Origin of the sequence: Pedobacter lusitanus, assembly GCF_040026395.1 — a bacterium.
GTDB lineage: Bacteria > Bacteroidota > Bacteroidia > Sphingobacteriales > Sphingobacteriaceae > Pedobacter > Pedobacter lusitanus.
This window is the reverse complement of record NZ_CP157278.1, coordinates 3,056,584-3,171,926: the sequence shown is the minus strand read 5'-3', so window position 1 is coordinate 3,171,926 and position 115,343 is coordinate 3,056,584. Positions and strand designations below refer to the sequence as shown.

At 40.1% G+C, this 115,343-nt stretch carries 89 protein-coding genes and 1 riboswitch (1 of these 90 running past the window's edge); of the genes, 42 read left to right on the top strand and 47 right to left on the bottom strand.

The window, feature by feature from the left end; genetic code table 11:
• Positions 1–220: 220 nt before the first annotated feature.
• The 5 genes from PL_RS13455 to hemW all read right to left on the bottom strand — a co-directional run bounded on the left by PL_RS13455 (position 221) and on the right by hemW (position 4,792).
• On the bottom strand, positions 221–1,105 hold the full coding sequence (locus tag PL_RS13455; protein ID WP_041879636.1) for a cupin-like domain-containing protein: 885 nt from the start codon (positions 1,103–1,105) through the stop codon (positions 221–223).
• Between the two features lie 116 nt (positions 1,106–1,221).
• The gene (locus PL_RS13450; RefSeq protein ID WP_041879639.1) at positions 1,222–2,103 is read right to left on the bottom strand and encodes a cupin-like domain-containing protein; all 882 of its coding nucleotides are present in this window, start codon (positions 2,101–2,103) and stop codon (positions 1,222–1,224) included.
• A 143-nt stretch (positions 2,104–2,246) separates the two neighbouring features.
• Entirely contained in the window at positions 2,247–2,798 is a 552-nt protein-coding gene (locus tag PL_RS13445; protein ID WP_041879641.1) for a fasciclin domain-containing protein, read from the bottom strand.
• Between the two features lie 33 nt (positions 2,799–2,831).
• Entirely contained in the window at positions 2,832–3,635 is an 804-nt protein-coding gene (locus PL_RS13440) for an SDR family oxidoreductase (RefSeq protein WP_041879643.1), read from the bottom strand.
• A gap of 11 nt (positions 3,636–3,646) precedes the next feature.
• A complete protein-coding gene (gene hemW / locus PL_RS13435; protein WP_041879645.1) occupies positions 3,647–4,792 on the bottom strand; it encodes a radical SAM family heme chaperone HemW in 1,146 nt (381 codons plus the stop codon).
• Positions 4,793–4,974: 182 nt separating this feature from the next.
• On the opposite strand from hemW, the gene PL_RS13430 reads away from it, so the two are divergent.
• Positions 4,975–5,346 (top strand): insulinase family protein, encoded by a 372-nt coding sequence (locus tag PL_RS13430; protein ID WP_041879647.1) that lies wholly within the window; start codon positions 4,975–4,977, stop codon positions 5,344–5,346.
• Between the two features lie 130 nt (positions 5,347–5,476).
• On the top strand, positions 5,477–6,025 hold the full coding sequence (locus PL_RS13425) for a histidine phosphatase family protein (RefSeq protein ID WP_041879650.1): 549 nt from the start codon (positions 5,477–5,479) through the stop codon (positions 6,023–6,025).
• Here the strand turns inward: PL_RS13425 and PL_RS13420 are convergent.
• Both PL_RS13420 and PL_RS13415 read right to left on the bottom strand, forming a co-directional pair.
• Positions 6,022–6,447: a nuclear transport factor 2 family protein gene (locus PL_RS13420; protein ID WP_041879652.1), complete on the bottom strand. Its 426-nt coding sequence runs from the start codon at positions 6,445–6,447 to the stop codon at positions 6,022–6,024. The two genes, PL_RS13425 and PL_RS13420, sit on opposite strands and share 4 nt — an antisense overlap.
• A gap of 50 nt (positions 6,448–6,497) precedes the next feature.
• Positions 6,498–7,073: a TetR/AcrR family transcriptional regulator gene (locus PL_RS13415; protein ID WP_041879655.1), complete on the bottom strand. Its 576-nt coding sequence runs from the start codon at positions 7,071–7,073 to the stop codon at positions 6,498–6,500.
• Positions 7,074–7,400: 327 nt separating this feature from the next.
• Here PL_RS13415 and PL_RS13410 point away from each other — a divergent pair, with 327 nt between their 5' ends.
• The 6 genes from PL_RS13410 to gldN all read left to right on the top strand — a co-directional run bounded on the left by PL_RS13410 (position 7,401) and on the right by gldN (position 14,269).
• Positions 7,401–8,372 carry a DUF4271 domain-containing protein gene (locus tag PL_RS13410; protein WP_348619694.1) on the top strand — a complete coding sequence of 324 codons (972 nt, stop codon included), beginning with the start codon at positions 7,401–7,403 and terminating at the stop codon, positions 8,370–8,372.
• 9 nt (positions 8,373–8,381) lie between these two features.
• Positions 8,382–9,152, top strand: coding sequence for a uroporphyrinogen-III synthase (locus tag PL_RS13405; protein WP_041879657.1), 771 nt, complete (start codon positions 8,382–8,384; stop codon positions 9,150–9,152).
• 193 nt (positions 9,153–9,345) lie between these two features.
• Complete coding sequence (locus PL_RS13400) at positions 9,346–10,716, top strand: SUMF1/EgtB/PvdO family nonheme iron enzyme (protein WP_041879661.1); 1,371 nt, start codon at positions 9,346–9,348, stop codon at positions 10,714–10,716.
• 54 nt (positions 10,717–10,770) lie between these two features.
• Positions 10,771–11,577 (top strand): gliding motility protein GldL, encoded by an 807-nt coding sequence (gldL, locus tag PL_RS13395; RefSeq protein WP_041879664.1) that lies wholly within the window; start codon positions 10,771–10,773, stop codon positions 11,575–11,577.
• Between the two features lie 42 nt (positions 11,578–11,619).
• On the top strand, positions 11,620–13,158 hold the full coding sequence (gene gldM / locus PL_RS13390) for a gliding motility protein GldM (protein WP_041879667.1): 1,539 nt from the start codon (positions 11,620–11,622) through the stop codon (positions 13,156–13,158).
• 7 nt (positions 13,159–13,165) lie between these two features.
• A complete protein-coding gene (gene gldN / locus PL_RS13385; RefSeq protein WP_235324462.1) occupies positions 13,166–14,269 on the top strand; it encodes a gliding motility protein GldN in 1,104 nt (367 codons plus the stop codon).
• A gap of 69 nt (positions 14,270–14,338) precedes the next feature.
• Here gldN and uvrC read toward each other — a convergent pair whose 3' ends face one another.
• Genes uvrC through PL_RS13370 form a run of 3 tightly spaced genes read right to left on the bottom strand, consistent with a single transcriptional unit; the run spans position 14,339 to position 21,300 of the window.
• On the bottom strand, positions 14,339–16,144 hold the full coding sequence (gene uvrC / locus PL_RS13380; RefSeq protein ID WP_041879670.1) for an excinuclease ABC subunit UvrC: 1,806 nt from the start codon (positions 16,142–16,144) through the stop codon (positions 14,339–14,341).
• Positions 16,145–18,370 (bottom strand): penicillin-binding protein 1A, encoded by a 2,226-nt coding sequence (locus PL_RS13375; RefSeq protein WP_041879673.1) that lies wholly within the window; start codon positions 18,368–18,370, stop codon positions 16,145–16,147.
• A gap of 2 nt (positions 18,371–18,372) precedes the next feature.
• On the bottom strand, positions 18,373–21,300 hold the full coding sequence (locus PL_RS13370; RefSeq protein WP_041879748.1) for a tetratricopeptide repeat protein: 2,928 nt from the start codon (positions 21,298–21,300) through the stop codon (positions 18,373–18,375).
• A gap of 183 nt (positions 21,301–21,483) precedes the next feature.
• Here PL_RS13370 and PL_RS13365 point away from each other — a divergent pair, with 183 nt between their 5' ends.
• From PL_RS13365 to PL_RS13325, 9 genes are all read left to right on the top strand, one after another.
• The gene (locus PL_RS13365) at positions 21,484–21,702 is read left to right on the top strand and encodes an AtpZ/AtpI family protein (protein WP_041879676.1); all 219 of its coding nucleotides are present in this window, start codon (positions 21,484–21,486) and stop codon (positions 21,700–21,702) included.
• 104 nt (positions 21,703–21,806) lie between these two features.
• Positions 21,807–22,196: a hypothetical protein gene (locus PL_RS13360; RefSeq protein ID WP_041879751.1), complete on the top strand. Its 390-nt coding sequence runs from the start codon at positions 21,807–21,809 to the stop codon at positions 22,194–22,196.
• A 14-nt stretch (positions 22,197–22,210) separates the two neighbouring features.
• Positions 22,211–23,341: a F0F1 ATP synthase subunit A gene (atpB, locus tag PL_RS13355; RefSeq protein ID WP_041879678.1), complete on the top strand. Its 1,131-nt coding sequence runs from the start codon at positions 22,211–22,213 to the stop codon at positions 23,339–23,341.
• Between the two features lie 38 nt (positions 23,342–23,379).
• Positions 23,380–23,586 carry an ATP synthase F0 subunit C gene (gene atpE / locus PL_RS13350; protein ID WP_041879754.1) on the top strand — a complete coding sequence of 69 codons (207 nt, stop codon included), beginning with the start codon at positions 23,380–23,382 and terminating at the stop codon, positions 23,584–23,586.
• 82 nt (positions 23,587–23,668) lie between these two features.
• Positions 23,669–24,163: a F0F1 ATP synthase subunit B gene (gene atpF / locus PL_RS13345; protein ID WP_041879681.1), complete on the top strand. Its 495-nt coding sequence runs from the start codon at positions 23,669–23,671 to the stop codon at positions 24,161–24,163.
• Between the two features lie 25 nt (positions 24,164–24,188).
• Complete coding sequence (atpH, locus tag PL_RS13340) at positions 24,189–24,737, top strand: ATP synthase F1 subunit delta (protein ID WP_041879683.1); 549 nt, start codon at positions 24,189–24,191, stop codon at positions 24,735–24,737.
• A 45-nt stretch (positions 24,738–24,782) separates the two neighbouring features.
• Complete coding sequence (atpA, locus tag PL_RS13335; RefSeq protein ID WP_041879686.1) at positions 24,783–26,357, top strand: F0F1 ATP synthase subunit alpha; 1,575 nt, start codon at positions 24,783–24,785, stop codon at positions 26,355–26,357.
• Positions 26,358–26,413: 56 nt separating this feature from the next.
• Positions 26,414–27,295 (top strand): ATP synthase F1 subunit gamma, encoded by an 882-nt coding sequence (gene atpG, locus PL_RS13330; protein WP_041879688.1) that lies wholly within the window; start codon positions 26,414–26,416, stop codon positions 27,293–27,295.
• A 113-nt stretch (positions 27,296–27,408) separates the two neighbouring features.
• Entirely contained in the window at positions 27,409–28,194 is a 786-nt protein-coding gene (locus tag PL_RS13325) for a 5'-nucleotidase, lipoprotein e(P4) family (RefSeq protein WP_041879691.1), read from the top strand.
• A 451-nt stretch (positions 28,195–28,645) separates the two neighbouring features.
• On the opposite strand, the gene PL_RS13320 is transcribed toward PL_RS13325, so the two are convergent.
• Both PL_RS13320 and ruvC read right to left on the bottom strand, forming a co-directional pair.
• Entirely contained in the window at positions 28,646–29,290 is a 645-nt protein-coding gene (locus PL_RS13320) for an FkbM family methyltransferase (RefSeq protein WP_041879693.1), read from the bottom strand.
• A 29-nt stretch (positions 29,291–29,319) separates the two neighbouring features.
• The gene (ruvC, locus tag PL_RS13315) at positions 29,320–29,883 is read right to left on the bottom strand and encodes a crossover junction endodeoxyribonuclease RuvC (RefSeq protein WP_041879696.1); all 564 of its coding nucleotides are present in this window, start codon (positions 29,881–29,883) and stop codon (positions 29,320–29,322) included.
• A gap of 45 nt (positions 29,884–29,928) precedes the next feature.
• Between ruvC and PL_RS13310 the strand changes: the two genes are divergently transcribed.
• The 7 genes from PL_RS13310 to PL_RS13280 are packed head-to-tail and all read left to right on the top strand — an operon-like array spanning position 29,929 to position 36,862.
• Positions 29,929–30,906, top strand: coding sequence for a hypothetical protein (locus tag PL_RS13310; protein ID WP_348619693.1), 978 nt, complete (start codon positions 29,929–29,931; stop codon positions 30,904–30,906).
• The gene (locus PL_RS13305) at positions 30,884–32,020 is read left to right on the top strand and encodes a glycosyltransferase family 2 protein (protein ID WP_082035852.1); all 1,137 of its coding nucleotides are present in this window, start codon (positions 30,884–30,886) and stop codon (positions 32,018–32,020) included. The genes PL_RS13310 and PL_RS13305 overlap by 23 nt, the downstream gene beginning before the upstream one ends.
• 13 nt (positions 32,021–32,033) lie before the next feature.
• Positions 32,034–33,149: an ABC transporter permease gene (locus PL_RS13300; RefSeq protein ID WP_041879702.1), complete on the top strand. Its 1,116-nt coding sequence runs from the start codon at positions 32,034–32,036 to the stop codon at positions 33,147–33,149.
• A 22-nt stretch (positions 33,150–33,171) separates the two neighbouring features.
• On the top strand, positions 33,172–33,783 hold the full coding sequence (locus PL_RS13295) for a ribonuclease HII (protein ID WP_041879706.1): 612 nt from the start codon (positions 33,172–33,174) through the stop codon (positions 33,781–33,783).
• A 17-nt stretch (positions 33,784–33,800) separates the two neighbouring features.
• Entirely contained in the window at positions 33,801–35,003 is a 1,203-nt protein-coding gene (locus tag PL_RS13290; RefSeq protein ID WP_041879709.1) for a glycosyltransferase family 4 protein, read from the top strand.
• Between the two features lie 41 nt (positions 35,004–35,044).
• Complete coding sequence (gene gcvT / locus PL_RS13285; RefSeq protein WP_041879712.1) at positions 35,045–36,124, top strand: glycine cleavage system aminomethyltransferase GcvT; 1,080 nt, start codon at positions 35,045–35,047, stop codon at positions 36,122–36,124.
• A gap of 18 nt (positions 36,125–36,142) precedes the next feature.
• On the top strand, positions 36,143–36,862 hold the full coding sequence (locus tag PL_RS13280) for a 2-phosphosulfolactate phosphatase (protein WP_041879714.1): 720 nt from the start codon (positions 36,143–36,145) through the stop codon (positions 36,860–36,862).
• Here the strand turns inward: PL_RS13280 and PL_RS13275 are convergent.
• Positions 36,859–37,641 carry a patatin-like phospholipase family protein gene (locus tag PL_RS13275; protein ID WP_041879717.1) on the bottom strand — a complete coding sequence of 261 codons (783 nt, stop codon included), beginning with the start codon at positions 37,639–37,641 and terminating at the stop codon, positions 36,859–36,861. The genes PL_RS13280 and PL_RS13275 overlap by 4 nt on opposite strands.
• A gap of 7 nt (positions 37,642–37,648) precedes the next feature.
• The gene (gldB, locus tag PL_RS13270; protein ID WP_041879719.1) at positions 37,649–38,680 is read right to left on the bottom strand and encodes a gliding motility lipoprotein GldB; all 1,032 of its coding nucleotides are present in this window, start codon (positions 38,678–38,680) and stop codon (positions 37,649–37,651) included.
• 112 nt (positions 38,681–38,792) lie between these two features.
• Between gldB and PL_RS13265 the strand changes: the two genes are divergently transcribed.
• The 4 genes from PL_RS13265 to PL_RS13250 all read left to right on the top strand — a co-directional run bounded on the left by PL_RS13265 (position 38,793) and on the right by PL_RS13250 (position 45,131).
• The gene (locus PL_RS13265) at positions 38,793–39,467 is read left to right on the top strand and encodes a porin family protein (RefSeq protein WP_041879758.1); all 675 of its coding nucleotides are present in this window, start codon (positions 38,793–38,795) and stop codon (positions 39,465–39,467) included.
• Between the two features lie 6 nt (positions 39,468–39,473).
• Positions 39,474–41,111: an NAD+ synthase gene (locus PL_RS13260; protein ID WP_348619692.1), complete on the top strand. Its 1,638-nt coding sequence runs from the start codon at positions 39,474–39,476 to the stop codon at positions 41,109–41,111.
• Between the two features lie 300 nt (positions 41,112–41,411).
• On the top strand, positions 41,412–44,681 hold the full coding sequence (locus PL_RS13255) for a S41 family peptidase (RefSeq protein WP_348619691.1): 3,270 nt from the start codon (positions 41,412–41,414) through the stop codon (positions 44,679–44,681).
• Between the two features lie 87 nt (positions 44,682–44,768).
• Entirely contained in the window at positions 44,769–45,131 is a 363-nt protein-coding gene (locus PL_RS13250; protein WP_152620372.1) for a hypothetical protein, read from the top strand.
• 86 nt (positions 45,132–45,217) lie between these two features.
• Here PL_RS13250 and lnt read toward each other — a convergent pair whose 3' ends face one another.
• Genes lnt through rsmI form a run of 3 tightly spaced genes read right to left on the bottom strand, consistent with a single transcriptional unit; the run spans position 45,218 to position 48,271 of the window.
• Entirely contained in the window at positions 45,218–46,855 is a 1,638-nt protein-coding gene (lnt, locus tag PL_RS13245; protein ID WP_041885308.1) for an apolipoprotein N-acyltransferase, read from the bottom strand.
• A 15-nt stretch (positions 46,856–46,870) separates the two neighbouring features.
• Positions 46,871–47,524 (bottom strand): PH domain-containing protein, encoded by a 654-nt coding sequence (locus PL_RS13240; RefSeq protein ID WP_041885305.1) that lies wholly within the window; start codon positions 47,522–47,524, stop codon positions 46,871–46,873.
• Between the two features lie 36 nt (positions 47,525–47,560).
• Entirely contained in the window at positions 47,561–48,271 is a 711-nt protein-coding gene (rsmI, locus tag PL_RS13235; RefSeq protein ID WP_041885303.1) for a 16S rRNA (cytidine(1402)-2'-O)-methyltransferase, read from the bottom strand.
• 44 nt (positions 48,272–48,315) lie between these two features.
• On the opposite strand from rsmI, the gene serS reads away from it, so the two are divergent.
• On the top strand, positions 48,316–49,587 hold the full coding sequence (serS, locus tag PL_RS13230; RefSeq protein WP_041885300.1) for a serine--tRNA ligase: 1,272 nt from the start codon (positions 48,316–48,318) through the stop codon (positions 49,585–49,587).
• Between the two features lie 83 nt (positions 49,588–49,670).
• Here serS and PL_RS13225 read toward each other — a convergent pair whose 3' ends face one another.
• The 5 genes from PL_RS13225 to ileS form a co-directional block, all read right to left on the bottom strand.
• Entirely contained in the window at positions 49,671–49,979 is a 309-nt protein-coding gene (locus PL_RS13225) for a hypothetical protein (protein WP_041885297.1), read from the bottom strand.
• A gap of 110 nt (positions 49,980–50,089) precedes the next feature.
• Positions 50,090–50,791, bottom strand: coding sequence for an SIMPL domain-containing protein (locus tag PL_RS13220; RefSeq protein ID WP_041885295.1), 702 nt, complete (start codon positions 50,789–50,791; stop codon positions 50,090–50,092).
• A gap of 755 nt (positions 50,792–51,546) precedes the next feature.
• Positions 51,547–52,149 (bottom strand): lipoprotein signal peptidase, encoded by a 603-nt coding sequence (locus tag PL_RS13215; protein WP_041885294.1) that lies wholly within the window; start codon positions 52,147–52,149, stop codon positions 51,547–51,549.
• The gene (locus tag PL_RS13210; RefSeq protein ID WP_041885291.1) at positions 52,149–52,532 is read right to left on the bottom strand and encodes a TraR/DksA family transcriptional regulator; all 384 of its coding nucleotides are present in this window, start codon (positions 52,530–52,532) and stop codon (positions 52,149–52,151) included. The genes PL_RS13215 and PL_RS13210 overlap by 1 nt, the downstream gene beginning before the upstream one ends.
• 5 nt (positions 52,533–52,537) lie before the next feature.
• Positions 52,538–55,930 carry an isoleucine--tRNA ligase gene (gene ileS / locus PL_RS13205; RefSeq protein WP_041885288.1) on the bottom strand — a complete coding sequence of 1,131 codons (3,393 nt, stop codon included), beginning with the start codon at positions 55,928–55,930 and terminating at the stop codon, positions 52,538–52,540.
• Between the two features lie 172 nt (positions 55,931–56,102).
• Between ileS and PL_RS13200 the strand changes: the two genes are divergently transcribed.
• On the top strand, positions 56,103–56,345 hold the full coding sequence (locus PL_RS13200) for an isoleucyl-tRNA synthetase (RefSeq protein WP_348619690.1): 243 nt from the start codon (positions 56,103–56,105) through the stop codon (positions 56,343–56,345).
• A gap of 81 nt (positions 56,346–56,426) precedes the next feature.
• Here PL_RS13200 and PL_RS13195 read toward each other — a convergent pair whose 3' ends face one another.
• From PL_RS13195 to PL_RS13165, 7 genes are all read right to left on the bottom strand, one after another.
• Positions 56,427–57,530: a C1 family peptidase gene (locus PL_RS13195; protein WP_041885282.1), complete on the bottom strand. Its 1,104-nt coding sequence runs from the start codon at positions 57,528–57,530 to the stop codon at positions 56,427–56,429.
• A 155-nt stretch (positions 57,531–57,685) separates the two neighbouring features.
• Positions 57,686–58,618, bottom strand: a complete 933-nt coding sequence (locus tag PL_RS13190; RefSeq protein ID WP_041885280.1) for an alpha/beta hydrolase — start codon at positions 58,616–58,618, stop codon at positions 57,686–57,688.
• Positions 58,619–58,696: 78 nt separating this feature from the next.
• The gene (locus PL_RS13185) at positions 58,697–60,547 is read right to left on the bottom strand and encodes an alkaline phosphatase (protein ID WP_041885278.1); all 1,851 of its coding nucleotides are present in this window, start codon (positions 60,545–60,547) and stop codon (positions 58,697–58,699) included.
• Between the two features lie 14 nt (positions 60,548–60,561).
• Positions 60,562–62,085: a RagB/SusD family nutrient uptake outer membrane protein gene (locus PL_RS13180; protein WP_041885277.1), complete on the bottom strand. Its 1,524-nt coding sequence runs from the start codon at positions 62,083–62,085 to the stop codon at positions 60,562–60,564.
• 17 nt (positions 62,086–62,102) lie between these two features.
• Positions 62,103–65,492: a SusC/RagA family TonB-linked outer membrane protein gene (locus tag PL_RS13175; protein WP_235324624.1), complete on the bottom strand. Its 3,390-nt coding sequence runs from the start codon at positions 65,490–65,492 to the stop codon at positions 62,103–62,105.
• 88 nt (positions 65,493–65,580) lie between these two features.
• Positions 65,581–66,543, bottom strand: a complete 963-nt coding sequence (locus PL_RS13170) for a FecR family protein (RefSeq protein WP_041885276.1) — start codon at positions 66,541–66,543, stop codon at positions 65,581–65,583.
• 68 nt (positions 66,544–66,611) lie between these two features.
• Complete coding sequence (locus PL_RS13165; RefSeq protein ID WP_160292147.1) at positions 66,612–67,154, bottom strand: RNA polymerase sigma factor; 543 nt, start codon at positions 67,152–67,154, stop codon at positions 66,612–66,614.
• A gap of 612 nt (positions 67,155–67,766) precedes the next feature.
• Between PL_RS13165 and PL_RS13160 the strand changes: the two genes are divergently transcribed.
• On the top strand, positions 67,767–69,119 hold the full coding sequence (locus PL_RS13160; protein WP_348619689.1) for an aminopeptidase P family protein: 1,353 nt from the start codon (positions 67,767–67,769) through the stop codon (positions 69,117–69,119).
• On the opposite strand, the gene PL_RS13155 is transcribed toward PL_RS13160, so the two are convergent.
• A complete protein-coding gene (locus PL_RS13155; protein WP_052496513.1) occupies positions 69,109–71,079 on the bottom strand; it encodes a glycoside hydrolase family 97 protein in 1,971 nt (656 codons plus the stop codon). The two genes, PL_RS13160 and PL_RS13155, sit on opposite strands and share 11 nt — an antisense overlap.
• Before the next feature lie 318 nt (positions 71,080–71,397).
• On the opposite strand from PL_RS13155, the gene PL_RS13150 reads away from it, so the two are divergent.
• From PL_RS13150 to tkt, 4 genes are all read left to right on the top strand, one after another.
• Positions 71,398–72,351 (top strand): endo-beta-N-acetylglucosaminidase H, encoded by a 954-nt coding sequence (locus PL_RS13150; protein ID WP_082036020.1) that lies wholly within the window; start codon positions 71,398–71,400, stop codon positions 72,349–72,351.
• A gap of 522 nt (positions 72,352–72,873) precedes the next feature.
• A complete protein-coding gene (locus PL_RS13145) occupies positions 72,874–75,900 on the top strand; it encodes a SusC/RagA family TonB-linked outer membrane protein (RefSeq protein ID WP_041885312.1) in 3,027 nt (1,008 codons plus the stop codon).
• 20 nt (positions 75,901–75,920) lie between these two features.
• The gene (locus PL_RS13140; RefSeq protein ID WP_041885273.1) at positions 75,921–77,363 is read left to right on the top strand and encodes a RagB/SusD family nutrient uptake outer membrane protein; all 1,443 of its coding nucleotides are present in this window, start codon (positions 75,921–75,923) and stop codon (positions 77,361–77,363) included.
• A 103-nt stretch (positions 77,364–77,466) separates the two neighbouring features.
• Positions 77,467–79,476, top strand: a complete 2,010-nt coding sequence (tkt, locus tag PL_RS13135; RefSeq protein WP_041885272.1) for a transketolase — start codon at positions 77,467–77,469, stop codon at positions 79,474–79,476.
• A 110-nt stretch (positions 79,477–79,586) separates the two neighbouring features.
• On the opposite strand, the gene PL_RS13130 is transcribed toward tkt, so the two are convergent.
• The 4 genes from PL_RS13130 to PL_RS13115 are packed head-to-tail and all read right to left on the bottom strand — an operon-like array spanning position 79,587 to position 86,307.
• Complete coding sequence (locus PL_RS13130) at positions 79,587–81,185, bottom strand: SusD/RagB family nutrient-binding outer membrane lipoprotein (RefSeq protein WP_041886825.1); 1,599 nt, start codon at positions 81,183–81,185, stop codon at positions 79,587–79,589.
• Positions 81,182–84,511, bottom strand: a complete 3,330-nt coding sequence (locus PL_RS13125) for a SusC/RagA family TonB-linked outer membrane protein (protein WP_052496616.1) — start codon at positions 84,509–84,511, stop codon at positions 81,182–81,184. The genes PL_RS13130 and PL_RS13125 overlap by 4 nt, the downstream gene beginning before the upstream one ends.
• Before the next feature lie 34 nt (positions 84,512–84,545).
• Positions 84,546–85,622, bottom strand: a complete 1,077-nt coding sequence (locus PL_RS13120; RefSeq protein WP_052496617.1) for a FecR family protein — start codon at positions 85,620–85,622, stop codon at positions 84,546–84,548.
• Between the two features lie 52 nt (positions 85,623–85,674).
• Positions 85,675–86,307 carry an RNA polymerase sigma-70 factor gene (locus PL_RS13115; protein ID WP_348619688.1) on the bottom strand — a complete coding sequence of 211 codons (633 nt, stop codon included), beginning with the start codon at positions 86,305–86,307 and terminating at the stop codon, positions 85,675–85,677.
• 247 nt (positions 86,308–86,554) lie between these two features.
• Between PL_RS13115 and PL_RS13110 the strand changes: the two genes are divergently transcribed.
• The 3 genes from PL_RS13110 to PL_RS13100 all read left to right on the top strand — a co-directional run bounded on the left by PL_RS13110 (position 86,555) and on the right by PL_RS13100 (position 93,721).
• Entirely contained in the window at positions 86,555–89,668 is a 3,114-nt protein-coding gene (locus PL_RS13110) for a SusC/RagA family TonB-linked outer membrane protein (RefSeq protein WP_041886830.1), read from the top strand.
• A 35-nt stretch (positions 89,669–89,703) separates the two neighbouring features.
• Positions 89,704–91,359, top strand: a complete 1,656-nt coding sequence (locus PL_RS13105; protein ID WP_052496618.1) for a RagB/SusD family nutrient uptake outer membrane protein — start codon at positions 89,704–89,706, stop codon at positions 91,357–91,359.
• A 103-nt stretch (positions 91,360–91,462) separates the two neighbouring features.
• Complete coding sequence (locus PL_RS13100; RefSeq protein ID WP_041886832.1) at positions 91,463–93,721, top strand: GH92 family glycosyl hydrolase; 2,259 nt, start codon at positions 91,463–91,465, stop codon at positions 93,719–93,721.
• 77 nt (positions 93,722–93,798) lie between these two features.
• Here the strand turns inward: PL_RS13100 and PL_RS13095 are convergent, their stop codons facing one another.
• The 4 genes from PL_RS13095 to PL_RS13080 all read right to left on the bottom strand — a co-directional run bounded on the left by PL_RS13095 (position 93,799) and on the right by PL_RS13080 (position 99,425).
• Positions 93,799–94,248: a barstar family protein gene (locus tag PL_RS13095; protein ID WP_052496246.1), complete on the bottom strand. Its 450-nt coding sequence runs from the start codon at positions 94,246–94,248 to the stop codon at positions 93,799–93,801.
• Positions 94,249–94,252: 4 nt separating this feature from the next.
• Positions 94,253–94,657 (bottom strand): ribonuclease domain-containing protein, encoded by a 405-nt coding sequence (locus PL_RS13090; protein ID WP_052496247.1) that lies wholly within the window; start codon positions 94,655–94,657, stop codon positions 94,253–94,255.
• A gap of 158 nt (positions 94,658–94,815) precedes the next feature.
• Complete coding sequence (locus PL_RS13085; protein WP_052496248.1) at positions 94,816–96,249, bottom strand: SusD/RagB family nutrient-binding outer membrane lipoprotein; 1,434 nt, start codon at positions 96,247–96,249, stop codon at positions 94,816–94,818.
• Between the two features lie 5 nt (positions 96,250–96,254).
• Complete coding sequence (locus tag PL_RS13080) at positions 96,255–99,425, bottom strand: SusC/RagA family TonB-linked outer membrane protein (protein WP_041881595.1); 3,171 nt, start codon at positions 99,423–99,425, stop codon at positions 96,255–96,257.
• A gap of 313 nt (positions 99,426–99,738) precedes the next feature.
• Positions 99,739–99,847: riboswitch (SAM riboswitch) on the bottom strand.
• 427 nt (positions 99,848–100,274) lie between these two features.
• On the opposite strand from PL_RS13080, the gene PL_RS13075 reads away from it, so the two are divergent.
• Positions 100,275–103,535 (top strand): SusC/RagA family TonB-linked outer membrane protein, encoded by a 3,261-nt coding sequence (locus PL_RS13075; protein WP_041881597.1) that lies wholly within the window; start codon positions 100,275–100,277, stop codon positions 103,533–103,535.
• A 7-nt stretch (positions 103,536–103,542) separates the two neighbouring features.
• Positions 103,543–105,000 carry a SusD/RagB family nutrient-binding outer membrane lipoprotein gene (locus PL_RS13070; RefSeq protein ID WP_041881653.1) on the top strand — a complete coding sequence of 486 codons (1,458 nt, stop codon included), beginning with the start codon at positions 103,543–103,545 and terminating at the stop codon, positions 104,998–105,000.
• A 115-nt stretch (positions 105,001–105,115) separates the two neighbouring features.
• Here PL_RS13070 and PL_RS13065 read toward each other — a convergent pair whose 3' ends face one another.
• Positions 105,116–106,051, bottom strand: coding sequence for a universal stress protein (locus tag PL_RS13065; RefSeq protein WP_041881601.1), 936 nt, complete (start codon positions 106,049–106,051; stop codon positions 105,116–105,118).
• Between the two features lie 171 nt (positions 106,052–106,222).
• Here PL_RS13065 and PL_RS13060 point away from each other — a divergent pair, with 171 nt between their 5' ends.
• On the top strand, positions 106,223–107,182 hold the full coding sequence (locus PL_RS13060) for a bifunctional helix-turn-helix transcriptional regulator/GNAT family N-acetyltransferase (RefSeq protein WP_041881604.1): 960 nt from the start codon (positions 106,223–106,225) through the stop codon (positions 107,180–107,182).
• Here the strand turns inward: PL_RS13060 and PL_RS13055 are convergent.
• The 6 genes from PL_RS13055 to PL_RS13030 are packed head-to-tail and all read right to left on the bottom strand — an operon-like array spanning position 107,179 to position 113,245.
• Complete coding sequence (locus PL_RS13055) at positions 107,179–108,522, bottom strand: DUF58 domain-containing protein (protein ID WP_041881606.1); 1,344 nt, start codon at positions 108,520–108,522, stop codon at positions 107,179–107,181. The two genes, PL_RS13060 and PL_RS13055, sit on opposite strands and share 4 nt — an antisense overlap.
• A gap of 13 nt (positions 108,523–108,535) precedes the next feature.
• Complete coding sequence (locus PL_RS13050; protein ID WP_041881609.1) at positions 108,536–109,513, bottom strand: AAA family ATPase; 978 nt, start codon at positions 109,511–109,513, stop codon at positions 108,536–108,538.
• 2 nt (positions 109,514–109,515) lie between these two features.
• The gene (locus tag PL_RS13045; protein WP_235324518.1) at positions 109,516–110,685 is read right to left on the bottom strand and encodes a DUF4350 domain-containing protein; all 1,170 of its coding nucleotides are present in this window, start codon (positions 110,683–110,685) and stop codon (positions 109,516–109,518) included.
• A 5-nt stretch (positions 110,686–110,690) separates the two neighbouring features.
• A complete protein-coding gene (locus PL_RS13040) occupies positions 110,691–111,416 on the bottom strand; it encodes a DUF4129 domain-containing protein (RefSeq protein WP_052496249.1) in 726 nt (241 codons plus the stop codon).
• A 1-nt stretch (position 111,417) separates the two neighbouring features.
• A complete protein-coding gene (locus PL_RS13035) occupies positions 111,418–112,293 on the bottom strand; it encodes a hypothetical protein (RefSeq protein ID WP_041881613.1) in 876 nt (291 codons plus the stop codon).
• On the bottom strand, positions 112,286–113,245 hold the full coding sequence (locus PL_RS13030) for a stage II sporulation protein M (protein WP_041881616.1): 960 nt from the start codon (positions 113,243–113,245) through the stop codon (positions 112,286–112,288). The genes PL_RS13035 and PL_RS13030 overlap by 8 nt, the downstream gene beginning before the upstream one ends.
• An 83-nt stretch (positions 113,246–113,328) precedes the next feature.
• On the opposite strand from PL_RS13030, the gene PL_RS13025 reads away from it, so the two are divergent.
• Positions 113,329–114,060 carry an RDD family protein gene (locus PL_RS13025; protein ID WP_041881619.1) on the top strand — a complete coding sequence of 244 codons (732 nt, stop codon included), beginning with the start codon at positions 113,329–113,331 and terminating at the stop codon, positions 114,058–114,060.
• Positions 114,061–114,113: 53 nt separating this feature from the next.
• Here the strand turns inward: PL_RS13025 and PL_RS13020 are convergent, their stop codons facing one another.
• On the bottom strand, positions 114,114–114,980 hold the full coding sequence (locus PL_RS13020) for a PorP/SprF family type IX secretion system membrane protein (protein WP_041881658.1): 867 nt from the start codon (positions 114,978–114,980) through the stop codon (positions 114,114–114,116).
• Positions 114,981–115,040: 60 nt separating this feature from the next.
• On the bottom strand, positions 115,041–115,343 hold the end of the coding sequence (locus PL_RS13015) for a gliding motility-associated C-terminal domain-containing protein (protein ID WP_041881623.1). Its footprint extends 5,454 nt past the window's final position; 303 of the gene's 5,757 nt are visible here — the last part of the coding sequence; its start codon lies beyond the right edge, outside the window; it ends in the stop codon at positions 115,041–115,043.

Here is a 115,343-nt window from a genome sequence, read left to right as displayed (position 1 = left end):
AATAAGCCGGAAACGATTTGAGCATCTAAATTCAAACAGCTTCATATATAACGGAATACCGAAGGTAAAAGTTTGCCGGGTGATTAATGTTACCCGCTTGTAAAAATACCCTGTCCAGGTATAGCTGCAAAAAAAAAGGTACCCGGAATTACCGGATACCTGCCTGTATGAGTGAAAGACTGTGAATCAGCCGTCATCTGAAGTGTTTATCAAAAAGCTTTTATTTTTTCGGATAACCTTTAGCTAAAGCTTTTTCTGCTCTTTTAACCGCAAGTTTTTCTCTGTACTGTGCATAAGGAGCTTTCAAGGCCATTTTTAATACACTATCCAGACCGCCTTTGATTGCCAGGTTAAATAAACTCTGTGCTTTTCTGATCGGAGAAGCATCCCATGCTCTTAAACTCAGAGAGAATGAACCATCCAGGTATTTCATCCAGTGCCACATACCAGTAGGCATAAACAGCGTATCGCCATGCTCCAGGAATACTTCATACCCTTCTACACCTCTGAGCGCCGGGAATTTATCAAAATCAGGATTAGCGACATCATAATCTTCCAGTGCATAAGTGGCATTTGGAATACAATAAAGGCGCTCTTTCCATTTATTATCAAATAATATGATATGTTTTCTTCCACCAAAATGAGTATGGAAAAGATGCGGAAGATCTATATCATAATGCAGGAAGGTTACAGAGTTTGAACCTCCGAAAAACATTGCAGGCATACTTTCTATAAAACCACCCATTAAATCTTTAGGCAGGACGATATCTTTGATCAGGCTGGGTACATGCTTAAAGAGATTAAAGAAAAATATACGCAGTTCAGTAGGTTCCGATTTAATCAGGTCCAGGTAATCACCGAAACGCATATGTGCTACCGCCGAGTTGATAGGCTTGGACGGATCTACTTTTGCATTATCATATAAAGGGACTTCCAGGTCACCACCAATTTCCTTCAGGTATTCAGTAGTCCACTTTTCTCTGGCTGGCCAGCTCTTTGTTAAACCTTTAATGATCAGAGGTTTTCTGGGATCTAAATAGTTTTTCTTAAAGTCTGCCGGACTAATATTCTCAACGGTATCTACCGGCTTTAATATAAAGCTCATAATCAAAAAAGATCTTGTTTGAGAACAAAAGTGTAAATTAAATTCTATTTATTTACATAAAAAGGCAAGGTATGACTTAGAAATAGTTTGTTATTTAAATTTAAACAGATTCTTAATTAGGAAGGAATGTGTTCCGCAAGAGCTTTATTTGCCCTTTTAACAGCCAGCCTTTCTTTCCATGCCATGTATTTCTCTCTGAAATTAGCTTTCATGAAATTATCAAATTTGCGCTGGATAGTAAGATTATATAGACTCCTTGCTTTCACTGCCCATGATTTATCCCAGGCACGCAGACTGATAGAAAAAGAACCATCCAGGTATTTCATCCAGTGCCAGTAACCCGTAGGCATAAACAGGGTATCGCCATGCTCCAGATACGCTTCTATACCTTTTACTCCTTTCAGTGCCGGGAATTTATCAAAATCAGGATTTTCAATATCATAATCTTCCAGTGCATAAGTCGCATAAGGAATCTGGTAAAGGCGTTCCTTCCATTTATTCTCGAACAGGATTACATGTTTCCGGCCGTTAAAATGCGTATGAAAGATATGGGCCATATCTATATCGTAATGCAGGAAAGTCACGGAGCCTTTTCCGCCAAAAAACATATTCGGGTAGCTATCCAGAAAACCACCCATCAGCTCTTTTGGAGCGATGTAATCATTCAGTAATTTCGGGGCCTGTTTAATCGGATCAAAAAGGAATATACGAAGATCAGTAGGGGTAGTTTTGATCAGATCAATATAATCTGCAAATTTCATTTCTGCAGCAGAGGCATTGATTGGTTTTGAGGGATCAGCTTTTGAACTGTCGTATAGAGGAACCAATTTATCTCCAACTACAGTTTTCATGTAATCCATTGACCATTTTTGATATGCAGGCCAATTTTTAGCCATGTTTTTAATGACTAATGGTTTGCGTGCATTAAGATAATTTTTTTCAAAATCCTCTTTTGAAATATCATCAACGCAATCAATCTGAGTTAAGTCAAACTTCATGTTAAAATAATGTTAATTCATGTAAAATTATAGAATTTTGACTTTCCCTGCCAACTAGTCAATGAAAAATTAAAAATTCTGACAATAAAAAAACACAGTAACGAAGACTGTGTTTTTTTTATTGTCAGCAATAAATTTAAGAATTAGTTAGGCATCAAAACACTGTCAATAACATGAATAACACCGTTTTTTTGCATTACGTTCGAAATGGTAACCTTAGCTGTTCCACCCTTTTCGTCAGTGAGCACTAATTGAGTTCCAGCCATAGCAGCCCATAGTTTTCCACCCGAAACAGTAGTTAACTCAGCTTTGCCATTTCCTGCTTTGATGGCTTTGGCAATTGTTTTTGCATCCATTTTTCCAGCGACAACGTGGTAAGTAAGGATTTTAGTTAACATGGCTTTGTTTTCTGGTTTCAGGACTGTTTCTACAGTGCCGGCAGGTAGTTTATCAAAAGCTTCATTGGTGGGCGCAAATACAGTAAAGGGGCCTGCGCTTTTTAAAGTTTCTACAAGGCCTGCTGCTTTAACAGCGGCAACCAGTGTAGTATGGTCTTTTGAATTTACTGCATTATCTACAATATCTTTAGTCGGATACATTGCTGCACCACCAACCATCGGATTTTTCTGAGCGTAAACTGAAGTTGAAAATGCCATAGCTGCTATGACAAATACAGATAAGATGATTCTTTTCATGATTTTGTTTTATAGCAGGAGATACGTCGGATTTTAACTCTTGGTTTTCAGATCTGTCATATTTATTTTACGGATGTATTTTGAAAATCTTAATGGGAACAGGCGTTTGAACAAAATACCCTTTACTTCTTTACCTCCCATGTAAACCTCTTCTTTGTTCAATTCAACAGCTTTAACGATCTGGCTGGCACAGTCAGCTGCAGAAAGACCATTTTCCTGGTTCTGGTCCATCTGGTTATGTAATTTGCCATCTCCGGTCACTGCATTCAATGAAATATTTGTTTTGATATAACCCGGACAAACGAGCGTGATGCGGATATTCTGATCAAATACTTCAGAACGCAGAGAGTCAAAATAACCATGCAGTGCATGTTTTGAAGCAGCATAACCAGAGCGGTAAGGTGTACCAAGTTTACCCATTACACTGCTTATACAAACTATTTTACCACCGCCTTTTGCAATCATTCCCGGCAATACCGCTTTACTTAAAGCTACGGTACCCCAAAAATTAACATTCATGATTTTCTGTTCAACGCTGAGTTCCGTTTCCAGGGCCAGGGAACGCTGGCTAATGCCACCGCTGTTGATGAGTAGGTCTATATGGCCAAAAATTTTCTGTGCATCTCTGGCTTTATCGCTTAATGCCGCTGTATTTTCCAGATCCAGGGAAAGGACATGAACATTGATCTGATTTTTACAGTTCCCTTTAACCCTGAACAGTTCATCTCTGTTCCTGGCAGAAATAATCAGGTTTGCTCCTGAATTGTTATACGCATATACCAGGGCCTCGCCAATACCCGATGAAGCTCCTGTGATCCAAACTACTTTGTTCTTCATTTTTTTAGGAATTAATCTTCCGGATGTTCATCTAAAAGGAACAGTTCAGAAGCAATATAATCTGCAAATAACTTACCATCCGGTGTAAGTGTTAATTTGCCATTTTCATTTTTCAGCCAGTTTCTCTGTACAAAAGGAACTATATTTTTCAGCGTATCTTCCAGAAATATCTTTCCGAATTCATCGCCTATTTTTTGCAGATCCGTACCCCACATCGTGCGCAGAGAAGTCATTATATATTCGTTAAACCGGTCATAAATATCCAGATCTTCGATAGTTTCAGCCAGTTTACCTAAGGCAAGCTGCTGCATATATTTAGCATTATTGGCGATATTCAGATATCTTTCATTCCCGTTAAATCCATGTGCTGACGGGCCTATGCCCAAATAGGGGATGCCTCTCCAGTAATTGGTATTATGTACCGCATGCCGGCCGGGCAGGCTGTAGTTTGAAATTTCGTAGTGATCAAAACCAGCAGCAGCCAGTTTCGCTGTCAGTGTAATAAACTGAGCAGCACTTTGTTCATCATTAACAGGTATTTCTCTGCCTTTTCTGATCGCTGCGGCCAACGCCGTTTTGGGTTCTACGGTTAATGAATAAGCTGAAATATGTGGCGCCTGTAAACCGATCGCTTTGCTGATATTACTCAGCCATTTCTCATCAGTCAGCAAAGGGAAGCCATAGATCAAATCTATACTCAGGTTTTCAAATCCGGCATCCTGGCTGCGTTTGATACAGGTTTCTGCTTCAGTGGAGTTATGTGCCCTGTTCATCCAGACCAGATCCTCATTGAAAAAAGACTGCACGCCGATACTGAAACGGTTTACAGGAAACTGCCGCAATTGCGCGATTTTCTTTGCATCTAAATCATCAGGATTAGTTTCTATAGTAATTTCAGCATCTGCCGCTATAGAGAAACCGGAGGTTAATGTATCAAATATTTTGGCCAGAGACTTTTCCGGTAAAAGGGATGGAGTGCCACCCCCAAAATATATACTGCCGATCTGCTGATCAGAGATTCTGTTTTTTTTCAGCATAATCTCTTTGCAGATTGCATCAGTCATTTCATCTACATGCTGCAGAGAGGTACTGAAGTGGAAATCGCAATAATTACAAGCTTGTTTACAAAAAGGGATATGGATATAAATTCCTGCCATGTTTTTAAGGCCGTTTGAATGGCGTAGGTTAATACAGATTAAGCAAAGGTAAGGCATAAAAATTTGTCAGGAGGAAAGTTTAACCACTGAAAAATAAGAAATCGTACTTATGAAGGAATGGAATAAGAGAATACAGCTCCATTTGGTTCTGCATTGCTGGCCCAGGTCCGACCGCCAAGCTTTTGAATAAAATCCTTACAGATAAAGGTGGTCATATAGCTGCAAGCAATGTTGGTTTTGCTAACGCTTTAACCGTATTCTCGAAATCAGTACAAGAACCGGTTTTAAACCAGGCTACTTTTAAAAAGGCATTGGCAAAAGTGATTGCAAGTGTAAATGCCGGAGACCGTTACTATCCTGAAACCATTACAGAGGCGTCACTTAAGTCTTTAACTTTAGACGATATCAAAACATTTTATAATAGAAATATTATACCTTCAAATACCTGCCTGACTATTGTGGGTAATATTACTGCTGCTGATGCCAGAGAGCTGGCAAAAAAATCTTTTGGAGAATGGAACCGTTCTGCCTCAGAACACCAGGTGAGTAAGTAATTTTAAAATAAGTGGAGCCAAATAAATATTGTATCCGGCTCCATTTATTGTTCAGATCTGAGCCGGTTAATTATCAGGCTGTCTGATTAGCTGTCAGATGAATTGCAATTAAAATAGTATTTTGGCTGTAATGAAAAAGATAGTTTTAACAGCAATGTGTGTATTATGCGGATTGATGTTATCCCCAGCGCTAAAAGCACAAACCAGAATAGTAATTATCCGTCATGGTGAAAAACAGGATCAAAATGAAAACCTGAGCTGTAAAGGGCTTAACCGTTCTTTAAAGTTAACCAGCGTACTCTATAAAAAAATAGGTGTTCCGGCTGCGATCTATGTGCCTTCTTTGAGTAATGGTAATAAAACGATGCATTCACGCATGTTTCAGACTATTACCCCATTTGCAGTTAAGTACAGTGTTAGTATCAACAGCAACTTTGAGGGAACAGATTTTGCTGCAATAGCAAAAGATATCAAACGTCGGCAAGGTACCGTGCTGCTGGTCTGGAACCACGGTAATATCCCTGCGCTTGCCAAAGCCCTCGGAATTAAACATCAGAAACTATCCTGGAGCAGTGCAGACTTTGATTCTATGTGGATTATTACCGGTAGCGGTAAAGATAAAATCCTGAAAGCAGACCGGGAAGGAATTCTGCCCGGTACTGACTGTCCTGTTTTTTAGTCCTGTTTTATAGCTTCAACCAGTGCATAACTGTCTTCCAGCATCAGATAATGTGTGATCAGACCATTTTCCTGCGTAAATTGCATCGAAAAGTCAGATTTGAATACCTTATCTGAACTTCTCACCCGGGAAGCCAGATTTCCTGTGATCACGGCCTGGTTATCCTGAATAAACCGATTGGTAATTATGAATGACTGATGGTCAAGATACTGCACCAGCAGGTCATAAAATTCAGCTATTTCAGTTTTGTTTTTTCTTCTTCCTACCCATGGAGCGACATCCGTATTACCCGGAATGTTGAAATCTACCTGATCACTGTATAAGTCAATGATTCCTTTAATATCGCGTTCTACCAGTAATTTTCTGAAGTAGGTTTCGATTAATTCTGTTGTTGCTGCGGTGTTTTCTTTTGCTGTTTTCATCTTGTTTTTTATTTCTGGAACAATCGTTCTGTATTAGGGTAAAAAAAATGTTATTTGATGACTGAAATTAAAAATTCAACGGATTTGTCTACCTGCTCACGGCTTCCGGACAAAATGTATTGCTGCCAGAAACCGCTAAAGCTCGATAAAATAAAGGCAGCCATAACTTCCGGATCTTTTGAGGTGCCGATTTCTCCGTTTTGCTGTGCTTTTCTGATCAGGCTGGCAAATATTTCCTGCAGTACTTTTCCATGTTTAACAATGATTGCCCGGATATCATCGTTTTTTCCGGCCACTTCAAAGGTCGATTTTACAATCAGGCAGTTTCTGTCATCTTTTAGCGTATGCTCAACTACACTTCTGATGATATTGGTTAATGCGCTAAAAGCTGAATCAGCTCCTTTGCCGGCAGTCTGGTACTCACTGATTTTTAACTGTGCATAATTAGTCAGGCTACTTAGAAACAGCTCATGCTTACTGCCATAAGTGTCGTATATGCTGCTCCGGTTAAGTCCAAGCGTATCTACAAGATCATTGATTGACGTAGCATGATAACCCTTTTCCCAGAAAAGGTCACGTGCTACCGTTAATTTATGATCTATGTCGAATGCTTTATTCCGGGCCATGGGGCAAATATACAATATGGACTGATCGTTCCGAAATAAATATGAATTAATTATTGTGTTGATTCCGGCCTCAGAGAATTCGCAGAAACAACTGTGTGAGTCCACCTTGACTCCACAATGAGTCCACGGTGAGTCCACCTTTTTCTGTAAATAGGTGGACTCGCTGCGGAGCCGGGCCGGAGCTGACATGGAAACGTACAATACCGTTACGCAGAAAGAGGAGTCAGCAGCTATTCTGCCGCAATGCATGAATGTGAAATAATAATATCTTAGCTTTGCACAAAGGAATAATCCCGTTACTTTTATTGCCCGATGTATAAATACTTTTTGGTAACATTTTTCCTGCTGTGCATTGCAGGCTTTGGAAAGGCGAATGCGCAGGACTTGTCTGTAGTCAGAGATTCTACTGTAAAACGCAGGGTTTATAAGCCCAGGCTGGTGAGAGACTCTGCATTTCTGGTACGGCAGAAGTTTGTGACAGATTCTATAATGACGCATACCTGGATTCTTCCGGACTCCCTGATCAACAAACATATGCTGATGGACAGTATCATGAAAGCCAATGTTTTTGAGAAGCTGGATCTGGATGCCTGGTTTAAAAAGTATAGTAAACTGAAGAAAGTAAGCCGCTTCAGAACGGGTACTCCGTTACATAAAGGACAGACCTGGGTGCTGGGTTTTATCGTGTTGTTACTGGTTGTTTTTGCTGTACTCAGAATCTCTTTCTCCAAACAATTACAGAGTATTGTGCAATCTTTTTACAGTAATCGCGGACTAAATAACCTGAATAAGGAGGATAATGTGTTCAGTTCCTGGCCATTTTTGTTTTTATTTATCCAGTTTGGCTTCACAATCGGCATGTTTTTTTACCTCGTTGCACAGTATTATCAGCTCGCTTATGTGCATCAGGGATTTCGTTTTTTTGTCAGTGTTTCTGTTCTTGTTGTGGTGCTTTATGCGATGAAAATTTTTTTATTGAGAATACTGGGACATCTGTTTAACATCCAAAAACCCGTCCACGAGTACATTTCTATATTATATTTGAGTTATTTTAACATCTCTTTAATCTTTATTCCATTGGTTGTTGCGTTCGCCTTATCACCAATGAAATATGGTATATATTACATAGTTATCTCATTTATTCTGCTGGGCGTAATCTTCACATTTCAATTTATAAGAGCGGGAATAAATATTTTATCTCACTATCGGTTTTCAAAATTCTATTTATTTATGTACTTTTGTGCCCTCGAAATATGTCCTATTTTGATATTAATCAAGGCCATAGGATTAGAGCTGTAATTAGGTAAAATGCAAGAAAAAACAGAAGATAGGTTGCGTAAAGTAAAAAGTATACTGATAACTTTGCCAAAGCCCGAAACAGAGAAGTCCCCATACTTTGATTTGGCTAAGAAATACAATTTAAAAATTGATTTCAGATCCTTCATTCATGTGGAAGGTATTCCAGCAAGGGACTTTAGAAAAGACAAGATCACATTAGCTGATTTTACTGCTGTAGTATTTACAAGCAGAAATGCGGTAGATCATTTTTTTAGAATTAGTGAGGAAATGCGGTACGAAGTGCCTGCAGATCTGAAGTACTTTTGTATTTCGGAATCAACCGCACTATACCTTCAAAAATATATCCAGTACCGGAAACGTAAGATATTTTTCGGAAAGCAGACTGCTGCCGATTTATCTGAAGTCCTGAAGAAACATGCAGGGGAGAAATTCCTTTACCCATGTTCTGATGTGGCCACAGAAGATACCATGAATTTCCTGTTGAAAAATGGATACGACCTGACGCCTGCAGTATTGTTTAAGACCGTAGTGAGTGATCTTTCTGATCTTGCTGAAGTGACTTATGATATGATTGCTTTCTTTAGCCCTTCCAGTATTCAGTCGCTGTATACAAATTTTCCTGAGTTCCAGCAAAATAATACACGGATTGCAGCGTTTGGAGTAAATACGCATAAGGCTGTTAAGGATAATAACCTGATTGTTGATATTGCTGCCCCTTCACCGGAGTCGCCATCAATGATCATGGCAATCGAAAATTATATAAAGAAATCCAATAAATAACGGGAAGTTGTTGACTTATTTTCCCAAATTGGGGAAAGGTCTCCTGTGCCAATTTTTTTAAAAACTGAAAAGCAAGATGTTATGAAATCGTTAACATCTTGCTTTTTTTGCTTTTAAGACATATTTTTATCTCAGAATAATTGTTTATATCAATCATATTTGATAAAATTGTTGTAAAATTGCTCTAGGGCTTATGAGGAAAATTTACACACTGGGTTTTATATTAATTACAGCAATCCTATCCGGATGCGGAAAAGGCGGTCAGGGAGAACTGGTTGGTGTATATAATAAGAAATTCAATAACAAAAAAATGCCAAGGGGAATGGTCTATATTCCTCAGGGTAAAACGCTGATCGGTATGTCTGACGAGGATATTAACAACTCACAGACTTCCCCAAGCAGGATGACCTCATTCAGTGCATTTTATATGGACGAAACAGAGATCACCAACGCCAAGTACAGACAATTTGTGAACTGGGTAAGAGACTCTGTTGCTTTGACCACTGTAGGCCCAAGCGGAGCGCCAGGATATTTCATCACCCCTAAAACTCAGACAGCCGGAGGTGCAAGCCTTACTTCCGGACAGAAAAATATTGACTGGAAGAAAGTCGGTAATGGTTCTGCGCTCTGGAATGATAAAAAAGGTGGTTTAAGTGCTAAATTCAAGGATATGTATTATTCGGGAGATGACGCACTGCCAGGCCGCAATGATCTGGACATTAGAAAATTAAGATATTCTTATAGTTTCGTGAATCTTGATCTGGCAGAAGCCGGAAGAAAAGATCCGACTAAAAAGCGTAAAGACTTTATTGAAAGTTATGTGGATTCACCTGATCCTAATAACCCGAATCAGTTTCCTTCGGTAAATGTTTACCCGGATACAATGGTTTGGAAACTGGATTATTCTTATTCTCAGAATGACCCGATGGTGAAATCTTACTTCAATCACCCTTCTTATGATAATTATCCTGTAGTAGGGGTAACCTGGGAACAGGCAAATGCATTCTGTGTATGGCGTACCCGCTTATATGAGCCGGTTGCGGCTTCAAGAAAAATTCCTTTAAGTTCACGTCCGGAATACAGATTACCTACAGATGCTGAGTTTGAATATGCGGCAAGAGGAGGTAATGTGAAAACGAAATACCCATGGGGTGGCCCTTATGTCAGAAATACCAAAGGATGTATGCAGGCTAACTTCAAGGTAGGCAGAGGTAATTATTCTGATGATGGTGGTTTATACACCGTTAATGTGAAATCTTATTTCCCTAACGATTACGGTTTATATAACATGGCCGGAAACGTAGCAGAATGGACTGTAACTGCCTATAACAATTCAGCAGCACCGTTATTGCTGGATTTTAATCCAAACTTCACCTATGTAGCTAAAACTACAGACAGTAAATATCTTAAACGTAAAGTGGTTAGAGGCGGTTCATGGAAAGACATCGGTTTCTTTCTTCAGAATGCTGTAGGCACTTATGAATACCAGGATCAGGCCAGATCTTATATTGGATTCAGATGCGTTTCTTCTTATGCAGGAACTGATATTCACTTCAAAAACTAAATTGATTCTATCTCAATTATAAAATTTTAAAAACAACATCTATATAGTAGAAATATGGCAGCTAAAAAGAATTCTAATTGGTTACACACGGCAATCTCATGGGGCGCGAGTATTGTAATTTTGGGAGCGTTATGTAAAATCCTTCACATTGGTGGTATCTGGGGAAGTTATGCAATTGGTATAGGTCTGGGTGTTGAAGCAGCATTATTCTTTATCACCGGGTTTTTCCCGCCAGAACCAGAATTAGCCTGGGAAAAAGTATATCCAGAATTAAGAGATGATTTTAAAGGCGAGTTGCCGGTAGCTACAGCAAGACCAGTTGCTGCGGCAGGATTTTCTTCTACAGCAGCATTGGATAAAATGCTGGGCGATGCTAAAATAGGTCCTGAATTAATTGAAAGCCTGGGCAGCGGATTACGCACCTTTGGCGATAAAGTAGCTAATATTTCAACAGTTGCAGATGCAGCAGTCGCAACCAATGATTTTACAGGCAGAGTAAAACAGGCTTCTGCAGGTTTTGATCAGCTGAATGGTGCATTCAGTAAAGCAACTACACAATTGGTAGAGCTTGGTGAAAGTGGTAATGCTTCAAAATCTTACCATGAGCAGGTCAATAACCTGTCTAAAAATCTATCTGCTTTAAATGCAGTTTATGAATTGGAATTACAGGATTCTACTTCACACCTTAAATCGATGAACAAATTCTATCAGAACCTTTCGGCTACGATGAGTAACTTCAATGAATCTATGGATGATTCAAAACAATTTAAAGAAGAAGTAGGTAAACTGGCGAAAAATCTGTCTTCACTGAATGCTATTTATGGCAACATGCTGACAGCAATGAATCAGCCTCGTCCATAATCAGGTAATCAATTTATTTAATCACCACAGAGAACCATAATAATGGCCGGAGGAAAAGAAACAACAAGGCAGAAGATGATCAATATCATGTATTTGGTATTGTTAGCTATGCTTGCCCTAAACGTATCTGATACTATACTTAATGCCTTTAAGAATATCAATGACAGTCTTGATTCATCAAGAACGAATGTGAGCACCAGCATTGATCAGTTGTTCACTTCATTTCAGAATACAAAACTTAAAGAAGAGCCGGGAAGGGCACAGCCGATCTGGGCTAAGGCCAACCAGGCAAAAAAATATGCTGACGACCTGAATAGTTATATCCAGCAGTTAAAACAGCAGTTTAATACTGCCGGTGGTGGTATCGATCCTGAAACAGGCGACCTGAAAGAGAGAGCAAATCAGGATATCGCTCAGGGAATTATGATTAACGCTAAAGAAGGAGAGAAACTTAAAGCCAAAATCAATGAAACCCGTGAAAAACTGATCGCACTTTTAGAAACAGAAGACCGCAAACATGTTTCTTTTTCTTTAGAAGCAAAGGATGCGGAAAAAAGCATAGAAGGTAAGAAAAAATGGGAAGACATTAATTTTGGTGAAGGAACTCCTTTAACTGCGGCAAATACTGTCCTGACTAAAATTCAGTCGGATACCAGGAATGCTGAGGCCGAAATTGTTAAAAAACTTTTCGGAAATATGGACAAATCACTGGTCAACCTGGATCAGTTTGCTGCGGTTGCGGTTGCGCCAACTTCTTACGTAATCCAGGGTCAGCCTTATACTGCGCAGGTTTTCCTGACAGCAAGTGATTCAAAATCAAGTCCTGAAATCAGTGTTGGCGGTGGCAGATTAGCGACCAAAGATGGTAAAGGAACTTATACTGGTGGAACAGGTTCTGTTGGTGTCTTTAAATGGGTTGGTACAATCCGTGTCAAACAAACTGACGGACAGATCAAAGAATACAGAACTCCGGAACAAACTTACCAGGTGGCCAAACCATCGGCTACGGTGTCTCCTGACAAAATGAATGTAATCTATGCAGGTATTCCAAATCCATTCTCAGTTTCGGCTGCCGGATTTCCTTTAGAAAGCGTAAAGGCCAGTATTTCTGCTGGTTCAATGAGCGGTTCAAATGGTAAATATTCTGTAAGTGTGGGAGGTGGCCAGATTGGCCAGGTAGTCAACATTAATGTGACAGCCAATAATGCCGGTAAAACAGTGAATTTAGGTTCACAGCAATTCAGAGTAAAAGCTTTGCCTACACCAAAAGCCCTTATTAAGGGAAAATCTGGTGGCAGTGTTGATCTGGAGTGGTTATCAAGATCTAATGTGATCGAAACGCAGCTGGAAGATTTCGTATTTGATATAAAATACAAAGTAGTAAGATTTAACGCTACCTTTATTAACCCAAGATCGGACGCAGTGAACATCCCTAACAGTGGTGGTTCTTTCAGCGGACAGATCAAAGGTGCTTTGAATTCCATTAAACCGGGAGCAACAGTTATCTTCAAGGATATTATTGCTGAAGGACCTGATGGCAGACAAAAGAATTTAGATGGTATAACATTTACAGCTAAATAGAATCAAGATGAAAAATTTTTTATATCTGATTATCCTGTTGTTTCTGGGCACCGCATCTTTCGCTCAGAACAAACCTGTAAAACCAATAGTAAGTCAGCGTCCTAAAGTAAAACCGGTTAAAACATCGGCTGCGCCCGTTACTGTGCCAGCTGCTGAACCAGCTGTTGCTCCAACTACACAAAGTGCAGGACCGGCAACTGAAACGGTTACCCCGGTTACTACGCCAGGGGTTACTACACCTGCAGTCAATACGCCTTCAGCAGGTAAGCCGGCTGTGAATACACCGGTAGTTACAGCAGCTGCTCCTGTTACTAATCCGCTGCTTAAAAAATCAAAGATTAAAACTCCGCCAAAAGATGGCTTTTTTGCCAGAAAAGATGTGGATAGCAGTGTCATGGTTCCCTATGCTGATGTAAGAGAAGAAGATGTTTTTTACTCTAAACGGGTATGGAGAGAAATCGACCTGCGTGATACGATCAATTCGGTTTTAAATACAGAAAGCTCCAAACTGATTGAAGTACTGCTGGAAGCTATCGGCAATGAAGAGCTGACCGCTTATTCACCAAAGGATACTGTTGCCGGTAAATTGCTGGAAGATAATGACGCTTTCAAAATCGCACTGACTTCTGCCGAAGCATTGAGAAATGCAAGAGGAACTTCTGAAGGTGAGGCAGACGAGAAAGGTAAAATAGGAGAGCCTACGCTTAAACGCTTAAGACCTGATGAGTTTTTAAAATACAGAATTAAAGAAGACTGGATTCTGGATACCAAAAGATCTGTGTTTGAACCGCGTATTGTGGGGCTGGCACCGTTAAAAATGGTAGAAGGTAACTGGCAGCCTGTATTCTGGATTTACTATGATGAAGCCAGAACATTGCTGAGTAAGAAAAAGCTCGTAGACCCGGCTAATGATGCCTCGGTACTGACATTTGATGACTTCTTTGTCAGAAGGCTGTTCTCGAGTAATATTGTGAAAGAAACTAATCCGGCTAATAAAACTATCGTGGAGATTCTGAATCAGACCGATCCTAAAGATCCAAGAAAGTTATATGAGTCTGAACGCATCAAGAAAAGTATGGCAGACTATGAACAGAGTCTGTGGGAATACTAAATCTCTGATGATAATCTCATAAAAAAGCCGCTGTCTTTATAGATAGCGGCTTTTTTATTGGAACAGGTTTTAAATATCTTTTGGACTGAAGTGACTAAGCAGGGTTTTGACCTGTGCTTTGTTCAATACCTTTTCGAGCTCGGCCTCTGTTGCTTCTCTGATCTTTTTAACGGACTTGAACTGACGCAGCAGTTTATCGGCCGTTGCCTTGCCAATACCGGGAATATCTTCTAATTCTGTTTTCAGTGTACCCTGATCTCTTTTCTTTCTGTGGAAGGTGATCCCAAAACGGTGGGCCTCGTCACGAAGCTGCTGAATGATTTTGAGGGTCTCTGATTTTTTATCCAGGTGAAGCGGATAGCTGTCTCCGGGATAATATAATTCTTCGAGTCTTTTGGCAATGCCGATGACCGTAACTTTCTTGTCTATCCCTAATTTCTTTAAACTGCTCACTGCAGACGATAGCTGGCCTTTACCGCCGTCAATGATGATGAGCTGAGGTAAGGTGTCCTCTTCTTCCATCATGCGCTTATATCGCCTGTAAACAGCTTCTTCCATAGTCGCGAAATCATTGGGGCCTTCTACCGTTTTTACATTGAAGTGTCTGTAATCTTTTTTAGAAGGTTTGGCATCTTTGAATACCACGATTGCAGAAACCGGATAAGCTCCCTGAAAGTTGGAGTTATCAAAACATTCGATATGGACAGGTAGCTGAGTCAGCATTAAGTCTTTCTGCATTTGTGTTAAAATGCGTTCGGTTCTTAAATCCGGGTTCAGTTTTTCATATTGATTTAGTTTTTCCCGTCTGAAGAACAATACGTTTTTATGAGAAAGTTCCAGCAGGTTTTTCTTCTCTCCAAGCTTGGGAACAGTAAACTTTAAATTCTCGTCTTTCAGCTTAATCTCAAAAGGAACAATGATTTCTCTGGAGGTACTGCTGAACTTTGTTCTGAACTCTGTGATAGCCAGGGTAAGCAGTTCTTCATCAGATTCATCCAGACGCTTTTTAATTTCTATGGTTTGGGTCTGAATGATACTGCCATTCATGATTTTCAGATAATTGACAAAGGCATAACGCTCATCAGAAGCAATACTTACCACATCAACATTGGTAATAGAGCTGTTGACCACAGTTGATTTACTCTGGTACTTTTCTAAAACCAGCAGTTTTTTCTGATACTGATGGGCATATTCAAAATTCAGTTCGGCAACTGCATTTTTGATAGTCTGCTTAACTTCTTTGATAACATTACCGATTTTGCCATTTAGAATATCTTTGATTTCTTCTATGTTATGGTCATAGTCGGCATCAGACTGATAAGCCTGACAAGGACCTTTACAATTACCGATCTGATACTCCAGACAGACTTTAAATTTACCGGCACTGATGTTTTCTTCGCTGAGCGGCAGATTACAGGTGCGCAAAGGGTAAGTCTCCTTGATCAGGTCAAGAATGGTATGCATCATACCTACAGAGGCATAAGGGCCAAAATAGGTAGAGCCGTCTTTGACCATTTTCCTGGTCCAGTATAAACGGGGGAAAGGTTCTTTTTTGATAATAATCCATGGATAGGTCTTATCATCTTTCAGCATGATATTATACCTGGGCTGATGCTTTTTGATCAGGCTGTTTTCCAGCAGCCAGGCATCAATCTCGGTATCTACAATGGTAAAGGTAATCTTGCGGATTTTGGAAACCAGTACCCTGGTTTTACCATTCATCTGATTATCCTGATTAAAATAAGAGCCTACCCGGTTTCTTAAATCCTTGGCTTTGCCAATATAGATAAGTATACCCTCGGTATCCCAGTATTGATAAACACCGGGTTTATGAGGAATATCGGCTAATGCCTTTTTGTAATCAAAGCTATTCATTTAAAAACCAAGCTTCTTGTCCAGTTCTGTGGTGTCGGTTTGCTGCTGCTGATATTGGTTACAGTCGTAAGTAATGGATACGCCGTTTTTAGGTGCTTCAAAGTCTGCTTTACTTACTTTTAATTTAGGATTTGCATATACTCTTTTGAAGAAACCACCAAAAATCGGTAATGCAGTTTTCGAACCTTCACCTTCTCTGGTACTGATAAAGTGGAATGCACGGTCTTCACAACCGGTCCATACCCCGGCTACCAGGTCAGGACTGATACCAACGAACCAGCCGTCCGAGTTATTCTGGGTTGTTCCGGTTTTACCACCTACAGGATTTTTGATGCCATATTTACTGATCAGGCTGTAACCGTAACCATTTTTAACCACACCTTCAAGCATACGGGTCATGACATAAGCCACGTCTTCGTTCATGGCAGGGTGTTTCTGAGGCGTCTGTGAGAACAGCACCACACCATTTTTATCTTCAATCCTTAAAATATAAGTAGGCTGTGTCCAGACTCCCTTGTTGGCAAATACACTGTACGCACCTACCATGTCAAATACAGAGGCATCAAAAGAGCCCAGTGCAATAGATGGATAAGCAGGTACATTAGACGTGATCCCCATTCTTTTTGCCAGTGTTGCCACAGCTGTAGGACCTACCTGTTTCATTAAATAAGCTGCAATATAGTTCTGAGAAAAGGCAAGTGCTTTCTGCAGGGTGATATAACCAGGTAAAGTACCTCCTGATTTTGGTGTCCATGGCGCACTGCCCGGAACCTCAATGGTAACAGGTTCATTTAATACCTGGTAACAAGGAGAATAACCATTTTCTATAGCGACAGAATAAGTGAAAGGTTTAGCTGTTGAACCAACCTGTCTTGTTCCCATTTTTACCTGATCGTATTTGAAGTGCTCATAATTGATACCACCAACCCAGGCTTTAACATATCCTGTTTTCGGGTCCATCGCCATCATGGCATTTCTTAACAGCAGTTTATAATATTTCACCGAGTCAATAGGTTTCATCAGGGTATCCAGATTTCCCTTCCAGGTGAAAATGCTCATCTCTGTCGGGGTGTTAAAATCTGTTTTAATTTCTTCTTCTGATTTACCTTCCAGTTGCAGGGCCTTATAACGGTCTGATCTTTTAACTCCCTGTTCTATCTGTAATTCTTTATCCTTGAACGGGTTTCTGCCTTTCCAGCCTCTGATAAACTGTGCCTGAAGAACTTTCATCGCTTCTTTCTGCGCTTCTTCGGCATATACCTGCATATCATAATTGATCGTCGTGATAATTTTAAGACCATCTCTGTCCAGGTCATAAGGTGTACCGTCGGCTTTCAGGATAGAACGCTCCTGGAAAATTCTCTTGATATCGTTTTTAAGTACAGCCCTGAAATAAGGGGCAATTCCATCATTTACTGTTGCTGCACTGAATTTAAGGGCAAGAGGTTTTGATTTTTCTTCTTCATACTGCTGATCAGTCAGCAGGCCTTCTTTCACCATATTACTCATTACGGTGTTACGGCGGGCAAGTGATCTTTCCGGGTTACGGGTAGGAGAGTAACGGGTAATTCCTTTTTGTAATCCAACCAGGGTTGCAGCCTGTGCTACAGTCAGCTGATCAGGGGTGGTATTGAAGTAAACTCTGGCTGCCGATTTGATCCCATAGGCCTGATTACCAAAATCCACAGTATTTAAATACATCGTGATAATCTCTTCTTTGGTAAAGTTACGTTCCAGCTTTACTGCAACGATCCATTCCTGAAACTTCTGCATCAGACGTTTGAAGAAATTGCGCTGACGGCCTTCTTCTGAGAAAAGGTTGAGTGCAAGCTGCTGTGTAATGGTACTGGCACCTTGTTTTTTACCGACTATATTATAAAAAATGATCGTGAATGTACGTTTGAAGTCGATACCGGAGTGTTCTTTGAACCGGGTATCTTCTGTAGAGATCAGTGCATTAATTACATTCTGAGAAATCTCAGGATAAGTTACATTAGAGCGGTTCTGTAGAAAGTAAGTACCCAGAACCCTTTTATCTTCTGTTAAAATTTCAGTCGCCTGATTACTTTTAGGATGTTCAATATCTCTGAAAGAAGGTAAAGTTCCAAATAAACCGAAGCCTATTGCAATAATAAAAATTGCAAACAGAATCACACCTCCTATCAGTAACTTCCAGAGCGTAAGGTTATAACTTTTTATCTCTGCAGCTGAAATATTTTTGGTCATTTTTAATAGTTGTTTTTGTAGAATTCTAAATATCTAGTTACCAGATCTTTGGTCCGGAGCTTTTCGAAATTCTCCTTACTGATAATGAAGCTGCTGTAAATACCAGCTGGTACTTTCATAATCTGTTTTAATTGAGGAGTTATTCCGTCGGCGTAACTTTTTGCTTCTGCAAAACTAAGAAAGTTCCCAACATATATCAGTTGGTCATTGTCAAATTCTGTTAATTGATGTCTCAGGCCGCCTCCGGGGAAGTTTCCGCGGTTAAACTGACCGATACCAAAACGTGATGAACTCAGGGTTAAGCTGGCATCAGCAACATCAATTACAAAATAGTAGACTTTAGAGATGTCTGTACTGAATGTTTTATCTTTAACCGGAGCAGGAATAGCCTTTACAGGTGTTTCTGCTATTGGTGCTGCAATGACTGCAACAGGGTTTTCCGGAGTGACAACCGGTGTTACTTTTTCTGCTGCCGGCTGTGTAACTGGTGGAACGACCGGTTCTGCAATGACTGTAACCGGTGGAACGACCGCTACGGGATTTTCTTTTACTGCTGCTGGCTGCTGACGGACAGCTACAGGGTTTTCTTTTGCAGCTTGTACGATAGGCTGAAGATCCGGCTGCGTAGCAACAGGAACAGTTTTCTCTGCAACAGGAGCTGAGGTAAAGAAACGTGGTTCGGCCGGATCAAAGTCTGGCAGGGCAACTTTTCTTTGACGGAACTCACCCTGGTGGGTAGCAATATAAGCCAGGTGATCTTTGACTAAAGGAACGATTAGTTTATCCTCAGGATAGGAACCTGTAATTGCTTTGAATGCTGCTGTCAGACTGTCAATGTTCTGAGTTCTTCCAATAGCAATAGCTCTGAGGTAACTTAACTGCGGATTGATCAGACCTGAGGGATACTGCCGGACAGTGGTGTTCACCTCTGTAATTACTGCCGGAAATGCTTTCCCTTCGTAAAGTTCAAATATCTGGTTGTATTTTTTAATTCCTGCAGCTTCCAGATCTGATTGTTTCACGGAATAATCGGGGTCAAGGATAGTTTTGGCATAGATACTTCCGGGAAACTTATCCAATACCATAGCTTTGTATCTGGCAGTATTTGCAGGATCTGTCTTTTTAGAACACAGATACAAACTATAATAGATAGAACCCAGATGACTGTTGTCAGGGAAACGGCTTAATATTAACTGATAGATCCGGATTGCCTCAGCCTGATCATCCAGCTCCTGCTGATAAAAATTAGCAATATCATAATAGGCATCAATGATTTTTACGTTTGAAGCATTTACGGCTTCCGGTGTTAGCGGAACTGCTGCCAGATAGTGTTTTCCGCTGGTATCTTTATCGGCAATGATTTTCTCTGCTCCGATTCTGTCCAGAGGATAGCCATTGTTCTCTACCCTGGCTATGCTTTCGGCAGTGGTCTGCGAAGATGACTTGACGCTCTGTCTCCAGTTGTCTTCCAGTTTTCTGTTACCCCATCTGGTCTGGAAGTCATTAAATCCTCTGCTCAGTGCTGCCGGGTTGCTGAAATAAAATGAGCTTGTCGCTGCTGCACCTGCTGTATTATTACGTCTGCCTGTTTCCGGAAACAGGTCATTTCTGAATGCCGTTGTACTGGTTGCAACGGGAGCGGTTTTAATTGCAGTAAGTTTCTTGATTTTGGCTATACGGTCAGCTTCCGGAAGTTTGGCCAGCATCTGGAGTGTATCCTGAAAGGCAATAACATCATATCTGTTGGTAATGTACTCCAGGTTCTGACTCTTTTTTAAGATCTGCGCGTAACCCGGGTAATTTTTAGGAAGGGTATTAACCGTACTGTCATAGTAGGATTTGGCTTTGAGAAAATCCTTGTGTTTATTGAAGTTTAAATCGGCCATTCTGAGATAGGACAAGCCTTTCTGATAATTATTCTTGGTACTGTTCCGAATAGATAATTTATAATATTTTTCTGCGTCGGCGAGATTGTTTTCTTCTGCATAATCTTCAGCAATCTGATAATAGATCTGATCGTGATAGTCCAGGTTTTTATCATCCCTGAGCAGGGCAAGCAACTGCTTTTTCCGGTTTAGATGTTCGCCGTTCAGGATACCGGTAACTCTGATCTTGTTTAAATTGGCATTGAAGTATAATTCAAAACCTGCGTTGCTCTTTTGAACTTTGGTATAAAGGGCTAAGGCCTGCTGGTATTTTTTCTGTCTTTCATATAACTGGGCAAGTATAAAGGTCCAGCGGATGCGGTTACGCTGCAGCGGACTTTCTTTAACGGCATTTTCCAGAATAGGGATGGCATCGTTATATCTGTTCTGGTAAATATAAGACTGTGCAATGGTAGCCATAGGCTCTGATCTCTTTTTCTTAATCAGCGCCAGGTTATCATAAACGGTATCGAGTATAATCGCTGCATCCTCCATATTGTTCAGCTGCATCAGGCTTCTTGCTTTCCAGTTCTGGGCAGTGACCAGTACATTGATATCTTTAGTATAGGTTTTGGCGGTATAGTCAAAGTATTCTTCGGCAACAAAATAATTGGTTTTCAGATAATAGGCTTTACCCAGCAACAGGTAGGCATCATCTATATAATTACTAAAGGCTTTATCAGCGATGATTGCCCTTGATTTTTTGACAATGGCATCCAGTGCTCTGTCATTGGCTGGCGGATGGAGAACTGTTTCTGAACTGAACTTCTCAGGGTCGGTATAGACTGGCAGGACATCACTATAATTATCTATATATGAATTATAGGATTCCTCTTCATAATTATTGAGAATAACGTTGGCATTATAAATATAGTTGTAACGGGCAGTTAAGTTTTGCATAGCTCTGCTCGTTGCCGTATCTTTAGGGGTACTGCAAGCCACTAAGAAGGAGCTTCCCAGGTAAAATAATAGCAATTTCAAACCGGAGCGTTGGAGATTCTTCAAATAAGTAGTTTGAGTCAACATTTAAAATTAGATAGAATGTATGCAAAAATATTTTATTCGGCAGTATTTCTATGCAAATTATTAATTTTTTACTAGCGGTGGTTTAAGAAGCTGTTATATTTTTATAAGAAGAACCCGATTTGTAAGCCTGTAAATTTAAAAGACCCTATATACACCTGTAAGATGATTGAACCGCAGAAGAATAAAAAAGCAACAAACTTTATCCGGTATACCGGGATTGGTTTTCAGATGCTGGCCACTATTGGTGTGTTTGCCTTTGCCGGATATAAGATTGATGGCTACAGGAACAGTGAAAAGCTGATCTTTACGGCATTGCTTGGCCTTTTGGGCGTGATTGTTTCGCTTTATCAGATCATCAGACAGCTGAATAACAGGGACTAACCTGGATAATCTCTCTTAACTGACGAAAACCTTTAAAATGATTAATAAATAATTTATCATCTGAATTCAAACAGATTCTAATACTTTTGTCAAAAAAAATTATTTTGAGTATTTTAAAGTTTACGTTATACTATCTGGTCTATTCGCTGCTCCTTGCCGGGGTAGCTTTTGCCTTACCTGTATTATTTCCGGCTGTTCCATTACTTGCCAAAAAGTTCTGGCTGCTGTTTGGGTTTACCGGCGGGCTTACCTATATAGCTTATATAATGGCTTATTTAGGGATAAAAATGGATCCTGAGACGGGTATAATGGCTATTATGGGGTCAATTGTTTTGAAAATGATATTTTCTATGGCTTTTGTCCTGATTTACAGCCTGAACACTAAAGAAAAGGGGTTGGTTTTCGCGCTCAACTTTTTTTCTTTATATTTATTGTTCAGCTTCTTTGAAATATACTCTCTGTTATGTAACTTGCGCCACCAAAATAATAAGTAAAAATCTGCCAGTAAATGGATTGTAGCCACGTTTTTGATTTTAAAGTTAATAGGTTAACCCTTGTTTTTACGCTTTTTTTAGCGTTATTCTTTGTAACACCCCTGTTATATGCACAGGAGGACACATCGAAAGCAACCGCAACCGCTCACGCCGAACCAGAGGCTGAGAAGAAGTTCAATTTAGGTAAGTTCGCCTTACACCACATTGCGGATTCGCATAGCTGGCATGTAATCGGTGATACCTTTATCGGCCTGCCTGTCATTCTGTATACACAGAATGGTTTGGTTATGTTTAATTCTGATGAGTTTCATGGAGATGATGAAGCGAAATTAGTTGTAGAACGCGCCGGTCAGCGTTTTGTTAAATTGCATGAGAAAATTTACTATGCTTCTGAAACTGCGAATGCAGAAGGAGAATATGTAGAGCTTGATGCCAATCATCATGCACATAATGCAAGACCACTGGATTTCTCCGTAACCAAGAACGTATGTACTTTATTACTTTCTGTTGTGGTGATCCTGCTGGTATTTCTTAATGTGGCCAACGGATACAAAAAGAGAAAAGGAAAATCTCCGAAAGGATTACAATCCTGGATTGAGCCGGTTATCCTTTTTGTACGTGATGACATTGCAAGACCAAATTTAGGTCACAAGTATGAGCGTTTTATGCCATACCTGTTAACTGTGTTTTTCTTTATCTGGTTCAACAATATGCTGGGTCTGGTTCCATTCCTTCCGGGAGGAGCTAACTTAACAGGAAATATTGCTGTAACTGCAGTATTGTCAGTTATTACTTTAATCCTGGTTGTAACCAATGGTAATAAGTATTACTGGAAACACATCTTTACGCCTGATGTACCATGGTGGTTATATATCGTACTGGTACCGGTGGAGATCATTGGAGTGTTTACTAAACCTATCGCTCTTGCGATACGTTTATTTGCAAACATTACTGCAGGTCACATCCTGATGTTATCACTGATCGGTCTGATCTTCGTATTCAACTCTGTTTATGTTTCCGTAGTATCGGTTCCGTTTGCATTGTTCATCGGAGCAATCGAATTGCTGGTTGCATTTATTCAGGCATTTATTTTTACCATGTTATCTGCGCTGTTCATTGGAATGGCGATAGAAGAACACCACTAATTAGAATTTTTTAACAACAATTAATATATATAATCATGATTACAGGAAGTATTGCTGCAATTGGTGCTGGATTAGCTGCTATTGGTGCAGGTGTAGGTATCGGAAAAATCGGTAGTTCAGCTATGGAAGGTATTGCTCGTCAACCTGAAGCAGCCTCTAAAATTCAAACTGCGATGTTAATCGCTGCTGCATTCGTTGAAGCAGTTGCTCTTTTCGCAGTAGTTGTTGCATTAATTGCCAACTAAAAAAAATGGTCATGTACTTTGCAGGATTGCTGCAAAGTACATACTATGATTTAAGAAATAAAGATTTAATATATATACCCAGATGGAATTATTAGTACCGGAAATTGGTTTAGTTGTTTTTCAGACAATAGCATTTCTATTGTTGATGTTTGTTTTAGCCAAATTTGCATGGAAACCTGTATTAGCGGCTATTAAAGAGCGTGAGCATAATATCGATGAGGCTTTAAACAAAGCTGAATTAGCGAAACAGGAAATGGTACGCTTGGCTGCACAGAACGAGGAGTCTATGAAAGAAGCCCGTGCAGAAAGAGACTTAATGCTGAAAGAAGCGAAAACGTTAAAAGATTCAATCGTTAATGACGCTAAGCATCAGGCACAGGTTGAAGGAGCTAAATTAATTGAAAAAGCAAGAATTGAAATTGAAAATCAAAAGAAAGCTGCATTAGCTGAATTGAAAGATCAGGTTTCTTCATTGTCAATTGATATCGCTGAACGCGTATTACGCAATCAGTTAGCTGATAAAGCTAAACAGCAGGATTTCGTTGCTGATTTATTGAAAGATATCGAATTGAACTAATTCCTTGCCAACAAATTAAAATAACATGTCAGAAAATAAAGCAGCATCAAGATACGCTAAATCATTAATTGATCTTTCTGCAGAGCAAAACGCTTTGGAAGAGATGAAAAATGATATGGTGCAAATTGAGCAGGTTATTGATCAAAACAGTGTGTTAGAGGCTATTCTTCAAAACCCTGTTATTCCTCTGGATAAAAAACAGTCGATTTTGGAAGGGATTTTTGGTAAAAGCGTTCACGCCATTACCAGTTCTTATCTGAAACTGCTTGTCAGTAAAGGTCGTGCTGCTATTTTATTTGATACTACCAAAGCATTCATCAGACAATATAATACCTTGAAAGGTATTGTAACTGCCGAAGTATTATCAGCAATAGCATTGACCGATGCGAATAAAGCAGAGATTATCAATGTAGTTAAAAAAGAAACAGGCGCAAACCAGGTAAACATTGAGGAAAAAATCAGCGATAAATTAATCGGCGGTTTCATCCTTAAGGTAGGCGACAAACAATTTGATGCCAGTATCGCTGGTAGTCTGAATAAACTAAAAAAGGAATTGGCCCAGGGCGTGGTTTAGATCCGATAACAATATACAGAATTACAAAAGAAATAATATAAAATTATGGTAGAGGTAAGACCAGACGAAGTATCGGCAATTATCAGGCAACAATTGTCGGGCTTTAAATCAGAAGCCGAACTTGAAGAAGTTGGTACCGTATTACAAGTGGGTGATGGTATTGCTCGTGTTTATGGTTTGACTAAAGTTCAATCAGGCGAGCTAGTTGAATTTGAAAACGGCTTGCAGGGTATTGTTTTAAACCTTGAAGAAGATAATGTTGGTGTGGTTTTATTAGGCCCGTCAAGCACTATCAAAGAAGGCGATACAATTAAACGTACTAAAAAAATTGCCTCTATTAAAGTTGGTGAAGGTATGTTAGGCCGTGTAGTAAATACATTAGGTGAACCTATCGACGGTAAGGGACCAATCATTGGTCAGACTTACGAGATGCCAATCGAACGTAAAGCTCCTGGAGTAATCTATCGTCAGCCGGTTAATGAGCCTCTTCAGACAGGTATCAAAGCTATTGATGCAATGATTCCGATCGGTCGTGGTCAGCGTGAGCTGGTTATTGGTGATCGTCAGACAGGTAAGAGTGCTGTTTGTATTGATACTATCATCAATCAGAAAGAATTTTATGAAGCAGGTAACCCTGTTTTATGTATATATGTTGCTTGTGGTCAGAAAGCAAGTACTGTAGCAAACGTTGTTCGTACTCTTGAAGAGAACGGTGCAATGGCTTACACAGTAGTAGTTTCTGCTTCAGCTGCTGATCCTGCTCCATTGCAGTTTTACGCTCCATTCTCTGGTGCGGCAATTGGTGAATACTTCCGTGATACAGGTCGTCCTGCATTAATCGTTTATGATGATTTATCTAAACAGGCAGTTGCTTACCGTGAGGTTTCTCTGTTACTTCGTCGTCCACCGGGACGTGAGGCTTATCCTGGAGACGTGTTTTATCTGCACAGTCGTTTATTAGAGCGTGCTGCTAAAATCAACTCTAACGATGAGATCGCACAGGCAATGAACGATTTACCAGAATCTCTGAAAGGTATCGTTAAAGGTGGTGGTTCATTAACTGCATTACCTATTATCGAAACTCAGGCTGGTGACGTTTCTGCTTATATCCCAACCAACGTAATCTCGATTACTGACGGTCAGATCTTCTTAGAGTCTAATCTGTTTAACGCAGGTGTACGTCCGGCGATCAACGTGGGTATCTCAGTATCACGTGTAGGTGGTAACGCACAGATTAAATCAATGAAAAAGGTAGCTGGTACTTTGAAATTAGACCAGGCTCAATACCGTGAATTAGAGGCTTTCTCTAAATTCGGATCTGATTTAGATGCTGCAACCAAATCTGTACTGGATAAAGGTTCAAGAAACGTTGAGATATTAAAGCAAGGTCAGTTCTCTCCAATGACTGTAGAGAAACAGGTTGCAATCATTTATATTGGTACTAAAAACCTGATGCGTTCAGTTCCTGTAAATAAAATCAGAGCGTTTGAAGCTGAATATTTACAACAACTGGAATTACGTCACCCACAAACTTTAGCTGCTTTGAAAGCTGGTAAACTGGATGATGCAATTACATCTGTATTGGAAACTGTAGCTAAAGAATTAGCAGGTAAATACTAAATAAAATAAAAGAGCCTGTTTAATATTTAAGCAGGCTTAAAGAAGATTAAAAAAGAATGGCTAATTTAAAAGAAGTAAGAATTCGTATATCATCAGTGCAGTCTACACAGCAGATCACCAAAGCCATGAAAATGGTTTCGGCAGCTAAGCTGAAGCGTGCAACTAATGCTATTATACAGTTACGTCCGTATGCTACGAAGCTAAAAGAGATCTTAGGGAATCTTTCTGCCAACCTGGAAGGATCTTCATCACCATATATTGAAGAACGCGAGCCTAACAAGGTGTTAATTGTGGTGGTATCTTCAAACCGTGGTTTAGCTGGTGCATTCAATATGAATGTAATTAAGGCAACAAATAACCTGATTGCTGAGAAATACAGTGAGCAGTATAAAAATGGTAATGTAAGTATCGTAGCTATCGGTAAAAAATCTCAGGACTTTTACGAGAAGAGAGGTTACAACGTTATTGGAAACAATAATGAAGTTTATGCTGCATTGACATTTGAAAACGTAACTAAAATTACTGACACTATCATGGCCGGATTTAAAAACGGTGAATATGACAAAGTGGAATTAGTTTATAACCGTTTTAAGAATGCTGCTGTACAGATTGTAACTACAGAGCAGTTATTGCCTTTACCACAAAACGAAAAAACTGAAGAAACCAGTCAGCATCAGGTAGATTATATTCTTGAGCCTTCAAAAGAGGAAATTGTAAAAGAATTAATTCCTAAGTCGATCAAGATTCAGTTATTCAAAGCAGTATTGGATTCTCATGCTTCAGAACACGGAGCAAGGATGACTTCAATGGATAAAGCAACAGAAAATGCGGGCGACCTGCTGAAAGCTTTAAAACTTTCATACAACCAGGCACGTCAGGCTGCAATTACTACAGAGCTTACAGAGATTGTAAGTGGTGCTGCAGCACTGAACGGATAATCATCCCCGTAAAATCAATAAAGAAAAGGCCGTTATCATTTGATAACGGCCTTTTTACATATAAACAACTTTTCAAGTCTTCTGAATAATTATTTTTGCGCAAATATTTCATCATGACAAAATTCTTTTTTCCGGTCGTATTGGCGCTTATACTTCCTTTCGGTCTGATTGCACAAACCAACCCGACTGCTGAAGCAGCCAAAGATTATACCATTGCCGTGGCATGGCAGCAGCATTCCGGAGAGTACAGGGCGCTGTCTTTTCAGGCTTATAACTTCGCTAAACTCTCTTTGCAGGAACGTTTAAAAGGCGCTGATACAACAAAACCGAGTTGTGTAGTAGTTGATATCGATGAAACAGTTTTAGACAATTCACCGTTTCAGGGACATGAAATACAGAAAGGTCTAAGTTATGCAGCTAAAGACTGGTCGGAATGGACTGGTAAAGCAGCAGCTGATACTGTACCTGGTGCTCTGGGCTTTCTGAAATATGCACAATCACAACAGGTAGAGACTTTTTATATCACTAACCGCGATCAGGCAGATTATAAAGCAACATTAACCAATTTACAGCGTTTAGGATTTCCTTATGCTGATGACGCTCATTTAATGGTTAAACAGGGTACTTCTGATAAGGAAGCACGCAGACAAAAGGTACTGGGTCAGTATAATATCCTGCTGCTTTGCGGCGATAACCTCAGTGACTTTTCCAATGTCTTTTACAGAGAAGGAAAAAACACAAAGGAAGAAGTGGATAAAGCGCAGCAAGAATTTGGCAATCACTTCATTGTACTGCCTAATCCGATGTATGGAGACTGGGAAAAACTGCTTTATAAAGGCGGACATCTGAGTGAAACTGAAAGATCAAAACAACGAATTGAGGGGTTGAAAAGCTATTAAAAGGAGATAAATAATTCGAACAGCTTAGTTCAGACACCCTCTGGAAGTCTGTTTGAATTTTATTCGATAAATTCTTAGTTGAAAATGCCTTTTTTGTTGGAATAATATTAATTTTGCAGCAGAATTAAAAAATAAAAAAATGGAGCAAACGCCAAAACACAATACTAAAAGCATGCAAAATGCAAATCAGACATCAATATATAAATTATTGGTTGCGGGTATCGTTGTGTGTATGTTAGGGGTTTATCTGCGTTTCGCATTTGACTCAACTACTTTATCTCTGGTATCATGGATCATATTATTCCTTGGTTCATTTATTTGCTGCAAAGCAGTATTCAAAATCCTAGGCTCATAATTCCAGAAAATATAATGAAAAAGCCTTCTGTAACTGATGTTGCAGAAGGCTTTTTTATGGGTATATGCAGCAGACCAGCTGCAGGTTGAAAAGATGTTATATCCCTAAACAGTTATTGCTTTTGTAAAATACAGAGGTGCAATTTGAAGTTGTTACTCCGGGACTCATTCCTGAAAAAGGCAGATGCTTAAAACCTTTTTCTTTCAGAAAAGTGAAAGCTTCGGCATAATCCGGACGTTCTGAGTTATCCAGTACGATAACGCCATCCTCAGTCAGGGAATTCACAGACTCCTTACAGCAATTTACACGATCCCTGCCATCTACAATAATGATATTAAATTTTTTGTTTGTGGTAACGGCACTTTTTGAATAGGCTCCGCCACGTACCAGCTCGCAATAAATCATTTTTACATTAGGTATTTTGATATTGGCATTTCTTTCATACCATGCTTTATCATGCTCCACAGCAGTTACTGACCGGGCATTTTTTGCATAGAACAGCGTTGAGTTTCCGCAGCCAAATTCAAAAATGTCATGCTGATTACTGATCCTGTCTTTGATGAAATCTATAAAAGAATAAGTCACCCATGGAATAGGATTGCCATGCTGATCTACAGATGATTTTGTTTCACGAGCCTTAAACCAGCCATTTTCTGCTAAATATCCTTTAAAACCCAGCGATAATAAGGTACGTAGTTTACCGGGGTTTAATAAGGTTAGTTTTGATATATTATTATCCAAAATTCATTAAATTAAAACCAAATGTACCATTATTTCACTCTTTTCTGATTGTCTTTTGCAAATGCATCCCATCCTGAATAAGATTTTCCGCTGCCAGTTGTGGATACCCGCTGAAAGGAGTGACAGACTGCAACAGCCAATCCATCTGTTGCATCTAAAAACTCAGGAGTCTCTTTAAAATTCAGCAGTCTCTGCAGCATTGCAGCCACCTGTTCTTTTCCGGCACTTCCGTTACCTGTAATAGATTGTTTGATTTTTCGCGGGGCATATTCTGTAATCGGAACATCTCTCGATAGGGCAGCTGCCATGCAGATTCCCTGGGCTCTGCCCAATTTCAGCATCACCTGTATATTCTTTCCGTAAAATGGTGCTTCCAGTGCCATGACATCTGGTTTGTATTGTTCAACCAGGGCAACAGTCTTAGCAAAAATACGTTGTAGTTTTAAAAAATGATCATCCAGATGGCCCATCTTTACCACACCCATAGCAATCAGTTCTATCTTGCTCCCTTTTTCTAAAATTACACCATAACCCATCACCGCAGTTCCAGGGTCGATGCCCATGATTACCCTCTCCTTTTTTTCAGCCAACATAGAACAATATTAAGCATATTTGCACAATATAAAAGAAACGATAATTTGAGATCTGACTATAAACGTATATTTTCCTATGCTATAAAAGTAGCAATAGTTGCTTTTGCATTCTGGTTCATCTATCATAAACTTACTTCAAATGCTAATCTTGAAAGCTTCAGACAGATTATCTCCACTATACCACAGACAGAAATTATTGCAGTAATTTCATTGGTGCTGGTACTGATGCTGGTTAACTGGGGACTTGAAGCCCTCAAATGGAAACGACTGCTCAGAAAGATTGAAAAACTAAGTTTATGGCAATCCATTGAATCTGTTTTCTGTGGTTTAACACTGGCTATTTTTACGCCAAACAGATTGGGCGAATATGGTGGCCGGGTATTTTTCCTCTCTCCGAAACGGAGAATTATCGGGGTAGTTGCCATGGCAGTAGGTAATATCGGGCAGATGGTGCTGACCAATATTTTTGGCGCAATTGCATTATGTGTTTTTATCCTCCGTTTTCTTCATCTGGACTACAGACTCAATTATGCCATCATTACACTGGCGGTGATGTTTTGTCTGTTTTTCGTAACCTTCTTTTTTAATATCCGGTGGTTAAACGGTTTGTTGCTATCTATGCGTTTTACCAGGAAGTATAAGAAGTTTTATAGTATTCTCGGGCGCTATCAGAAAAAAGAACTTTTTCAGATACTGATGTTTTGTATGGCACGTTATGTCGTGTTCAGTACACAGTATTTCATTATGTTTTTCTGGCTGATAGCCGATATTCATTATCTGGATATCCTGATGATGGTTTGTATTCTGTTTTTTGTACAGTCTACACTGCCTTCTCTGGATTTATTTGATATTGGGATAAGAAGCGCAACTGCGTCTTATTTTTTTAGCTTTGTAACCAGACAGGATGTTGCTGTGATTGCTTGCACCGCAAGTATCTGGCTTATTAATATTATTATTCCTGCTATATTAGGTTCATATTTTGTTTTTAAATTAAATTTTTTTGGAAATCTTAATCGTCGTTAGTTATCTATCTGCATTTTTAACCCTTATATATCTCCTTGTTGTTGCCGGATTTATCAGAGGCTGGCATAAATTGATACCATTTAAGTATAAGCAGACTACAGGTTCAACAGCTGTATCTATTATTGTTGCAGCCCGTAATGAGGCTGATAATATCCACAGGACTATTGAAGCACTGCTTGCACAGGATTATAATAAAGCATTGACGGAAATCATATTTATTGATGATCACTCTACAGATAGTACTGCTGAAATTATCAGATCATATGCCTCATCAGGTGTAAAGCTGATCTCTCTGAAAGAAGACCGGGCTTTAAATTCGTATAAGAAAAAAGCTATACAGACTGCAATTGGACAATCCACTGGTGATCTGATCATTACTACCGATGCGGATTGCCGTATGGGTACCAGCTGGCTTAAAACGATTATCGCTTTTTATGAAGAGAAGCAATATAAAATGATCTCATCGCCTGTGGCCTATGATGAAGAGAAAAGTTTCTTTGAAAGAGCTCAGTCACTGGAATTCCTTTATCTGATTGGTTTGGGTGCTTCCACAATCGGGAATAAAAAACCTTCTACCTGTAATGGTGCTAACTTAGCTTATGAAAAGGCCGCTTTTTATGAGGTTGGTGGTTTTCAGGGTATAGATGACCTGGCTTCAGGAGATGATGAGTTATTACTGCATAAAATTGCAGCCCGTTATGACAATCGTATTGGTTTTCTGAGAAGTGCTGATGCCGTGGTATATACTCATGCCAAACCTAATCTGGGAGAGTTTCTGCAGCAGCGTAAACGCTGGGCTTCAAAAAGTACACGTTATAAAAATAAATCTATAATTGTGCTGGGTGTATTTATCTGGTTCTTCAACGTAAGTATTTTGTTGAATCTGCTGGTCGGACTATTTTTTATCGGCTTCCTTAAGATCGCCCTCATTCAGTTACTTTTAAAAATAATTGTAGAATTTATATTCCTGCTGGATGTGACGAAATTTGCGAAAAGAAGAAGCCTGATGGCTTTACTTCCGGTGCTTAATGTACTCCATATTCTTTATATCATTTATATTGGTATTGCAGGTAACTCAGGTAAGTATAACTGGAAAGGCAGAATGGTTAAATAATGAACTATAGCAGATGAATTCTAAAGACCTTCATAGTCCGGCGCAGAGAATCTGGGCCAGGTTCAGGAGAAATAAATCTGCTGTTGGAGGATTAATATTTATTCTGCTGTTATTGCTCATGGGGATACTGGGTTATCTGATTACACCAGATCAGACGCCAATGGCTAATACCATGCACTTGCAATTGAGCAATAAAAAGCCCGGCAGGTCATTCCGGTTTTTAGTGATCAGTCATAATCCTGAATTTAAAAAGGTGAACTTCCTGGAAAAAATGCTCTACGGACAGGAAGCTGAATTTAAAAGTATTCCAATTACAGGCTACAGGATCGCAGGTAATCAATTATTCATCAAAGAATATATTGGAGATGATGAAGAGGCCGCAGAAAGCAGTATTCCGCTTCCTGCTGATCACCATAAATATCTTCAGGAACATATTTATCAGCAGACCTTCTGGCTGGGTACAGACGGTTATGGAAGAGACCTGTTAAGCCGGTTGATTCTGGGGATTCGTGTCTCTTTGTCTGTGGGTTTACTGGCTGTATTGATTTCAATGAGTATAGGCCTGAGTCTTGGGGCTCTGGCAGGTTATTTTGGCGGGATGACAGATTCGGTCATCAGCTGGCTAATGAATGTAATCTGGTCACTGCCTTCACTTTTACTGGTCATTGCTATCTCTTTTGCCCTGGGAAAAGGTTTCTGGCAGATATTTATTGCCGTAGGTTTATCCACCTGGGTGGATGTATCGAGGTTAGTCAGAGGACAGGTGATTGCATTGAAAGAGGCTGAATTTGTAGAGGCAGCACGGGCCCTGGGTTTTCCAACCTTCCGTATTCTTACCCGGCACATCCTGCCTAATATTGCCGGCCCGGTGCTGGTAATTGCTTCGGCCAATTTTGCTTCCGCTATCCTGCTTGAAACCGGACTGAGTTTTCTGGGTTTTGGTGCTCAGCCGCCCATGCCGAGCTGGGGAGGGATGATTAAAGAAAACTACGGATATATTGTTATGGACGCAGCATACCTGGCTATTTTACCCGGAATGGCAATCATGCTGACAGTGTATGCTTTTAATTTAATGGCAATAGGTCTGAGTGATGCTTTTAAAGTGAAATCTCCGGGGACATTGGTGTAAAATTCCTTTAACTTTGGCACATATGTTATTAAACTGTTTTCAACAAGAATTTTTAGAAGCAGGCTGCGATGAAGCCGGCAGAGGTTGTTTAGCCGGACCTGTTTATGCAGCAGCGGTAATTCTGCCTTTGGATTTTAATGCAGGAGAACTGAACGACTCGAAAAAACTCACACATAAACAGCGGGTAGCTTTAAGATTTATTATCGAAAAGGAAGCAGTAGCCTGGGCTGTTGCATCAGTGGATAACCATGAAATAGACGAGATTAATATTCTGAATGCTTCATTTCTGGCTATGCACAGAGCAATTGAACAGCTGAAGGTTAAACCAGAATATTTAAGTATTGATGGAAACCGTTTTAAAACATATCCGGATATCCCGCATAGCTGCATTGTAAAAGGAGATGGTAAATATCTGAATATTGCTGCCGCCTCTATACTGGCAAAAACGCATCGTGATGAATATATGGACAACCTTTCTGCTGAATTTCCTGTTTATCAGTGGCAGCAAAATAAAGGTTATCCGACTAAAGTACATCGCTCTGCAGCCTTGCTTCACGGGCTTACACCATACCACCGTAAAACTTTTGCAATAAGTGATCCTGAAATAATTCTCGTTACAGATAATGCCGGATAATTCGTATTTTCACCTTATTGAAAACACTTATACTTAGCAACAGAGTCCCCTTTCCGCCCAATAGTGGTTATCCTATCGTAGTATATAATACGATGAAAGGATTGCTGAATCTGGGAGTGGAAATTACTTTGTTCAGTATTAACACCAACCAGCACCGGGTTGATGTAGATGATATTTATGACCCTGTTTATGACAGGATCAAATTTCATTCTTTTGATCTCGATACTGAGGTTAATCTCTGGGGTGCATTTTTCAATATCTTTTCCAATGAGTCTTATAATGTTTCCAGATATTATGATGACGACGCCGCGAAATTACTCGAAAATATTCTCCGGGAAACCGAATTTGATATTATTCAGTTTGAAGGATTATTTGTTGTGCCTTATCTGGATGTGGTTAAAACCAACAGTAAGGCGAAGCTGATTTACCGGGCTCACAATATTGTTTTTGATGTATGGGAACGCCTGGCACACTCGGAGCGTTTTACGCCCAGGCGTAAATATCTTCAGTTTCTGGCCCGCAGGCTGAAAATTTACGAAACAGAACAGATTAACCGTTTTCATCAGATCTTTGCAATCAGTGAACCGGACAGACATAGTATTCTGTCTTTTGGCTGTCAGATTGGGATAGAGGTATTTCCAGTAGCACTGGATTTCGAAAAATATACTATTGACCTGTCAAAAACCAGCTTCCCTACTTTATTTCATCTGGGAGCAATGGACTGGCGGCCTAATAAAGAAGGGCTGGAATGGTTTATAGACGAAATCTGGCCTGACATTGAAAAACTAAGTTCTGAACTCCGGTTTTATATTGCAGGTAAAAAGATGCCGCAGCATTTTTATGATTATGACTCGGATAACCTTGTGGTAGAAGGAGAGGTCTTTGATGCAGTTGAATTTATAAATTCCAAGGCTATTATGATTGTTCCTTTGCTTTCCGGAAGTGGGATGCGTGTGAAAATCATTGAAGGGATGGCGATGAAAAAATGTATTATCGCTACCACCTACGCAGCAGAGGGGCTTAACTGTGAAAACGGAAAAGATATCCTCATTGCCGATACCGCAGATGAATTTTACCGCTGTATCCTGCAATGTATTACCCATCCGAACAGATGGCGTGAAATTGGTGAAAATGCCCGCAAAACAGCAGAAAGAGATCATAACCTCGCCACTATTTCACAAAGGATGCTGAATGTCTATCAGCGATTAGTAAATGGATAATTTTTATGTACTTTTGCCCTCAATTTTAAGAGCAATATCGCATGAATAATACCGCATTAACAGAAAAACATATTTCATTAGGAGCCAAGATGGTTCCATTTGCAGGATACAATATGCCCGTTCAATACGAAGGCATTAATGCAGAACATGCTACAGTCAGGAAAGCCGTAGGCGTTTTTGACGTAAGCCACATGGGAGAATTCATCCTTAAGGGTGACAATGCACTGGATCTGATTCAACGTGTAAGCAGCAATGATGCTTCAAAATTATATGATGGTAAAGTTCAGTATGCTTATCTTCCAAATGAAGATGGCGGTATTGTAGACGATTTACTGATTTACAGAATCGACGAAAAAACTTATATGCTTGTTGTTAACGCTTCAAACATTGAAAAAGACTGGAACTGGATTCAGAAATTCAATACACAGGGTGTAGAAATGCACAACATTTCTGATCAGACTTCTTTGCTGGCAGTTCAGGGACCTAAAGCGGCAGAAGCTTTGCAGAGCCTGACTGATATTGACCTGGCCTCTATGGAATATTATACTTTCACTAAAGGCATGTTTGCTGGTGTAGATAACGTAATCGTTTCTGCAACCGGTTATACAGGTGCCGGTGGTTTTGAGATCTATTGTGAAAACGAACATGCAGAAGCTGTCTGGGATGCTGTTTTTAAAGCAGGAGAAGCTTTTAATATCAAACCGATTGGTTTAGGTGCACGTGATACTTTACGTCTGGAAATGGGGTTCTGTCTATATGGAAACGATATCGACGATACAACTTCACCAATTGAAGCCGGTTTAGGATGGGTAACCAAATTCACTAAAGCATTTACTAATTCAGAAGCTTTACTTGCTGAAAAAGAAGCTGGTGTTAAACGTCGTCTGATTGGTTTTGAAATGATTGACCGTGGTATTCCGCGTCATGACTATGAAATCGTTGATGCAGCAGGAAACGTAATTGGAAAAGTAACTTCAGGTACACAGTCTCCATCGTTACAAAAAGCAATAGGAATGGGTTATGTAGCTAAAGAACATGCTAAAGAAGGTACTGAGATTTTTATCAGTATCCGTAATACTCCGATCAAAGCTAAAGTAGTAAAGTTCCCATTTTATAAATAATCCGCTGCCTGCCATTTTATGCAAAGAAAGATAGAAGTCTGTTTAACTCCAGCCCTTATTGATTTATATCATATTGAAAACAGTATTGTTGTAGTTATAGATATTTTAAGAGCAACCTCTTCCATGGTTTATGGAATTGATAATGGAGCGCAGGCGATTATCCCGGTGGCGCAGGTAGAAGAATGTATGAATTATGCCGGTAAAGGTTATTTGCTGGCAGCAGAGCGAAACGGGGAAGTAGTTGAAGGCTATGACTTCGGCAATTCCCCGTTTTCTTATACCGCTGAAAAAGTAGCGGGAAAAACAATAGTTCTAACCACAACCAATGGTACCAAGGCTATTCACCTGGCAAGGAAACACGCCAGCCAGGTCGTGATCGGAGCTTTTTTAAATCTGGAAGCTTTATGTGAATGGCTCAAAACCCAGGATAAGGATTTATTGCTCCTTTGCGCAGGATGGAAAGATCAGTTCAATCTGGAAGACACTATTTTTGCAGGTGCTGTAGTCAACCAGCTTCGTCAGAATTTTACGCATTACGATGACGCGAGTGTGGCCGCAGAAGATCTTTATCTGCTTGCCAAGGATGATTTAAGAGCATACATTCATAAATCTTCTCATAGTCATCGCATGGTTGCACTGAATATAGAAGAAGATGTGAAATTTTGTCTGCAGACCAGTATTTGCCAGACAATCCCCGTACTGGATGGAGACCATCTGGTAGCCTTAAAAACCATTTAAGACTTTAAATCTTTTAATAACTCTTTGAAAACGTCACTATGCTGGATCGTTTTCAGTGTTTCTTCATAAGCAAGCCAGTAAATTGTTTCAGCTTTTTTCATGTCAAAAGTGCTGATTTCACCCATGCCTTTAGGCTCAATTAGAAGATTACAGAAGGCCGATTTCTGTTCCATATCCTTATTGACAGACATCAGACCGGCTCTGGCCATTAAGGTGGTAATATGAGTGATACTGTCTACCGGTTTCAGGTGATTACAGGAAGAGCCGATAATGAAATCACAATTATTCAATAAAGGTTCAACGGGAAAATTATTCAGAATTCCACCATCAACATACATCTGTCCGTCAATCATAATGGGTTTGAATATTCCCGGAATACAGGAAGATGCCTGAACAGCCCGGATCAGCGGGCCTTCAGTAAAATAGACTAACCTGCCTTCACTGAAGTTTGTCGCAGTGATAGTCAGCGGGATTTTTAGATTTTCTATCTTATTATCAGGAAAAAATTCCTGTAACAGCTGTGCAGTATGTTCAATACTCACGAGTCCCAAAGCACCTAAAGAAGGCCTGACAAAACGCAGCAGCTTTGTTTTCATGAAGATATCCAGTGCATATTCAGGGTCAATCCCTGCAGCGAAAAATGAACCTACTATAGCACCCGCACTTGTTCCGCTGATATGGCTGAATGTTATTCCCGCATTGGTTAATGCTTTTAAAACACCAAGGTGAGCAATTCCCCTGATTCCGCCGCCAGACAAAACAATTCCTATTTTCTTCATAATGATCTTACATTTTGGGTTTATACTTTGCCCCGTTTAATATCTTTTGCGGATCCTGTTCTTTCATCAGTTCCTGCAAGGTAACTTTTGGATTTTCGGCCATATATTTTCTGACCATTTGCCAGCCTATCCATATGCCCAGTTTAGGTGCAGATTCATTTTTCACACCTAAACCCGGCGTAAAGGGAGCTTCACTGAGGTACATCTGTATTTTCTGACTGTCTGATTCAAACAGCAGGTTGTTCTCAATAAAATATGCCCATATATTACCTTCAAAAGTTTTACACCAGGCCAGCTGTTTTTCCGTATAACCAATTTTCAGCGTATCCGGCATATTATCCGGAAGTACCATGTCCATAAAATACAGAATTTTCCCATTCTCTACCATTTTGGATAACAAAGAATGAGCTTCATCCTTTTGAGGGAATAACTCTTCCCTGGCATAGGTCTCTGTGATCCGTGGCACAATATAATCAGGAGTAAATCTTCTGGACAGGTATAGCGGCACACTTTTTACAATGGCACCATAAAACTTACTGTCTTTGCCTAAAAACATATCCAGACCTATTCCCATATAACCATCTCCAATTGGGGTTTGCACAGAAAAACCGGAAATGAAAGAAATAAATTTCGGAACCTTAATTTTAGGATAGTAATACTTAATATACTTAAAAGTCTGGGTTAGATTCTGTTCTATAGGTTTCATGTCCCTGAACACACTGTCTGCTTCGGCATTCAGGTCTGTATAAGCCTGATCCCTGTACAGGGTAGTTAAAATTTCGGCATCGCTATAACTTCTGTCGCCCACCATTCTGTGGATATAATCATCGTAAAAATAAGTATACTTTTTACGCAGAAACAGGTCAGTTTCTTCCAGCTTTTTGTGCTGCCCTGCATATAGATCCCGGTCAAACCTTTCAATCTTAATATCCACCTTTATATCATCCACATTGGGCTTTCCAGCCTGTTTGCAGGAAAAAAAAGTGATTACACAAAGAAAAATTAGATAGATTTGGGGATGTTTAACGTTATTGTTCATTGATAACAAATATAAACAGATCATGGAGGAAACCATCATTGACCAGCTTCAAAAAAAGATAGAAAAGCCTGTGAGCCTGTTTCAACACTTATTACAAACAAATATGATACAAATGAAACAAATAGTAGCTGCACTTTTACTGACATTTTTAACTGCTACGGCTTTTGCACAACAGGGATCCGGGCCTTATTATGGCTTCAGACTGGGCTTAACCGCACATCCGACTTTTGGCTGGGCTAAACCTGAGAATGGTAAAGGCAATGGATTCAGTCTGGGTTTTGCTTATGGCTTGCTGGCTGATTTCAACTTCGCAGAGAATTATAGTCTGGCAACAGGATTAACTATTACCAGTATTAATGGTAAGACATCAGAAATTAATCCCATTCCTTATTATGATGCAGCTGCCTATCCAAATCCTACTTTGTACGATCTTAAATATAAAATGCAGTATATTGAAGTTCCGCTGACATTGAAACTGAAAACAGATAAGATAGGGGATGTTCGCTGGTATGGACAATTTGGTCTCTCCAATGGATTTAATATCAGTGCCAGACAAGATGTCGCGGTAGCTGGAAAAACAATTGTAAAAGATCAGCATATCAAGAAAGATACTAACTTTTACCGTGCCGGATTGATTATTGGTGCAGGGTTGGAATACGATGTGGCAAAAAATACCAGTGTAACTACTGGCTTAACATTTAACAATGGATTTACTGATATTTCGTCTGCACCAGGCAGAAATACACGTAATCATTATGTAGGTTTAAATTTCGGGGTATTCTTTTAGCAGATTATGAAGATAGCATTAGCGCAGCTCAATTATCATATTGGTAATTTTGAAAGCAACACAAAAAAAATCATAGAGCATATTAATCTGGCAAAGGCCGATGGAGCAGACCTTGTTGTGTTCGCGGAGCTGGCAGTATGTGGTTATCCGCCGCGTGATTTTCTGGAATTTGAAGAGTTTATTTCACTCTGTGAAGATGCCGGGAGGGAGATTGCTGAGCATTGTACCGGGATAGCCTGTATTGTTGGTCTGCCAGTCAGAAATGAAGAACTGGCCGGTAAAGATTTATATAATGCGGCTTACTTTATAGAAGATAAGCAGATTAAATCGATTGCCAGAAAAGCACTATTGCCTAATTATGATGTTTTTGATGAGTATCGTTATTTTGAACCAGCCAGAGAATTTGCCTGTATTGATTTTAAGGGAGTAAAAATTGCCTTAACCATTTGCGAGGATCTTTGGAATATTAACAATAACCCGTTATATGTTTCCAATCCGATGGACGCACTGATCAAAGAGAATCCTGACGTGATGATCAATATTGCCGCTTCTCCGTTTTCTTATCAGCATGATGATGAACGCAGAATCGTGCTGGCGGATAATGCGAAAAAGTATAACCTGCCTTTATTATATGTGAACCAGGTTGGGGCACAAACGGAAATCATTTTTGATGGTGGTTCTATGGTCTTTGACCAGCAGGGGAATATGCTGGATGAAATGGACTATTTTAAAGAGCAATTAAAGACGTATACGCTCGTTGGAGGAGCAATTGAGGGTAAGCCAACAGCACACAAACCGATGTCTGATATCGCTCAGATTCACGACGCACTAGTAATGGGAATTAAGGACTACTTTGTGAAGTCTGGTTTTTCCAAAGCAGTACTGGGATTGTCCGGCGGGATAGACTCTGCGATTGTCTGTGCGCTGGCCTGCCGTGCTCTGGGACCTGAAAATGTGATGGCCGTATTAATGCCAAGTAAATATTCTTCAGATCACTCTATTAAGGACGCGCTTGATCTGGTGGCTAATTTTGGCTGTAAACATGAGATTATTTCCATTGCAGCAGCAGCAGATGCTTTTGATAGTATGATGGCAGGTGCTTTTAAAGGATTACCATTCAATTTAACAGAAGAAAATATTCAGGCGAGGAGCAGGGGAATTGTGGTTATGGCCATGTCTAATAAATTTGGCTATATCTTATTGAATACCTCCAATAAAAGTGAATGTGCGGTAGGGTACGGAACACTTTACGGCGATATGTGTGGTGCGATAGGTGTAATAGGAGATGTTTATAAGACTCAGATTTATGAGCTGGCACATTATATCAATAAGGATGGTGAGGTTATTCCTGAAAATACGATAGTCAAACCACCTTCAGCTGAGCTGAGACCAGGCCAAAAAGATTCTGATTCTTTACCTGATTACGATACACTCGATACTATACTTTTCCAGTTTATAGAACTGAAAAAGACTTCGAAGGATATTATTGCAATGGGCTATGAGGAAACTCTGGTGAGAAGGATTATTAAAATGGTGAATGGGGCAGAGTTCAAGAGGTATCAGACCCCCCCTATACTGAGGGTTTCTCCGAAGGCTTTCGGCAGTGGCAGGAGGATGCCAATTGTCGGGAAGTATCTGGCGTAGGTTTAGCTTCCGGTTAAAAGGATAAAAAAACACGATGCTGTATTCCGGGTTATGTTCCTTCTGTGAGGAACCTGACGCCCCGGAATACAGCATCGTGTTTTTTTATGACCTGTGTTCATTGAGATGCTGAAAGGTTGGTTAGCAAGAGAGCAGATTGCAACATTTGATATTTTACGATGTCTTATATTAGCAGAATAACCATGTAACAATAATGCAATATGGTTGCATGGTGGTATGTTTATTCTAGCTTTGATTTATTCTTTTTATCTCAACCCATTACCTAAACATTTAAAGATCAATATGAAAAAAACCTTACTACTCTTTTCATTTTTAGCATTTGCCGGTCTCAATGGCCGGGCGGAGAGCCAGCCACGCTGGATGCAGCAACCAGCCGTTTCACCCGATGGAAAATGGGTGGCTTTTGAATACAAGGGGAATATCTTTAAGGTCCCTTTTACCGGAGGTGATGCTGTCCCGTTAACGATTGCGAATTCTTATAATGGTTATCCTATCTGGAGCCATGACAGTAAGAAGATAGCTTTTGCTTCAGACCGCTATGGTAATTTTGATGTTTATTTAATGAATGCTTCAGGCGGTGAGGCAAGCCGTCTTACCTTTAATTCCAGCCGTGATATTCCATGTGATTTCTCAGTTGATGATGCACAAGTCATTTTCGGTACCGATCGTCATGATGTTTATTCCTCAGCCCGTTTCCCCAATGACGGGATTTTCACCAAGCTATATGAAGTTCCTGTAAAAGGCGGAAACAGCAGAATGCTGAACAGTGCTGGAATGGAATATGCACATTACAATGAAAAGGGGGATCAATTGATTTTTCAGGACAGAAAAGGCTATGAAGATCCCTGGAGAAAGCACCATACTTCGGCCGTTACCCGTGATATCTGGACTTATAATATCAAAAGCAACGCTTATACTAAAGTATCTGATTTTAAGGGAGAAGACCGGGAACCAGTGTGGGGTAGTGGTGATATTTTCTACTATCTGAGCGAAAAAAACGGAACACAGAATTTATTCAGGTCATCACTGGCTAACCGGTCAGAGGTAAAACAGTTAACTAATTTTGAAAAGAATCCTGTGCGTAATCTTTCCAGATCAGCGCATGGTGAATTTGTATTTACCTATAACGGAGATATCTACACCTTAACCGAAGGTCAGCAACCTAAAAAACTGGCAATCAATCTAAATGCTGACTTTGCAGGTGATCAGATTACCACTGTAGCTGTTAGAGGGGATGCTTCTGAAATAGCTGTTTCCAACGATGGAAAACAGGTCGCATTCGTTTATCGCGGAGATATTTTCGTCACTTCAGTCGATGGTAATACAACCAAAAGAATTACCAATACACCATATCAGGAACGAATGGTACAGTTTAGCCCTGATGGGCGCAAATTGCTCTATTCTGCTGAACATGAAGGATCATGGGATATTGACCAGGTATCGATCACGAATAAAAATGAACCTTATTTCTTTGCGGCTACTATTTTAAATACGGAAAGTGTAATTGCCGGCCCTAAAGATGAATTCCAGGGTGTGTATTCTCCTGATGGAAAGAAGATTGCCTATCTGGAAGAAAGAAATATGCTGAAGTCCTATGATATCGCAGCCAAAACTACCAATACCTTAATCGCGCAAGGTGTAAATTATTCTTATGCTGACGGCGATCAGTATTTCACCTGGTCTCCGGATAGCAAATATTTGCTTGCACAATCTACCGAAGGCGGAGGCTGGTTCCAGAATGAGGTTGTCCTGATCAAAGATGATGGTTCAGGTAAACGTATTAATCTGACACAAAGCGGATTCAGCGATGAAACACCACAATGGGGTATGGATGGAAAAATGATGTACTGGCTGACTGATAAAGATGGAATGAAAAACCTGAGTCGTGGCAGTCAGTCAGATATCTATGCCATGTTTTTTGATCAGAAGACATGGGATAAATTCCTGTTAAGTAAAGAAGATTTTGGCTTAAGAACTGAAGCAGAGAAAAAAGATACAGTTGCTAAAAAAACCGAAGTTGCCGGTCTGAAGAAAAAGGAAAAAGATAAAGTAAAAGAACCAGCTAAAAAGATAGTTGAACCAGTTAATTTATATCTGAAGAACCTCGAAGACCGTACCAAACGTTTAACTATGGCTTCCACTTCTATCAACGGAGCTAAATTGTCTAAAGATGGTGAGAAGTTATATTTCCTGGCTAAGTATGATAAAGGATATGATCTTTGGGTAACTACACTGCGCACCAATGAAAGTAAAGTGCTGGCAAAACTTGATGCTCAGGATGGTGGTATTGAAATGACCCCTGATGGGAAAACACTATTTGTACTGGCTAATGGAAACATCATGAAAGTGAGTGCCGAAGATGGTAAAGTAACTCCTGTCGTGATCAATTCCGATATGCAGCTGAATGCCATGGGCGAGCGCGAATATATCCTTGATCATGCCTGGAAACAGGTGAAAAAGAAATTCTTTGATCCTAACCTTCAGGGAGTGGACTGGGATTATTATCATACCAATTACAAACAGTTTTTACCTTATATTACTAATGACTATGATTTCCAGATATTATTAAGTGAATTTTTAGGTGAACTGAATGCTTCTCATACCGGTGGACGTTATAGCCCTTTTTTCCCTAATGGTGATGAAACTGCTGCGCTTGGCCTGATCTATGATCTGACCAGAAAAGGCAATGGTTTATTGGTAAAAGAAATAATCGCTGGTGGTCCGTTTGATATTGCTGATACTAAAATGAAGTCCGATGTCATCATTGATAAGATTGATGGGGTAGCCATTACTGCTGATGCAGACTGGTCCGGATTACTGAATCATAAAGCAGGTCAGTTCACACGTATCTCTTTCCATGAGGTCAAAGGTTCTGGTGTCTATGAGGAGATTATTAAACCAATCAGACCAAGAAAAGAATCTTCGGCGTTGCTCTATAACAGATGGGTGAAATTAATGGAACACCTGACTGATAGCCTTTCTGGCGGTAAAGTTGGTTATGTCCATGTTCGGGGTATGGATGATCCAAGTTTCAGAGTGACATTTGATAAAGTACTTGGTAAAAACAGTCAAAAAGAAGCACTGATTGTAGACTCCAGATTTAATGGAGGAGGTTGGTTACATGATGATCTGGTTACCTTTCTAAGTGGCAAGTTGTACTTTACACTCCGTCCTCAGGGGCATATTACTACAGGTGGAGAGCCATTGAATAAATGGTCAAAACCTAGTTGTGTACTTATGAGTGAAGGCAATTATTCTGATGCATTTATGTTCCCTTACGCTTATAAGGAGCTTGGCATAGGTAAATTAGTAGGCATGCCGGTTGCCGGAACGGGAACAGCCGTATGGTGGGAAGCGCAGATTAATAACAAGATTGTTTTTGGTATTCCTATGATTGGTACTTATGGTGCAGGTGAAACGCATGCTACAGAAAACCATCAGCTTGAGCCGGATATTATGGTGGCTAATGAATATAATAAGATTCTGGCTGGTGAAGATCAGCAGCTGATTGCTGCGGTGAAAGAAATGCTGAAATCTGTGAAAGGAAAATAAGTTAAATAGTTTTAGGAAAATACTTGATTATGTGATGGATTAACTTGAACTTGAGATTAGTTAGGTTAATTTTTAAATAAAAAACACATGATGAAACTGAAAATTATTTTTCCGGTTTTGCTGCTCCTGTTTCAGCTGATGGCTTTCAGGACACAAGCCCAGAACAAAGTGAAAAGATACTGCGAAGTGTCAAGTAGTGATAAGTTTTTCTACTCGGGCTACGCAGTAGATTATGGACAGAACAGAAAGTATAATCCACTCAAAGACTCTGTCTGCATCCGGAAATTGCAGAAAGTAGAATCTCTGGAAACAAGGGTAGAGGTTTTGAATTACATGTCTGAACTGGGTTGGGATCTTGTTAGCCTCCGCGGAGGCAAGGATTATTATTTACCATTTATCTTTAGCAGGGAATTTGATCCGGCTGAACTAAACGAAAAGAAACAGAAATGATGGTAGAATAGCAAAGGTGCCCGGGAAAAACGGGCACCTTTTTTTATGCGGTTGCTGAGCTGACTGGCTGAACAGTCAGCTGCTTCTTACAGCTTTGCGGTTTTTTTCTTCCTGATAAAGATATGGTAAGGGATGAATAACGCCAGTACAATACCGGTTATACTCAGAATCTGTGCGATAATGTCTCCGCTTTTTACATAAAGAGTAAGCTGGTCATTCAGGTTTACGTCCATTTTCAGCGCGTCACGGGTCCACCATGCGGATTGTTTAACCACATCCCCACGCTGATTGATGAAGCCTGAGATGCCAGTGTTGGCAGAGCGTACTACCCACCTGCGGCTTTCAATGGCGCGAAGTTTGGCATAAAGGAAATGCTGGTCTTTACCTGAAGTATTGCCCCACCAGCCATCATTGGTGATGATAGCAATGAGCTGTGCTCCGTTTTTAACAGACTCTCCGATCCAGCTTCCCCATAGGGATTCATAACAGATTACAGGAGCTACACCTACACCATTCTGGGAGTAGAAGACACCAGGATTTTCCTGCCATCCCCAACCGGAAACAGTTCCTCCCAGGCCGGCAAAAACCGGAGCAAGAAAGGACAGGGTTTTTGGAAACGGCATTTTCTCTACACCAGGTACCAGTTTAGACTTATGATAGAACTGCACATTTGCAGAGTTTTCTACCTGCATTGCAGAATTGTAGTTGTCGAAATACTGGTTGGTGCCGGGATCGAGTTTGGCAGAGATCGTACTTTTATCATTGTAGAATTTAAGACTCTCTATCCCGGTAATCAGGGTTCCGTTCTTATATTTATTCAGGAAAGACTGTGCGGCCATGAACTCTGTCGTGCTGCGGATACGGTCTTCGTTGGCATAACTTGGAATAGCAGTTTCCGGCCAGATAAAGTACTCCGTATTGGTTTGGGCAACAGAGTCCGATAAATGGATGAGGGTTTTCAGCTGATCGGCAGGAGAGATACCTCCCATTTTTTCGTAAGGATCAATGTTGGGTTGTACTACCACTACATTGATCGGGACAGTTTTCTCTTTGTAGCCATAGTATTTGACCAAAGAAATTGCTGCCGGTACGATCACAAAAATCAGCCAGCCAAGGGCAGGTCTGATTTTAAGATAACCTGTGTTTGACTTAAAGCTTTTGTAAGCTTCAAAGGCCAGGATATTACTAACCAGAATCCAGATGGAACCTCCGTAAACTCCGGTTGATTCATACCATTGCGCAAGCTGATGCATGCCAGCAAGGCCGTTACCCAGGGTCATCCAGGGGAAGGCAAGATCCCAGGTGGCATGTAAATATTCCATACCTACCCAAAAACTGACCAGAGCGAGCCAGGCAATACGTTTGTTGCTTACAATGGTCCTGAAGCGATAATAAAGCCAGAAGGCGAAAGTCATCAGCAGGGCTCCAAGTCCATAGGGAATCAGAGAGATGACGAGTGCGACGGCGGGATTATTATAGGCACTTATTGCATTATATACCCAGTAGATGCAGGCTGTATTCCAAACCAGGAAAGCCAGACCCGCTGTGAGGAAAACCTTTTTGCCTGTTTTCTTTTCTCCTTTACCGATCAGGTGATCCAGTGCGATTAGCAGCGGTACAAAACCGATGAGTAAAAGGGGAGCAGCAAAAGTATGCGGCGGCCATGCCAGCCATAATAAAAATGCACTTAATAGGGCAAGCAGGTAGGTTTGTGTCGCTTTCATTGAGAAGGTATGAGGCTAGAAAGTATCTAAGATATCGGCTTTTTTAGCCTCGTATTCGGCTTGCGTAATTAATTGTTTGTCGTATAAAGTTTTCAGCTTCCTTAATTTCAGTGTAGTTTCATCCTCAGGTTCCTCTACAGGTACCGGTGGTACATAAACTTCAACCGGTTCTTCTGCAGGAATGTTTTCCGGGACAGGAGTCTCGGCGGGGGTGAACAGCGCTGCGGGAGCAGGTTGCTGAGCTCTTTTATCTTCCATTTCGGTTTGTCTGACCTGTTCTTTATAAGCTTCCAGTTGTTCGTAGGCAGCCTGATAGAGTTTGCGGGCCTGTACTTTAGGAATATACTCCGTGATGATATTCTCACCATGCTGCGGTACGCAGATGAATTTAGAACCGAATATCTCCTCTTTAAATGAGATCTCTTTAATACTTTTCCAGGAGATATCCTTGAAGTTCATTGTGATGCCGAAGTTTGCCGGTTCACAGTAAAAGATGCGTTTATTGCTGACTGCTATACAATCAGGAAGAAGATTTACCGCAGGTCTTTTTTGTACCGCAAGGTAGATCAGTTCCTCATTGCTGGTTAGCATATCATTTAACTTGCCTAAAACCTTTTCAACAGCTTTAGGATCTTGTTCATCACTTAAAAATCTATCGATTAAAATCATATTATTTTTATTTTGGGCTCTCCCGGATTTTTAAATTTAATCCTTTTCGTAAGCGCGTTTTTCCTTTTTAGTTTCTTCCTTACCGGCAACACAAATTACAAATTCACCTTTTAAAACATTGCTCTCAAAGTGTGATTTTATTTCAACCAGTGTACCTCTAACGGTTTCTTCGTATAGTTTAGTCAGCTCTCTGCTTACAGAAGCCTGTCTTTCTTCGCCAAAAAACTGTGCAAATTCTTCCAGTGTTTTTAACAGGCGATGCGGACTTTCGTAAAGAATGATTGTTCTTTCTTCTTCAGCAAGCTTCTTTAAGCGGGTTTGTCTGCCTTTTTTGACAGGTAGAAATCCTTCGAATACAAATGCATCTGTTGGCAGACCAGAGTTGACCAGAGCCGGTACAAAAGCGGTAGCCCCTGGTAAGCACTCGACTGGTAAATCATTTTTTAACACTTCTCTGACCAGGAAAAAGCCGGGATCAGAGATTGCAGGTGTGCCTGCGTCCGAAATCAGGGCTACATTCTTGCCTTCCTTCAAAAACTTAATAATTTCTGAAGTCGCTTTATGTTCATTATGCTGATGATGTGAATAGGCCTTTTTATCGATGCCAAAATGCTTTAATAAAGGGGCACTTGTACGGGTATCTTCAGCCAGAATCACATCTGCTTCCTTTAAAACACGGATGGCTCTGAAAGTCATATCTTCAAGATTGCCTATTGGTGTTGGAACCAGAAATAGTTTACCGCCCATAGTATTCTCCAAACTCTTGTTATATTTGTTAAAAAAATTAAATAATGCTGCAAGTTAACTATATCCGCGAAAATAGAGAGAAAGTTTTAGAACGCTTAGGTGTCCGTAATTTTAAACAACCTGAACTGGTTGATGAAATTATCAAATTAGATGAAGAACGCAGACAGACTCAAACTTCGCTGGATAACCTATCCGCTATCGCCAATGCCAATGCCAAACAAGTAGGTGAGCTGATGCGTAATGGTAAAAAAGAAGAAGCTGAAGCAGTAAAAGCAGAGACTACATCAAACAAAGAACATATTAAAACACTTTCAGAACAGCTGAATGTGGTAGAACAGCATTTGTTTAATGCGTTGGTGCAGATACCAAATTTACCAGGTGAACAAGTTCCTGCTGGTGCTACACCAGAGGAAAATGAAGTAGTCCTTACCCATGGTGCTCCGGCAGAATTACATGGGAAGGCATTACCACACTGGGAGCTGACTGCTAAATATGATATTATAGATTTTGAGCTGGGAACTAAAATTACCGGTGCAGGTTTTCCTGTGTATAAAGGTAAGGGAGCCCGTTTACAGCGTGCCCTGATTAATTTCTTTCTTGACCGGGCTACAGAGCAGGGTTATAAAGAAATGCAGGTGCCATTAATGGTGAATGAAGCTTCGGGTTTCGGAACAGGACAGTTGCCGGATAAAGAAGGTCAGATGTATCATTCTACAGTAGATAATCTATATCTGATTCCTACGGCAGAAGTTCCTGTGACTAATCTTTACCGTGATGTAATTTTAAAAGAAGAAGAATTACCAGTTAAAAACACAGCTTATACCCCGTGTTTCCGTCGTGAGGCAGGATCATATGGAGCGCATGTACGTGGCTTGAACAGATTGCATCAGTTTGATAAAGTGGAGTTGGTACAGGTAGTACATCCGGATAAATCTTACGAAGTGCTGGAAGAGATGAGTGCTTACGTACAGGATTTGCTAAAAGACCTTGGTTTGCATTTCCGTGTATTGCGTTTATGTGGTGGAGATATGGGATTTGTTTCGGCTATGACCTATGACATGGAAGTTTGGAGTGCGGCGCAGCAGCGTTGGCTGGAAGTTTCTTCAGTGTCTAATTTTGAAGCATATCAGACTAACCGTTTGAAATTAAGATTTAAGGGAAATGGAGGAAAAACACAATTGGCACATACATTAAACGGTAGTGCGTTAGCTTTACCACGTATTGTGGCAGCTATTCTGGAGAACTATCAGACTGAAGATGGTATTATGATTCCGGAGGTCTTGGTGAAATATACAGGATTTGACCGTATCGATTAATTCCTTAACAAACGATCGGCTATAAAAAACGGGTGTTCCTGTATATGGGCACCCGTTTTTTATATAGCTTAATTTTGTCTGGTCTATAAGATCAGGATCAATAATAAGATAATGATGATAATTGCACCTACAGAAAGATAGATTCCTCCGCCCATACCGCGGGCTTGTTTTTTCATTTCTCTAAGTTCTTTGCGTAATTCTTTTTTCTCGGCTCTGGACATGTTTGATTTGTCCATTGCTCTGATTTCTTCAACCCGGTTAGTGATCTTTTCTAACTGAACCTTTTGTTCAGCGGTTAGTTCAACTTTGTCTTTGGTAGTGGCAGCAGAGACAGTGTTTACGCTAACTCCTAAAAGGAAGAGGAGGAGGAAAGAGTAGATTAATTTTTTCATGGTTTTAATTTATTTGTGGACAAAACAGATTAGTAATATGTTAATATAACAAAAAACCTACCAAATTGTTGGTAGGTTCCATTTAAATACAATATACGTTAATTAATCAGTTATTTGATTTCAAAAACTGTGTTCATTACGTAGCTTAATTTGATCTTTTTGAAGTCGATTTCAGGTGCACTTCCTGCAGAATCTTCGGCCATAGCAGATTTCATCATCATTCCACTTGCACGGTATACAGGGTAGTTTTCGTTATTTTGTTCCTGGATGTCGATTACTCCGCCCAGTTGGTTACCAAGAGCTTCCACTAAATAAGTAGCTTTTGTTTTTGCGGCTTGCAGAGCTTTAATTTTCAGTTCTTTCTTTAGCGCTTCGATTTTGGAGTAGTCGTAGCTGTCAATGTTGGTGTAAGCAACACCTTTAGGATCAACTGAACCGATAATTTCGTTCCATTTGTTCAGGTCTGTAACTTTAAGACGGTATTGTTTGCTCACTAAGAAGTCAGGATTTTTCTTTTTTTCCGGAGCGGTGTTGAAGCTTGATAAGCTGTTGATCATTAAATTTTCTTTGGCGATACCTGCAGTTTGAATTGCGTTGTACAGCTGTTTTTCCAGATCGGTAATTTCAACTTTTTTCTTGCTGTTACCATCTTTCAGATATTCTTTCAGCGAGATGCTGATATAGATAATATCCGGGGTAACTTCCGTTTCAGCGGTTCCGCTAACGGTGATCTTTTTGCGTAAATCTACTTGTTGGGCCATAGCGCTAACACTGATTAAGGTAACAAAGGCAAATACTAATAACTTTCTCATAATAATTTTCAATTTGTGTGTCTTTACATATCAGATGTAAAAACCATGCCGATTCCATAACAATAATGGAAGAATTTTAATTTCATCTAAATTAAGAATATTCCCTCATCAGATCTGTATTTATTTTATTTCTAAAAAAAACCTGGAAATCAGTCCTCTTAAGCCCCTGGCAGCGCTTGTTTTTATTTTGTCTCCGGAATGGGCGGTATTCAATTTCACCTTAAATCAAATCTGTTTTACAGGACATAATTTTTTTCACGTTGGGTAAAACCCTGCAGATGCTCTTTTTTTTTGCAGTCCTATTAATTAGTTTTATTTGCAATATTGGAAAACGTTTGATCTCTGGGGACGTATTTTAATGGTCAAATCACCCTGGTCAGCTTTAAAGAATTTATCAAAGAAATCTCCAAAAGCATGGAGATAGGCTCGGGCCTTCAATAGATTATTTGAGACAACAAGGCGAATGCTGGGATGATATAAATTCTAAGCATCATGCTATCTTCCTTCCTTCACCGCCCCACACAATGATTTTACAGTAATGAAATATCTTTCGCAAATCAGAAGCCTTTTTACATTGCCTAGGTTTAACCCCTGTGAATTAAAATCTCTGTGGTATGTGTATGCGGGCATCAGCGCCCTTAGGCGCGTAGCCCGCATACACATACCACAGAGATTTTACCCCCCCCCTTTAAACCCCTTAGCAAAAAAAAAGGCCTTCTCCTTAGAGAAAGCCTTTTACATTATCTTAAAATCATCTAATCTTCTACTACTTCATTATTAGGCCCAATCTCTTCCTTAACCTCTTCCTTAAAATATTTTTTCTGGAAAATAAGAATAGCGATTACACCTACAGATATGGCAGTATCTGCGACATTAAAAACAGGTCTGAAGAAAATGTAATCTTCTCCGCCCCATATAGGCACCCATTTAGGAAAGACACCCTCCAGTATCGGAAAGTAAAACATATCCACTACACGGCCATGAAACAGGGTAGCATAGCCATATATTTTGCCATAAGCCACAGAGTCAATAATATTACCCAGTGCGCCAGCAAAAATCAATGCTACATTCAGTACCAGGCCCCGGTGATATTTGTGTTTAACCAGATAGTGCAGGCCGAATCCGATTGCTGCGACAGCTGCAATTCTGAATAAAGATAAAGCCAGCTTTCCGAATTCACCACCAAACTCCATTCCGAAGGCCATTCCGTTGTTCTCCGTAAAATGTATAATGAACCAGTTACCAATGATCTTGAACTCCTGACCAATGTACATGTTGGTTTTAATCCAGGTTTTTAATACCTGGTCTACCAGCAGTACCAGGAAGATAACCAGCAAAGGTTTAGTATAGCCTTTCATTATGCCTGCTTCAATTTAGCTTCCATACTTAAAGTTGCATGCGGTACCGCACGTAAACGTTCTTTCTGAATTAATTTACCGGTTTCGCGGCAAATACCATAAGTTTTGTTTTCTATACGGACTAATGCAGCCTCTAAATTCTCAATGAATTTTTTCTGACGTGCGGCTAATTGATTTAATTGCTCTTTCTCTAGTGTTGCGGAACCATCTTCCAAAGTCTTATAAGTACCCGAAGTATCTTCAGTACCATTAGAATTCGGGCTGCTTAAAGAATTTGTTAAGTTGAGAAATTCCTCTCTCGCCATACGCAGTTTATCCTGGATCAGTTCTTTAAATTCTTGTAGCTCGTTATCTGAGTAACGGGTTTTTGTAGGTTTTTCCATATTAATTATTGTTTTGCAATCAGAATCAGCAATTCAACTTCATCGATTACGATTTTGTTTCCTTTATCTAAATTAGTTATCAAATTAATATCATCCGCCAATATTTCAGCGCAAATGTAAGTTTTATTCTGAGCTACCGCTGCGGAGATCAAATTATGGTTTTGTAAACTCACGGTAATGCGATCAGTCACTTCAAAATTAAGTTCTTTTCTTAAATTCTGAACTCTGTTGATCAGTTCACGTGACAAACCTTCCTCTTTTAGCTCTTCAGTTATTGTAACGTCAAGAGCAACAGTAAGGTTACCCATATTTGTCACTTGCCAGCCGGGAATATCCTCAGCGATGATCTCTACATCTTCCAGCAAAATTACGTAGCTGGTTCCCGGTACAATATAAGAACCTTCAGCTTCAAATTTGCTTAAATCTTCCTGACTCATGCCGCTGATTGTCTCAGCTACCGATTTCATGTCTTTACCAACCTTAGGTCCAAGAGCTTTGAAATTAGGTTTGATTTTCTTTTTGATGAAACCAGCAGTGTCAGTAATGTATTCAATATCTTTGATATTTGTCTCAGACAAAATGATTTCTTTAACCAGTTCTACTCTTTCTCTGAAATTTTTATCCAGTACAGGTATTAGTATTTTTGCCAGAGGCTGACGTACGTTGATGCCTGATTTCTTTCTCAGTGAAAGTGCCATAGAAGAAATATTCTGCGCAAGTTCCATCCTTTCGTTCAGTTCTGTGTCAATCAGCGAAGTATCGCCTTCTTTCCATAAACTCAGGTGTACAGACTGTTCAGCCGTTTTCTTATTTACAGATAAGTTCTGATATAACCAGTCAGCAAAGAATGGTGCTATCGGAGACATTAACTGAGAAACACTCATTAAACAGGTATAAAGCGTTTCATAAGCAGCCTTTTTGTCGGCAGTCATTTCACCTTTCCAGAAGCGGCGGCGTGATAAACGGATATACCAGTTACTTAAATGCTCATCTACAAATAACTGAACAGCTCTTGCTGCTTTTGTAGGCTCATAAGTATTATAACTTTCATCTACCTCATTGATCAGATTCTGTAACAGCGATAAAATCCATCTGTCCAGCTCAGAACGATCCTTTACAGGCGTTTCATTATTTTCATCAATTTCGAACTGATCAATATTGGCATATAAAGCAAAGAAAGCATAAGTATTGTACAGCGTGCCAAAGAACTTACGTCTTACCTCATCCAGACCTTCCGTATTGAACTTAAGGTTGTCCCATGGAGAAGCATTGCTGATCATGTACCATCTGGTTGCATCAGCACTGTAAGTATCTATCGTATGGAAAGGATCAACACCATTACCTAAACGTTTAGACATTTTGTTGCCGTTTTTATCCAGTACCAGTCCATTGGATACTACATTTTTATAAGCAATACCTTTATTGCCGATACGCTCATTGACAGCTTTGATCTCATCACTGGTTTCACTTAACATTACAGCAATTGCATGTAAGGTAAAGAACCAGCCGCGGGTCTGATCCACACCCTCAGCAATGAAATCTGCAGGATAAGCGTTTTCAAACTCCTCTTTGTTCTCAAAAGGGAAATGCCATTGTGCATAAGGCATGGCACCACTATCAAACCATACATCAATCAGATCAAGTTCGCGGGTCATTTTTTCTCCTTTGGAAGAAGTTAAGATTACGTCATCCACAAAAGGACGGTGCATATCTTTCAATTCAAAAGAAGCTTCCATGAAACCAGCTTCTACAGATTTTTTGATCTCTGCGTTCAGTTCTGCGATAGAACCAATACATTTTTCTTCCGTACCATCCTGAGTTCTCCAGATTGGCAGCGGGGTTCCCCAGTAACGTGAACGTGATAAATTCCAGTCTACCAGGTTTTCCAGCCAGTTTCCAAAACGGCCTGTTCCGGTAGCCTCAGGTTTCCAGTTGATAGTTTTATTCAGCGCTACCATTTTATCTTTTACAGCAGTGGTTTTGATAAACCAGCTGTCAAGAGGGTAGTATAAAATAGGTTTGTCAGTTCTCCAGCAGTGCGGGTAACTGTGTTCATATTTTTTTACGTCAAACGCTTTGTTCTCTTCTTTCAGTTTAATGGCAATCAGGACATCTGTAGGCTTGAAATCAGGGGCTTTACGTTCCTCATCGCTATAATATTCTTCTTTTACATAATAACCTGCGAAATCCGTGACCTCATCAACAAATTTACCCTGTTTGTTGACCAGAGGAAGTTCGTTGCCCTGCTCATCGGTAACCATCACATATGGCATATTGTTCTCTTTTACCACACGAAAATCGTCTGCACCAAATACAGCAGCAAGATGGACAATACCAGTACCATCTTCAGTAGTTACATAATCAGCCGGAATTACGCGGAAAGCCTTTGCTTCCAGTTCAGCATTCGTTACATAAGGCATCAGCTGATGATAATTCAGCCCAACCAGGTCTTTACCTGTAAATTCAGCTGTGATTGTCCATGGAATCAGTTTGTCGCCGCCTTTATAATCTTCAAATGAAAGATCTTTAGCTTCCGGCTTGAAATGTTTTCCGATCAGATCTTTTGCCAGTATAACACTTACAGGCAGGAAAGTATATTGATTGAAAGTCTTAACTTTTACGTAGTTTATTTTTCCGCCAACAGCCAGTGCACCATTGGATGGTAAAGTCCAGGGTGTAGTTGTCCAGGCGATAAAAGCAGTTTCCTCAGTATCGTTTTCAAATAATGAAGACATTGCCGGGTGCTGCTGGTCTTTTTTGATAAAGAATTGTGCAGTAACCGAAGTATCTTTCAGCATTTTATAAGTACCAGGCTGGTTCAGCTCATGAGAACTTAAACCTGTTCCCGCAGCAGGAGAATAAGGCTGTACTGTATATCCTTTGTATAAAAGACCTTTTTCATGAAATGTTTTCAGAATCCACCACAGCGATTCGATATATTCATTTTCGTAAGTAATATAAGGTTTCTCCAGGTCTACCCAGTAACCCATTTTCTCGGTAAGGTCATTCCAGATATCGGTATAACGCATTACTTCTTCACGGCAGGCTGCATTGTAAGCCTCCACTGTAATTTTTGTACCGATGTCAACTTTAGTGATGCCCAGTTTCTTTTCTACAGCAAGTTCAATAGGTAAACCATGTGTATCCCAGCCACCTTTACGTTTCACCTGGAAACCTTTAAGAGTTTTATAACGACAGAAAATATCTTTAATAGCACGGGCCATTACATGGTGAATACCAGGCATTCCGTTAGCTGAAGGCGGGCCTTCATAAAAAGTAAATGGGTTAGATTTTGAACGGGAGGAAATACTTTTTTCAAATATATTTTCTGCCTTCCAAAATTCCAGTATCTCTTCGCCTATCTTAGGTAGTTCTAATTGTTTAAATTCCCTATACATCAATCCAGTATCTTAAAAAAAATGAGGATGCAAAGTTAAGTATTAAGAATTAAAAAATGGTAGATATTAAGGAAATACATTGATCTTCAAAAACTTAAATTGGTTTGGTTTTTGATGCTGATAATTATACCGTATAAATTAACAATACAATCTCAGGATCATGATAAAAGGAATGAAACTTCAAAAGGCGATAATTGTGATGGTTTTAGCCATAATTGCATTTGCAGCCTATATGATTATGAGTTCAAATGGTGTTAAATGGAGTAAATATATTCTGGAAATCTGTGGTTTATTTCTGATGCTGGGCGGACTTCTTTTTCTTTACCCTATACTTTTTGCAAGAAAAGACAAGGAAGGATGTGTGGAACTTGACCCGGATGTACCTGTAGAAACGGGTAAACCTATCGAAGATTAAGATTTTAATCAGCATAGCTGTCTGAATAAAAAAGGGGCTGTATCTTAAAAGATACAGCCCCTTTTTATGATTCCAGGATAATTACAATCCCAGTTTTTTCTTTAATTCTTTAGTTAATGCTGCTTTAGGTACTACCAGACTTACAGTATTAATGGCAAAATAAGGCTCAGAAACTTCTATATATCCTTTAAACGGACCAACCTCACCCCACGAATTTTTAACTTTAAAAAAGTACTTTCCACTGGCTGATTGCTCCAGCCCAATCAGGTGCATTAAATGATCATCTTCAGTGGTTAAGTTTTCATATAACTGCTGGCGCAATTCAGGAGAATAAGCCTGTTCCCTGACATCCGGATTCAGCACAGTTGCTTTTGCGGCAGCTGTATCAGCAAATAAAATGGCATAACCTTTTTTCTGCTGGAAATTTTCATTGCTCATATCAGCATCCCACATCACTGTATATCCGTCCTTAAGTGCTGTTTTAGTCAGGCCTACCATTTCTTCCAGCGGCAGATTGTAAAAAGATCCGTTTGAAAAATTATCGGGTGCTTCTAAAATAAATGATGAATAATAAGGATGATGCGTAAACGAAGTCACGTTTACATAATCGCCGGCGTCAAACTTCAGCACTTCCTTAGCAAAAGTCTGTGCAGTATAGTTTTTTCCTTTATAATCAAAATTAGCTGGCGGATTTCCGATTTTCTGATTCAGAATCTGTTCAAATCCCTGTAACCAGTTTGCGGCTACCGGACGTTTTTTTAGTACCTCATCCAGATAAGCTTTTAGTGTATCTGCTAAACCGGTGTGATCAGGAATCTCGCCGGTAACGCCCTGAAAAACCTCTTGTGGCATTGCCCCATAAAGAGAAATACCACGAATCAGATCATGGCCCAGGCCACCTTCACTAAACTGCGCTTTACCCTGACGTAAGATATAGTTTTTTGCTTTTTCTATGTAAATATTGCGTACAATGTACATTTCAGAAAGATTAAACTCTCCCAGACCCTTGCGCAGTTCTTCAGATTCAACCAGTGAAGTCGTAGAATAATTCCAGCAGGTTCCTGATTTACCCTGGTTTTTAACAGCAGTTACAGTATTGCTCTTAATGGTTTTTAAAGGATTTTCCTGAGCATGTGCAGAGAGGATAGTACCTAGTCCAACGGCTAGCATAAAAAGTCTTTTCATTTGTTTATTGTTTTTTATCAGATGGGGGCCTTTGATGATTTAACAATCATTTTTTTAAAAGGTCTAAAATAGAAAAAATACCGGGTATAAAAGAGACCGTATCGTTTAAGATACAGTCTCCATAGCTATTCAGCAAAAACGAGTGGCCGGCTTTTCTAATCTGCTTTAAATTTTATTTTTTCTTTCAGGAATACCGCAATTTCTGATTTGGCAGTTTCACCTAATACATGACTCTCCTCTGCAAATCCCCTGATATAGGTATTGGCGATATAATCCGTGTTTTTAGTGGCCTCAACAGCAGAGACAATCTTTTTTGAATTCTGCGGACTGATCTGATCATCTTTTCCTCCGTAAAAGAGATACAGCTCGGGCAGGCCTTTGAGTTCAGCAATCCGGTTAACAGGAGAATAAGCATCGTAATTCAGCCCCGGGACTTTTACACTCAGAGCCGCTATTCCGATTCTGTATTTCAGCGAAGTACTGGCATCAGTTAGCGGTAGCATCTGTGCAAAACCACTCAGAGACACGATTGCTTTATATCTGGCCTGGTTACCTGATTTGGTATCCTTTTTTAGTCCCTCATAAAAAGCAAAATATCCACCTGCACTTTCCCCGATCAGGACAATTTGTTTATTGGATATCTGCATTGCTTTGCTTTCGCTGATAAGCTGGGAGATAGCATTTTCTACATCTTTGCTCTGATCACTCAGTGGCATCACCCCTAATCTGTAATTGATAGTTGCAATTGCACAATCCGGAAATTCTTTGATTATGGAATTGATAGTCGTCATAAACTCTGAATCTCTCTTATCCCCGCTGAGGAAACTACCTCCATGAATAAATACAAATAATCTTGTATTACTGGTATCTCTTTTAGCAGGCAACCAGATATCATAATTCTGCGGATCATTTTTTGGAGAAAGATAATGCAGTTCATTATTCCATCCATCCTGATAAGTAACAGAACTGGCCGCTAAGGATGCGACTTCTGATTTTACAGCTGCAACCGGTGAGGGAGCTATAGTTGTTTTTTTGCATGATGCCAGCGCGATGGCCAGCAAAATAAAAATGGAGTATTGCTTAATCATAGGTATTGGGTTTATAAAATTCTTTAGGGAGACATCAAAAAAAGAGGGTGATCATGATTAATGATTCACCCTCTTTGCTTATCTGGCTGTGAACAGCCTGAGTATCTTCTTAAAAATCTCGGTATTGGAATAAGTACCGGTAAAATCACCGGAGTGGGGGCCGTAAGCATACACAGGGACCATAATATTGGTATGATCATTTGTACTGAACTCTCCCTCGATTCTGCCTTCCGCTGCTGCTGCGTCCAGTAAAGTCAGGCCGCCTGTTTCATGATCCGCTGTAATCAAAACCAGCGTTTCTCCGTCCTGATCAGCAAAACGTACAGCCTCAGCCACTGTTTTGTCAAAATCATGCAGCTCGGTTACTACATATTTCAGGTCATTGACATGACCGCCATAATCAATCTGAGCCCCTTCGGTCATGATAAAGAACCCCTTTTTATTTGCTGAAAGTAATTTGATAGTATGTTTTAAAGACTGCGCGAGCATATCACCTCTGCCATCTTTTACAGGCCGCGTTGCCGAATCCGGTAATAAAACCAATTGTTTACCACTGTCTTTTAGTTTGAAATCTGAAAGGGACTTGCTTAAAGTATAACCTTTATTTTCCAGTTTGGAGAGCAGGCTGGCATCAGGATTCTGAAGAAAACTTTTCTGGTTTGAACCTACCAGAATATCTACATGACTGTTCAGAAAGTCTGCTGCAATGGCTTCGCTGTAAGAACGGTCTAACTGATGTGCGTAAAAAACAGCAGGCGTGGCATCAGTAATATCACCTGCGCTGATAATCCCGCTTTTCAAACCATAGCTGGCTAAAGTATCCACCAGGTTAGTCCTTTTTTTATCGTCCGTACCCATGCCGATATAACGATTGTTTGTTTTCTCGCCCATGGCAATTGCCGATCCCCCGGCTGCAGAATCTGTATTGCCTGAATTTGCAGCCGCAGTCTGAGAAAAACCACTGTTACGCAGCATCGTGATATTCAGGTTGCCATGATTGGCGATCCATCCGGCATGAATCTGAGCCAGACCCATTCCGTCACCAATCAGCAGAATGATGTTTTTTACCTTTTTATTCAGGCCGTCAGATTTATAAGTTGGCTGATAAACCGGGTAAGCAACCGGATTTGTATAAGTCAGTTTGTCTTTACGTAAATAAAACTCCTTCAGTTTCTCAGGTGCATCAGTATTGATCCAGTCTACCCCGAATTTTTCCAGTTCCAGCCAGGTATTCGGACTGTCCTGTGTTGCCCAGAAACGGAAGGGTTTGCCCTTTTGATGTGCAGCACCGATAACCATTTTAAGCTTATCCGCATCAGTCTGAGTAGGAGTACCTTTGCCATTCCAGACCGTATAATGTTTTAGCTCATCGCTGATCATCGCTACACGCTCCAGCTGCTCATCAGTATAAACAGTGGTTGGACGACCGTCAAAAGAGATGATGGCCGGATAGTTTTTAAAGTTTTCCGGTTTTGGCATATCTCCGCTGATCACAATGCTCACTGCATCAGGATTAAGTGGTTTATTGACCATATCCTGAAAAGGCTTCAGCTCTTTCAGTAAAGCAGGCAGTACATGTTCATGATCCTCTTTGATATCTATAACCAGCTGTAATTTTAATTTCGGATCTGCATAAGGATGATTTCCGTTTTCTTTATACAGTCTGTACAGCGGTTCCAGATATTGTTTTAAAAGCGTAGCTCCCGGTTTTATTTCTTTAAGTTCATGAGCTACAAACAGCTGGCCATCTTTAAGAAATACATCGGCTTCAATAGATCCCATTCCTGCGTAATAAGCACGCAGTAACGGGATGTTTTGTTTATAGTCATTATGACTATGCCCTGAATTAAATGATAAAGGCTGCTGAGCCTGTACATTCGCTGCCAGTAAGAGCAGTGCAAAAAAGGAATAGCAAGATAATTTTTTCATGTATTTATATTTATTTACCAGCCTGCATTTTGTGTAATTACACCACCGCTGTTATCAATTTCTTTTTGTGGAACTGCCCAGACATCATGTACCTGTGGATTGAATCTCCTTGCCGGCCATACTACAGAGCCGCTGAATCCATGCGCAGGTTGTGCGTAAGCAGATGCTGCATCTCCCCAGCGTACCATATCACGGTGTCTGTCTGCCCATTCTCCTGCAAGTTCGCTGCGGCGTTCTCTTTTAAGATCTGTCATAGTCATACCGTTTACAGCAGGAAGTTTGGCTCTTACGCGGATTCTGTTCAGTTCCGTATCACCGGCTCCTGCACCACGTTGCATAATAGCTGCTTCAGCTTTGATTAATAAGACTTCAGCAAAACGTAATAACGGAAGATTCAGGTCTGTAGTCGGGTGATCTCCACTTGGGCTGATATGTTTTCCTACAGGATCTGCAAAACTGAACGGGTCCATATATTTTCTGAACTGGAAGCCTGATAAACTATTAAGAGAAGAATAAACCCTGTCTTCACCAAAAAACATGAAATGATCCCCTGGTTTTAGAATAGTAGCTTCACGGCGGATATCTCCTGGCTGATAGGAATCATATAATTCTTTGGTTGGTACATAATATCCCCATCCATTATATTTCCCCCAGCCTTTGTTTTCCAGCATTACGCCTGGCAGGATACTTCCCCAGCCGCCTGTTCCGGCAGGTGTAGAAACAGCTGACCAGATATATTCAGGGCCCCAGTTATTAGGTGCTTTAAATACATCAGCAAAATTGGGCATCAGGTCACGTTTACCGAAATTGATTACCGAATCTGCATATTTTTCTGCATTTGCGTAATCTTTTTTATACAGGAAAGCTTTAGATAATACTGCCCAGGCTGCCACCTTATGCGGACGGCCATAATCAGCTGCACCTAACTGGTCAAAATATGGAAGATAGTTGGCTGCCTGCTGTAATTCGCTGATCAGATAATCATAATTCAGATTTACGTTTGCTGCTCTTGGAGTAGGATTAGGATCATCCATATTTGCTCTGGTTACAATAGGAACCCCGGCTTTGGCATTCCCGTAATTTGATGCCAGCTGGAAATACATATATCCGCTGGTAAAATATGCTTCTCCGATCAGTCTCTTTTTCAAATTGGCGTCCATATCAATTGCAGGTACATAACGGATGACATCATTCGCTCTTTTAATGGTTGCGTATCTCATTTTCCATTGCCCTTCCGTGTAATCTCCTCCAATATAGGCAGAGTTAAAATCTCTGACGTTATCTCCCTGAGCTTTTACACGTCCGGTAATCATGTCGTCACTTGCGTTGATGAACCAAAAAAAGCCGCGGCCGTAAAAGTTCTCATCATCATACTGATCATACATCGCATTGGCACCTTTCACTGCATCGGTGCTTGTTTTCCAGAAATTACCTTTTGAAGGTGCTCCTTCAGGGGTGATATCCAGTTGTTTTTTACAGGAGCTGATGGTAACGACCGTTAAACCAGCTATTAATATATTGAGTAAGTTCTTCTTCATTGTTGTTGATTAAATAATTAAAAATTCAGACTTGCACCAAACAGGAATGTACGTGCTTGCGGATAACGGCCAACATCAACACCATACTGATCCATTCCAACTTCAGGATCGAAACCTGAATATTTGGTAATTGTAAACAGGTTGTTTGAAGTCACATAAAGACGCAGGTTACTGATTTTAACAGTCTTCAAAAGATCTTTAGAAAAAGTATAACCTATTGTTGCACTTTTTAATCTTAAGTAAGAACCGCTTTCCAGATAAAAATCTGATGTTGTAGAGAAGTTACCATTAGCATCACTTGCCGAAATTCGTGGAAGACTGCTGCCTGTATTAGTCGGGCTCCATGCAGCTAATACGCCATTAAGCAAGTTGTAGTTTTGTCCGCTCCCTGCGTTTAACCCGGTGTATTTTAAGGCGTTGAAAAGTTTATTTCCTTTAACACCCTGAGCAAACAGGTTCAGGTCAAATCCTTTATAACTTGCATTGAAACTGAAACCGTAAGAGAAATCAGGATAAGCACTGCCTCTGAATACACGGTCGTTGTTGTCAATTTTACCGTCATTATTGCTGTCTACAAAACGGAAATCTCCGGCTTTTGCATTGGGCTGGATCATATTTCCACTTGCGTTTTTGTAATTTTTAGCTTCTGCATCCGACTGGAAAATACCATCGGTTTGTACCACATAGTAAGAATATAAAGGCTGACCAACCTGCAGACGTACCGGAGTTAATGTACCACGTACGTTAAAATCCACAGCCTGACTGGTTAAACCAGCTGGTAAAGAAACCAGGTTGTTATTCATCTTAGTGAAAGTTGCATTAATGCTGTACTGGAATGCGGCTTCTGGTTTGTTGTTGTACGTTAATCCAACTTCAACTCCTTTATCTCTGGATAAACCACCATTTTTCCACTGTCCGTCAACACCAGTAGTTCCTGATAAAGGCTGGTAGATCAGCATATCTTTAGTATCCTTGATGAAATAATCTGCAACCAGGTTTAACCTGTTTTTGAATACGCCCAAATCAAGACCGATGTTGGTCTGTTTAGATTTAGCCCAGGTTAAGTTGGGATTAGACAGGACGTTTTCATAATATCCTGTAAGTTGAGCCGGGTTCATTCCCATATAAATGGTACTTTTTCTGAGTGAAGGATTCACAGCCTGATTAGTTACACTGGCCAGGTTACCCAGCAGACCATAACTACCTCTGATTTTAAGGTTACTGATCCAATCTGCCTTACTCATAAAGTCTTCTTTACTGACTACCCATCCTGCAGATGCAGAGTAATAGTTAGCAAAACGATTTTGCTCTGCTACCAAAGAAGTCCCGTCTCTGCGGCCGATAAGAGAAAGCAGATATTTATTTTTATAGTCATAATTTGCACGGGCAAAGAATGAAGTCAGTGTTTCTCTGGCTACACTGCTTTCTGGTAAAAATGGTATCGTTGCATTGACCATGTAGCGATATTTTGGTGATTCATCATCAAAACCGCGTGCGTAAACTGACAGGTACTCTGAATTTCTGTTCTGATAAGAGAAACCACCAATCACGTTCAGGTGGTGTGAACCGAAAATCTTGTCATAAGTCAATACTTGTTCAGCTAACAGGTCATTACTGGTATTAGAGGTTTGGGTGAGCTGATTAAAATCAAATATTTTACCAACCTCGGGCACTTTGGTCTGAAAGGTTTTAGAGTTATTAATGCTTTTAGTAAAAGATAAGTTGGAACGGAATTTCAAACCTTTTAACAGATCAAGTTCTGCATAAGGATTTGCTACGATAGTATTCACAGGGTTATTCACATCCAGTCTTTTCAGATAGGCAACCGGATTAATAATATCTCCGTAAGCACCTGCATAAGTTAAAGGTAAGCCTGAAAATGCACCTGTTGAAGTATAAGGAGCTACATTTGAAGGGTAGAAGATTGCTGAAATAATTGCGCCGGTATAGGCACTCTTTGTATCTGTACCGCTGATACCCGGATTATTGGAATTATATCCGTTACCATTGGTATAGTCATAGAATAAATTTTCTCCTACTTTCATCCATGAATTGATCCGGTGTTCAGAGTTGATCCTGAAATTATATCTGCTCCCGAAAGTGTTTAATAGTGTTCCTTCTGCTTTACGGTAATTGAAACTCAGGTAAAAACTTGATTTATCATTTCCGCCGGTTATTCCCATGTTGTAATCCTGAATCAATCCGGTTCTGAAAATCTCATTTACCCAGTCGGCACGGGTAATCTGTCCGTCAGGATATTTGATAGGATCAAAAGCATCTTTTCTTGGAATACCTGCATTGTCGGCAGCAAGATTTGAAACATCAGCAAACTCTTTTGCATTCAATGATTTAAGTTTTTTCCATGCAGTTTGTGCACCCACCTTAGCATCAAATGTGATATTCAGTTTCTGGTTAGTCCCCTTTTTGGTTGTCACCAGGATTACTCCACCCGAAGCTCTTGCACCATAAATTGCCGCTGCTCCGTCCTTCAGTACAGAGATAGTCTCTATATCATTGGGATTAAGTACTGGCGTACCGTAATATAATGACCCGTCAATTACATAAAGCGGGTTTTCCCCGTTGATCCCGCCTTGTCCGCGGATATTTACTTTAGCTGTTGACGAAGGATCACCGCTTTCGCTGACTACAACCACACCCGGTGCTTTTCCCTGCAGAATACTACCAATATCACTCACTGATCTTGAATTTAACTTATCCAGTGATACTTCTGCTACAGCTCCCGAAACGGTGATCTTTTTCTGTGTACCGTAACCCACTACCACAACCTCATTCAATTGTGAATTATCTTCGGTCAGTACAATATTGATGATGCTTCTACCATCAATTTTTACCTGCTGTGTTTTATAGCCGATCATGGAGAAAATCAAAGAAGATTCTTCAGGAGCAGCAATACTGAATTTTCCGTCAGCATTGGTTGTGGTGCCCAGGGTTGTTCCTGATACTTTGATCGAAACGCCCGGCATGGTCAATCCGGTAGAGTCTTTTACTGTCCCTGTAATTGTACGGTCTGCTTTTTTTGCAGGTGCCGGTAATTTTTTGATGATCACATAATCACCTTTTTCCAGACACTCAAAACCAAGCTTGTGTAATACCAGTTCGACTTTTTCATTTTTAAAAGTCTCGTTCAGTGCTTGTCTGTTGATAGAAAGCTGATCCTGATTGTAAACAAAATGAAGACCTGTTTTGGCTTCTATTTCTTTAAGGATGGCTTGTTGTGATTTCTCTTTTGTAATTGTTAACGTTACCGTCGCACGATCTAATTTCTGTGCCATAGTTGCAGAAGCGAAGATGGTTCCGCAAAAGGTACAAATGAGCGAGAAGATTAATAAAGAATACTTCATAGCTTTATAAAGGGCTGTTAACCTCTTATAGGAGGGTGTTTTCATGTTGTTAATTGTTTTTTGCGTTAATTGTGTGAAAATTGGCGGTGGTACTGAACTGATCAGCACGGTGTGAATAAATGTGGGTTAGCTGTCATTTTTGATGGATTTTAAATGATTTATGATCAGGTGTTTGTTCATATTTAAGATTATGCAGACTGCAGATGATGCCTATAATTTCTTCTGGCTGCTGTTTGCTGTGAAAGGTAGCTGTACAGCCGCTTTTTCCAAGACCGGCCGGACTCAGATCAATTTTAATAGCATAGATATATTCCAGTTTTTGTAATGCCTGCTGAAGATTTATTCCTGCAAAAACAATTCTGGTATCAGGAACCGGTGTCTGACTGATGATAGCTGTTTCTTTATTTTTGTCGTAGGTAATCTGCTGTCCTTTGATCAGTGTACCAAAAACCTGCTGCTTATTACCGACAGCGACCTTCCCGGTACTTACCGAAATATTCATCGAATGAGAAGCTTTGAAAGCACGGACAGTAAAGGAAGTTCCCAATACTCTGGTATACAGTTTTCCTGGTAAAAGAACATTAAAAGGTCGCTTTTCTTCATGGGCGATTTTGAAAAAAGCTTCACCTTCTTCGAGAGAAATTTCTCTGATGGATTTGGCAAATCTTGCGGGATAAGCCAGCCGCCCTGACGGACTCAGGATAATTTCTGAACCATCACCCAGTCTGATCGTCTTTTTTTCACTGCTGCCGGTACTGGTATACAGCAATGCCACGGGGCGCTGTTTTTGTCTGGGTTGCGGAGCAATTTTCCACCAGGCCAGTCCCACACTGCAAACGAGTATCGCTGATGCGGCAATACGGAGAAAAGCGCTGCTCCGGATAAAACTTGTAGTTGATTTGGCCGGCTGGCTGATATGCTGCTGCAGATTAATCAGCATGCGGCGCTCTATTACAGCTTTCTGGCTCTGACTTAATACCCGGTTTTTTTCTTCGTAACCATGGTACCAGTTCTCAACCTGTTCAATCTCTTTAGGAGTAGCTTTTGCGTCTAAATATTTTTTTAGCAGATCTTCTGCAAGCTTTTTATCTTCCATCTACAAACCAGTCAGTTAAAAAGGGAAGTAGTACCGGTTGCGGATGTTAAGGTTAGGTTACCTTTCTGTTAAAAGAAGAAGACGGTAAGATAAGCCAGTCTTTTGCGGATAATTTTCAGGGCTGCGGTCAGCTGATTTTTAACGGTCTGTATAGACAGGTTGAGTTCAGCAGAGATTTCATGAGTTGATTTTTCCTGTTTCCTGCTCATGGAAAAAATCTGGCGCATGCGTTCCGGGAGTTCAGCTATGGCTTCATCAAGCTCTTTGTGTATTTCTTTGACTGACAGTTCGTTAGTGGGGTGTAGAGGAGAGATATTACCCATTAAGGCAAAGAGATCTTCGGTGTATTTTTCTTTGGTCAGATTTGCTTTGAAATAGTTAATGACACGGTATTTCACACTGGCCTGAAGATAGGCTGTTAATGACTCGCGGATTTCAAGGGTTTCCCGTTTTTCCCATAGGGAGATGAAAATATCCTGAGTGATGTCCTGTGCAATGTCTTCTGTACCAACACGTTTATAAGCGGAATCAAAAACATGTTCCCAGTGTTTTTTGTAAATGGTTTCCATTGCAGTTTGATCACCTTGTTTTAAGGAAGTTATCAGATCCATAGCTGGGGTGGTGGTGTTTTTTTTTTGCAAAAATAAGGTACCGGTGTTGTCTTAATGTTACGAAAAAATAACCATAGTACATGAGATTACAGTCTGTTTCAGTAACCAAATGTTTTTTGATAAAATCTCGCCTTTTGAAGTTTTCCCGGGTATTGTTTTTTTTGAGTTTTTAAAGTGTTGCCGGTTAAAAGCACTGTTGAGGGTTTGCTTCGCAACCATAAAGGAAAATGAACATTAAAAACCTTAAGTAAATAACAGTCAGGATTATAATTACTATTGCATCTATATTCTAGTATAGAACCGGATATATACTGGTTAGTGTTGAAGCGGGATTGAAACGGGGTTGAAACGGGGTTGATACGGGTCGAAGCGTTTCAACCCCGTTTCAATCCCGCTTCAACCCCGTATCAATCTTAAGGGTAATATAACGGCTAACCCTATCAGGAGTTATTTGAACAGGGACTCATGGTAAGGACTGATCATTGGAAAAGGTTGAATTGATGGCTTGTTTTAAAAAGATAAAACCGGTTGATTTCCAGCAGGGAAGGATCTCCTGTTTTTTTAAGAAAATTAATTTTTATTTAATAAATTCGGGCTTATAAATAATCAGTTATGTTTGCTAAAGAAGTCTACCAGGAAAGAAGAAATAAGCTAAAGTCAGTTATAGGAGAAGGGATTATCCTTTTGCCTGGAAATGAGGAAAGCGGAATGAATTATAGGGATAATACCTATCATTTCCGTCAGGATAGCTGTTTCCTGTATTTCACAGGGATCAGCAGACCGGGGCTATGCCTGGTGATTGATCTTGACAATGATCAGGAGATTCTGTTTGGTGATGAACTTACAGTTGATGATATCATCTGGACAGGTGCACTTGAAACTATAGAAGCACAAGCCGAAAAAGCAGGAATCGCTTTTACCAGAAAGAAAACAGAAGTGATTAATGCGCTGGCAGGAAATCGTAAAGTGCATTTTTTACCGGTTTACAGAGCCGAAACTTCGATGAAACTGATAGACTGGGGACAGACCGGACAGCCTTCGGTAGAACTGATTAAAGCAATCGTTGCACAAAGGTCAATCAAAAGCGAACAGGAAATACAGGAAATTGAAAAGGCTGTCGCAACCAGTGTCCTGATGCAACTTAAAGCTCAGGAAATTGCACGTCCCGGAATGACCGAATATGAAGTTTCAGCTCAGTTGCAGGCGGTAGCTGTCGCTCATGGCGGTCAGCTTTCTTTTCCAAGTATCCTTACAGTCCATGGGGAAATTCTGCACAATCATGCCAGCAAAACTGTTTTGAAAGAAGGACAGATGGTCCTGTGTGACTGCGGTGCTGAAAATGAAATGTGCTATGCAGGAGATTTAACAAGAACCTTCCCGGTAGGCAAATCATTTACCTCTTTACAGCAGGATGTCTATAGTATCGTGCTGAATGCACAACTGAAAGCTGCTGAAGCATTGAAGCCGGGAATTTTGTATAAAGATGTTCATTTACTGGCCTGTGAGCACTTGGTACTGGGGCTTTCTGATTTGGGGCTGATGAAAGGTGATCCGAAACAGGCCGTTGCCGAAGGTGCACATACTTTGTTCTTTCAATGCGGACTGGGTCACATGATGGGACTCGATATACACGATATGGAGAACCTGGGCGAAGAATATGTAGGATACACAGCCGAACTGAAAAAGAGTAAGGAATTCGGGTTAAAATCTCTTCGTTTAGGAAGAGCGCTTGAACCTGGTTTTGTGGTTACCGTTGAACCCGGTCTGTACTTTATTCCGGTATTAATAGATTCATGGTCTGCAGAGCGTAAACATGCTGAATTTATCAATTACGAAAAAGTAAAACAGTTCAGAGATTTCGGTGGGATAAGAATCGAAGATGATTATGTGATTACAACAACGGGAAGCCGTCTTTTAGGCCCCCCGCTGATTAAAACACTGGACGAAGTTCACGCTAACCGATAGGTGTTAAAATAGCAGTGTAACCACCTCCGGCAGCCATATCAATATGAAGAGTCTCGCCGGCGCTAACTTCTTTACTGATCAGCTGATAGTCGGCTGCGTGTTTGCCGGCGTTGATTCCATCTTTTAATATTTCTATTTTATATTTTTTACCATCCAGGAAGGTCAGGGGGATATCAAAGCCCCTTGCATCCCAGTTGGTCATCCCGCCAATATACCAGTTGTTTCCATTTTTACGGGCAACAACCGCATACTCAGAAATTTTACCTTCCAGTGCAACTGTCTTATCCCATACGGTAGGGAAACGGGCTATGTAATGGGTATATACCGGCTCTCTTAAATAGTTGGATGGATTATCGCAGAACATTTGCAATGGACTGTCATAAAGTACATACATCGAAGCCTGATGCGCCCTTGTTCCTCTGCTCATGGGTGATGTCATGCTGATATGGAACTCATCTTTATTGGTGTTCAGCATGGCGCCAGGTGTGTAATCCATCGGCCCTGCCACCATTCTTGTAAAGGGAAGGGTGGTATTGTGAACCGGGGTAATAGTTTCTTCCCATTTATTGTTTTCCATTCCCCTAACTCCCTCGTAATTGATAACGTTGGGATACTGGCGATTTAGTCCAACCGGTTTGTATGCGCCGTGAAGATCGAGTAACAGTTTTCGTCTGGCCGTCTCCTGAGCAGCTCTTTCATAGAAGTTAACCATGTACTGATCAGCCCTGGCCATAAAATCTACTTTCACTCCTTTTACGCCCCATTTAACATACTGATCAAGAATGGCATCCATATGCTGATCCAGAGGTTTCCACAGTGCCCATAAAATGACTCCTACCTTTTTGCTGGTCGCATATTTAATCAGGCCCTCTATATCCAGCTGCGGATTAGGTGCTAGCAGGTCTGTGGTGGTTCTTGACCAGCCTTCATCAAGAATAATATAGTCCAGACCATAGGCCGAGGCAAAATCTACGTAATATTTGTAGGTTTCTGTATTGATGCCTGACTTGAAATCAACCCCATAGATATTGTTATCATTCCACCAGTCCCAGGCTACTTTTCCGGGTTTGATCCAATCTGTACCGGTAAGGGTATTTGGCCTGGCCAGTTTATAAACCATTTCATTTTCAAGTAATCCTTTGTCTGATGAACTGATGATGATGGTTCTCCAGGGGAATGTTCTGTTACCAGTTGTTTTGGCATGGTAGACTGCTTTTTTAACAATGATCTCTGCCCGGTCCGAATTGGGTTTGGGACTGGATTCCAGGATAACTTTCGGAAAATTGCCTGTCAGTGTTCTGGTGCCTGTCCCATACAGAAAAAGATTTGGATAATCATGAAGATCGGCTTCAGTGACGACCATTTTGGTTCCCCCGGGCGTAGCGATATACAAAGGCAGATAACCATACTGCGTGGCAGGAATTTCTTCTAATTTCGCAGGCTTAAAGTCGGCTTCATAATGCGACTGCAACTCAGGATTGTTTTCTTTAGGCAAATAGATCTGGCAGTTCTCCTTGAAATTGAAAGCTACTTCTTCATAATTGATCTCTATAGGCCGGGGCCCCAGCTCAGTTACAAAACGATAGGCAACGCCATCATTATAGGCTCTGAATTCTATGCTGTAATTGCCTTTCATCCGGAGTTTGAGCTCGTTATAAATTTCAGGAATCAGCTTGTTTTTGACGGGGATTATGGAAACAATAGTCTGGTTGACAGATTTACTGATTGTTTTGGATACAACCGGTACGATCCCGGGATTTCTGCCATCATTTAGAATCATACTCATGGCACTGGGCTTAAGCAGTAACTCCTGATCTTTCAGTACCGACCAGGTGATATTTTTCTCGACCGATATTTTTATCGTGATTTTTTTATCGGGTGAGAGTAAGGTGTAATCTTTTGCGAATACTGTTGTATGTATCAGCAGAGCAAAACAGAAAATTTTAATTGTTTTAGACATAGTAAATTGGTTGTTGATGAGCTTTAATGTTTAGGTCTTGTTCTGGTTTTGCTAAAACCTATTAATGTATTGTATTGATAATTAGATAAATATAGTAATTTATGTGAAGGGGCAAAATGTTTTAAACAGCAGGCAGAGAAGGAAAGAAAACCGGAGAATTAATAACTGTATAAAATAAATTCAGGGTATTGCGATGTTCAAAACAATCTATTAACTTAGCTATGCTTAAACGTTTTACCTATATTAATAGCAGATCGGATAAAATGAATAAGCAGCCAAATAATAAACCAGAATTATTCATCTACCAAATTCATTTGTATGAACACAAAATTTAGTGCAATCTTAAAAAAGACTGCGATCACTTCGGCAAGTCTTGTTCTTTTAATGGCTTCTGCCTGTAAAAAAGACCAGTCTGCAAATTCAAACCCGGATCAGAACCTTTCTGGTGCTAAAACTGAGGCAGTTGGGCAGGCCGGACCTCTTGGCGTTTGTTATGTTGAAGTTAACAGCAATGATATGCTGGAAGTAGGTAAGTATAAATTAGCGAATGGTAAACAATTATTTGATATCGGGATAATCTTTGCTGCCAACATTAATTATAATACGACTACTCAAAAAGCTGAATTATATTTTAATCCACAGGTAACAAGTGTACTGACTAATAAAGCAACCAAGATCAAGCCTTTACAGGACAAAGGAATCAAGGTAATGCTTTCTATTCTGGGTAATCACCAGGGTGCTGGTTTTGCTAATTTTCCTACTCAGGCAGCTGCACAGGAATTTGCACAGCAACTGAGCGATGCAGTAACTACTTACGGACTGGATGGAATTGACTTTGATGATGAATATTCAGAGTATGGAAACAATGGAACAGGACAGCCAAATTCAAGTTCTTTTGTATACCTGGTAACTGCACTGCGTCAGTTAATGCCAAACAAAATTATCTCATTCTATAATATTGGTCCATCAGCTTCTAACTTATCATACAACGGTGTAACTGTTGGTTCTAAAGTGAACTATGCATGGAATCCTTATTATGGTACTTATTCTGCGCCTAGTATTCCAGGTTTGACTAAGAGCCAGTTAGGCCCTGCAGCTACTGATATCATGGCTACAAGCGTTACTACAGCTACTACTAATGCAACCAAGACAGTAAAAGATGGTTATGGCGTTTATCTGTACTATAATCTGACAAGTACTAATAAAGCAACTTATCTGTCAAGCATCTCAAAAGCACTTTATGGAGGTCAGGCTACTACTTATACTCCATAGTATAGCTTACACACACCAAACCTAAAGAGGGGCGCTGAATGCGCTCCTTTTTTTTTGCAGCTCCGTGACAGATCTATACGCTTTGCTGAATTTCCTGATCAGAGAAAACCCTGCTGCAGGCCTTAAACGAAGAACAAACGTTTGATAAGTATCTTTGAACGTTTTTTTTAATTTTAAGGATTATTATTTTACCCGTAAATAATGATCAGGGGACGGTTTGAAGTTATTTTTTACATCCTGTATTCAGATCACATTCCTGTTACATTCAGGCTTTTCTTTCTTTTTGTATTTCCTGTTCATTTTTCAGTACACAGACGATAAAACAGAAAGAAATTCCCCGATCTTAATCAAACGTTTGCGCAGTTTTTAGCTGCTGAACGATCAGCCTTATTAAATGGTATTCCCTAGTTTTCAGTTAATTGTAGTTGTATTGCAATCAACAAAACCTAACCAATAAGGAGTAATTTCATGATTAAAGCTAACCACCTTAAACAAAATTATGCCCGTAAATTATTTAGATTTATGGGGTGCCAACTAATTTTAATCCTGTTTTTAACAGGCTCAGTCTATTCACAAATACCAGGTATCACTATTACCGGAACGGTAACCGATCAGGAAACGGGAGAGACCATTATCGGAGCGTCTGTCAAAGTAAAAGGAACCAAAACCGGAGGATCAACCAATAATACCGGTAAATTTTCTATTACTGCACCTGCTGATGCAGTGTTGTCCGTTTTTTATGTCGGCTATGATCCTGTTGAAATACCGGTAGCAGGCAAAACTATTATTAATTTTAAGCTAAAACCTTCTAGTAAAGGATTGGACGAGGTTGTAGTCGTGGGATACGGTACTACCAGAAAGAAAGATCTGACAGGTTCTGTGGCTTCTATTAAAAAAGAAGCCATTAAAGATGTACCGATTACACGTGTCGACCAGATGATTCAGGGTAAGGCAGCCGGTGTACAGGTTACTGCTGTTGATGGTTCGCCGGGAACAGGAAGTACAATCAGAATCAGAGGCGGTAATTCAATCACTGCCAGTAATGAGCCTTTATATGTCATCGACGGTTTGATTGGCGGCGGCGATCTGAATCTGATTAATCCGCAGGATATAGAGTCAATGGAAATCCTGAAAGATGCATCTTCTACAGCTATTTATGGAGCAAGGGGAGCGAATGGTGTTATTCTGATCACCACCAAACGTGGTGCAAGCGGAACTGATAACATCAATTTTAATGTTTATTCGGGCTGGCAGAAGGTACCCAAATTTATTCCGATGCTGAATGCTACTCAATATGCAGAGCTGGCCAATGAAAGTTCAGTAGACAATGGCGGTGCTGTTCTTTATCCTGATCCGAAGTCGCTGGGTGCGGGTACAGACTGGCAGAGAGCAATTTCAAGAGTTGCCCCTATACAGAACTATACTTTAAGTGCCTCTGGTGGAAAAGATACTTATCATTATTTTTTATCAGGAAATTATATCAATCAGGACGGAGTAATTATCAATTCGGGTTTTAAACGTTATCAGGTAAGAGCTAACCTGGATAAAAACGTTAAAGAAAATGTCAAGGTAACGGCAGCATTTAATATCGGCCGTGCCGAAACCAAAAATAATACAGTGTCTCTGGGCGGTCAGGATTATGGTTCTTCAGCGCTGGCCTATAGTCCGGCAGCCACTATTTATAATCCGGACGGATCTTTTAACAGTAAAAAGCCAAATGATAACCAGGTATATGATAATCCGGTAGCACAGGGTACTTTACCGGTTAATCAAAATGTAACCACTAATATCCTGGGTAATCTGGGGGCACAATGGGAGCTGATTAAAGGGCTGACCTTAAAATCTACTTTTGGTGCAGAACTTAATTTTATCAAGAATAATATCTATAATCCGGGTTCATTACCCAGCCGTGCCAATGCGAATACAGGTGGTGCTGCCGAAGTAAATACCAGGGATATTTTAACCTGGCAAAATGAAAATACACTGAGTTATGATAAACAACTGGGTAAAGATCATCACATCAGCGCAGTTGCCGGGGTTACCTATCAGACTTCCAGTAATGAATTTTTAAAGGCAAGTGCAGACAAGTATGCCACTGATATTTATCAGTTTAATAAACTGGATGCCACTACGCAGAGTCAGTATGCTATTCAATCTGATTATTCTAAATACACGATTTTCTCTTTACTTGCCCGGGTTAATTATTCCTTTAAGGATAAATACCTGGTTACTTTAACGGCCAGACAGGATCAGTCTTCGCGTTTTGCGGAAAACAACAAATCTGCTCTTTTCCCGGCACTGGCATTAGCCTGGAAAGCATCCAATGAATCTTTTATTAAAGACCTGAATGTATTTGATAACCTGAAACTCAGGGCAAGTTACGGAACCAACGGTAATCAGGGGATAGATCCTTATCGTTCTCTGGCTTCTTTAAGTAACAAGGGCGGCTACCTGATTGGCGGTCAAAAGATTTTAGGTTATGTGGGAGGCAGAATTGCAAATCCTAATCTGAAATGGGAAACTACCAGACAGCTGGATATTGGTCTGGAGGCCGGAATCCTGAAGGGCAGAATTAATATTGAACTGGATTATTATGATAAACGTACCAAAGATTTACTGCTCGATCAGCAATTGCCATTACAGACAGGTTATGTGAGCAGATTAACGAATATCGGAATGGTGGGTAATAAGGGGCTGGAGCTTTTAATTAATACCGTGAATATTACAACCAAAGATTTTCAGTGGGAAACTAATCTGAATATTTCGGGGAACAGAAGTAAGGTACTTGATCTAGGTGGTGCAGATCAGTTCAGTGTAAAGAACATTTATTTTGGGGGCAATAGTTCTATCAGCCAGTTACAGGTAGGACAACCGGTAGGTACTTTCTGGGGAGCTACTTATTATGGAACACAAAAAACGGCACAGGTTCCTGCCGGGGCTGTCAATCCGAATTCTGTAACCCGTTTAGGTGATCCGCTTTATATAGACAGGAATGGTGATGGTAAATTTGGTCAGGAAGATTTTTCAGTAATCGGTGATTCTAATCCTAAATTCTATGGGGGTATAGGCAACAATTTTACTTATAAACAATTCTCTCTGAACATTTACCTGCAGGGATCTTATGGAAATAAGGTCATGAACATTGGAGATGCCTTTTACAATACCGGAGACCCGCTGACCAACCAGTTTGCTGCTATAGCTGACCGCTGGACGCCTGCTAATCCGGATTCGGATATTCCGCGTGTTAATTCCAGACAATATATTCCTTCTTCGCGATGGGTTTATAACGGATCTTTTCTGCGTTTAAAGTCAATCAACCTGGGTTATACGTTTACCGGTAAGCAATTACACGCCAAATGGCTGAATAAGCTGAACATCTATGCTACGGCAACGAATCTATTCCTGATCACTAAATATCCTTATTATGATCCGGAGACCAATGCTGACGGCGTTGCAGCTGATGGACTGAAATCTGTATTACGTGGTTTTGATAATACAAATTATCCGCAGAACAGAACATTTGCACTTGGTCTTAATTTAACATTATAATTCTCCACCTCAAATTCAGCATGATGAAAAAAGTATTATATATAGCCGTGAGTCTGGTTTTATTTGGAATAACAGGCTGCAAGAAACAACTTACAGAAGAACCCAAAACTTTTATAGCACCGGAACAATTTTTTAAAACTGATCAGGATGCTGTTCAGGGCGTCAATGGTGTCTATTTCTGGCTCGTGGGCGAGTACCCGCAGCGTTTATTCCAGCAGGATCTGTGGCAGATTCTGGATGAAGATTGTGATGCCATACGCAGACCTAATTCGGGGGCACTGAATTTATCCGCTAATAACTCCGGAAGTTCACTGATCGTTTACGGAGGTTTTTATAAAGGCATTTATAATGCCAGCCAGTGCATTGATAAAATACCTAAATCCGGAACCAGTGATCTTAAAAAAAGAACGGAAGGGGAAGCCCGTTTTTTAAGGGCCTTGTTTTACTATTATGTAACGGGTTTGTTTGGTGATGCCCCGCTGATTACGGAGTCAAATTACAGTAATACGGAGACGGTTAAAAGCCTGCCAAGATCGCCTGTGGCCGAGATCAGAAAATTGATGATTTCAGATCTGACATCGGCTATTGCTTCACTTCCGGATACTTATGCTGCTGCCGACAAAGGGCGGGCAACCAAAGGAGCTGCACAGACCTTACTGACAAAAGTTTATCTCTGGAATAAGGACTGGGTAAATGCAAAAAATACAGCTCAGGCTATTAAAAATTCGGGAACCTATACGCTGCTGCCAGAGTATGCCGATGTTTTTAGTGCGAATAATGAATTCAATAAGGAGTCTATCTTCGAAATTGATTTTCAGAAAGATTTGCTGAATAGTTATCAGCATGGATTTTATTCTCCGGACAGCAGGGTAGGTGTTGAGCCTTTCAGTAAAAAACCATGGTACCGCAGTTATGTACCTTATCAGTCATTTGCCAACAGTTTTGCACCTGAAGATAAACGTAAAGCGGCGCAGATTGCAACAGGGTATAACGGGACTGCTTTTGCAACTGATGCAGCCAATAAAGTCAGTGTATGGTTTGGCCCTAAATGGTGGAGACTGGATGCTGATGAACGCAACAGCGGACTGGATATTTATGTTTTCAGATATGCAGATGTTTTGTTGATGCTGGCCGAGGCGGCTAATGAGAGTGGTGATAGCCAAACGGCTTTAAGTGCTATCAATGAAGTGAGACAAAGGGCAGGGATAGCACCATTGGCAGGTTTGTCTCAGGATGCACTGAGAACTCAGCTCTATCAGGAACGTGGCTGGGAATTATGCGGAGAAGGGCATCGTCGTCTGGATCTTCAGCGCTGGGGCAAATTGATAGAAAGTGCAAAATCAGCTTCAAAAGCTGAGGAGCCTGTTTTGTCTAACTCTTATCAGACTTTTTATAATCTGTTACCTGTTCCGGCAAGTGAGATCCAGAAAAATCCTGCATTAACACAGAACCCGGGGTACTAGACAGCAAGGGATTATGTATATTTATGTACTGTCAAAAATTGAATTGTTTAAAACAAATTGGCGTTAATGATCGTAGTAAAAGTATCAAAATAAATATATAGAAATGGATTCAAATCTTAACATTGAAGAATTAGCTATTAATACTGTACGTACCTTATCAATTGATGCTGTACAGAAAGCGAATTCCGGACATCCGGGGATGCCTATGGGCGCAGCGCCAATGGGACACGTATTGTATGCTCATTATATGAAATATAACCCTAAAAACCCGGATTGGGCTAACAGGGATAGATTCATTTTATCGGCAGGTCATGGTTGTATGTTACAGTACAGCTTATTACACCTGACCGGTTTCAATGTAACGATTGACGATCTGAAGAACTTCCGTCAGCTGAACAGTAAAACTGCCGGCCACCCTGAATATGGTTTGATAGACGGCGTGGATGTAACTACCGGTCCTTTGGGGCAGGGCTTTGCAAATGGTGTGGGTTTTGCAATTGCGCAGAAACATCTGGCTGCAAGATTCAATAAGCCTGGCTTTGATCTTTTTGATTATAAGATTTATGCGATATGCAGTGATGGTGATATGATGGAAGGAGTGACTTCTGAAGCGGCTTCTTTAGCAGGTCATCTGGAACTGGGTAATCTGATTTATTTATATGATGATAATCATATCTCTATTGAAGGGGATACTGATATTGCTTTTACAGAAGATGTAACCAAACGTTTTGAAGCTTATAACTGGCATGTACAGGAAGTGAGTGATGGAAATGATATTACCGCGATTATTAATGCAGTAAGAAATGCGAAGGCAGAAATTCATCGTCCGTCACTGATTAAGGTTCGTACGCAGATTGCCTATGGTAGTCCGAATAAGGCAAATACTGCTGGTTCTCATGGTTCTCCACTGGGAGCTGATGAAATTAAACTGGTTAAGGAATTCTTTGGTTTTGATCCTGCTCAATCATTTTTTGTTCCTGCCGAAGTTGATGCTTATTATCAGGCTGCGGGTAAAAAAGGAACAGAGGCTAATGAGAAATGGGACGGGCTTTTTGCCGCTTATAAAGTGAAATTCCCGGAACTGGCAGCTGCTTATGAAGAAGCTCATTCAGGCGAACTGCCAAAAGACTGGAAAAAATCATTACCGGTATTTGCGCCTGCTAAAGACAAAATGGCTACCCGTCAGGCTTCAGGAAAAGTACTGAATGCAATTGCTGCGGGTTTGCCTGGTTTAATTGGCGGAGCAGCAGATCTGGCTCCATCTACGGATACTAATTTAAAAGAATATACTTCTTTCACTCCTGAAGACCGTACAGGCCGCAATTTCCACTTTGGTATTCGTGAACATGCCATGGGATCGGCCCTGGTAGGGATGGCTTTAACCAAAGGTGTAATTCCTTTTGGTGCAACCTTCCTGATGTTCTCTGAGTATATGCGTCCGCCTATCCGTCTGGCGGCGATCATGAAAATCAGACCTATTTTTGTATATACTCATGATAGTATCGGTCTGGGAGAAGATGGAACCACGCATCAGCCGGTTGAACAACTGATCTCTCTGCGTTCTATTCCAAACATCACTTTAATCAGACCTGCTGATGCCAATGAAACTGCTCAGGCATGGCGTGTGGCTCTTGAGCATAAAGACGGCCCGGTTGTACTGGTTTTCACCAGACAGGGATTGCCAATACTGGATCAGGATAAATATGGTAAAGCAGAAAATCTGGAAAAAGGAGCCTATATCCTGTCTGATGCTGAAGGTAAAGCAGACCTGATTCTGATTGCTACAGGTTCTGAAGTTGCATTGGTTCTTGATGCGCAGGCAAAACTTAAAGAAAGTGGCATTCAGGCACGTGTGGTGAGTATGCCGTCCTGGGAGTTGTTTGAAAAACAGGATGCTGCGTATAAAGAGAAAGTTTTTCCAAAGGCTATCCGCAAGCGTCTGGCTGTAGAAACAGGATCTCCGCTGGGCTGGCATAAATATGTGACCGATGAGGGGGATATTATCGCCATGCATACTTTCGGAGAATCTGCACCGGCAGAGGAACTTTACAAAGTATTTGGTTTTACCACTGATAATGTAGTTGCAAAAGCGAAGGCGCTTTTAGGTAAATAGCAATTGATATAATTATCTGGACATCAAACAGGAACGTGTTCATTTTTTTTTAAAAAATGAACACGTTCCTGTTTGATGTCCATTTTTTTTCAACCTCTATCTGGAATTAATCATTTATCCCACCATACTCTGGAAGTCAGCACATCTCCTCCCTGTAATCTTGCAACCGCAGCTCTGTAATTATCGGTATTATTCAACACTTCTGTAGATAAGTAAATCAGCCTTCTTGGAATAGTTCCACCAGTTACATTTCCAGGATAATTAACAGGAGTCAGTAAAGGATAACCTGATCTTTTCCAGTTCAGCCAGCTTTCAATAAAGTTAAAGGTGGTGCCGGTAGTGATCCAGTATTGTGTATTAATCATTTCAAAGGCTTTCTGACTGCTGGATTCATCAAGCGGGTGCTTCGTTACATAATCATTGATGGCCTGCTCAGGAATTGCGGCAAGTTTATCCATTTGTGCCATGGTTTGTAAAGCACCTCTCAAACCATTGGCATAATGTCCGGCTGCTGTACCAGGAACATTCCATCCTCTCAATTGAGCCTCGGCTATTAACAGTTCAGTCTCTGCATAAGTCATGATAAAATTCGGGCCTCCCAATTTCAGATAGACAGCAGTCCTTGGCCTTGAGTATTTGCCCAGTGGAGCAAAATCTGAATTCTGACCTGTCCCGCCTGGATATCCGGCATATTTACTGATGTCATAAGTACCACCGGATAAATCATAACCATTAGGTAGCCCGATTTGTACTGCGGGATCAGTATTGCCTGCAAGATTTTCATTGATATTATTAGCTAAGCCATCTTTTGGAACCTCTGCAATTACAGCCAGCCTGGGGTCATTATTTTTTCTGAGTTCATCAATGAGCGTTTTGCTCCATCGCACCTCTCTGTAGTCTGATACAGTGCGTAAAGCCAGGGAAGTGCCGTTCTGGCCGTCCAGATTGGATTCATCGGTCAGCACCAGAGCATTATCACTAATGTCGGTAAAAGTTCCAGAAGCTGCTTTTTCTGCCCAGGATCTGGCTTTTTCAGGAGCTACTTTTGTTAAACGCATCGCTACTTTTAACATCAGTGAGTAGCCGAATTTTTTCCACTTGCTGATATCACCCTGATAGAATAAATCGGCAGTTGGTTTGGGTTTTGCCGGGTCCAGGCCATCGATAGCTTTATCCAGATCAGTCAGCATTGAATTGTAAATATCCTGCTGTGTGTCATATATGGGATACTTAATGCCCTCTCTGGCTTTTGATGCCTGGGAATAAGGCACATCTCCATAAGAATCAGTAATGCGCTGCAGAATCAGCACAAACATAATATCTCCAATGTTAATCAGGTTTGAATATTTAACCGGATCTTTTTCTCTGGCCAGACGCTGCATTTCTCTGATAGTAGATGCATCAGCATAACCTTCTTCAAATATTCTGCCCTGATAATCTGTGAAACTTCCTGCATTAACATATTTATCGCCATTATTATAATATAAATAAGTAGAGGCCAGCAACTGCATCATCGTACTCTGATAGAGCAACTGATAATAGCCTTTATTTGAGGATTTAAACTGAGCTGTTGAGAGCAGTTCATCGGGATTATAGGATTCTCCGGGTAATTTTGTCGGGTCGGTATTGATTTTATCCAGCTGTGCTTTACTGCAGCCGGACCCCGTAACAATTAAAAAACTAAGCAGGAGTATACAGACCTTCTTCATGGCTTCTTGTTTTGCTGAAATTTAAAATTAACATTGATACCAAAAGTCCGGGTAGCGGGTAAGGAGGCTCCTTCAATTCCGGCATAACTTAATGTAGGAGAGAATTCAGATTCGGGATCAATATTTTTAGTGTATTTGGCCAGGGTAAATAAATTTCTTGCTACCAGATCAATTGAAATAGCACTGAACGGAGTCCTTTTTAAAGTGTTTGCAGGGAAAGTATAACCAAGGGTAACTTGTCTGACTTTAATGAAACTGCCATTCAGCACCGATAAAGCTGAAATATTGGTGGCCAGCTGCGGATAGTAATTATATGCCGGTACACTGGTTGTATTGATGCTGCCATCTGCATGTACCCCGGAGGCAATAATACCGGTCTCTCTGCCTTCCAGCGTAGCTTTGTTCAGTCCGAATACATAAGAATAGTTTTCTGTAGCGGATAAGATCTTATTTCCGTATTTGAAATCGATCAGCATCGAAAGGCTGAAGTTTTTATAATAGAAGTTATTGCTGAAACCGCCATAAACATTAGGCAGCGTATTTCCCATAGCTTTTAACTCTCCGCGAACGGGTATTCCATCAGATCCAATGATCATATTTCCACTGGCATCACGTAAATAGTCATAGGCCATGATTTGTGTAACGGGCTTGCCAACCACCATAGCTGTATATGCATTCAGTGGTCTGTATGTACCAGCTAATGCATATTTGCTGGAACCATCAATAGAGAGTAAACGGTTGTTAATATGACTGATGTTTAAACCTGTTCTCCATTTGAAATCTTTACGGTCAGAGACAATGCCCTGTAAGAGTACTTCTATGCCTGAATTACGTGTTTTTCCTAAGTTGACATAGGCCGAAGTAAAGCCTGAGGTTACAGATTGTTTAGCATTGATAATTTCGTTATTGGTAACCCGGTGGAAATAGGTGAAGTCAAAGAAAAGACGGTTCTGAAACAGCTTTAAGTTAATACCTGTTTCAAATTCATTTAAGGTGAAAGGTCTTAAATTATAATTGGGGAGATCTCTGGAGAAATTTCCCAGAGGGACTCCATTGACGTCACTGGTGGTATAATAATAGGTTTGTGTGGTATAAGGTTGTATCGGTTCTCCGCTGGTTTTTGCAAAACTGGCCCTTAGCTTGCCATAATTCAATCCTTTTAATTTGATAAGATCAGAGAAAACGAAACTGGCAGAGACACCAGGAACAAATATACCCCTGTTATTCCGGGGTAAGGTAGAATAGACATCATATCTGCCTGTCGCTGACAGATTCAGATAGTTTTTGTAATTCAGATCAGCAGTGTAATAAGCTGATTCTGTTACTATTTTGGCAAAAGTATTATTGTTGATTACAGTAACCAGATTAGATGGGGTATATAAATAGGGTATAATAAATCTTGAACCCATCAGTCCGTTCGATTCTACTTTTCTTTTCCGGAAATTGGTCCCTACAGAAACATCCAGGTTAAGATCCCGGGTAATATTCCTGTTGGCAGCGAGTAACAGGTCACTGTTTAATTCTGAAATGTCTGACTTTTTCAGCGAATTAATTCCACCTTCTCCATTCACTGAAAAGGCGGCTCCTGTTGGGATAACACTTAATATATAATCACTACTTTTATCATAACCCAGCCTTGCCTGTAAGTAGATCCAGTCACTGAATTTATATTTGGCAGAGGCAGAAGAAATAAAACGGTTGCGGCTCGAATAATCTGCCTGTTTATTCAGTATGAAATATGGATTGGTTTTATACTCATCATTGTTCCAGGGTGTTTCGGCTCCTGTATTTATATTGTATCCCGGAGACAGGGTGGCCTGGTTAATATTGGTAGCTAATGCGGCAATACCATAATTAGGATTCAAAGGGCCATCACTCAGATAGGATCTGTTTTTGTTGTACTCCCGGATATAGTTGCCGTTAAAGGTTATACTTAGCTGCTTGCTAAGCTCATGAGTGGTATAAAGATTAACTGTTTTGCGGTCTAAGCTGCTGTTACGGATAATCGACTGCTGATTAAGATTGGAGGCTGATAAATGTATAGTTCCGTTTTGTCCGCCATGACTTAGCGAAATGGTATTGGTAAAAGCGGGAGCCGTTCTGTAGAACTGCTGAATATTATTCTTTACTGCCGAATAGGAATACTTATTTCCGTCAAACTGAATGACAGGCTGTCCATCCAGTTTCTCTCCCCAGCTGTACAGACCTGAAGCAACGGCTGCAGCAACAGTCTCGGGTCGCTGGTTTTGTGTTCCCTGTCCATAAATATACTGAAAATCGGTGTGGTTTACTGCCTGGTCAAAAGAGAGGTTGGTGTTGTATTCTATTGCAGTGCCTGAGTTTTTCCGGGCACTTTTGATCGTGATCAGGATTACGCCGTTGGCTGCACGGGCTCCATAAAGTGCTGAAGCTGCAGATCCTTTTAAAACCGTAATTGTTTCTACATCATCAGGATTGATATTGCTGATTCCGTCTCCGTAATCCGGACCTCCGTATTCATTGGCACTTCCGCGCTGGGTATTATCTATAGGTACTCCGTTAACGACAAAGAGGGGGGAACCGGCAGTCATGCTTGCCGCACCACGCAGCAGGATTCTTGCAGAGGAGGCCGGACCGCCATTTACGCCGCTGATATTCAAACCTGCTACCTGTCCTTCCAGGGCACTGATTATATTTGATTCTCTTGCTTTGGTCAGTGAATATCCACTGATAGCCGATATGGCATAGCCGATTTTACGTTCTTCCTTTGGAATATTCAGGGCCGTTACCATAACTTCTTCAAGATCATTTTGCAGCGGATGCATAGCGATATCAAGCCAGGTGTTTTCCTTTGTTGGAAATTCACGGTACTGATAACCCACCTGACTCAGCACAAGAATAGCATCGGGGGCTGCAGGGATAGAGAATTCACCATTATTGTCCGTTTTAGTGCTGAGTCTGGTTCCTTTGACTTTTACGGATGTTCTGGCTATGGGTACAGCGTTTTCATCAGTTACTTTTCCTTTAATCAGTCTGACAGAATGATCCTGGGTTAACGGTCTGATTGCAATGAGATTGTTTTCCAGTAATTTGTAGGTGAAAGATGTTCCTTTTAAAAGTTGATTGAGCACTGTAAAGAGCTCTTTATCCCGGACTTTAATAGTGATTTTTTTGGAAGGGATCTGCGCTTCACTATAAATAAAATGATAGGGTGTCTGGTTTTGTATGGCATCAATTACCTTTTCAAAACCAGCAGATTTTAATTCCAATGTCACCCTGGTTTGTGAATAAGCATTCAGGGTAATCTGCAGCGCAAAAAAAATCAGCAGTTTGACTACGGTCCTCATCTATAATATTTACGCTTTTGAAAGCCATATCGCTTTAGCGATAGGAGTTTGCAGGGTAAATATAGATAGTTTTTCCTTGTATTTTATACTCGAATGGGGTAATGGACTGTAATGCTTTTAATGCTTCTGTTAAACTTTCTTTCTCAAACTCTCCGGTAAACTTATCGTCCTTCAGCTTCCCTGACTTAAAGATGAAATTTACTCCATACCATCTGGATAAACGCATACTTAGCAGGGAGAAGCTTTCATTTCTGAAAAGAAGCTTGTTGTTCATCCATGAGGTTTCAAGAATGGCATCTTTATCATCCTTATAATAAGTTAACGGGGTGATTCTGTATATCTCTCCGTTAAGTTTTTCTGCAGTACTGTCCAAAGCATGTATCAGGGTGAATTTTTCTGCAGGATTCAGTAAAATGTGTTTTTCCGGTCTTTTATTGAGTGTGATTTCTACTTTTCCTCTCAGTAATGTGGTTTCAGTAGCCTGTTCATCTTTATAGGATTTTACATTAAAAGCAGTTCCGAGTACTTTTATACTGATATTTCTGGTATGTACTATAAAAGGATGCTGATGATCTTTAGCTACATCGAAAAAGGCTTCACCATCCAGATAGACTTCTCTATTAGTGCCCGTGAAAGAAACCGGGTATTTAATTTCGCTTTCTGCGTTTAAAGTGACTTTGCTACCGTCCGCAAGTGTTAACACAGAAGTCTGTCTGCTGCGGGTATATTGTTTTTTCCAGGCTATTTCCATACCTGAATCCGCCACATTTTTTGCTTTGAAAAACTGATAGGCGAAAAAGGTACAGAGTCCGAAAATGAAAATAGCTGCAATACGATACCATTGGCTGAATGACCGTGAAAGCTTATTTGAGCTGAAAATCGGTTTAGGTTCAGCACCAACAATGTTAATTCTGTTTTTTATTTGCTGGAATATAATGTCTGCATTCTCATAAGGACGATCCTGCTGCTGAAAATAAGTACATAAAGATTCGTATTCACGCCGGTAATCTTCATTTGCAGCAAGCATTGCAATAAAGTCCTGATCATCACCAGCGGAGATTTCACCCGATAGTTTTTCGCTAAGTAATTCAGTGAATTTTTGATCAGTCATTGGACATTATTTATACTTTGTATAGAGTAGTACCCTTTTTTGTTAAAATTGCTTACAAGAATTGAAAAATATGTAAAAAAAATATTAAAACTATTAAATTGGTTGTATTGTCGCTACTGGTACCCTGTGTATAAATATGGTGATAGGCCCTGAGACTCACTCTTAATTTATCTATTGCCCTGAATAATTGTGTTTGTACTGTTCTGGGAGAAATTTCCAGAATTTCTGCCACCTCTTTGTATTTCATCCCGTTTTCTTTAATCAGCTTAAATACGATTCTGGCTTGCGCGGGAAGCTTATCAATTGCCTGGTCTAATCTATAGTGCAACTCTTTACTCTCCAGTTCTTTTTCAGGATCTGCATGATCCATAAACTGAAACTCATTGGACGATTCAATTTCCACCAGATGAATGTTTGCGTTTTTTTTAAGATATTTCAGAGACTGATTCCTGACAGCAGTAAAAAGATAGGTTTCCAGATTGAGAATTACCGTATCTGCCTTCCTGTTTTCCCAGCATCTGACCAGAATATCAGAAATAATCTCTTCAGCCACTTCTTTTTTTCCTACATAATAAATGCAGAATTTAATAAGCCGGTTGAATAAAAGATAATATAAAGCTTCAAAAGCTTTTACGTCATCTTCTGCGCAAACCTTTGTCCATAAGGAAGATAAGTCAGGTTTCAAGGGCTTTTGGAATTAATAATAGTTATAAGATCAGCAAGATAAATAATATAAGTAATAAAACTATGATACTTTAAACGCTTGCTAATTCGATTTTATTAAATAAAAAGTGATAATCTTGTAGGCAATTTCAATATAAATGGGGTCTCTACCTTAACGCGTATTTTTTTTATGAAGATACGGGGGTTTGTCCTCACGGATTTTTGAAGGCAAAAGAGCTAACCAAAATATTTAACTGTAATCAGCAAAAATGAAAAAAACATTACAATTGACATGTTTACTACTTTACGCATCGTCGCATGCTTTTGCAACGGTAAAGTCAGATCATCCTAAACTATTAACACCTTTAATGAATGTCCCGGCTTTCGCTGCAGCCGATGAGGTGAGGGGAACAGTGCGTGATGCTACCGGAACTACATTACCGGGTGTATCGGTTCAGGTAAAGGGGACGAAGCTGGTTACGCAAACCAACGCTTCAGGGCAGTATGGTATCACTGCTAAAGCAGGAGAGATCCTTGTTTTCTCTTATGTAGGATATGATAAGCAGGAAATCACAGTTGGCAGTCAGTCTACTGTGGACGTAGTTCTGAAGTCTAATACACAGGAATTAAATACTGTAGTGGTAACGGCCTTAGGTATTAAAAGAACCAGCCGTTCTACAACTTATGCTACACAGCAGGTTGCTGGTGATGAGTTAACCAGATCTAAAGATGCCAACTTAGTGAACTCACTGAATGGTAAAGTAGCTGGTTTGACTATTTCCCGCAGTTCATCTGGTGTGGGTGGTTCTGCAAAAGTAATTCTAAGGGGTAGTAAATCTGCCTCAGGAAGTAATCAGGCACTTTATGTGATTGATGGAGTTCCGATGAATAACAGCAGCTCATCTCAGAAAGTTTCAAGTACAGGAGATGCTTCTTCAAATCAGCCAAACTCTGCCTTTGGCGGAAGTGGTTCTTATGATGGTGGTGACCCGATCTCCAACCTGAATCCAGAGGATATCGCTAGTATATCTGTACTGAAAGGTGGTTCGGCAGCGGCATTATATGGTAGCCAGGCTGCAAATGGTGTAATTATCGTGACTACCAAATCTGGTGAGGCAGGAAAAGCGAAAGTTAATTTCAACTCGACTTTCAGTCTTGATCAGGCAGCAACCAAACCTGAATTTCAGAACGGTTATGGCCAGACTTCAGGAAACTCTACACAGAGCTGGGGCCCTGCTATATCAAATGGTCAGGATAATCTGAAATCATATTTCAGAACAGGACAAAGCTATACCAACTCGATCAGCCTGTCTGCCGGTTCAGAAAAATTACAGACTTATTTCTCTTATGCAAATACTACTGCATCTGGTATTCAGCCAGGAAATGAGTTGAGCCGTCATAACGTCAACCTGAAAGAGACAGGAAGTTTCTTTAATGATAAACTGACACTTTCCGGAAACGTTAACTATATCAGACAGAAGATCAAGAATTCTCCAATGATTGGTCTTTATTTTAATCCTTTAACGGGACTGTATTTATTCCCGAGAGGATTAGACTTACAGCAGTACAAATCAGGATATGAGAAATTTGATCCTGCAAGAAACCTGAATACGCAGAACTGGCCTTTCTTATCAGAAGACATTCAGCAAAACCCATGGTGGATTAATAACAGAAATCAGAATGAACTAAGCAGAGATCGTCTGATGCTGAGCGTAAGTGCTAAATATAAAGTAAACACATGGTTGGATTTTCAGGCGCGTGGAAGTATGGATACTTATACGGACACTTATGATATGAAGAACTATGCTGGTACTTCACCAACCCTGACAGATAAAAATGGAAGTTATGTTTATACCAATAATAACTCCAGACAACAATACGCTGATGTGATTGCAAATGTGAATCTTCCTTTGGACAGATTTAAAATTACAGGAACAGCGGGTACAAGTATCCAGGATTTTTATGATAACGGTGTTACTTTTAATTCAGGAAAAGACGGGCTGAATATCCCTAACAAATTTGTTCTTCAGAATTTCAAGGCATTAAATCCTTTAAACTCTGGTAACACTTATAATCACAAACAAATCCGTTCGGTTTTTGCAAGTGCAAGTGTTGGGTTTGATAACTGGATCAACTTAGATGCAACTGTACGTACGGACTGGTCATCAGCTTTAGCTTTTACTAATGGTAATCCTTTCACTTATCCTTCGGTAGGTATTAACTTTATCATTAATGAAAAACTGAAATTGCCTGAATGGGTTAGTTTTGCAAAAATCCGTGGTTCTTATGCGCAGGTGGGTAATGATGTGCCAAACTACGTAACTAACATCATGAACTCTTTTGGTGCTGGTGGTGGAATTTCTACTCCAATCAGATCTTCTTTCGCAGATTTAAAACCTGAGCGTACTAACTCTATTGAAGTTGGTACGGAGTGGAGATTTTTCAACAACCGCTTAAATTTTGACTTTACGTTCTATAAAACAAATACCAAAAATCAGTTCTTTACTGCTGATGCTTCTCAGGCTTCTTTGTATAATCAATACTATTTTAATGCCGGAAATGTTCAGAATAAAGGTATAGAGATAATTGTTGGTTATGATATACTGAATGGTGATGGTCTGAAATGGAAAACAGGCTTAAACTATTCAATGAACAGAAATAAAATCCTTGCGCTTTCTCCAGAGATCTCTGAGTTTACTTTAAGTGGTGCTTCGGGTGCTAACTATGTTTCTAAATTCAAAGAAGGCGGATCATTTGGTGATATCTATGGTACTTCATTAAAACGTGATGCTCAGGGAAGAGTATTGATTATTGATGGAAAACCTACTTCAGCAGATGGTGGTAATAATACTTTCCTGGGTAATGCCAATCCAAGATGGCAACTGGGATGGAGCAATAGTTTCAACTATAAAAACTTCTCATTAAGCTTCCTGGTTGATGGTAAATTTGGTGGTAAAGTAATGTCTATCACTGAATCTATGCTTGAACAATACGGAGTTGCCAAAGTAACTGGTGTTGCACGTGATCAGGGTGGCGTTTCTGTGAATGGTGTAGATCAGGCAGGTAATCCTGTTTCAAAAGTAGATGCGCAGAAATGGTACAGTGTTGTTGGTGGCAGAGAAGGTATTTCAAGTGAGCACATGTACAGTGCAACTGTAGTACGTATGAGAGAGATGTCTTTTGGTTATAATATACCAATGAAACCAGGTTTCATTAAAAATCTGAAGTTATCGGTGACTGGAAGAAATCTGTTTTACATCTATAAGAAAGCTCCATTTGATCCGGAGTTGAGTATGTCAACAGGAAACGGGCTTTCTGGTGTAGATATTTTTATGCCGCCAGCTACACGTAATTATGGCTTCTCTCTAAACGCTAACTTTTAGTAACCAGTTGTTCTTTTAATAATAAGACAAAGAAAATGAAAACGAAATTCAATATATCAATTCCGGCAAGCAGATTACGTGTGGCGGGTGCACTGTGTCTGGCCGTATTGACCATCACCTCCTGCAAAAAAAACTTTGAAAATATCAATACAGATCCTGTAGGTATTGCTGACAAAGAATTAATCTCAGATTATAACGACCTGAAATTCTTCTTCCAGATGGAGCAGAGATCTGTTGTTAACTTTTCTGGTGGTGGTGATCCAAACTCTTACCAGGTTCAGCAGAATTTAAATGCTGATAACTTTTCGGGTTACTTCATGTCTCCTACACCATTTAACGGTGGTAATAATAACCTGAATTATTTCATGGTTCAGGGCTGGAATGGCGAGGCTTTTAAAGTAGGTTATTTAAATATAATGGCCAATGTAAGAAAGTTGAAAAACAACGGAATTGACCAGACTTATCCATCAGTATGGGCAGTATCCCAGCTGATTAAAGTGACTGCTATGAGCAGGATAACTGATATCTATGGTCCTATTCCTTACAGTACTGTTGGTTTAAAAGTGAATAATCCTTATGATAGTCAAAAGGATATTTATTATAGCTTCTTCACTGAACTGGATGATGCGCAGAAAAAAATAAATGACTTTGTTACTGCTGGTAAGACACTCCCTTTCAACTTTAGTGATTTTGATCTGGTTTATAATGGAAATCTGGCTACCTGGTTGAAATATGCCAACTCACTGCGCTTAAGATTAGCATTGCGTCTGGTAAAGGTTGATCCTGCAAAAGCTCAGTTAGAAGGTGAAAAAGCAATGAACCCTGCAAATGGTGGATTGTTAACCACTGCTGCTGATAATATGGCTGTTAAAGTTCTGGGTGTAGGATTCAGCAATCCATTGGTATTTATCTCTCAGGATTGGGGAGACACAAGAATGAATGCTTCTATTGAGTCTTATTTATCTGGTTATGCAGATCCAAGATTAGGTAAGTATTTTGATAAAGCTACTGATAAAGTGGCAGCGGGTCAGTACAAAGGAATCCGTATTGGTACCAGTATTGCTTCTAAAGATGATTATATCGGTTATTCTGGCTTGAATGTGAAAGATGGTACGCCTACGTTTTCAAAATCAAGTGCTGTTCAGTTAATGACTGCAGCAGAAGTTTATTTCCTGCGTGCTGAAGCAGCTTTAAGAGGATGGGCTAATGCAGGTGGAAGTGCTCAGAGTTTATATGAATCTGGTATCAGCACTTCATTCCAGCAGTATGGACTGGGTGATGCCAGTACTTATTTTAACAATGCGACTAACGTTCCGGCAGCTTATTCGGATCCTAGAAACGCAGTTAATAATGCACCTTCGCCAACTTCTATTACAGTGAAATGGGATAATGGAGCTACTAATGAGCAAAAACTAGAACGTATCATTACCCAGAAATGGATAGCTGTTTTCCCTGAAGGTCAGGAAGCATGGTCTGAATTCCGTCGTACAGGATATCCAAAACTATTCCCTGTGGTTCAGAATAACAGTAGCGGTACAGTTAATACAGCTGTTCAGATCAGAAGATTGCCATTCCCACAGAATGAACGTAATACAAACAGTACTGAATTAGATAAAGGTATCCAGTTATTGGGTGGTCCTGATAATGGCGGTACCAGATTATGGTGGGATGTAGCTAAACCTAACTTCTAAGAACCGGTTTAAAACAATAAAATTACATACACCGGTCTTTTTATCGCCTGTTATTGGCATAAAAGGGCCGGTGTTTTTTATTTTTGCAATTTATATGAGTAAGATGAGTAGAAAAAAGGCAGGTTTAATCTTTATTTGCAGTTTCATTTTTAGTTTTAATCTGAGCGCACAGAATAACTTAAGTCAATATGTTGATCCGATAATCGGTTCTGATGCGCACGGACATGTTTTTGTTGGGGCTAATGTGCCATTTGGAGCTGTTCAGTTAGGTCCGACAAATATTTTTGAGGGTTGGGACTGGTGCAGTGGTTACCATTATTCGAGTAATACTATTATTGGTTTTACGCATACGCATTTAAGTGGTACGGGAATCGGGGATCTGAATGATGTACTGGTGATGCCGGCCACAGGTAAGGTCCAGCTGGATAAGGGGACTAAAACGGATCAGAAAAATGGATATGTATCTACTTTTTCTCATGCAAATGAAATAAGCAAACCTGGTTATTACAGTGTTGTGCTTGATAAATATAAGATCAAGGCTGAGCTTACTGCTTCTGAAAGAGTTGGTTTTCATCGTTATACTTTTGCTCCAAAACAGGATAATCCGCATGTAATGCTGGATTTGAGTGATGGTGTTGGCTGGGATAAACCAATGGAGACTTATATCAAACAGGTAAACAGTACAACGCTTGTAGGTTATCGTATGTCTAAAGGATGGGCTGATGACCAGCGCTTGTATTTTGCAGTTAAATTATCGCAGCCATTAAGCAGTATTTCACTTTATGACAGCACGCAGGTTGCCTCCGGGATTGAGGGGAAAGGTAAAAAAATGAAAGCTGTGCTTAATTTTAAAGCTATTGCACAAAACGTGCTGCAAATGAAAGTGGGGATTTCTCCGGTTAGTTATGAGAACGCACTGGCCAATATAACAGCTGAAATTCCGGCATGGGATTTTGCTAAAGTAGTTGCATCGGCCAATGCAAAATGGAACAGGGAGTTATCAAAAATTCAGATCCAGGGAAGTAATCATATTAAAAAGGTTTTCTATACTGCTTTGTATCATACGATGATTGCTCCTTCATTATTTAATGATGCAAATGGTGATTATCGCGGTACTGATAAGAAAGTTTATCACAAACCAGGATTTGATAATTATACTACTTTCTCTTTATGGGATACTTATCGTGCCTTTCATCCTTTGTATACAATTGTGCATCCTGATAAAGTATCGGATATTATCAATTCATTCCTGGCTATTTATAAACAACAGGGCAAATTACCTGTATGGCATTTAATGGGTAATGAGACCAATACGATGATTGGATATCATGCCGTGCCAATTATTGTAGATGCTTATCTGAAAGGTTTCAGAAAATATGATACGGAGCTTGCTTATGAAGCTATTAAACATTCTGCTATGCAGAAAGAGGATGGTATAGAATATATTCAGCAACTGAAATATATTCCAGCTGATAAGGTACCTGAAGCCGTTGCAAAAGGGCTGGAATATGCAATTGACGATTGGTGTATCGCCCGTATGGCAAAAGCAATGCATAAAGAGCAAGACTATGCTTATTTTAGTAAAAGAGCAAAATTATATGCAGAATATTTTGATCCGCAGGTAGAATTTATGCGTGGTAAACTGGCCGATGGCAGCTGGCGTAAACCTTTTGATCCGGTAGCATCTAAACATCGTGAGGATGATTATACGGAAGGGAATGCATGGCAGTATACCTGGCTGGTCCCTCAGGATCCTGAAGGATTAATCCGTTTATTTGGTGGCGAGGGTGGTTTTACAAGAAAACTGGATTCTTTGTTTAGTATCAGTTCTGTTGTTGACAAAGGTGGTTCTCCTGATATCAGTGGTCTGATCGGACAATATGCGCAGGGTAATGAGCCTAATCATCATACACCGTATTTATATGCTTATGCTGGTAAACCATCCAGAACTGCACAGGTAGTACGCCAGATCACAGATTCATTATATACAGCTAAACCTGATGGTCTTTGCGGAAACGAAGATCTGGGACAGATGTCTTCCTGGTATGTGTTCTCAGCTTTAGGATTCTATCCGGTTAATCCGGTTAACGGGGAATATGTATTTGGTTCACCACTGGTTGATCAGGCAGTTATTAATCTGCCGGGGGCCAGGAAATTTGAAATTAAGGTCATTGGTAACAGCCCGGAAAATAAGTTTATCCAGAAGGCTGTATTAAATGGCAAACCTTATACTAAAAATTATCTCAGACATGCTGCTATTGTTGCTGGCGGAGAGCTGACCTTATATATGGGAGCCCGGCCATCTGCTACTTGGGGGGTAAATGAGGCAGACCGGCCTAAGTCCGGTGGAGCTGAATATTAACCTGCTGATATAAAAAAGGTGGTACTGATTATAATCAGTACCACCTTTTTTGTTGAGCGAGACCTTTATGCTGCGGATTATTTAGCCTCGCTGTAATTGATTTTAAGTTTCTCCAGTTCAGAAACTGCAGCTGATCCTTTCTCTACATATATATTAAAGACAGCTTTATTCCTGAAATCTTCTTCTCCGGGATAATTAGGTACGTTATCCCATTGTTCGGCTACGTCATTAAGTAATGCCAGTAAATTGGCTTTCCGTGCAAGATTCTTTTCTTCGCATAGGAAAAATGAGTAATTGCGGACTATAATTGCAAACCCGGATTCTTTAAGCCAGCTTAAATCGTTAAGCAGTTCTTCCAGTGAATCCAGACTACTGCTATAGTAATCCGGAAAGTCGAGTTGCCCGGCTATATCGTGAATAAACTCATCCACAGTTACAATTTCACGTCCATCTATCTGCACAATACGTGTATTGTCCTTAATCAGGTCTTTTTCTTTTCCAGCTTCAAAGAGGCAAAATCCGTTCATATCTTTAAAATTTTGTAAATGTTCTATAATGATCTCCCGTATAATAACGGATGCCATCAGCTCCGATTATAATTCGTTCTGCCCCTCTGTTCTGTCCTCTGACTTTGGGGTTCACGTCGTATTCTTTATAAGCTACGCCTTGCGGTAATCGTCCTTCCCGGTTCTGGAAAACTGTCCCGCCAACATATCCCTGCGGAGCTTTATTATTTTTAGCAATGTATGCAGCCACTGTATAGGCCTTTTGAGGGACGCCGGCTACTTTTACATTGTCTTCAGCATCAGTATCTGTAGATGCTGTACTGGCTGTTGTTCTTTCTTGTAGTGTTGCTGCCTGATCTGTTGATGAATGGTCTCTTCTGCAGGAAAAAAGCAGAATACAGCAGGTGATTAAAGTGAGTAGAATTCTCATGTTCTTCTTTTTTGGCGGATAAATGAGAGATCTTATATTAAGTTCCCCTTAAATATCAGCGATTAAAATGATAAATTTATGTGATTCTGAATATTTAATAAAATGATAATCAGAATAAAACATATTTAAACGTTTTGATCAGGTAAGGGGAACTATAATTAGTTTACATCAAACCAGAGCTTTGTAGTTAAAGCATCTGCTCCCTGGTTTGCCACAGCTGCTTTATAGCCTTCAGGATTTAAAGACTGCTCTGTTCCCGGGTAAATAAACCTTACTGGTATTTTGCCGTTTAATGAACCAGCTACCGCAGGGGTCAGTATCGGGTAATCGAGTCTTCTCCATTCTGCAAATGCTTCAAGGCCCTGACCGAATAAGGCTATCCATTTTTGGTTCCCGATTGACTTTTTAAAATTGGAGGCATCATATTGTACATCTGGTCTTGCCTGATAAGTTGCAATATCTGTTGTGGAAATACCATACTGCAGTAAAGAAGCTTCTACAGCCTGTTTGTAAAGAGATGGGGCATTTTCATTGGTAAATCCTCTTGCCGCTGCTTCTGCACGGTCAAACAGTATTTCTGCATAGCTAATAATTACAGCTGGAGCAGTTGGGGCAATAAAATAAGCGCCGGGTTTTGAGGTGCTGGTTAGTCCAAGAGCAGAAGCATCACCCGGGAGTAATCCATTAGGTACCCCGGTGTAAAGTTGTGTTTTGGCGGCTTTACTTGCGTATACTGCAAGACGCGGATCATTTAAGGCTGTCAACTGATCTACAATCGTTTTGCTGATCCGGTAATCGTCACGCGTATCAAAGAGATTACTGATCGGATTTTGATTGGGAGAGGCTTTATAGTTCAGCTGTGCATTTTCTGCATTCGAACTGATATATGTTCCACCTTCGGTTTGGACAGCAGCAATAACCTGTCTGGCAAGTTCTGGTTCGCGATCAGCAATGCGCAGTGCGATTCTCAGACGCAATGAGTTGGCAAATTTTTTCCATGAGGCAATTGAATTCGCATAAATAACATCGCCTGAAATTGGCTTCCCTGCCGGATCTAAGCTGGTCTGCGCAGTTTTCAGATCGTTTAAAATACCCAGATATACATCTCTCTGCGTATCATATTTTGGGGTCAGGTACTGACTGATATCTCCGGCTTGTGAGTAAGGTACATCACCGTAAGCATCGGTTTCCAGTGCGAAGATCCATGATCTGAGTACAAGGGCAACGCCTTTATAGTTCGTGTTTCCCTGGGCATCTGCCAGTTTAATCAGTTGATTCAGGTTGACTATTCCCAACCGGTATCCTGTTGTCCATAAATCCTGAAAGGATGTATTGCTAAAGATATATCTGTCCGGGTCAGTATATTGGATTTTAGCCCAGTGCTGTACAAAGAGTAAACTCGAGTTCATATTATTGGTCGTACCCCAATAGGTGTCAGACGTGTTTTTAATTGCTGCTGTCAGCAGAAATTCTGGTTGTGCTGTTTTTGAATTATTTGGATCAACATTAGTTTCGTCCAGTGTTTTTTTGCAGGAGGTAGCTGTAATAAGCAGTAAGCCTGACAGTAACAGCGGTATATATTTTGTTTTCATGGAAATTAGAATTTGAAATTAAGATTGAAACCAATAGTACGTACGGTTGGTAGTCCGAGGTCTTCAAGACCTTGTCCGTTACCTGTATTAAAAGCAGATTCAGGATCAATATTAGGTACATTTTTATGCAGGATAAACAGATTTCTGCCTACTGCTGAAATTGTTGCGCTTTGCAGACCTATGGATTTGATCCATTGCGCAGGTAAGGTGTAACCCAGTTTTATTTCTCTCAGTTTAATATAAGTAGCACTGTAAACTGATGCTTCGTCTATATTGTTCATTGATTTGTAATACTGACTTGCAGGTATGATGGTATTGTTTGGTGTACCATCTGCTAATAAGCCTTTGAAAATCATTCCGTCATCATAAATGGACGCACCTCCGGGAGCAGCTGTACCAGGGTTAATCTGTACTGCTTTGCCAGCGGCATTTTTATAATAAGTTATCCCTCCGTTTTCAGCACCACGTCCCGGAAGGGTAGAGGCTAATACTCCTGTGTAAGTTCCGGTACTGTTGGTTCCTGAGTAAATTTTTCCACCAATATGTGCATCAACCAATACACTTAAACTGATCCTTTTATAAGTAAATGTATTGTTAATACCACCCAGCCAGTCTGGTGTATACTTTCCAAGGATTTTTTTAGTAGGACTTGCCTGTGGTGTTCCGTCTGCGCCAATAATAATATCTCCGGCTGCATTTCTTTCATAAGCTGTACCGAAAATTGTTCCATATGGCTGTCCTACAGTTGCCAGAATCTGAACAGATCCGTCTGATCCGAGTTCATAGCTTTGTACCTTCTGATAAAGGTCTTTTACCTTACTGCGATTCATCGAATAATTAACATTGATATCCCAGGTAAAGTCCTTTGTTTTGATTGGTGTTATACCTAGTTGAGCCTCGATTCCTTTGTTGTTAATCGTACCACCATTAACAAGTTTCTTAAGATATCCGGTAGTTGGACTCACGTCCAGACTTAAGATCTGGTTGATACTGTTTGTATTATATAAACTGAAGTCAAAACGTACTCTGTTTTTGAAAAAGCCCAGTTCAAGACCTGCTTCGGTAGATTTGGTAGTTTCTGGCTTTAGTTCGGGATTCAGATCTACTTTATTGAGATTTTGCTGCGGATTACTATCAAATGGCGCAGTAAACTGATAATTGTTGAATAATTGGTAAGGGCTGGCGTCTTTACCTACTTTAGACCATCCGCCACGAAGTTTTGCAAAGTTTAGAACATCACTCTTAATGTCGAAGGCTTCAGTAAGAATTAAACTCGCATTGACTGAAGGATAGAAATATGAACGGTTTTGCGGAGGCAGGGTAGAAGACCAGTCGTTTCTTGCCGTTACATTTAAGTAGGCATAATTTCTGAAACCAAGCTGAGCAGAACCGAATGTACTGTATACCCGTTGTTTGCTGTATTCGTTAGAAGAGATCAGCGGATCGCGGGAGTTACTTAAGGTATAAAGGTTATTAACTGCCAGCTTAGGAGCTTTCTGGTTATTGTTTTCAAAAGTGGTGGTACGGATATTCCCTCCCAATAAAAGATCAAGATTAAAATCTGAATTCAGCTTTTTATTGAAATCCAGTCTTCCTTCGGTATTGTTTTCGCTAAAAGTATAGGCATCTTCTTCATAAGATCCGAATGGAGTTCCATTGGTTCCATAAGCAATCCTGATTTTTCTGCGGTCAGTATAGTAGTCATTCCCGGTTCTGAAATTTGCTGACAAACCATCGATTATTTTATAGTTTAATTCAGCGCTTCCAATCAGCCGGTTACGAACCTGACTTACCGTATTCTCGTAAGCAACAAAATATGGATTACTGTAATAGCTGTTATTCCAGTTAATATTATTCCCGTTGGCATCCTGATAGGTCTTTAATTTATCTACATCAACCTGACGGCCAAACCAGGTGAATTGCAGCATCGTACTGCTGGCTCTTTTTCCACCAGAACCCGGTAGGTTTGCTGCACTGCTGTTTACATAATTGGCTAATGCATTGAAAGTCAGTTTTGGTGTTATTTTATAAGTAGCATTTAAAAGGAAAGAGTTTTTTGATTGTGATGAGTTTGGAATAACACCAGTCTGATCAAGGTTGTTATAAGAAAAACGTAAGTTATATTTCTCTCCTGATCCTGAAATGGAGATTCCATTGTTCAGGGTGCGTCCGGTATTAAAGAAGTCACGTACATTGTTTGGATGTGCAATGAATGGCACCGGAGTACCATTAGAATTAAACTGCGGGATTAAACGCCCGTCCAGTCTTGGACCCCAGCTCTCATCTACACCATCATTAACACCACCACCTTTACCATCTACATAACTGAACTGGCCGTTAGCACCCTGTCCAAATGAATTCTGATAAGATGGTATAGTTAGTAAAGTTGAAAATGTTGCATTTGAATTCACGCTGATGCCTAAACCCTGTGAGTTTTTGCCTTTTTTTGTTGTAATTAAGACTACACCTGCGGCGGCTCTTGAGCCATAAAGTGCGGCAGCATTAGGTCCTTTTAATACACTCATGGATTCAATATCTTCAGAATTGATGTCTGATATTGTATTGGCAAAATCACGTGATCCGCCATTGCCCAGATTTTGTGTATTATCTACCGGTACTCCGTCAATCACAAACAGGGGTTGATTGTTACCTGAAATGGAAGTCTCTCCACGAATAATGATTCTGGAAGACCCCATGTCGCCCTGACTGTTTGTTATCTGTACACCGGCTACCTTTCCGGATAAAGCATTGAGCAGATTAGTCTCTTTTGCTTCAGAAAGATCCTTTGACTTTAATTCCTGAACCGAATAACCTAAAGATTTCTTTTCTTTCGGAATATTCAGTGCGGTTACAACAATTTCGCTTAATGCATTGGATGATTCTTCCAGTTGTACAGTGAGTGCATTTGTTGTGGTTATTTTAAGTTCCTGACTATTAAAGCCTATGGATACAATTTTTAGTATATCATTCGGTTTGGCAGTGATGCTGAATTTACCATTTCCATCTGTCTGTGTACCGATATTTGTCCCCTTTACAAGGATACTTACCCCTGGCAAAGGTTGTCCGTTGGATTTCTCGGTGACTACGCCAGAGATTTTAGCTGATTGAGCTGCAGCGGTCTGTATGATTATAAAGGATAGGATGATCCCAAATAAGTATTTGTAAGTTTTATACATATTTAACTGAATAGCGGAATTATATTCCGGATTAATAATTGGGTGTGTTTGTGTTACTGACTTTGTCAGTGCTTATTTGAATGGGATTAACAAATGCAGATTTTCTGCATATAGCCATGAGGCTGCATATATAGGATGCAATGGAGCAGGATTGCTCCCGAAGAGAATGTTAAGCGGTGTTTTCATCGAATTATACAATTGTTGTGTTTAATTAATCATTATTTATGAATCAGTATCCTTTATAGATTCTTAATATCAGAAATGATTGAGGAAACAGATGACTTAAACCATTGTCTTATAATGGTATATATGTCACTTATCTTTTCCGCTTAATGTGGATAGGAGTTAGCACCTTTTACAAAACTGGTGTATAGGTTGCTAAGACTTCATCGGGCCTTTCCCTCTGTCTTTCTGGATAAGTAAAAATCAATGAACAACTAAATCACGGGCAAATATATAAATAAACTACTAAATCTATAGTATTTATTTTGTTGCCTGTGTTTTCTGAGATTTATCAGACAAAAACGTCCTGTTTTTTCTTTCTGATTTATAATTCTGAGAACGATTAGTCTGAAGTGTGTAAATATTCTTATAGATCGGGAGTATTTCTCTTTTGAGGGACAAAAGGTTAAAATGGCAGCTGATTATTGGTGATGGATTTTTACTTTATTGCGTTTTTCATATAATTTTCAATGTTTTTTAATGAAAAACATAATTTTTAGCAAATAATGGGGGTGTTTTTTTTGTAGTCAGTATGTAACTTTTGTGTTAAAATAATTTAAAATTATTTTTTTTGACTGCTAAATTATTTTATCTTTCGGACGAATCACTATTAAAACCTAAACTTTTATGAAAAAAAGACTACTATTTTTTTGTGTCTTTTTGCTGTTTGCTATACAAGTAAATGCGCAAGATAAGACCGTAACGGGGACCATCACCTCAAAGTCAGATGGGTTACCACTCCCAGGAGTTACAGTCCGTGTTAAAGGAGCAAAACAAGGAGCTATGACCTCCACCAAAGGTCAGTTTTCCATTGCCGTTCCGAAAGAATCAACCACAATTGATGTTTCTTACATTGGTTATGTTACACAAAGTGTAACTATTCCAGCTTCAAATGTTGTTAACGTATCTTTAGCTGAAGATTCAAAACAGCTGGAGCAGGTTGTTGTTACCGCAATGGGTATTGCCCGTAAAAAGAATGAGCTGCCATTTGCTGCTCAGGAATTGAAAGCTGAGGAAATCACCAGAACAAGAGATATTAATCTTGTAAACTCATTAGGTGGTAAAGTTGCAGGTTTAGATATTAAACGTAGCAATGCCATGGGTGGGTCAACGAATATTGTTATCCGTGGTGCAAAATCTATTACTGGTAATAACCAGGCATTATTCGTAATTGATGGTGTTCCTGTATCAAATGCAAGTTCTAATACAGCAGATCAGAATTCAGGTCGTGCTGGTTATGACTATGGTAATGCAGCATCAGATATCAACCCTGATGACGTAGCGTCAATGACTGTACTGAAAGGTGCGGCTGCTACAGCATTATACGGATCAAGAGCTGCCAATGGTGTAGTTATCATCACTACAAAGAAAGGCAGTAAAAATGCAACTAACATCACTGTAAATAGTGGTGTGACTTTTGGAAAAATCGATAAATCTACTTTTCCAAAATATCAGAAAGAATATGGTCAGGGATATAACTCTCCAGGTACTGACGGAGATGGTAATGTTGTTCCTACGCCAGGTTTCTGGTACAGAAATGTTTTTGGTACAGGTAAAGTAATGACTCCTCAGTTTAGTTCTGATGCTTCATACGGTCCTAAATTTGATCCGAACCTGATGATTTATCAATGGGAATCACTGGATCCTTTTTCTCCTAAATACAAAACAGCTACCCCATGGGTTGCAGCTGCAAATGACCCTTCAACATTCTTCCAGACAGCTGTTACTTCTAACCAGAGTGTGAGCATAGACGGTGGTGGCGAGAAAGGCACATTTAAAGTTGGTTACACCCGTAACGATGAGAAAGGAATTCTTCCTAACAGTAAGATCACCAAAAACCTTTTTAATTTTGGCGCTACTTACGAAATTGTAAAAAATCTTACGGTTAATGCTTCTGCAAATTATTCTAAAGTTGACGGTTTAGGCCGTTATGGTACTGGATATACCGGACTAAATCCTATGCAGGGTTTCCGTCAGTGGTGGAACGTAGCTGCTGATATCAAAGACCTGAAGACTGCTTATGAAAGAAACGGTAAAAACATCAGCTGGAACTGGGGTGATGAAACTGGTAAAGGTCCGATCTATGCAGATAACCCTTACTTTAACCGTTACCAAAACGTTGCAAGTGATACAAGAGACCATTACTTCGGTAATACTGGTCTGACTTATAAAGTAAATGACTGGTTTGATGTTGTTGGCCGTGTATCTTTTGACGGAACTTCAAGCATGCAGGAAGAACATATTGCTATCGGAAGTACACAACTTCCTCTTTATTCCCGTACTAACGGAACATTTGCTGAAACCAACTTTGACCTGTTGCTAAACTTCAACAGAAAAATTTCTGAAGATATTTCATTCAAAGGTTTATTAGGCGCCAACTTACGCCGCAGTAAATTAACAAGCATTACAGCTAAAACCAATGGAGGTCTGGTTGTTCCGAATCTGTACTCTTTATCTAATTCAGTGAGTCCGATTGAAGCTCCTCTGGAACTATTGGAAAGAAGAGCAGTGGATGGCTATTTTGCAAGTGCCACTTTTGGCTATAAAGATCTGTTCTTTTTAGATGCAACGATCCGTAGAGATCAGTCTACAACTCTACCTACCAGCAAAAATTCATTCTGGTATCCATCAGTAGCAGGAAGTTATATCTTCTCTAATTCATTGAAAGATCTAACCTGGTTATCTTATGGTAAAGTGAGATTAAACTATGCTGAAGTTGGTAATGATGCACCTCCTTTAAGCGTTCTTGATACTTATAGCAAACCAACAGCATTCGGATCTATTCCATTCTTTGCTGTGGCAGATACAAAAAATAACGGCGATTTAAAACCAGAGCGTACTAAAAGTATAGAGGCGGGTCTGGAAACTGCATTCCTGAACAGCCGTTTAGGATTTGAGCTGACTTTCTACAAAACAAATACTGTAGATCAGATTACACCGGTACAGGTAACTTCAGCAACAGGTTTCTTAAGGAAATTTGTGAATGCAGGAGAAGTACAAAATAAAGGTATGGAGGTATCTGCATTCTTTATTCCGGTAAAAACTAAAGACTTCTCATGGACATTGAACGTAAACTGGTCAATGAACCGCAGTAAAGTTGTTTCTCTTTTCGAGGGAGTATCAAACATACCTCTGAACTATGCATCTTCAACAGGTGCGACTACCTTATCGGGTGCTGTTACCTATAATGCTGCAGTTGGACAACCATATGGTATTATACGTGGAACAAACTATGTTTATAAAGATGGTAAACCAGTTGTAAATGCTAATGGATACTATGCAGCTACAGCAAGTGCATCAGAAATTATCGGTGACCCTAATGCAAAATGGATGGGTGGTATAGGAAACACATTCAAGTATAAAAACGTTTCCTTAAACTTCCTGATCGATATTCGTAAAGGTGGTGACCTTTGGTCATTGGATCAGTGGTATGGTCAGGGAACTGGTCTGTATGAAGGTTCTGCCGGAACAAATGATTTAGGTAATCCGTTAAGAAACACGCTGGCTAATGGTGGTGGTATTGTTTTACCAGGCGTTCTGGCTGACGGTACACCAAATACCAAACGTATTGACGTATCTACTTCTGGTAATTCTGCGTACGGTTATCCAAACAACCCTCCACGTGCTTCAGCAATCTATGATGCTGGTTATATCAAATTAAGAGAGCTGGCTTTAAATTACTCTTTACCTGCTAAATGGGTAAATAAACTGCGTGCATTCAAAGGAATCGATGTTTCCCTGATTGGACGTAACCTTTGGATCATTCATAAAAATGTTCCTTTTGCAGATCCGGAAGATGGTTTAAGTTCAGGTAATGTTCAGGGCTATCAGAGTGGATCTTATCCGGCAGTGAGAACTGTAGGTTTCAATGTTAGATTTAAATTATAAGCAGATTATGAAAAAAATATATATCATTTTAGTTGCAGCAGCATTTTTCAGCTCTTGTGCTAAAAACATGGGAGACTACAACGTTGACCAGAAGAAGGCAACTGTGGTTCCTGGTGTTACGTTTATCTCCAATGCAGAGAAAAACTTTACAGATATTCTGACCACGCCAAACGTGAACTCAAATGTATTCCGCTTTTATGTGCAGTACTGGACCAGTACAGAATACCTGGATGAACCAAGATATAATTTAACGGCAAGAGCTATACCTGCTGCGCTTTGGGATGCGGTTTATCAGAAAGTAATTGTCAATCTGAAAGAAGGTAAGAAAGTTATCGCTGCAGACGCGCTGCTGAATGCCGATATAAAAACCAATCAGATTGCACAGGCAGAGATTCTGGAAGTAATGGCATGGTCAACTTTAGTCAATACCTTCGGAAATGTTCCTTATAGCCAGGCAATGGATATTGGAGTAGTCAATCCAAAGTATGATGATGCTGCAACTGTATACAGCGATCTGCTGGTACGTTTAGATGCTGCATTGGGAAAATTAAAAACTTCTGCTACAGGTTTGGGAACAGCCGATATCATCTATAAAGGAGATATCAATGCCTGGATTAAATTTGGTAACTCTTTAAAATTAAGATTGGGACTAATCATTGCAGATAAAGATCCTGCAAAGGCTAAAGCTACAATTGAATCTGCGGCACCTAATGTTTTAAAAAGTGCTGCTGATAATGCGGCTTTTAAATATACTACCAGCTCGCCAAATAATAATCCGATTTCAACAAATGCTAATATCCTGTTGACAAAAAGAAAGGATTTTGTAGGAGCTAAGCCATTTATTGACAGGTTAAATGCCTTGTCAGATCCACGTCGTAAAGGATTCTTTACCACAATCGGAGGTAACTTCGTCGGTGGAAATTACGGGTACTCTAACTCTTTTGGAAACTGCTCAACAATGACAGACAAAATCATTTCTTTAGATTTTGAAGCATTATTGCTTGACTATCCTGAAACTGAGTTTGCATTGGCAGAAGCTAGCGCAAGAGGGTTTAGTGTGGGTGGTACAGCTGCTGATCACTATAATAAAGCGGTAACTGCTTCTATTCTTTACTGGGGTGGAACTGCAGCTGAAGCCGATACTTATCTTGCCCGTCCTGATGTTGCCTATGCTACAGCTTCAGCGGATTATAAAGAGGTAATTGGTACTCAGAAGTGGATTGCACTATATAACAGAGGTTATGAAAGCTGGACAGAATGGAGACGTCTTGATTTCCCTAAACTGTCGCCACCAACTTCGGCTACTGCTCCTCCGGGACAATCTGTACCAGATGGTTTAACTATACCAGTACGTCTGATCTATCCAATCGGAGAGCAGACATTAAACGGAGCTAACTATTCTGCTGCTGCAGCTGCAATAGGTGGTGATGTGATCTCTACAAAACTATTCTGGGACGTTAAATAATCAGTATCATATTTAGCTGGTTCATTAAGAACCAGCTACTATTCATAAAAAAGGGGTGCTGTTTCAGCACCCCTTTTTATTTGCAATCCTGTTTAATCTGGAATGTTGTGCTGAATCAGCAGCTGGTTGCAGAAACTATTATATTTTTCTGATAACCTGATTCCAGATCTGATGTTAAATCCGCTGATGTATGCTGATAACCGGGATAAACCAATAAAGGTAAGCTGGTATCCGCTGCCATTTTTTGCGTGTTGCTTAAGTTGAAAAGTTGCTGAAGGAAGCTTTTATGACGATGCACCATGACAAAAAGATCGCAGGCGACATTTTCAGTAAGCCATTTTAATCCCTGCTTTACCGGGGTATCTTCCACAGTCCTGTAGTAAATTTTTGAGTAATTGATTTTATTGGCTACTTCTTCCAGAAAGTTGGTGACAAGTTTTTTAGTCGTACCTTCCTGTATTTCCGGAGTCTTGATATGCGCCAGGGTAATCTCTGCATGAGAAGGTCTTGCAAGCGCTGTAAGGGCTTGTATTATATCAAGATCGTGATCATTCATATCCGTAGCAAAGACGAATTTTCCGGGCTTTCTGAAGACCTGATTTTCCGGTATGATCAGTACAGGGAGTGAAACAGCATTCAGGATATCCTTTAAATGATTACCCATAATTAAAGAAGACAATCCTTTTCTGTGGGTGCCCATAACCAGTAAAGTTATATCCCTGTTGGCTAACAGCCGGTTGATATGCATGTATAGCGGTCCTTCCTGACATTTGCAGCTGATTACCGGTTTAAAAGCGTTAACAGGTAGGGTTAGCAGCTTTTCTTCTAGGCTGGATGCAAGCAATCTTAATTTTGTTTCACTGTCTTGCCGGAGTATGTTGTAGTCTTCCATAGACCAGTATTGCTGCCCACCCAGTGGTTCTGCTGCAGGGACGAGAAATGAATTATAAAGTATAATATTTGCCTGCAGATGCTGTGCCAGCCCTAAGGCATATTTCGCAGCATTTTCTGCGTTTTTGGAAAAATCAGTCAGTACGGTTATTGTTTTCATATCAGAGAATGTTTAACTGTTTACTGCTGTAAATGTCTTGAAAAGCAGTATGTTAAACTGTGATTTACATCATGCTATACATTGATATTTATCAGGTTTCACAATTATATTATTGAATAATAATAATAGTTATTATATTTACGTAATCAGTTACGTAGATACTTATATACAATGGAGTTTTTCAATCAGGTAGGTAAAAAAGCAATAGGAAGCAGACTGCGCATGCTGACAGAAAAAATAACAGAAGATGCAGCTCAGATTTATAAATGCTATGATATTGATATGCAGCCTAAGTGGTTTCCTGTTTTTTATGTATTGTCACAGGGCAATGCGATGACCATTACAGCTATCGCAAAAGAAATCGGACATTCCCATCCTTCGGTAAGTAAAATCATTGGAGAAATGGTGAAAAAGGAATTGGTGGATGAAAAGAAAGATGAGGCAGATGGCAGAAGAAATATGGTTAGTCTTTCCGCTAAAGGTGATGAAATAACAGTAAAAATACAAAACCAGTACGCTGACCTGGATAAGGCAGTTGCAGATATTGCAGCCCAGTCCAGAAATGACCTGTGGAAGGCTATGGAAGAGTGGGAGTTTTTATTGGGGCAGAAGACACTTTTACGCAGAGTACAGGAAATTAAAAAAGATAGAGAAAGTAAAGAAGTGAGCATCGTAAACTATGTACCGGCTTATCAGCAGGCATTCAGAGCGCTGAATGAGGAATGGATTTCCAGCTGGTTTAAGATGGAGCAGGCAGACTATAACGCATTGGATGACCCGCAGGGTTATATCCTTGATAAGGGAGGGTACATTCTGGTTGCATTGTATAAAGGAGAGCCTGCAGGCGTTTGTGCACTGATCAAGATGAATGATCCTGATTACGATTATGAGTTGGCTAAAATGGCTGTTTCTCCGGCCGTACAGGGGAAAAGTATAGGCTGGCTGCTTGGTAGCGCAATTGTACGGAAAGCAAAAGAACTGGGCGCAAAAAAAATATATCTGGAAAGTAATACCATTCTTAAGCCCGCAATTAATTTATATCATAAACTGGGTTTTGTTAAAATAGCCGGCCGTATTACGCCATACGAACGCTGCAATATACAAATGGAGCTGGATCTTGGTCAGGATTAAATCTTTTGCTGTGCTTTGATCGCCAGATAGCGGTTAACCACATTGACCGTTAACTTTTCAGGTGAAGTAAGAATACTCAGAATACCATGTTTTGCCAGTTCTTTGACCATTAACTTCTTTTCGTAGACAAATTTCTCTGCGATAGTTTTGATATAAATACCCTCTACGTTCTGAGCCGGAATTTCACTCATGGACCTGACTTCGGTATTCTCAAAAAAGACGATCAGCAGTAAGTGGGATTTGGCCATACTTTTCAGAAATGGAAGCTGTCTGTGTAAGGCAGACATGCTTTCATAATTGGTGAAAAAGATAATCAGGCTTCGTTGTCTGATTACCTTTCTGACAGCCAGGTTCAGTGCTTCAATATTACTCTCCAGGTACTGCGTCTTTTCTTTATACAATACCTCCATTATTTTACCCAGTTGTCCGGCTCTGCGATCCGCAGGAACAATACTTCCTATCTTTTCGGATAAAGTAATCAGTCCGGCTCTGTCATCTTTTAATAAGGCGACATTAGAGAGTACCAGACTTGCATTGATTGCATAATCCATGAGACTTAATCCTTCAAAAGGCATTTTCATAGCTCTTGATTTGTCGATTATGCAATAGATATGCTGTGCTTTTTCATCTACAAAAGAATTCACCATGAGATCACCTTTTCTGGCTGTTGCTTTCCAGTTTATGGTGCGGTAGTCATCGCCCTGCACATAATTTTTCACCTGGTCAAATTCCATGCTGTGACCAACACGTCTGATTTTCTTAATCCCTATTTCAGTCAGCCGGTTTGATATGGCCATGAGCTCGTATTTACGCAGCTGCAGGAAAGAAGGATAAACAGGGACTGTATGTTCTTTTCCAAAGTTAAACCTTCTGGAGATAAGGCCCAGAGGAGATTTTACATAAAGCCTGGTCTGCCCGAATATATACTCACCTCTTTTTACAGGTCTGAGTGCATAAGTAATAGTCTTATGTTCGCCTGCTTTTAATGAGCTTTTGAACCATAAATCTCTTTTTTGAAACTGAAACGGGATTTCATCAATAATACCAATGCTGACCGGAAAAGTAAAAAAGCTCTCGACATAAATGCTGAGTTCATTATCATCTCCATTACTTAATCTTTCTGGGAGATCCCTGCGTAGAAAAATACCTCTGGACCTGAATAACAGCGCCAGATCAATGAATATCAGCAAAATCAATACGCCAAAACAGATATAGGGGAGGTCACCCAGCCAGGGCAGGAAAAAGGTAAACAGAAATAAACTCACGCATAAGCCTAAAGCTGCAAACAGTCTTTTGCCCAGAAAAAGGTCTTTGTAATATTTGATGAATAACGCTTTCAATCTCTCAGCTGTTTTATCTTGGGATTTCTATTTTCTGGATAATCTGCGCTACAATATCGCTCGTGGTTAATCCTTCCATTTCTTTATCAGGACTCAGCATAATCCGGTGTGCCAGGACAGGAGCTGCCACTTTAATTATATCCTCAGGAGTTACAAAATCGCGACCCTGCATTGCTGCGATAGCTTTTGCACCATTAATAATTGCCAGAGAAGCACGGGGAGAAGCACCCAGATAAAGAGATTTGTTATTACGTGTTTCATGAACAATTTTAGCAGCATATTCGATCAGCTTAGGCTCCACATGCAGCGCTTTGATTAAAGAGCGGCAGGTTTTAATCTGGTCTGTACTTAATACAGGTTTAATCTTTTTCAGTTCATCTTCCAGTTTATGCTGATGTTGTCCGGACAGGATCTGTATCTCTTCCTCAAGCGTAGGGTACCCGATCTCGATCTTAAATAAAAATCTATCCAGCTGCGCTTCCGGAAGTCTGTAGGTTCCTTCATGTTCAACCGGGTTTTGAGTAGCCAGGACCATAAAAGGTTCATCCATCACATAGGTATGACCATCTACAGTAATCTGTCTTTCTTCCATAACCTCAAATAAGGCGGACTGCGTTTTTGCCGGCGCACGATTGATTTCATCAATTAATATGATATGACCAAAAATGGGCCCTTTTCTATATTCGAAGGATGCGGATCTGGGGTCAAAAACAGAAGTTCCCAATACATCCGAAGGCATCAGATCCGGAGTAAACTGAATCCTTGAAAAGGTGGCATCAATACTTTTTGCTATTAATTTGGCACTTAGCGTTTTGGCCACTCCAGGGACACCTTCGAGCAAAAGATGGCCATCGGCCAGAATGCCGGCAATCAGAAATTCAATGGTGTCCTTCTGACCTATAATGATATGACCAATTGACTCTCTGATCTGCTCCACTGCAATATTAAGCTGTGAGAGGTCGGTTCTTTGATTAGATGTTTCAGCTTCCATTATTATTTCGCTTGATTATAAAATTTCTCTATTAGTTTATTCAGCTCAATGAGCAGATTATCAGTAACCTTATTTCCATTTTGGATCTCACCGATGACAGTGAATAATTTTCTGGTCGTTTCTTCCTGGGCACCCGATATCAGGATTAAGGAGGAAATCAGGTCCTCATCAGTTTTTAAGGTTTTAAGCCGGTAAGTTAACCGGATATATTCTAAAAAGTAACTGATCTTTTTTTGTGCAATATCAGTATTGTCACGTTGCTGATAATATACTTTTCCTACAACCTTTACAAATTCGGCAGAAGAGTTTTGCAGTGGCAGTAAAACAGGGATGATACGCTGTCTTCGTTTAATTTCAAAAGCCACAAAAATTATCAGTCCGGCAAGGGAGAGATAGTATGCCCAGCGCAACTGATCGTATTTAATGAATACACTCAGAATGGATTCATTAGTGGAACTTCCTTTCGTGTTATTTTCATCCCAGATCAGCATTTCAGGTTTTTGCAGATAAGAAAGTGCTTTGGCCGCATAATCCGCACCTGCAGGATTTAATAAACTATAATTGGTTAATAACTGCGGATTAGGCAAAATATACAGAGCTCCTTTACCAAAAGCATATTTAATAAAATTGACATCACCCTTTGCATTCCTTCCAAGTACAATACAACGGGAAGAATCAACTCTGGAAAAATACTGATCGCTTATTCCCCTGTTAAAAATATAATTGGTGGCCGGTTTCAGTGCAGGATTGACAAAGTGTATCGGGATGGAACCTGTTTTAGCCAGAAATGTTGTATTTGTTTCCAGTTTAAGCGTATCAGTAAGTACTTTTCCCAGATCGAAAGCTGCAATAAAGACCTGGTTTCCCTGATTCATAAATCTCACCAGTTCCTGATAATCCAGTTTATCAAACTTTAAACCACCAGCAATAAACAGATAAGCTGTGTTTTGATGCCGGTTAGCTTTCAGCGTATTATAGACCGGTAGTCTGGATGTTTTAAAAGCCGCCTCCGGGAAAAGGGTAGCCTTTTCATGATTTAAAATATATAACCCATAGGGGATTTTATCCTCTTTTAAATAACTTGGAGACCAGTCAGTTGGTCTGGGTTTATAATATTGGGCAACAAGATATAAGACCAATGCTGTGGCGCTGCCGATAAGATATAATTTCATACCCTTCATCGCATTTCAGTATTAAACTGGTCATAACTGTTTTTTACCTGGTTAAAATTCTCTTTATCAATAAAGAATTCACCATACCAGATGTATTCAAACTGTGTGGTCAGCTGGCTGAACTGTGCTCTCTGATGCGGATCACTGATTTCTGAGATATAGGTCTGATTGGTTTTTTCCGGTTGCCAGTTAATCAGATTGCTGTTGCTTAGTTTCTTTAGTGAACGCAGATACATCAGTCTGACTGCCATTCTGTAATTGGCACTCATGATGGCCTTATCTATTTCAGTTTTGAAATCTATCTCATGAATATTATCAGCAGATTCAGTATAGGGGATGGTTATAGCCTTGGATTTTCCACTGAACAGCCTGAAATCAACCCCTGTGAATTTAATGATGATAAAGACAATCAATGCAACAAAAGCTGCGATAATCAAATATCTGAGAAAGCTGGTGGAGTGGCCGGAAAATGTAACCCCGCTAAACTGTTTCCAGAACCAGGTCCAGAACCTGTCCCATAAAGTACTATCCAGCGTTACCAGCTGATCATATTTGAAATCAGACTGCTGTTTATAAGTATCAATCTTCTTTAAATCAAAACTGCTGAGCTGTAGCTTGCTGCTGTCACTTTTAAGCTGGAGCACTTTTACAGCTACAGCCTGGTTCGCATGAACAGGAGAGGACTGTAAATTGAAAAATAAAAACAGCAGTGCGATCAGGTATTTAAGCATACTAGTATTCTTCTTTGTTGGCAAAGGGATCTGCATGCTGTCCCATTTTCTGAATGCGCTCCATCAGGCCGCCGCTGTTCTGGCGTTCCGAAAGATTAAAATAACAAAGTGCAATTCCGATTATCGGTATAATCATAAAAACCTGGCAGAGATACTGAAGAATTGTAGAAAAGATAATAACCCCATTACTCAATCCTTTTGAGCCGTTGGCCAGCGTGCTTACCATAGTCAGAATAATGGCTGGTAAAGAGGCGAAAGAGGTCGTTGCATAGGTAATTATCCACAGAATAAACAGGGTGGCCGCAGTAATCCACCATTGTTCTTTTAATAATTTGAAAGCATGGCTGAAAGCGTAACCCAGGCTGCCATTCTCAAAAATCATGACCGGAATCATCAGTGATATTGCCGGAAACATATATATGCCAGGCAGCAGGCATAAGGCAAAACTAAAGATCATGAGCATGCTGAGCAGGACGCTGCTCCCGAGTACCCTGAGAAAATAATACTTAAAATAACCCCATACCTCATCTACTGTAGGAGCAGTATTCCCTTTTTCTATATATAATGCTATAAAGCTTGTTACAGATACAGTCATTGCTGTATAATTCAGCATGGCAATAATAAATACCAAAAAATAAGAAACAGAGAATATGCCTTTAAGTTTGCCATAAGTATTGGCGACATCCATATCTCTGATTGTCTTTTGCATACCAATCTGCTGCATGATAGAGGCAGCCATTCCCGCCAGAATAAAGGCACCGCAGAAATAAATGAATACTCTTAATAAGGGCTTGAAATTCTCTTTAAAGAACCGGATGGTATCATTAATGATATCTCCAAACTCTCTGAGTTTTTTGAATTCTACTTTTTCAGACATTTTTATGAAGTTGATTACGTTTTGAAAGAATTGCCGGGTACAGCAGGACATACCAGATGATAAATACCAGGGATGCTCCAAGGATAGTTATACTCAGCCATACCGGCATTTCTGTGTGACGGGTAATAAAGCCTTCAAAGAAAGCAGCTGCCAATAGGATCGGAACCAGACCCAATGCGATTTTGGTCCCATCTTTAGCACTTCTTTTGAAAGCCTGGAAACGGGTATAGGTTTTGGGGAATAGCAGACCATGTCCCAGTACGAGACCAGCTGCTCCTGCAATAATGATTGCAGAAATTTCCAGCGTACCATGAATCCAGATCACCAGCACAGACTGCAGACCGAGCCCTCTGCTGAAAAAATAGTATTCAAAAGAACCCAGCATAATCCCGTTCTGGAGCAGATAGAATATCGGGCCGATTGAAAGAAAGATACCACTTACAAACATCAGCAGAGATACATAAATGTTATTGGCAGCAATAGAGAAAAACATCGGGAACTCTGAAGTATGTTTATAAACTCCGAAAGGATCTCCTTTGGCAATGTTTTCATTCGTCATATTTACATAACTGTCTCCCAGGATAAGCCTGATAAAATTATCATCGTACTTTGCTGAAAGTGCCCCTATGGATGCCGAGATAATGAAAAACAGAAAAGCATAAAGTATCTGCATTCTGTAAGTATAAAAAAGCAGTGGTAACTCAAATTTCCAGAAATTGACTAATCTGTTTTTATCTTCCTTTTTATTCCGGTAAATAGACTGATGCAGGGTTGAAGCCAGGCCATTTAAATAGGCTGTGGTTTTGGATTTCGGATAAAAAGTTTTGGCATAAGAGAGATCATTGGTGATGTCGATAAAACGTTCCGCAACCTCATCCGGATTTGTTGCAGGTATACGCTCATAGGCCTTCCATTTCTCAGAATTCTGTTTAACGAACAAAGCCTCCCTCATGTCGAATCTAATTTTCGGTTAAAATACTTACAAAAAGTGATTTTGCAACAAAAAATTAAATATCAATATTATATTTGAACTTAATGGAAACAATAAAAGTAAACACCAGCCAGCATGTCGATATTGACTATCCTGTTGCCGGTTTAGGTGAGCGTATAGCGGCAAGAATGATAGATTTTGGCCTGCTGAGCGTAGGACTTTTATTATTTTTCCTGTTTGGAGGATTGTCTTCGGTACGTGACACAAGTGCTGTTTTTATAGGGCTGATGATTTTTTACGGCGCAGTCTATGTTTTTTACCATCTGATTTGTGAGATCTTTTTCAAAGGCCAGAGTCCGGGTAAAAAATTAATGAAGATTAAAGTGATCAGTCTGGATGGCGGACAGGCAAGTATAGGTCAGTATTTTATCCGCTGGTTGTTCAGACTGGTTGATTTCTGGCTGACTGGTCAGGTAGGAGGTTTGCTTTGTGTTATCCTGTCTGAACGTAAGCAAAGGATTGGCGACCTGGTAGCCGGAACTACAGTGATTAAAACTGTTGGTCGTACCACTATTGAACAAATTGCTTTTGAACCCGTAGAAGAAGAATATATTCCTGTTTTTACCAATGTTCATCAGTTAACGGATCAGGATATGGAGCTGATTCATGAAGTCCTGACTACCTATTATAAAACTGCTCATTACGAATTGATTTATGCAATGGCAGATAAAATCAAGGTCCGCCTGGGCGTGAGTTTACCAGTGGGGATGCATGAGCTGGCTTTCTTAAACACGATAGTTAAAGACTATAACCATCAGACTTCGGTGGCACAATAAATAAAAAGCCCCGGCCGGATCGTGTCCGGCCGGGGCTTTTTACAGTCTTCAGTTTATTTTCTGCCTAAGTTAAAACGGAGGTTAATTTCAAAATCACCCCCGGTATTACCTTTCAATGCAGAAGTTGCCGTATTGTAATAAGCCATAATATATAAACTCTTCATGTAGTTTATACCAAAGCCCACGGTCGCATTCTCTGTACTGTGATACATACCCATTACAGTTAACTTGTTATCTGCAAAATTGGCATTTACACCAGCGTCCCATAGATTTTTATAGTTCTTTATACCTCTGAACACCCCTTTAGGTTCCAGGTTGACCCCGTCCATACCACTGCCAAAAGCCAGTTTATAACTAATCGCAGTGTAAAATGTAGGTTTGTCCGCATAATTGATATCGTCCTTTCTGAGTACTGACCGCATATTAGGTAAAGCAGCCTCAATATTCAGTCCGTCAGAAGTATAAGATGCACCAAAGTCGCCGTCAAAATAATAACCCCTGTCATTAAAACGCGCTATAGACGGATCATTGCTATCACTGTTGTGCACGCTGCTCATGTCAAATCTCTCGCGGCTTGTACCAAAAGAAACACCAAAATTCAATTGCTGATCCCTCTCATTCAGTGGTAAATGATAAGCGAAAGTAGCCATTGCTTTGGTGATCTGTATGCCTCCGGCTTTTTCATTGTAGACGTTGACACCAAGACCAACTTTGTCTAATTGCTGGTCTAAAGTAATTCCCTGGGTAAGTGGTGCACCGGGGATATTGGACCATTGTTTACGTAAGCTGGCGTTGATATTCAGACCGCTGCCAATCCCCGCCATAGATGGATTTGCAAAATATCTGTTCTGAAAATACTGAGCATTAAGCGGTAATATCTGACTTTTTGCGGTACCGGAAAATAGAACTGTACCAAGCATTAAGCACAAGGTTATACGGCTGATCTGCTTTATATATATAATTAATCTCATGTCTGCTTATTATTTGTCTCTTAAAATATTGATATAACCTTTCAATGTTCCTAAACCGGGGCCAAGCTCCAGAATGTAGTAATAGGTGCCTTCGGTAAGCGGGCTGCCATTTACCGTACCATCCCAGTCATTCGCATATGATCTTTTAGTGTAAAATACACGGCCGGCCTTATCAAATAATTTCAGCGTATTGTTTGGATAATAATCGATATTCTTAATTACGAACTTATCATTGATACCATCACCATTTGGTGTAACCAGGGTTCCGGCTTCCAGTTTATAATCATCAATAACCGTAATGTAGATAGTCTG

Coding starts and splice junctions, on each gene's coding strand:
- PL_RS13175 (WP_235324624.1), bottom strand. CDS start 65,492: ATGAAAACACCCTCCTATAAGAGGTTAACAGCCCTTTATAAAGCTATG.
- rsmI (WP_041885303.1), bottom strand. CDS start 48,271: ATGGGCGGTAAACTATTTCTGGTTCCAACACCAATAGGCAATCTTGAA.
- ruvC (WP_041879696.1), bottom strand. CDS start 29,883: ATGTTGGCTGAAAAAAAGGAGAGGGTAATCATGGGCATCGACCCTGGA.
- PL_RS13060 (WP_041881604.1), top strand. CDS start 106,223: ATGGAGTTTTTCAATCAGGTAGGTAAAAAAGCAATAGGAAGCAGACTG.
- PL_RS13405 (WP_041879657.1), top strand. CDS start 8,382: ATGCAAGAAAAAACAGAAGATAGGTTGCGTAAAGTAAAAAGTATACTG.
- PL_RS13295 (WP_041879706.1), top strand. CDS start 33,172: ATGTTATTAAACTGTTTTCAACAAGAATTTTTAGAAGCAGGCTGCGAT.
- PL_RS13220 (WP_041885295.1), bottom strand. CDS start 50,791: ATGAGAAAGTTATTAGTATTTGCCTTTGTTACCTTAATCAGTGTTAGC.
- PL_RS13090 (WP_052496247.1), bottom strand. CDS start 94,657: ATGAGAATTCTACTCACTTTAATCACCTGCTGTATTCTGCTTTTTTCC.
- atpH (WP_041879683.1), top strand. CDS start 24,189: ATGTCAGAAAATAAAGCAGCATCAAGATACGCTAAATCATTAATTGAT.
- PL_RS13025 (WP_041881619.1), top strand. CDS start 113,329: ATGGAAACAATAAAAGTAAACACCAGCCAGCATGTCGATATTGACTAT.
- PL_RS13050 (WP_041881609.1), bottom strand. CDS start 109,513: ATGGAAGCTGAAACATCTAATCAAAGAACCGACCTCTCACAGCTTAAT.
- PL_RS13280 (WP_041879714.1), top strand. CDS start 36,143: ATGCAAAGAAAGATAGAAGTCTGTTTAACTCCAGCCCTTATTGATTTA.
- PL_RS13120 (WP_052496617.1), bottom strand. CDS start 85,622: ATGACTGATCAAAAATTCACTGAATTACTTAGCGAAAAACTATCGGGT.
- gcvT (WP_041879712.1), top strand. CDS start 35,045: ATGAATAATACCGCATTAACAGAAAAACATATTTCATTAGGAGCCAAG.
- PL_RS13130 (WP_041886825.1), bottom strand. CDS start 81,185: ATGAAGAAGGTCTGTATACTCCTGCTTAGTTTTTTAATTGTTACGGGG.
- PL_RS13110 (WP_041886830.1), top strand. CDS start 86,555: ATGAAAAAAACATTACAATTGACATGTTTACTACTTTACGCATCGTCG.
- atpB (WP_041879678.1), top strand. CDS start 22,211: ATGGATTGTAGCCACGTTTTTGATTTTAAAGTTAATAGGTTAACCCTT.
- atpF (WP_041879681.1), top strand. CDS start 23,669: ATGGAATTATTAGTACCGGAAATTGGTTTAGTTGTTTTTCAGACAATA.
- PL_RS13400 (WP_041879661.1), top strand. CDS start 9,346: ATGAGGAAAATTTACACACTGGGTTTTATATTAATTACAGCAATCCTA.
- PL_RS13180 (WP_041885277.1), bottom strand. CDS start 62,085: ATGAAGAAGAACTTACTCAATATATTAATAGCTGGTTTAACGGTCGTT.
- PL_RS13140 (WP_041885273.1), top strand. CDS start 75,921: ATGATGAAAAAAGTATTATATATAGCCGTGAGTCTGGTTTTATTTGGA.
- gldM (WP_041879667.1), top strand. CDS start 11,620: ATGGCCGGAGGAAAAGAAACAACAAGGCAGAAGATGATCAATATCATG.
- PL_RS13240 (WP_041885305.1), bottom strand. CDS start 47,524: ATGATTTTAATCGATAGATTTTTAAGTGATGAACAAGATCCTAAAGCT.
- PL_RS13225 (WP_041885297.1), bottom strand. CDS start 49,979: ATGAAAAAATTAATCTACTCTTTCCTCCTCCTCTTCCTTTTAGGAGTT.
- PL_RS13085 (WP_052496248.1), bottom strand. CDS start 96,249: ATGAAAACAAAATATATACCGCTGTTACTGTCAGGCTTACTGCTTATT.
- PL_RS13080 (WP_041881595.1), bottom strand. CDS start 99,425: ATGTATAAAACTTACAAATACTTATTTGGGATCATCCTATCCTTTATA.
- PL_RS13105 (WP_052496618.1), top strand. CDS start 89,704: ATGAAAACGAAATTCAATATATCAATTCCGGCAAGCAGATTACGTGTG.
- PL_RS13065 (WP_041881601.1), bottom strand. CDS start 106,051: ATGAAAACAATAACCGTACTGACTGATTTTTCCAAAAACGCAGAAAAT.
- PL_RS13190 (WP_041885280.1), bottom strand. CDS start 58,618: ATGATTAAGCAATACTCCATTTTTATTTTGCTGGCCATCGCGCTGGCA.
- PL_RS13415 (WP_041879655.1), bottom strand. CDS start 7,073: ATGGCCCGGAATAAAGCATTCGACATAGATCATAAATTAACGGTAGCA.
- PL_RS13155 (WP_052496513.1), bottom strand. CDS start 71,079: ATGTCTAAAACAATTAAAATTTTCTGTTTTGCTCTGCTGATACATACA.
- gldN (WP_235324462.1), top strand. CDS start 13,166: ATGAAAAATTTTTTATATCTGATTATCCTGTTGTTTCTGGGCACCGCA.
- PL_RS13440 (WP_041879643.1), bottom strand. CDS start 3,635: ATGAAGAACAAAGTAGTTTGGATCACAGGAGCTTCATCGGGTATTGGC.
- PL_RS13265 (WP_041879758.1), top strand. CDS start 38,793: ATGAAACAAATAGTAGCTGCACTTTTACTGACATTTTTAACTGCTACG.
- PL_RS13300 (WP_041879702.1), top strand. CDS start 32,034: ATGAATTCTAAAGACCTTCATAGTCCGGCGCAGAGAATCTGGGCCAGG.
- tkt (WP_041885272.1), top strand. CDS start 77,467: ATGGATTCAAATCTTAACATTGAAGAATTAGCTATTAATACTGTACGT.
- PL_RS13215 (WP_041885294.1), bottom strand. CDS start 52,149: ATGAAAGGCTATACTAAACCTTTGCTGGTTATCTTCCTGGTACTGCTG.
- PL_RS13250 (WP_152620372.1), top strand. CDS start 44,769: ATGATGAAACTGAAAATTATTTTTCCGGTTTTGCTGCTCCTGTTTCAG.
- PL_RS13200 (WP_348619690.1), top strand. CDS start 56,103: ATGAAACTTCAAAAGGCGATAATTGTGATGGTTTTAGCCATAATTGCA.
- ileS (WP_041885288.1), bottom strand. CDS start 55,930: ATGTATAGGGAATTTAAACAATTAGAACTACCTAAGATAGGCGAAGAG.
- PL_RS13020 (WP_041881658.1), bottom strand. CDS start 114,980: ATGCTTGGTACAGTTCTATTTTCCGGTACCGCAAAAAGTCAGATATTA.
- PL_RS13150 (WP_082036020.1), top strand. CDS start 71,398: ATGAACACAAAATTTAGTGCAATCTTAAAAAAGACTGCGATCACTTCG.
- PL_RS13425 (WP_041879650.1), top strand. CDS start 5,477: ATGAAAAAGATAGTTTTAACAGCAATGTGTGTATTATGCGGATTGATG.
- PL_RS13095 (WP_052496246.1), bottom strand. CDS start 94,248: ATGAACGGATTTTGCCTCTTTGAAGCTGGAAAAGAAAAAGACCTGATT.
- hemW (WP_041879645.1), bottom strand. CDS start 4,792: ATGGCAGGAATTTATATCCATATCCCTTTTTGTAAACAAGCTTGTAAT.
- PL_RS13260 (WP_348619692.1), top strand. CDS start 39,474: ATGAAGATAGCATTAGCGCAGCTCAATTATCATATTGGTAATTTTGAA.
- PL_RS13100 (WP_041886832.1), top strand. CDS start 91,463: ATGAGTAGAAAAAAGGCAGGTTTAATCTTTATTTGCAGTTTCATTTTT.
- PL_RS13325 (WP_041879691.1), top strand. CDS start 27,409: ATGACAAAATTCTTTTTTCCGGTCGTATTGGCGCTTATACTTCCTTTC.
- gldL (WP_041879664.1), top strand. CDS start 10,771: ATGGCAGCTAAAAAGAATTCTAATTGGTTACACACGGCAATCTCATGG.
- PL_RS13075 (WP_041881597.1), top strand. CDS start 100,275: ATGAAAAAAAGACTACTATTTTTTTGTGTCTTTTTGCTGTTTGCTATA.
- PL_RS13195 (WP_041885282.1), bottom strand. CDS start 57,530: ATGAAAAGACTTTTTATGCTAGCCGTTGGACTAGGTACTATCCTCTCT.
- PL_RS13455 (WP_041879636.1), bottom strand. CDS start 1,105: ATGAGCTTTATATTAAAGCCGGTAGATACCGTTGAGAATATTAGTCCG.
- atpG (WP_041879688.1), top strand. CDS start 26,414: ATGGCTAATTTAAAAGAAGTAAGAATTCGTATATCATCAGTGCAGTCT.
- PL_RS13030 (WP_041881616.1), bottom strand. CDS start 113,245: ATGAGGGAGGCTTTGTTCGTTAAACAGAATTCTGAGAAATGGAAGGCC.
- PL_RS13035 (WP_041881613.1), bottom strand. CDS start 112,293: ATGTCTGAAAAAGTAGAATTCAAAAAACTCAGAGAGTTTGGAGATATC.
- atpA (WP_041879686.1), top strand. CDS start 24,783: ATGGTAGAGGTAAGACCAGACGAAGTATCGGCAATTATCAGGCAACAA.
- PL_RS13445 (WP_041879641.1), bottom strand. CDS start 2,798: ATGAAAAGAATCATCTTATCTGTATTTGTCATAGCAGCTATGGCATTT.
- PL_RS13255 (WP_348619691.1), top strand. CDS start 41,412: ATGAAAAAAACCTTACTACTCTTTTCATTTTTAGCATTTGCCGGTCTC.
- serS (WP_041885300.1), top strand. CDS start 48,316: ATGCTGCAAGTTAACTATATCCGCGAAAATAGAGAGAAAGTTTTAGAA.
- PL_RS13420 (WP_041879652.1), bottom strand. CDS start 6,447: ATGAAAACAGCAAAAGAAAACACCGCAGCAACAACAGAATTAATCGAA.
- PL_RS13160 (WP_348619689.1), top strand. CDS start 67,767: ATGTTTGCTAAAGAAGTCTACCAGGAAAGAAGAAATAAGCTAAAGTCA.
- uvrC (WP_041879670.1), bottom strand. CDS start 16,144: ATGAATAGCTTTGATTACAAAAAGGCATTAGCCGATATTCCTCATAAA.
- PL_RS13185 (WP_041885278.1), bottom strand. CDS start 60,547: ATGAAAAAATTATCTTGCTATTCCTTTTTTGCACTGCTCTTACTGGCA.
- PL_RS13165 (WP_160292147.1), bottom strand. CDS start 67,154: ATGGATCTGATAACTTCCTTAAAACAAGGTGATCAAACTGCAATGGAA.
- PL_RS13275 (WP_041879717.1), bottom strand. CDS start 37,641: ATGAAGAAAATAGGAATTGTTTTGTCTGGCGGCGGAATCAGGGGAATT.
- PL_RS13040 (WP_052496249.1), bottom strand. CDS start 111,416: ATGCTTAAATACCTGATCGCACTGCTGTTTTTATTTTTCAATTTACAG.
- PL_RS13365 (WP_041879676.1), top strand. CDS start 21,484: ATGATTGAACCGCAGAAGAATAAAAAAGCAACAAACTTTATCCGGTAT.
- PL_RS13210 (WP_041885291.1), bottom strand. CDS start 52,532: ATGGAAAAACCTACAAAAACCCGTTACTCAGATAACGAGCTACAAGAA.
- PL_RS13125 (WP_052496616.1), bottom strand. CDS start 84,511: ATGAGGACCGTAGTCAAACTGCTGATTTTTTTTGCGCTGCAGATTACC.
- PL_RS13375 (WP_041879673.1), bottom strand. CDS start 18,370: ATGACCAAAAATATTTCAGCTGCAGAGATAAAAAGTTATAACCTTACG.
- PL_RS13450 (WP_041879639.1), bottom strand. CDS start 2,103: ATGAAGTTTGACTTAACTCAGATTGATTGCGTTGATGATATTTCAAAA.
- gldB (WP_041879719.1), bottom strand. CDS start 38,680: ATGAACAATAACGTTAAACATCCCCAAATCTATCTAATTTTTCTTTGT.
- PL_RS13145 (WP_041885312.1), top strand. CDS start 72,874: ATGGGGTGCCAACTAATTTTAATCCTGTTTTTAACAGGCTCAGTCTAT.
- PL_RS13170 (WP_041885276.1), bottom strand. CDS start 66,543: ATGGAAGATAAAAAGCTTGCAGAAGATCTGCTAAAAAAATATTTAGAC.
- PL_RS13070 (WP_041881653.1), top strand. CDS start 103,543: ATGAAAAAAATATATATCATTTTAGTTGCAGCAGCATTTTTCAGCTCT.
- PL_RS13045 (WP_235324518.1), bottom strand. CDS start 110,685: ATGAAATTATATCTTATCGGCAGCGCCACAGCATTGGTCTTATATCTT.
- lnt (WP_041885308.1), bottom strand. CDS start 46,855: ATGAAAGCGACACAAACCTACCTGCTTGCCCTATTAAGTGCATTTTTA.